The organism is Streptomyces sp. QH1-20 (genome assembly GCF_041283565.1).
GTDB lineage: Bacteria > Actinomycetota > Actinomycetes > Streptomycetales > Streptomycetaceae > Streptomyces > Streptomyces syringius.
In genome coordinates this window covers 2406041-2519381 of record NZ_CP166299.1, presented here as the reverse complement: position 1 = coordinate 2519381, position 113341 = coordinate 2406041, and the positions used below count along the sequence as shown (strand labels likewise).

General features: G+C 69.1%; 112 protein-coding genes and 2 pseudogenes (1 of these 114 only partly in view). 36 read left to right on the top strand and 78 right to left on the bottom strand.

The features are described from left to right. Positions 1–235: 235 nt before the first annotated feature. From AB8O64_RS11290 to AB8O64_RS11280, 3 genes are all read right to left on the bottom strand, one after another. Complete coding sequence (locus tag AB8O64_RS11290; RefSeq protein ID WP_370419033.1) at positions 236–823, bottom strand: hypothetical protein; 588 nt, start codon at positions 821–823, stop codon at positions 236–238. A gap of 438 nt (positions 824–1261) precedes the next feature. Next, entirely contained in the window at positions 1262–1774 is a 513-nt protein-coding gene (locus AB8O64_RS11285; protein ID WP_370419032.1) for a hypothetical protein, read from the bottom strand. A gap of 211 nt (positions 1775–1985) precedes the next feature. After that, positions 1986–2339 carry a hypothetical protein gene (locus tag AB8O64_RS11280; RefSeq protein ID WP_370419031.1) on the bottom strand — a complete coding sequence of 118 codons (354 nt, stop codon included), beginning with the start codon at positions 2337–2339 and terminating at the stop codon, positions 1986–1988. A gap of 973 nt (positions 2340–3312) precedes the next feature. Here AB8O64_RS11280 and AB8O64_RS11275 point away from each other — a divergent pair. The 7 genes from AB8O64_RS11275 (at position 3313) to AB8O64_RS11245 (ending at position 9428) form a co-directional block, all read left to right on the top strand. Continuing rightward, positions 3313–3894 (top strand): hypothetical protein, encoded by a 582-nt coding sequence (locus AB8O64_RS11275; RefSeq protein ID WP_370419030.1) that lies wholly within the window; start codon positions 3313–3315, stop codon positions 3892–3894. Positions 3895–3967: 73 nt separating this feature from the next. After that, complete coding sequence (locus AB8O64_RS11270) at positions 3968–4258, top strand: hypothetical protein (protein WP_370419029.1); 291 nt, start codon at positions 3968–3970, stop codon at positions 4256–4258. Then, positions 4255–5247, top strand: coding sequence for a hypothetical protein (locus tag AB8O64_RS11265; protein ID WP_370419028.1), 993 nt, complete (start codon positions 4255–4257; stop codon positions 5245–5247). Before AB8O64_RS11270 ends, AB8O64_RS11265 begins: the two co-directional genes overlap by 4 nt. 19 nt (positions 5248–5266) lie before the next feature. After that, entirely contained in the window at positions 5267–6064 is a 798-nt protein-coding gene (locus AB8O64_RS11260) for a hypothetical protein (RefSeq protein ID WP_370419027.1), read from the top strand. A 140-nt stretch (positions 6065–6204) separates the two neighbouring features. Then, positions 6205–7200, top strand: coding sequence for a hypothetical protein (locus AB8O64_RS11255; protein WP_370419026.1), 996 nt, complete (start codon positions 6205–6207; stop codon positions 7198–7200). A 74-nt stretch (positions 7201–7274) separates the two neighbouring features. Continuing rightward, positions 7275–7688 (top strand): hypothetical protein, encoded by a 414-nt coding sequence (locus AB8O64_RS11250; RefSeq protein ID WP_370419025.1) that lies wholly within the window; start codon positions 7275–7277, stop codon positions 7686–7688. Positions 7689–7805: 117 nt separating this feature from the next. After that, the gene (locus AB8O64_RS11245) at positions 7806–9428 is read left to right on the top strand and encodes a hypothetical protein (RefSeq protein WP_370419024.1); all 1623 of its coding nucleotides are present in this window, start codon (positions 7806–7808) and stop codon (positions 9426–9428) included. Between the two features lie 574 nt (positions 9429–10002). Here AB8O64_RS11245 and AB8O64_RS11240 read toward each other — a convergent pair. From AB8O64_RS11240 to AB8O64_RS11150, 19 genes are all read right to left on the bottom strand, one after another. Further along, entirely contained in the window at positions 10003–10836 is an 834-nt protein-coding gene (locus AB8O64_RS11240) for a hypothetical protein (RefSeq protein WP_370419023.1), read from the bottom strand. 331 nt (positions 10837–11167) lie between these two features. Continuing rightward, positions 11168–11506, bottom strand: coding sequence for a hypothetical protein (locus AB8O64_RS11235; protein WP_370419022.1), 339 nt, complete (start codon positions 11504–11506; stop codon positions 11168–11170). Positions 11507–11561: 55 nt separating this feature from the next. Continuing rightward, positions 11562–11963 (bottom strand): hypothetical protein, encoded by a 402-nt coding sequence (locus AB8O64_RS11230; protein ID WP_370419021.1) that lies wholly within the window; start codon positions 11961–11963, stop codon positions 11562–11564. Positions 11964–12062: 99 nt separating this feature from the next. Next, a complete protein-coding gene (locus tag AB8O64_RS11225) occupies positions 12063–12434 on the bottom strand; it encodes a hypothetical protein (protein WP_370419020.1) in 372 nt (123 codons plus the stop codon). A 21-nt stretch (positions 12435–12455) separates the two neighbouring features. Next, positions 12456–14834 (bottom strand): hypothetical protein, encoded by a 2379-nt coding sequence (locus AB8O64_RS11220; RefSeq protein WP_370419019.1) that lies wholly within the window; start codon positions 14832–14834, stop codon positions 12456–12458. Positions 14835–14902: 68 nt separating this feature from the next. Continuing rightward, positions 14903–16099, bottom strand: coding sequence for a hypothetical protein (locus tag AB8O64_RS11215; protein ID WP_370419018.1), 1197 nt, complete (start codon positions 16097–16099; stop codon positions 14903–14905). Continuing rightward, entirely contained in the window at positions 16099–17088 is a 990-nt protein-coding gene (locus AB8O64_RS11210; protein WP_370419017.1) for a hypothetical protein, read from the bottom strand. Before AB8O64_RS11210 ends, AB8O64_RS11215 begins: the two co-directional genes overlap by 1 nt. A gap of 81 nt (positions 17089–17169) precedes the next feature. After that, complete coding sequence (locus tag AB8O64_RS11205; RefSeq protein ID WP_370419016.1) at positions 17170–18117, bottom strand: hypothetical protein; 948 nt, start codon at positions 18115–18117, stop codon at positions 17170–17172. Beyond that, positions 18110–22282 carry a hypothetical protein gene (locus AB8O64_RS11200; protein ID WP_370419015.1) on the bottom strand — a complete coding sequence of 1391 codons (4173 nt, stop codon included), beginning with the start codon at positions 22280–22282 and terminating at the stop codon, positions 18110–18112. The genes AB8O64_RS11205 and AB8O64_RS11200 overlap by 8 nt, the downstream gene beginning before the upstream one ends. A gap of 258 nt (positions 22283–22540) precedes the next feature. Then, on the bottom strand, positions 22541–23065 hold the full coding sequence (locus AB8O64_RS11195; RefSeq protein ID WP_370419014.1) for a hypothetical protein: 525 nt from the start codon (positions 23063–23065) through the stop codon (positions 22541–22543). 125 nt (positions 23066–23190) lie between these two features. Further along, positions 23191–23784 (bottom strand): hypothetical protein, encoded by a 594-nt coding sequence (locus tag AB8O64_RS11190; protein ID WP_370419013.1) that lies wholly within the window; start codon positions 23782–23784, stop codon positions 23191–23193. Positions 23785–23840: 56 nt separating this feature from the next. Further along, positions 23841–24290, bottom strand: a complete 450-nt coding sequence (locus tag AB8O64_RS11185; protein ID WP_370419012.1) for a hypothetical protein — start codon at positions 24288–24290, stop codon at positions 23841–23843. Between the two features lie 2 nt (positions 24291–24292). Beyond that, on the bottom strand, positions 24293–24520 hold the full coding sequence (locus AB8O64_RS11180; RefSeq protein ID WP_370419011.1) for a hypothetical protein: 228 nt from the start codon (positions 24518–24520) through the stop codon (positions 24293–24295). A 129-nt stretch (positions 24521–24649) separates the two neighbouring features. Beyond that, the gene (locus AB8O64_RS11175; RefSeq protein ID WP_370419010.1) at positions 24650–25180 is read right to left on the bottom strand and encodes a hypothetical protein; all 531 of its coding nucleotides are present in this window, start codon (positions 25178–25180) and stop codon (positions 24650–24652) included. A gap of 1 nt (position 25181) precedes the next feature. Continuing rightward, positions 25182–25514 (bottom strand): hypothetical protein, encoded by a 333-nt coding sequence (locus AB8O64_RS11170; protein ID WP_370419009.1) that lies wholly within the window; start codon positions 25512–25514, stop codon positions 25182–25184. A gap of 4 nt (positions 25515–25518) precedes the next feature. Next, positions 25519–26154: a poly-gamma-glutamate hydrolase family protein gene (locus AB8O64_RS11165; RefSeq protein WP_370419008.1), complete on the bottom strand. Its 636-nt coding sequence runs from the start codon at positions 26152–26154 to the stop codon at positions 25519–25521. A 21-nt stretch (positions 26155–26175) separates the two neighbouring features. Then, positions 26176–27039, bottom strand: a complete 864-nt coding sequence (locus AB8O64_RS11160; RefSeq protein ID WP_370419007.1) for a hypothetical protein — start codon at positions 27037–27039, stop codon at positions 26176–26178. A 13-nt stretch (positions 27040–27052) separates the two neighbouring features. Beyond that, a complete protein-coding gene (locus AB8O64_RS11155) occupies positions 27053–27529 on the bottom strand; it encodes a hypothetical protein (RefSeq protein ID WP_370419006.1) in 477 nt (158 codons plus the stop codon). Positions 27530–27654: 125 nt separating this feature from the next. Continuing rightward, on the bottom strand, positions 27655–28131 hold the full coding sequence (locus AB8O64_RS11150) for an IPT/TIG domain-containing protein (RefSeq protein WP_370419005.1): 477 nt from the start codon (positions 28129–28131) through the stop codon (positions 27655–27657). A 217-nt stretch (positions 28132–28348) separates the two neighbouring features. Between AB8O64_RS11150 and AB8O64_RS11145 the strand changes: the two are divergent. Next, positions 28349–28519: pseudogene (locus AB8O64_RS11145) on the top strand (transposase); the annotation flags it as partial. Between the two features lie 481 nt (positions 28520–29000). Next, positions 29001–29330, top strand: coding sequence for a peptidase inhibitor family I36 protein (locus AB8O64_RS11140; protein WP_370419004.1), 330 nt, complete (start codon positions 29001–29003; stop codon positions 29328–29330). 717 nt (positions 29331–30047) lie between these two features. Here the strand turns inward: AB8O64_RS11140 and AB8O64_RS11135 are convergent. The 4 genes from AB8O64_RS11135 to AB8O64_RS11120 form a co-directional block, all read right to left on the bottom strand. Beyond that, positions 30048–31364, bottom strand: a complete 1317-nt coding sequence (locus AB8O64_RS11135; protein ID WP_370419003.1) for a phage major capsid protein — start codon at positions 31362–31364, stop codon at positions 30048–30050. A gap of 247 nt (positions 31365–31611) precedes the next feature. Beyond that, complete coding sequence (locus tag AB8O64_RS11130) at positions 31612–33540, bottom strand: HK97 family phage prohead protease (protein WP_370419002.1); 1929 nt, start codon at positions 33538–33540, stop codon at positions 31612–31614. 164 nt (positions 33541–33704) lie between these two features. Further along, positions 33705–33911, bottom strand: coding sequence for a hypothetical protein (locus tag AB8O64_RS11125; RefSeq protein WP_370419001.1), 207 nt, complete (start codon positions 33909–33911; stop codon positions 33705–33707). Between the two features lie 11 nt (positions 33912–33922). After that, complete coding sequence (locus AB8O64_RS11120; protein ID WP_370419000.1) at positions 33923–34522, bottom strand: hypothetical protein; 600 nt, start codon at positions 34520–34522, stop codon at positions 33923–33925. A 308-nt stretch (positions 34523–34830) separates the two neighbouring features. On the opposite strand from AB8O64_RS11120, the gene AB8O64_RS11115 reads away from it, so the two are divergent. Then, entirely contained in the window at positions 34831–35052 is a 222-nt protein-coding gene (locus AB8O64_RS11115; protein WP_370418999.1) for a hypothetical protein, read from the top strand. A gap of 14 nt (positions 35053–35066) precedes the next feature. Here AB8O64_RS11115 and AB8O64_RS11110 read toward each other — a convergent pair. From AB8O64_RS11110 to AB8O64_RS11100, 3 genes and pseudogenes are all read right to left on the bottom strand, one after another. Further along, positions 35067–35183, bottom strand: a pseudogene (locus tag AB8O64_RS11110) (IS5/IS1182 family transposase); the annotation flags it as partial. Beyond that, positions 35174–35431, bottom strand: coding sequence for a hypothetical protein (locus tag AB8O64_RS11105; protein ID WP_370418998.1), 258 nt, complete (start codon positions 35429–35431; stop codon positions 35174–35176). The pseudogene AB8O64_RS11110 and the gene AB8O64_RS11105, both read right to left, overlap by 10 nt. A gap of 11 nt (positions 35432–35442) precedes the next feature. Beyond that, the gene (locus tag AB8O64_RS11100) at positions 35443–51822 is read right to left on the bottom strand and encodes a hypothetical protein (protein WP_370418997.1); all 16380 of its coding nucleotides are present in this window, start codon (positions 51820–51822) and stop codon (positions 35443–35445) included. A 776-nt stretch (positions 51823–52598) separates the two neighbouring features. Between AB8O64_RS11100 and AB8O64_RS11095 the strand changes: the two genes are divergently transcribed. Beyond that, positions 52599–53258 carry a hypothetical protein gene (locus tag AB8O64_RS11095; RefSeq protein WP_370418996.1) on the top strand — a complete coding sequence of 220 codons (660 nt, stop codon included), beginning with the start codon at positions 52599–52601 and terminating at the stop codon, positions 53256–53258. A 178-nt stretch (positions 53259–53436) separates the two neighbouring features. Here AB8O64_RS11095 and AB8O64_RS11090 read toward each other — a convergent pair whose 3' ends face one another. The 14 genes from AB8O64_RS11090 to AB8O64_RS11025 form a co-directional block, all read right to left on the bottom strand. After that, complete coding sequence (locus AB8O64_RS11090) at positions 53437–55908, bottom strand: phage portal protein (protein ID WP_370418995.1); 2472 nt, start codon at positions 55906–55908, stop codon at positions 53437–53439. Next, a complete protein-coding gene (locus AB8O64_RS11085; RefSeq protein ID WP_370418994.1) occupies positions 55908–56246 on the bottom strand; it encodes a hypothetical protein in 339 nt (112 codons plus the stop codon). The genes AB8O64_RS11090 and AB8O64_RS11085 overlap by 1 nt, the downstream gene beginning before the upstream one ends. 88 nt (positions 56247–56334) lie before the next feature. Beyond that, a complete protein-coding gene (locus tag AB8O64_RS11080) occupies positions 56335–56835 on the bottom strand; it encodes a hypothetical protein (protein ID WP_370418993.1) in 501 nt (166 codons plus the stop codon). Positions 56836–57049: 214 nt separating this feature from the next. After that, on the bottom strand, positions 57050–58177 hold the full coding sequence (locus tag AB8O64_RS11075; protein WP_370418992.1) for a hypothetical protein: 1128 nt from the start codon (positions 58175–58177) through the stop codon (positions 57050–57052). Positions 58178–58303: 126 nt separating this feature from the next. Further along, positions 58304–60382, bottom strand: a complete 2079-nt coding sequence (gene fxlM / locus AB8O64_RS11070; RefSeq protein ID WP_370418991.1) for a methyltransferase, FxLD system — start codon at positions 60380–60382, stop codon at positions 58304–58306. A 26-nt stretch (positions 60383–60408) separates the two neighbouring features. Then, on the bottom strand, positions 60409–61686 hold the full coding sequence (locus tag AB8O64_RS11065; RefSeq protein ID WP_370418990.1) for a lanthionine synthetase C family protein: 1278 nt from the start codon (positions 61684–61686) through the stop codon (positions 60409–60411). Next, positions 61683–64682, bottom strand: coding sequence for a lantibiotic dehydratase (locus AB8O64_RS11060; RefSeq protein WP_370423842.1), 3000 nt, complete (start codon positions 64680–64682; stop codon positions 61683–61685). The genes AB8O64_RS11065 and AB8O64_RS11060 overlap by 4 nt, the downstream gene beginning before the upstream one ends. A gap of 180 nt (positions 64683–64862) precedes the next feature. Next, the gene (locus AB8O64_RS11055) at positions 64863–65018 is read right to left on the bottom strand and encodes an FxLD family lanthipeptide (RefSeq protein WP_370418989.1); all 156 of its coding nucleotides are present in this window, start codon (positions 65016–65018) and stop codon (positions 64863–64865) included. Positions 65019–65436: 418 nt separating this feature from the next. Further along, positions 65437–65625 carry a response regulator transcription factor gene (locus AB8O64_RS11050; protein WP_370418988.1) on the bottom strand — a complete coding sequence of 63 codons (189 nt, stop codon included), beginning with the start codon at positions 65623–65625 and terminating at the stop codon, positions 65437–65439. A gap of 353 nt (positions 65626–65978) precedes the next feature. Continuing rightward, positions 65979–66860, bottom strand: a complete 882-nt coding sequence (locus tag AB8O64_RS11045; protein ID WP_370418987.1) for a Scr1 family TA system antitoxin-like transcriptional regulator — start codon at positions 66858–66860, stop codon at positions 65979–65981. Positions 66861–67514: 654 nt separating this feature from the next. Continuing rightward, complete coding sequence (locus AB8O64_RS11040) at positions 67515–67733, bottom strand: hypothetical protein (protein WP_370418986.1); 219 nt, start codon at positions 67731–67733, stop codon at positions 67515–67517. Positions 67734–67789: 56 nt separating this feature from the next. Beyond that, the gene (locus tag AB8O64_RS11035; RefSeq protein WP_370418985.1) at positions 67790–68278 is read right to left on the bottom strand and encodes a hypothetical protein; all 489 of its coding nucleotides are present in this window, start codon (positions 68276–68278) and stop codon (positions 67790–67792) included. Then, positions 68278–68643, bottom strand: coding sequence for an ATP-binding protein (locus AB8O64_RS11030; RefSeq protein ID WP_370418984.1), 366 nt, complete (start codon positions 68641–68643; stop codon positions 68278–68280). The genes AB8O64_RS11035 and AB8O64_RS11030 overlap by 1 nt, the downstream gene beginning before the upstream one ends. 65 nt (positions 68644–68708) lie before the next feature. Then, positions 68709–69308, bottom strand: a complete 600-nt coding sequence (locus AB8O64_RS11025) for a recombinase family protein (RefSeq protein WP_370418983.1) — start codon at positions 69306–69308, stop codon at positions 68709–68711. A 583-nt stretch (positions 69309–69891) separates the two neighbouring features. Here AB8O64_RS11025 and AB8O64_RS11020 point away from each other — a divergent pair. The 9 genes from AB8O64_RS11020 to AB8O64_RS10980 all read left to right on the top strand — a co-directional run bounded on the left by AB8O64_RS11020 (position 69892) and on the right by AB8O64_RS10980 (position 74953). Beyond that, positions 69892–70758: a helix-turn-helix domain-containing protein gene (locus tag AB8O64_RS11020; RefSeq protein ID WP_370418982.1), complete on the top strand. Its 867-nt coding sequence runs from the start codon at positions 69892–69894 to the stop codon at positions 70756–70758. Between the two features lie 12 nt (positions 70759–70770). After that, complete coding sequence (locus tag AB8O64_RS11015) at positions 70771–70980, top strand: DUF397 domain-containing protein (RefSeq protein WP_370418981.1); 210 nt, start codon at positions 70771–70773, stop codon at positions 70978–70980. A 340-nt stretch (positions 70981–71320) separates the two neighbouring features. Continuing rightward, entirely contained in the window at positions 71321–71620 is a 300-nt protein-coding gene (locus tag AB8O64_RS11010) for a hypothetical protein (protein ID WP_370418980.1), read from the top strand. A 159-nt stretch (positions 71621–71779) separates the two neighbouring features. After that, a complete protein-coding gene (locus AB8O64_RS11005; RefSeq protein WP_370418979.1) occupies positions 71780–72658 on the top strand; it encodes a hypothetical protein in 879 nt (292 codons plus the stop codon). A 28-nt stretch (positions 72659–72686) separates the two neighbouring features. Beyond that, positions 72687–73316, top strand: a complete 630-nt coding sequence (locus tag AB8O64_RS11000) for an RsbRD N-terminal domain-containing protein (protein ID WP_370418978.1) — start codon at positions 72687–72689, stop codon at positions 73314–73316. Further along, positions 73316–73639 carry a hypothetical protein gene (locus AB8O64_RS10995; RefSeq protein WP_370418977.1) on the top strand — a complete coding sequence of 108 codons (324 nt, stop codon included), beginning with the start codon at positions 73316–73318 and terminating at the stop codon, positions 73637–73639. Before AB8O64_RS11000 ends, AB8O64_RS10995 begins: the two co-directional genes overlap by 1 nt. Continuing rightward, positions 73636–74040 (top strand): hypothetical protein, encoded by a 405-nt coding sequence (locus tag AB8O64_RS10990; RefSeq protein WP_370418976.1) that lies wholly within the window; start codon positions 73636–73638, stop codon positions 74038–74040. Before AB8O64_RS10995 ends, AB8O64_RS10990 begins: the two co-directional genes overlap by 4 nt. Before the next feature lie 248 nt (positions 74041–74288). Beyond that, the gene (locus tag AB8O64_RS10985; RefSeq protein WP_370418975.1) at positions 74289–74546 is read left to right on the top strand and encodes a hypothetical protein; all 258 of its coding nucleotides are present in this window, start codon (positions 74289–74291) and stop codon (positions 74544–74546) included. Positions 74547–74578: 32 nt separating this feature from the next. Then, positions 74579–74953, top strand: a complete 375-nt coding sequence (locus AB8O64_RS10980; protein WP_370418974.1) for a hypothetical protein — start codon at positions 74579–74581, stop codon at positions 74951–74953. 72 nt (positions 74954–75025) lie between these two features. On the opposite strand, the gene AB8O64_RS10975 is transcribed toward AB8O64_RS10980, so the two are convergent. After that, positions 75026–77053 (bottom strand): toll/interleukin-1 receptor domain-containing protein, encoded by a 2028-nt coding sequence (locus tag AB8O64_RS10975; RefSeq protein WP_370418973.1) that lies wholly within the window; start codon positions 77051–77053, stop codon positions 75026–75028. Between the two features lie 320 nt (positions 77054–77373). On the opposite strand from AB8O64_RS10975, the gene AB8O64_RS10970 reads away from it, so the two are divergent. Continuing rightward, on the top strand, positions 77374–77952 hold the full coding sequence (locus AB8O64_RS10970) for a hypothetical protein (protein ID WP_370418972.1): 579 nt from the start codon (positions 77374–77376) through the stop codon (positions 77950–77952). A gap of 242 nt (positions 77953–78194) precedes the next feature. Here the strand turns inward: AB8O64_RS10970 and AB8O64_RS10965 are convergent, their stop codons facing one another. The 12 genes from AB8O64_RS10965 to AB8O64_RS10910 form a co-directional block, all read right to left on the bottom strand. Then, positions 78195–78425 carry a hypothetical protein gene (locus AB8O64_RS10965; protein ID WP_370418971.1) on the bottom strand — a complete coding sequence of 77 codons (231 nt, stop codon included), beginning with the start codon at positions 78423–78425 and terminating at the stop codon, positions 78195–78197. A gap of 56 nt (positions 78426–78481) precedes the next feature. Continuing rightward, a complete protein-coding gene (locus tag AB8O64_RS10960; protein WP_370418970.1) occupies positions 78482–78721 on the bottom strand; it encodes a hypothetical protein in 240 nt (79 codons plus the stop codon). A 112-nt stretch (positions 78722–78833) separates the two neighbouring features. After that, positions 78834–79019 carry a hypothetical protein gene (locus AB8O64_RS10955; RefSeq protein ID WP_370418969.1) on the bottom strand — a complete coding sequence of 62 codons (186 nt, stop codon included), beginning with the start codon at positions 79017–79019 and terminating at the stop codon, positions 78834–78836. 32 nt (positions 79020–79051) lie between these two features. Beyond that, positions 79052–80845, bottom strand: coding sequence for a hypothetical protein (locus tag AB8O64_RS10950; RefSeq protein ID WP_370418968.1), 1794 nt, complete (start codon positions 80843–80845; stop codon positions 79052–79054). A 215-nt stretch (positions 80846–81060) separates the two neighbouring features. Then, positions 81061–81309, bottom strand: coding sequence for a hypothetical protein (locus AB8O64_RS10945; protein WP_370418967.1), 249 nt, complete (start codon positions 81307–81309; stop codon positions 81061–81063). A 316-nt stretch (positions 81310–81625) separates the two neighbouring features. Further along, a complete protein-coding gene (locus tag AB8O64_RS10940; RefSeq protein ID WP_370418966.1) occupies positions 81626–82234 on the bottom strand; it encodes a hypothetical protein in 609 nt (202 codons plus the stop codon). A 291-nt stretch (positions 82235–82525) separates the two neighbouring features. After that, positions 82526–82822, bottom strand: coding sequence for a hypothetical protein (locus AB8O64_RS10935; RefSeq protein WP_370418965.1), 297 nt, complete (start codon positions 82820–82822; stop codon positions 82526–82528). Further along, positions 82819–83172, bottom strand: coding sequence for an HNH endonuclease (locus AB8O64_RS10930; protein WP_370418964.1), 354 nt, complete (start codon positions 83170–83172; stop codon positions 82819–82821). Before AB8O64_RS10930 ends, AB8O64_RS10935 begins: the two co-directional genes overlap by 4 nt. A 95-nt stretch (positions 83173–83267) precedes the next feature. Beyond that, positions 83268–83681 carry a hypothetical protein gene (locus AB8O64_RS10925; protein ID WP_370418963.1) on the bottom strand — a complete coding sequence of 138 codons (414 nt, stop codon included), beginning with the start codon at positions 83679–83681 and terminating at the stop codon, positions 83268–83270. Between the two features lie 27 nt (positions 83682–83708). Beyond that, complete coding sequence (locus AB8O64_RS10920) at positions 83709–84194, bottom strand: hypothetical protein (protein ID WP_370418962.1); 486 nt, start codon at positions 84192–84194, stop codon at positions 83709–83711. Between the two features lie 97 nt (positions 84195–84291). Continuing rightward, positions 84292–84789 (bottom strand): hypothetical protein, encoded by a 498-nt coding sequence (locus AB8O64_RS10915; RefSeq protein WP_370418961.1) that lies wholly within the window; start codon positions 84787–84789, stop codon positions 84292–84294. Positions 84790–84801: 12 nt separating this feature from the next. After that, complete coding sequence (locus AB8O64_RS10910) at positions 84802–85113, bottom strand: hypothetical protein (RefSeq protein ID WP_370418960.1); 312 nt, start codon at positions 85111–85113, stop codon at positions 84802–84804. 173 nt (positions 85114–85286) lie between these two features. Between AB8O64_RS10910 and AB8O64_RS10905 the strand changes: the two genes are divergently transcribed. Continuing rightward, a complete protein-coding gene (locus AB8O64_RS10905; RefSeq protein ID WP_370418959.1) occupies positions 85287–85883 on the top strand; it encodes an RICIN domain-containing protein in 597 nt (198 codons plus the stop codon). 248 nt (positions 85884–86131) lie between these two features. Here the strand turns inward: AB8O64_RS10905 and AB8O64_RS10900 are convergent, their stop codons facing one another. Next, the gene (locus AB8O64_RS10900; RefSeq protein WP_370418958.1) at positions 86132–87460 is read right to left on the bottom strand and encodes a DNA cytosine methyltransferase; all 1329 of its coding nucleotides are present in this window, start codon (positions 87458–87460) and stop codon (positions 86132–86134) included. An 838-nt stretch (positions 87461–88298) separates the two neighbouring features. Further along, entirely contained in the window at positions 88299–88922 is a 624-nt protein-coding gene (locus AB8O64_RS10895) for a DNA cytosine methyltransferase (protein ID WP_370418957.1), read from the bottom strand. Positions 88923–89345: 423 nt separating this feature from the next. Between AB8O64_RS10895 and AB8O64_RS10890 the strand changes: the two genes are divergently transcribed. Further along, positions 89346–89588: a hypothetical protein gene (locus AB8O64_RS10890; RefSeq protein ID WP_370418956.1), complete on the top strand. Its 243-nt coding sequence runs from the start codon at positions 89346–89348 to the stop codon at positions 89586–89588. Positions 89589–89664: 76 nt separating this feature from the next. Here the strand turns inward: AB8O64_RS10890 and AB8O64_RS10885 are convergent, their stop codons facing one another. The 9 genes from AB8O64_RS10885 to AB8O64_RS10845 form a co-directional block, all read right to left on the bottom strand. Beyond that, positions 89665–90513, bottom strand: coding sequence for a hypothetical protein (locus AB8O64_RS10885; protein ID WP_370418955.1), 849 nt, complete (start codon positions 90511–90513; stop codon positions 89665–89667). A gap of 94 nt (positions 90514–90607) precedes the next feature. Beyond that, a complete protein-coding gene (locus AB8O64_RS10880) occupies positions 90608–90769 on the bottom strand; it encodes a hypothetical protein (protein ID WP_370418954.1) in 162 nt (53 codons plus the stop codon). A 97-nt stretch (positions 90770–90866) separates the two neighbouring features. After that, on the bottom strand, positions 90867–91499 hold the full coding sequence (locus tag AB8O64_RS10875; RefSeq protein WP_370418953.1) for a hypothetical protein: 633 nt from the start codon (positions 91497–91499) through the stop codon (positions 90867–90869). Between the two features lie 82 nt (positions 91500–91581). After that, positions 91582–92367 (bottom strand): hypothetical protein, encoded by a 786-nt coding sequence (locus tag AB8O64_RS10870; RefSeq protein ID WP_370418952.1) that lies wholly within the window; start codon positions 92365–92367, stop codon positions 91582–91584. A 68-nt stretch (positions 92368–92435) separates the two neighbouring features. Next, the gene (locus AB8O64_RS10865) at positions 92436–92816 is read right to left on the bottom strand and encodes a hypothetical protein (RefSeq protein ID WP_370418951.1); all 381 of its coding nucleotides are present in this window, start codon (positions 92814–92816) and stop codon (positions 92436–92438) included. Positions 92817–93009: 193 nt separating this feature from the next. Continuing rightward, a complete protein-coding gene (locus tag AB8O64_RS10860) occupies positions 93010–93207 on the bottom strand; it encodes a hypothetical protein (RefSeq protein WP_370418950.1) in 198 nt (65 codons plus the stop codon). A 20-nt stretch (positions 93208–93227) separates the two neighbouring features. Next, positions 93228–93875 carry a hypothetical protein gene (locus AB8O64_RS10855; RefSeq protein ID WP_370418949.1) on the bottom strand — a complete coding sequence of 216 codons (648 nt, stop codon included), beginning with the start codon at positions 93873–93875 and terminating at the stop codon, positions 93228–93230. 27 nt (positions 93876–93902) lie between these two features. Then, a complete protein-coding gene (locus AB8O64_RS10850) occupies positions 93903–94304 on the bottom strand; it encodes a hypothetical protein (RefSeq protein ID WP_370418948.1) in 402 nt (133 codons plus the stop codon). Between the two features lie 69 nt (positions 94305–94373). Next, complete coding sequence (locus AB8O64_RS10845; RefSeq protein ID WP_370418947.1) at positions 94374–94880, bottom strand: hypothetical protein; 507 nt, start codon at positions 94878–94880, stop codon at positions 94374–94376. A 265-nt stretch (positions 94881–95145) separates the two neighbouring features. On the opposite strand from AB8O64_RS10845, the gene AB8O64_RS10840 reads away from it, so the two are divergent. The 7 genes from AB8O64_RS10840 to AB8O64_RS10810 all read left to right on the top strand — a co-directional run bounded on the left by AB8O64_RS10840 (position 95146) and on the right by AB8O64_RS10810 (position 101387). Then, a complete protein-coding gene (locus tag AB8O64_RS10840; RefSeq protein ID WP_370418946.1) occupies positions 95146–95562 on the top strand; it encodes a hypothetical protein in 417 nt (138 codons plus the stop codon). Between the two features lie 178 nt (positions 95563–95740). Continuing rightward, the gene (locus AB8O64_RS10835; protein WP_370418945.1) at positions 95741–96160 is read left to right on the top strand and encodes a hypothetical protein; all 420 of its coding nucleotides are present in this window, start codon (positions 95741–95743) and stop codon (positions 96158–96160) included. Between the two features lie 151 nt (positions 96161–96311). Beyond that, on the top strand, positions 96312–97529 hold the full coding sequence (locus AB8O64_RS10830; protein WP_370418944.1) for a recombinase family protein: 1218 nt from the start codon (positions 96312–96314) through the stop codon (positions 97527–97529). Beyond that, positions 97526–97909, top strand: coding sequence for a hypothetical protein (locus AB8O64_RS10825; protein ID WP_370418943.1), 384 nt, complete (start codon positions 97526–97528; stop codon positions 97907–97909). Before AB8O64_RS10830 ends, AB8O64_RS10825 begins: the two co-directional genes overlap by 4 nt. A gap of 295 nt (positions 97910–98204) precedes the next feature. After that, on the top strand, positions 98205–99845 hold the full coding sequence (locus tag AB8O64_RS10820; RefSeq protein WP_370418942.1) for a hypothetical protein: 1641 nt from the start codon (positions 98205–98207) through the stop codon (positions 99843–99845). Positions 99846–100005: 160 nt separating this feature from the next. Beyond that, a complete protein-coding gene (locus AB8O64_RS10815; protein ID WP_370418941.1) occupies positions 100006–100419 on the top strand; it encodes a hypothetical protein in 414 nt (137 codons plus the stop codon). Between the two features lie 497 nt (positions 100420–100916). Continuing rightward, positions 100917–101387 carry a hypothetical protein gene (locus AB8O64_RS10810; protein ID WP_370418940.1) on the top strand — a complete coding sequence of 157 codons (471 nt, stop codon included), beginning with the start codon at positions 100917–100919 and terminating at the stop codon, positions 101385–101387. Between the two features lie 477 nt (positions 101388–101864). Here AB8O64_RS10810 and AB8O64_RS10805 read toward each other — a convergent pair whose 3' ends face one another. Together AB8O64_RS10805 and AB8O64_RS10800 are read right to left on the bottom strand one after the other, a co-directional pair. Then, a complete protein-coding gene (locus tag AB8O64_RS10805; protein WP_370418939.1) occupies positions 101865–102074 on the bottom strand; it encodes a hypothetical protein in 210 nt (69 codons plus the stop codon). A 231-nt stretch (positions 102075–102305) separates the two neighbouring features. Further along, positions 102306–102731: a lamin tail domain-containing protein gene (locus tag AB8O64_RS10800; RefSeq protein ID WP_370418938.1), complete on the bottom strand. Its 426-nt coding sequence runs from the start codon at positions 102729–102731 to the stop codon at positions 102306–102308. 291 nt (positions 102732–103022) lie between these two features. Between AB8O64_RS10800 and AB8O64_RS10795 the strand changes: the two genes are divergently transcribed. Continuing rightward, a complete protein-coding gene (locus AB8O64_RS10795; RefSeq protein WP_370418937.1) occupies positions 103023–103502 on the top strand; it encodes a hypothetical protein in 480 nt (159 codons plus the stop codon). Positions 103503–103520: 18 nt separating this feature from the next. On the opposite strand, the gene AB8O64_RS10790 is transcribed toward AB8O64_RS10795, so the two are convergent. After that, a complete protein-coding gene (locus tag AB8O64_RS10790; RefSeq protein WP_370418936.1) occupies positions 103521–105011 on the bottom strand; it encodes a hypothetical protein in 1491 nt (496 codons plus the stop codon). A gap of 476 nt (positions 105012–105487) precedes the next feature. Here AB8O64_RS10790 and AB8O64_RS10785 point away from each other — a divergent pair, with 476 nt between their 5' ends. From AB8O64_RS10785 to AB8O64_RS10770, 4 genes are all read left to right on the top strand, one after another. Further along, positions 105488–106396 carry a hypothetical protein gene (locus tag AB8O64_RS10785; RefSeq protein ID WP_370418935.1) on the top strand — a complete coding sequence of 303 codons (909 nt, stop codon included), beginning with the start codon at positions 105488–105490 and terminating at the stop codon, positions 106394–106396. A gap of 67 nt (positions 106397–106463) precedes the next feature. Next, the gene (locus tag AB8O64_RS10780) at positions 106464–106868 is read left to right on the top strand and encodes a hypothetical protein (RefSeq protein WP_370418934.1); all 405 of its coding nucleotides are present in this window, start codon (positions 106464–106466) and stop codon (positions 106866–106868) included. Between the two features lie 81 nt (positions 106869–106949). Continuing rightward, a complete protein-coding gene (locus tag AB8O64_RS10775) occupies positions 106950–107243 on the top strand; it encodes a hypothetical protein (RefSeq protein WP_370418933.1) in 294 nt (97 codons plus the stop codon). Positions 107244–107351: 108 nt separating this feature from the next. Next, complete coding sequence (locus tag AB8O64_RS10770) at positions 107352–107435, top strand: hypothetical protein (protein ID WP_370423841.1); 84 nt, start codon at positions 107352–107354, stop codon at positions 107433–107435. A gap of 87 nt (positions 107436–107522) precedes the next feature. Here the strand turns inward: AB8O64_RS10770 and AB8O64_RS10765 are convergent, their stop codons facing one another. Genes AB8O64_RS10765 through AB8O64_RS10750 form a run of 4 tightly spaced genes read right to left on the bottom strand, consistent with a single transcriptional unit; the run spans position 107523 to position 110397 of the window. Continuing rightward, positions 107523–108098 (bottom strand): hypothetical protein, encoded by a 576-nt coding sequence (locus AB8O64_RS10765; RefSeq protein ID WP_370418932.1) that lies wholly within the window; start codon positions 108096–108098, stop codon positions 107523–107525. Continuing rightward, positions 108095–109261: an MAB_1171c family putative transporter gene (locus AB8O64_RS10760; protein WP_370423840.1), complete on the bottom strand. Its 1167-nt coding sequence runs from the start codon at positions 109259–109261 to the stop codon at positions 108095–108097. Before AB8O64_RS10760 ends, AB8O64_RS10765 begins: the two co-directional genes overlap by 4 nt. A gap of 54 nt (positions 109262–109315) precedes the next feature. Next, positions 109316–109906, bottom strand: a complete 591-nt coding sequence (locus AB8O64_RS10755) for a toxin (RefSeq protein ID WP_370418931.1) — start codon at positions 109904–109906, stop codon at positions 109316–109318. Further along, entirely contained in the window at positions 109903–110397 is a 495-nt protein-coding gene (locus AB8O64_RS10750; RefSeq protein WP_370418930.1) for a hypothetical protein, read from the bottom strand. The genes AB8O64_RS10755 and AB8O64_RS10750 overlap by 4 nt, the downstream gene beginning before the upstream one ends. 198 nt (positions 110398–110595) lie before the next feature. Here AB8O64_RS10750 and AB8O64_RS10745 point away from each other — a divergent pair, with 198 nt between their 5' ends. Further along, on the top strand, positions 110596–111072 hold the full coding sequence (locus AB8O64_RS10745; RefSeq protein WP_370418929.1) for a hypothetical protein: 477 nt from the start codon (positions 110596–110598) through the stop codon (positions 111070–111072). Positions 111073–111908: 836 nt separating this feature from the next. On the opposite strand, the gene AB8O64_RS10740 is transcribed toward AB8O64_RS10745, so the two are convergent. From AB8O64_RS10740 to AB8O64_RS10725, 4 genes are all read right to left on the bottom strand, one after another. Beyond that, a complete protein-coding gene (locus AB8O64_RS10740) occupies positions 111909–112211 on the bottom strand; it encodes a hypothetical protein (RefSeq protein ID WP_370418928.1) in 303 nt (100 codons plus the stop codon). Next, positions 112208–112513, bottom strand: coding sequence for a DUF6247 family protein (locus AB8O64_RS10735; RefSeq protein ID WP_370418927.1), 306 nt, complete (start codon positions 112511–112513; stop codon positions 112208–112210). Before AB8O64_RS10735 ends, AB8O64_RS10740 begins: the two co-directional genes overlap by 4 nt. A 41-nt stretch (positions 112514–112554) precedes the next feature. Beyond that, a complete protein-coding gene (locus tag AB8O64_RS10730) occupies positions 112555–112788 on the bottom strand; it encodes a hypothetical protein (RefSeq protein WP_370418926.1) in 234 nt (77 codons plus the stop codon). Positions 112789–112871: 83 nt separating this feature from the next. Then, positions 112872–113341, bottom strand: the 3' portion of a protein-coding gene (locus tag AB8O64_RS10725) for a hypothetical protein (RefSeq protein ID WP_370418925.1). 58 nt of this gene lie beyond the right edge of the window; only the last 470 of its 528 coding nucleotides appear in the window; its start codon lies off the right edge, out of view; its stop codon occupies positions 112872–112874.

Here is a 113341-nt window from a genome sequence, read left to right as displayed (position 1 = left end):
CACGTCAACGAGGGCGCGACTGTCGGGCGCCGCTGAGTGCTCAGCAGGCTCGCGCGCTGGATGTGGTGCGCTGTGGAGGCAGGGATGTCTGCACGAGATGCCCGGCCGGGAGTGGTCCTGGCCGGGCATAGGGTCGTGCTCGTTCCTCGGTCGGGGTGCTCGTGTCCTTGTGATGACGGCTGAGGTCCCGTTCGCAAGCGTGCAGCCCAGGGCCTGGGGTGGTGGCGGCCGGTGTTCAGCTCTGGCGGGTGAGGGGGCCGGTGATGGTGTGGGTCTCTTTCCTCAGCTGCAGGGAGTCGATGGAGGGGGAGAGGGGGACATAAAAGACCCCTTCCATGGCGACGCGCAGGCGCTTGGGAGTGCGGTTGTCGCCGACGCACTCGGGGCGGGCGGCGAGAGTGTCGAAGCGCGCGGATGACCCGTCCGTCACGGTAGATCCGACTACCTTTCCCTCCTCATCGAGCACCGGCTCGCCGTAAGCGTCTTGGACGCGGACATCGAAAACGACGCTCCGTGGGGTTCGTTGGTTGAGGCGGTATCCGTTGCTGAAGGGAGAGGTCTGGTTCACCTGTGTCTTTGCCGTCGGGTCGCCGAATTCGTCCCTGAAGAACTCGATCTTCAGGGCAAAGGTGACCCTGCTCAGGGTTTTTCCGTCACTCGTGACTTTGTGCGTGACCGTGCCGCTATAGGTGGTGTTGAAGTAGTCGGAGCGTTCTCCGCCGCATTCATGGAGGGGGACGCCGGCGGCGGCGGGGGTGACGGTGACTCCCAGGGTGCTGGCGGCCAGCAGGCCGAGAGTGGCCAGTGTCGTACGCGTGCGCATAAAGGGGGCTCCTGATGGATGTGCGACGGCAGTGATCGCGGTGGGGGTTGCTCGCAGCCCTGGCGCTGGCGGGGCGCCGGGGGACGGGGGCTGGGAACATCACCGCCCGGCCGGCAGGCGTTGTGGCATGCCGGGTCCCGGCTGTCCTTGCCGTGCCCGCGAGGAATGGGCACGGCAAGGACAGCCGGAAGAAGAAAGGGCGGGCGGCCTTACTTCAGGGAGGCGTCGAGGGTGCCGGACAGGCCCGAGGTCAGGGACTGTGAGGCGGAGTTGGCGGTGTCCTTCGCGGCCACGGCGGTGACCGGGTCCGGCTCCAGCGGGCCGGCGGCTGCGGCATCGTCCGGTGCTACTGAGGGCCGGACACGGGCTGAACAGCCCGCTTGGACGACCTCATCCGCATACTGCGCTCAGGGTGTGATCGTGCCGTACTGGCGGCCTTCATTCGACGCGGGTCAGTTTGCCCGTCCAGACATAGGTTTGACCGCCGTCCTGGTGGTTTCCCCGGATGTCGAGGTACTTGGGGGAGGTGTCGCCGGTGCATACGGCCTTCCCCTTTGTTCTGGCGAACTGCTTTACAGGCCGGTACGTGTACTGACGGACGCCCGTGGGGCCTGCGGTCTGGAAGTAGAAGTCCACGGTCTGCTGCCTGGTGGTGTCGATGTTGTACTCGTCAGTGGTGAATCCGAGCTTATCCATTTGGGAAATGGTTTGGTAAATCCCCGAACTGGTTTGGTAGAACTTAATCGAGAGGTCGTGAGTGCTTTTCTTGGCCAGGGTCGAGCCAAACTGGGTGTTCTTGTTCACCTTGCCGCGATAGGTGTGTTCGGCGTAGTCGATCTTCCGGGTGCCGCACTGGTCGAGCGGTACGTTGTCGGCGGCTGCGGGGACAGAGGCGCTCAGGGCGCTGGCGGCTGTCAGGCCGAGAGCGATCAGTGTGGTACGGAGTCGCATCAACATCTCCAACTCGGGGGCGACCGGTACGGGGTGCTGGGCGGGTACGCCTGACGCGATCCGGAGGCCGGGCTCACCCGCAGCCGAGCGCCGGGGGCTGCCCCGCGCTGCTCCGCCGCGGGCGCTATGGTCTGCCAGGCCCGGCCCTCCGGATCTGCCGGGGCGAGCGGGCAGCCCCTGGAGGGCCGGCAGAAAAGAACGCGGGGTGTGGTTACTTCAGGGAGGCGTCGAGCGTGCTGGACAGGCCCGAGGTCAGGGACTGTGAGGCGGAGTTGGCGGTGTCCTTCGCGGCGGTGACCGGGCCCGGCTCCGGCGGGGCCGGCGGCTGCGGCACTCCGCCCGGGGACGCCTGGTCCGACGACTCGCCCGAACCCTTGGGGTCGTAGGTGTAGGTGAGGGTCTCCTTGCGCTCCTTGGTGAGCTTTCCCGGGGCCGGGGAGACCACCAGCGTTGGCGTCCCCTCACCCGGGCCATCCGCTACCGCCGCCTGCAGGGAACCGGCGCCTGCCAGCATCCCGACGACCACCCCCGCCACCAGCGCGAACCTGCGTGCCATACCGTTCATCACATCTCCCTTTGAACCGACTTGCATCAGTCAGATGCACTAACCATCCGGCGCGCATTAGGTCACGCGGGCTGCGAAAGTCGTATATTCCAACCGCCCTAGTCATCCAGCAGGACGGCACCATCCCCCGCCCTCACCCGTGCTACGGACGGCTGGGATCTACACCTGTCCCGGTAGGCCCGCAGACGCCCGGCCGGAAGGCGATCAGCCTCTCAGCCAGGCACGCGGTCAGCGCCCAAGACCGTGAGAGCACCGCCCGGCCCCGCAGCGAGCCGGGGGCACCGGCAGCCGCAGATACAGGTCGAGCTTTCCGCTCGGATCGGTAGGCGACGCGCGTCGATCACAGCGACGACGAAGGCCGGCAGTCGGCCAAGGCGAGGCTGTGGCCTGTTCGCGAGACCAACGGCTTCAAGACCTTGACGGACGGCCTTCGGGCCACAGGGCTGTGCACGCGGGCGGGGGCGCGAAGTAGGCGAGAGGGAAAGGGACGGTGATGGGATCGATGAAGTCGAGGGGCCACCGGTCGCGTCGTCGGTCGCTACCCGATGGTGATCAAGGTAGCCGGTTGGCCAGGTTCAGGGTGGACAACCGTCTCCCACGGGAGACGCGGGGCGCCGCGCCAGAAGCCTGTCGGTCGAGGCGGGAGCTGCGCACTGAAATGGTTCCTGAAACGAAGGTGACCGCTAGTCCTGTCGGTAGAAACTTCAGCGCCCAGGTCAGTGGCCATGTCCACTGAAGTAATGAATGGAGCCCGACCGCGACCTCCCACTCGGCTCAGCGAGTTCGGGCGCGGCCGAACACACGCTGCGACGCATGCTGTAGTATTTGTTGTGGCTGGGAGAGCAACCCAGCCGCCTGGGCCTTGGTGTCACAGATTTCGCCGGTTGACGTACCTACTGGCGGCATCCTCTGCACCTCGCCCGGGACAGACCCGAAAAGCCCTGGGCCGTGCCTTGGGTGAGAAAGGACCGTCATGTCGTACGACCACGTCAACCAGGCGCCGGAGTCTGCCTTGTCCCTGGGGGATGCCGCACTCCTCTCCGTCTTCGCCAAGCTGTTCAAGGACCACGTCGTGCCCGCGATTGACGAAAAGATCGCCGCTGTGAAGGGCCCGCTCCTTGCTGCTTACGACAACCCCGAAAGCAGCACCAAGTCCGTCGACGCCAAGGTCAACGGCGTCGCCGTCGCCACGCATACGGTGGCCATCTCCAAGGACAAGTACGACGTCGGCGACGAGGACGCGTTCAACGAGTTCGCCGAAGAGAAGGGCGAGGCCGAGGCCATCATCCGGGCGCGTCCCGCCTTCCGTACCGCGATGATCAAGCGCGCCCAGTACGACAAGGCGACGGGCGAAATTGTCGACAAGGTCACCGGCGAAGTGATTCCCGGCCTCACCCGCATCCCCGGCGGCAAGCCGACCGGCTCCGTCACCACGACCTGGAAGGACGGGGGCCAGGAAGCCGTGATGGAGGCTTTCCACGAGGGACAGCTCGACGGTCTGCTGCGCGGTGTGCCGATGCTCCCTGCCGCGCCCGGCCGCGACGCCCAGCGGTAACGCGCGCACCGTCGTACGACTGCCCGGCCGCCCCCCGCTGCGGCGGCCGGGCCTTTCCTCAAAGGACCCTGCCTTGTCCACCCACATCCACATCGCCCCGGCTCTTGCCGGAGGCATATCCGACCGCGCGTTCCGCCTTTACTGCTACCTCGTCCTGGAGAGCGACGGCGAGTGGGTCACCGTGCAGGACGCCGCCGACGCGTGCAACCTGACCAACCACCAGGCTCGCGAACCTCTCTCTGAACTCCGCAAGGAGGGCATGGCCGAATCTCGGCGTGTGTACGAGATGGGCTCCCAGGGCCGTAAGACGTGGCACACCCACTTCCGGCTGCCGCAGGAGACAGTGAGCGGGGCGGCAGCGTGACCAACCGCAGCGCGGTGCGCCACAACCGCCGCCCCCTCTTCGTCGCGGTCGAGTCCGCGACAGCCCGCGACATTCGCATCAGCTACCGTGCGCTCGGCCTGCTCACGTACTGTCTGGACCAGCACGACAGTTGGAACGTCCGCTCCGAACAGCTCGCACGCGGCGAGGGACGCGAGGGGCGCGACGCAGTCCGTAAAGCGCTCCACGAACTGGCCGCGAACGGCTACTACCGCCTGGAGCGGCGCCGCTTCCTCGACGGCAAGACGGCCATGGGCGCTGCGGTCAGCGCGTACCCCGTCGAACAGTGGGCCAAGGACTACATCACCTTCGGCAACAAGCTGGACGTCCCGGTCGTCGAGCAGGAGGACGGGTCGTTCCGCGTCCGCTACCCCGACAACAGCCTCGGGTCGGACGGCTTCGCGTCCGACCCGGATGCCAGGCCGGACGACGCCCCCGCTGAGGATGTCCAGGAGTGGGAGGAGCCCGAGCCGGAGCCCAAGCCGGAGCCGAAGAAGAAGCCGCGCCGCGTCCCGCCGGCCGCCGCTCGCGCCGCCGCGAACAAGGCCCAGCAGCCCAACCCCTCGGAGAAGCAGGGCGAGACGCCCGGGGAGACGAAGGTGAAGACGCCCGCCCAGGAAGTCGCCACCTGGTACTACGACCACGCCACACAGCACCTCGGCCCGTACGCGGGCAAGCAGAAGTCCGGGTGGTACTTCGGGCTCGTCAAGCTCAGCCAGCAGGCCCTGGACGCCGAGTACACGCAGAAGCAGGTTGCCAAGGCGTTCCAGCGCACCGGGGTGCACTTTCCCACGGCGCACCAGTTCCAGCGCGCGCTGAGCGACGAGCGGAACAACAAGCCGATGCCCGCCCAGTACGGCGGCCGCCCCGCCCCCTACAGCGACGCCGCGACCTGGGGGACGAACGACACGTACGGGCCGCCCGCTCCGACCGCCCCCGACGACGCCACGTTCGGCATCGTCCCCGCCTGATGCGAAAGGAGAACGAGCGGTGAGTGCCATGGCCGCCGAAGGCTTCATCCCCGGCCGCGAGCCGAAGCGGCTGTTCGAGATCACGGAGCGCACACTTGCGGCGCTCCACCGCGGCGGAGCGGACCTCTCGCAGCTCGGCGTGCCCGCGCCGCCCGAGGACGGCGAGACCGACCTGTGGGAGGACGTCTCCGTCCCCCAGGCCCGCGCCCGCACTCTTGCCTGGCGGAACAGCATGACAGCGGCGGACCACGACGACTACATGAAGTGGCGGTTCCCCGACCTGGACGACAACCAGTGTCCCAAGGCGCTGAGCAGCTGGCTCGACTCGGTCGTCAAGGCGAAGAGGGAAAAGGCGCGCCCCAGCACGATGCACTTCATCGTGTCGGGGAACATCGGCTCGGGGAAGACCACCGCTGTGGCGGCGCTCGGCAACGAGGCCAGTGACCGGGGCCTGCTCGTGCGGTTCGTGCAGCACTCCACGTACCTCACCTGGCGCCGCCCGGACGGGGGCCCCGACGGCATGAGCCGGTACGAGATCCGAAGGCGCCACGTCGAGGACCCTGACCTGCTCATCCTGGACGAGCTGTGCGGTGAGATGGACGGCGTGCAGACGGAGTTCGTGCGCCGGGAGACCACCGACCTGGTCGGCTCCCGCCTCGCGTCGGGCAGGCCGACGGTGTTCTCGACCAACCTGCGGCGCGATGGCATCAAGGCCGTCCTCGGCGAGCGACTGCTGTCGCGCATCGAGGACCGGGCGTACCTGGCGAAGGTCGTGGGGCAGGACCGGCGCATGCCCCACAAGCCGCTGGACTGGTGAACAGCCACCCGCCGTATGGCCGGTAACGAGACCTGCGCGATCGAGGGCAGCGCGCCGACGGGTGGAGGTTATATCGTTTGGGCAACCCGAGGGCCGACGAGCATAGGTCCTCGGGAAGACCCGAACGAAAAGGACCTGTCTTGCCCAAGTTGCCCACCATACGTGCCATTACCCAGGGTGAACGGGACCTGCGAGATTGGCACCGCAACCTTCGCATCGGAGCCGCGGCCGCGGGCTTCGGAATGATGCTCGCCTCCCTGTATCAACTCCACTGGGCCGGCACGCTCATCGGCTTCCCCACCTTCGCGGCTGCCGCGATGGCCGGTTCGCTCGAACTCCTCCTTGCCTTCAACGCCGGAGCTGTCACCTCGATACGCAAGCGCACGGAGCGGGGCGCAGAGGGCGGCTACTACTGGTCGCTGTGGTGCATCTTCGCGTTCCTGCTGTGCATCTCGATCGCCGCGAACGTCGGCCACGCCATGGTCGCCCTGTCCGAGTGGTTCAGTGTCGGCGGTGCCCCGGCCATGATGGCGGAGAACCGCGTGTACGTGTACGCGGTCGGCAGCGGCGTCGCCGCGATGGTGCCACTCGGCGGCAGCTTCGGGCTGCACATCTCTGGGTTCGTCCGCGCGCGCGGAGCGGGTTCCGACTGGGTCGACGAGGACGGAACCGGCGCGCTGCTCGACACCGCGGCGCCCGTCCCCGCGACACTGCGGAAGACGCCGGCAGCACCGAGCCCCGTGGCGAAGGGGCCCGGCGAGAAGCCCAAGGCTCCCGCACCTGAGCAGCTGGCCGAGCCCCCGGCGCCGGACCAGAAGGACGAGGCGCCGGAGGAGACTGAGCAAGAGCCGGAGCCCGCCCCGGAGATCGAGTCGGTGAAGGTGCTGTCCGAGGAGGGGCTGTACGCCATCTACAAGGCGGCCAGGGACGCCGCCGAGCACCACCGCTTCGGCCCGCGCGGGGACTTGAATCCCACCCAGCTCGGCCGCCGCCTCGGGCAGAGCCCGCAGAACGGCCGGAAGAACGTCGGCCCCCGTTTCGACTCCCGCTACCGTGCGGAGAAGCAGGAGGAGCGCGGCGACGGCGTGGACCTGGACGGCCTTGAAGCCGGTAGCGAGGCCGCTCAGGCATCCTGACGTACTGCACCTGCACGACTCAGCGGCGGGCGCTCCCGATCCAGGGCGCCCGCCGCTGGCACGATCGGACCTTCATGACCTCCGAGAACCTGGCCCGTCTAGCCGCCGCCCGCGCCCACCGCGACCTGTCCGACCTGGCCCGGCAGGGCGTGGGCGACATCAGCTCTGTCACAGGGGCATGTGAGCGGATTGAGGCGGCGCGGCGGCTGCGGGTGATGGTCAACGAACTCCTCGACCTGGTCGTACTCGGCGAGGCCTTGGGCGGCGAGCCGTGGGAGGAGATCACGCGTGCCCTGCGCCGTCGGGACGCAGAGACCGTCCGGGTCGAGTACGCCGAGGCCGTGAACCAGTGGAAGGCGGCGCCGGCCACGGCTCTCTACGGGGCCAAGGGTGACGCGGAGGACCTGGACGCCTGGTACCGGCGGCATCGGGAGGACGCTGATCCACTCGCCGCAAATCCGGTGTCTGACCTGCTGCAAACGGATTGATTCTCCACCCAGACGCGCTAGAATAGTACAGCGCGCGTCAGGGTGAGAGGTTAAGGCCCTTCGCGCCGCAACATCCGGGAGAGCAACCCGGAAGACCCGAAACGAAAGGCCCGTTCCGTGGCTGGAATCACCGCGCCCCAGCGCACCCGCAAGAGCCGGAAGCCCACCGGCAAGCCGAACCCGCCGATCATCCTGCTCACCGGCCCGGAGAAGACCGGCAAGAGCTACGAGGCCGCACGCGGCTCCGGCTCCGACCTCATCGGCATGACGTACTGGATCGAGATCGGTGGCACCGAGGGGACCGCCGACTACTACGGCCGCGTTCCGGGCGCCGCCTACGAGATCGTCCCGCACGATGGCTCGTACCAGGACATCCTCGACGCGATCCGCTGGGTGAATCACCAGCCCCGCGTCGACGGCAAGCCGAACATGCTGGTCGTCGACTCCATGACCTCGCTGTGGGACATGCTCAGCGACGAGATCGCCATGTACGCGCGCAACCGTGCGATCCGCAAGGCGCAGCGCAACCGCTCCCGCCTGCCCACCCTCGACGACCCGGTCGTCATCGACTCGGACCTGTGGAACCGGGCCAAGGACCGTTGGGGCGAGGTGCTGTGGCTCCTGCGCCGCCATCAGGGCCCGTGCCTGCTGCTCGCCCGCACCGAGATCATCACAGCGTTCGAGAACGACAAGCCGACCCGCAACACCACCCGGAAGGTCAAGGCGGAGAAGAACCTTCCCGCAGCCGTCGACGCGATCGTGGACCTTCACGCGATCGGTGAAGCCTGGCTCACCGGCGTACGCACCCTCCACATGGAGATCCAGCCCGGCGAGACCCAGCGGTTCCACGACTTCACCATAGACGGGCTGCTGCGCCGCCTTGGCCTGCATGATGCCGCCGAGTCCCGCTCTGCTTCCGAACTGCGGCCCGACGCCGAACTGCAGGAGCACGGCCAGCAGCCTCAGCAGCCCGCCTCGCGCCCGGAGCCCGCCCGGCCTGCCCCGGCCCTGACCGGCGAGCAGGCCGCCAAGCTGGTCCGCGACGCCCTGATGCACCCCACCGACCCTGAGAACGCCCTGCGCGAGCTGCGCGAGTATCACGGTCGCCGCTCGCTCACGGCCGTGAAGACGGAGACCGCGTGGGGCGTGATGAGTGCCGATGACCTGATCACCAAGTCGCTCGACCACCTCAAGACGAAGGCCGAACAGGCACAGGTACAGGCGGACACGGAGGACGGAGAGCAGCCCGGCGGCCAGCAGGATTCGACCGGGCACGGGGCCGACGTGGAGGAGCCGACGGACGCGGACGAGCCCGAGCCGGTCGACGAGGGAACGCCGCCGCCCCCGGACCCGGACGAGAACCCGCCCACCCCCGAACGGCCCGAGGAGACCAGCGAAGCCGAAGAGCCGCAGGATCTCCCACGGCCCCGCCCCGCCCAGGTGAACAAGGTCAACAAGGTCATGGCGGTGCTGCTCACCGAGGCGGAGATCCAGGCCCGCATCATGGGCATGACGATGCAGGAACACCTGGAGCCGATCTCCGGCTCCGACGAGGGTGCGCCGCCGCCGATGACGAAGCTGCGCACGTACGTCATCGAGCACCGCCCCATGGTGATCGGCCTCCTGGAAGAGCGCGGCGAACGGGACATCGCCAATGCCTACCGGCTCGCGGGCAGGCCGGAGCTGAAGATCGCCGAGATGTTCGCGACGCTCTACACCGACCTCGCCACCGTCGGGTGACGTGAGGTGACGCGCTCCGGGCGCGCCTCTCCGGCTCCGGGCTGGGGTGGGGCGCACCCGGAGCGCATCACCGCACTCACCGAAGGCGCGGCTGCGCGCTTCCAGCCATCGCCTGGGCGCGCCTTCGCTGCGTCCAGGGCGCGCGCCACCTGGCTAGGCAGGCGCGCCACACCGCAACCGCAGCGCGCCGCAGGTGGTCATGGCGGGCGCGCGCCCTCGCCGACAGGGAGTAGCGCGCCTCCGCCGCCGCGCGCTCCGGGAGGCGCGCCCGCCTGACTCCGCGCGCCAGCGGTGGCGCGTCGGTACCCCGCTGGCGCGCCACCCCCAGGCGCGCTCAGCGCTCGATTGCGCGCGCTACTGGGTGGCGCGCCGTGGGCTGACCTGCGGACTCTCCCCGCGCGCCATGTTCGGGCGCGCCTGTCCGCTTGCGGCTGGAGTCGGATGGCGCGTGCGTGGGCCCCGCCCGGAAGGTCGCGCGCCACAGCCGGATGGGGGCGCGATGCGACGGCGCGGGCACGCGGGCATGAAGAAGGGCGCGCCCGGATCGGGCGCGCCCCGAGGTGCAAGTGCGTCGTCAGTTCGCAGAGCGCGCCTGTGGTCGACGCTCGGCGCGCCGCTGTCGTCGAACTTCCTCGCGCGCCTTCCGCGCATCGTTGCGCACCGCGTTGCGCAACCGGGAGAACTCCTCCGGGTACTTCTCGGCGAGGAGCCGCATCGCCTGGAGACGGTAGTTCGGCGCGGTCGGCATCCGCCCCCACCGCGCCACCATGTAGTTCAGGGTGTACTGGAGGTACCGGAGCTCGGCCTCCAAGCGCGAGCGGAACTGTGAGACCCGCGCGCCGTATGCCTTGCGCGACTCGCCCTCCAGCTCCGGCAGGAAGTCCTCTGCGTTCCGCATCATCTGTACGGCCAGAGCTTGCGTGCGCGGGGCCACCTCTGGCGAGCGGAAGGCCAGGCCCTGGACGTAGTCGCGGCCGGACCGGGAGCTGCCGGCGGCCGCTTGGACAAATGCCGACCACTCAGCGGCGAACGCCTCGTCGTCGAGCTGCGCCAGGTACTCGGCCTCGTCTGCGGCAAGGTCCTCGACCGTGTCCACGACGGGTTGCCGCGCGTCCTGGAGTTGCTTGCGGAAGGTGCTGATGCGGGCCTGGTGATCCCGTTTCGACTCGCCGTCCCGGCGCTCGACCACGGCCTTGAACTCGCGGGCAGCCCGGTCGGCGGCCACGAGAGTCCGGCTGGCCAGCTCCGGCGACCGAAACGCGGCCGCCTGCACCTCCCGCGGGGCCCACTCGTCGATGCCACCCAGTACGTACGTGGTCCATGCCTCGAAGAACGCCTGGTGCGACATCTTCTTCAGGCGCTCGACCTCTGCCGTGGCCTTCTCGGCAGGTGGCTGCGCGTCGGCCATGCCCGCGGTTCCTCCTGGTCTTAGCGGCTCGCTGCTCTCAAGCCGCGGCGTGCCGCGCGAGGCGGCCGGTGCGTAGTAGGCGATGGCCGCCTCGCAACCGAACCCACCCCGTGTGCCGGGTCATCGCAGGAGCAACCACTCTCCGGCCCTGGACGCTCTGCACGCGCGCAGTGGTCTCGGGCTGTTGCCTGCTGGCCAGACCCGGGAGGAAAGGAAGACCCAAACTCCCAGAAACCAGCAGCAACCCTCAACGCGGTGGGTTCGGCGGCGAAGCGGCCACCTTGATGCGGATGATACCCGCCGGCGTCCCGGCGGGTTACCGGCCGCGGCGCTATCCGGCTTGTCCCGAGGGCTTCGGGCTGGTGACCGACTCGATCACAGGGGCCACCTTGCTCGGCTTCCAGAGCAGGTCGTACGTGGCCTGGGAGGCGGCAAGGACGGCAGCGAGCGTGGCGATGGTGAGGGTGCCGTGCTGGAACTGTGCCCAGCCGCCGGACGCCGCGACGGTGACGATGCCCGCGATCAGGGCGAGGACGGCGGCGACCACCTTCTTCACCTCCGCCGACCAGGTCGGGCGCTGCACGATCGCGGTGAGCAGCGGAAGGAAGGCACCGACCTGGGCGCCGGTGGTAATGGAGTCGAGGGTCGACATGGCGATTCTGCCTTTCATCGGGTGGATGACCGGCGGACTGTGCACATACGGGTGCGCTTACGTCGCGTCGTGGTCAGCCGGTGGTGTCCTCGTCAATGTCGGCGGCGATCTCGCGGGGCGGAATTGGTGCCGGGCGGTGGGGGGTGAGCAGGGCGTGGAGCTGTCGGATGTAGTCGATGGCGGCTGCCTTCCACCGTCGCCACTGCCGCTGTTCTTCCTGCAGGGTCTCGACCTTGCGCTCCAGATCGATCTGCCGGGCCTCCAGGGTGGTCACGCGTTCGATGGTCTGTGCGTTCATTACGCGCTGCTGTTCGAGCAGCCCGGTAAAACCTTGTGTGACGGTGGCGACGGCAGCGGCGCTCGCCTCCGCGTCGTTCTTCCGCTTGGTCTGGCGGTGCATGAGCCAGGCGCCGCCCAGGGCGCCAGCCATGCCGCACACCGGGGTGAGAACGGGCGCCATCGAGACAAGCCACATGGGCCCCTCCTCGTAGTCGGTCCTTTCCGTTGCGTCGCCCGTCTACGGCCGGCGCACCGCACACGGTGGCGTGCGCGGTGCCTTATGTCGTGTCCTGGTTCACGGGCCCTCGGCCTGGCCGTTGCTGCCGGGCACCCAGCCGCACGCACTGTTCCAGACCTTGCGGACCGCGGCGAGGATCAGCTCGTCCCCGACCGCCTCCTGCGCCGCATCGCTGGCACCCCCCTCGGGAACGGACTGCGCGGCCGCCGCCACTTCGGTATCGGTCGCGATGACCGGCGCGTAGCCGGAGGCGGTGAGGTCCGAGGGGTTTAAGGCGATGCGAGCCAGGGCGTAGCGGAGGTCGTGGCCGGGGGTGGTGGGGTCCTCGGCGCAGATCTCCTTGGCGACGTGGGAGAACGCCATCCGGACGCGGGCCTGAAATGAGGGGTTGGTTGCCAGGGCGTGTTGGGTGAGGAGGGCGGAGGCCATGGGCGGTCCTTCGGTCGGGGCTTACTTGGTGTAGGTCACGCGCAGGCGCGGGGCGTTGGTCTCGCCGAATCCGCGGGCGCGGCCGTAGTAGGTGGAGGCGTTGTTGTTGGGGTCCAGCGCCACGCCGCGGAACCACGAGGGGACGAATTCGCTGGTGATGTCGATCCACCTGCCTTCGTTGCGGGCAAAGGGGGCGGTCACCGACTTGGGGTCTGAGGAGAACGAGGCCGGGCGCGCGGCGTAATGGTGGGCCTTGATGACGGCCTTGCCGCCCGCGTTGGCGGACCAGAACTCGAAGTACAGATAGACCTCGGCCTTGATGATGACCGCGCCGTCCAGGTCGCCCAGGCTCGGGAATCCGACCAGAGAGGCCTGCATGCCGTTGGTGGCGGAGTAGTACCCCTGCAACATCTTGGTGCCGTAATAGCTGTTGTAGGCGCCTCGGTCGGCGTAGGAGCCGGACCATGTCGCGTCGTAGACCTTGGTGTACCGCTGGGGTGCGGGTTTCGTGCTGGCGCCGCCGGTGTTGTACGTCCCGGTGCTGGTGATGCTCGGTCCGACGTCCTCGACGTACATCGTGCCGGGGTAGTAGTCGGCGCCGAAGACGGCCATGGACTGACCGGAGGGGCCGTTGATGTTCGCGAAGGTGGCCAGGAGGCGGTGGGGGCCTTCGCCGAGCGCGGCGCCGGAGCGCACGAGCTCCAGGCGGACGCGTGCCCAGTCGGGTCCGGCGATGGGGGTGATCGCGGACTGGATCTGGGGCGAGGTGACGGTCGGGGCGCTGGCGCCGCCGTCGCGGAGCCGGAGCTGGAGTTCGCCGCCGGGCGTGGAGGGGTTGGCGTGGCAGTCCAGGACGACCCGGTACTGGCGGGCGGGCTCGGCGGTGAAGGCCAGCTCCATCAGGCCCATCTCGGTGCCGGTCGTCGAGACCGAGGAGGTGATGGTGCCCTGGGCGATGATGCCGCGCGGGAGGCGGTCCAGCAGGGTGTCCAGGTTGTCGCCGCCGACGGTCAGGGTCCCGGCCGCGGTGATGTTCTGGAAGCCGGCGTTGCCGCCCTGGTCGATGGTCGCGACGGGGCTGCCGTCGTTGGACAGGGTCAGGTAGTTCGGGCGTCCGGTGACCAGGGACACCGCTTCTTCTCCGTCGTTGTCGTAGAGGCGGAGGCCTTGGGGGCCGATCTCGGCGCGGGCCCCGTCGGCTCCGGAGGACAGCACCGGGCGGACCTCCAGGTTGTCGAACTGCACTGACCCGGCGGTCGGGGTGCTGACCTGGAGGCGGAGTTCAGCGGAGGCTACGTGGGGCGGGGCCAGCACGGTGGCCCCCACGTGCTTCCACACCCCGTCGGCGGGCGGCGAGGCGATGGGGATGGTGCTGGAGCTCAGCCAGGTGCCGTCTGCGGCGTACCAGCGCAGCAGGACGTACAGGGTTCCGCCGGTGTAGTCGGTGGCGACCTTGTAGTCGGCGGCGAGCCAGAAGCGGTCTCCGGGAGAGACGGGGAACTGCGGGTAGGCCAGGATCTGGTGTCCGGTTGTGGGCTTGGGGTCGACGCGCAGGGAGTGGGCGGAGCGGTTGCCGTCGGCGGCTATGGAGAACCCGGGCGCGGTGGCCAGGGATGCGGCGTACCCCGTCTCGAAGCCGGGGTCGGGGCAGAGGTTGCCCCCGATACCGACCGACAGCTGCCCCGCTCCGACGGCGCCGGCCGCCAGCTCGCGGGCTCTGATCGCCCCGGCAGCGACCTTCCCGGCGACCACGGAGTTGGCGGCGAGCCGGTCCGCGCCAATCGTCTCCGCGACGAGCTTCGTCCCGGGGATGGAGGCGTCCTTGAGCCACACGGCCAGGTCCAGCAGCGCGGACAGGTCAGGCCCGTCGACCTGTTTCGGTGTCGCGGACACGGCCGTCGACCCTGCCCCGGCGCCCTCCGCGGTGTTGACGCCGACTAGGCGCACCCACACCGGGGTGTAGCTGGAGGTGGCCACGGTGGTCGTGCCGCCGGCCACGTCGCTGATGGTCGCGGCCGCCGTCGCCGCCGTGGGGGTGAAGTCCGGCCCAGTCCCGACGTGGACCTGCACCCGGGCGAAGTCCAGGGGCGCGGCGTAGGCGTTGGCCCATTGGCCATCCCAGGTGACGAGCAGCCCGCCCAGGACCGGCGTCACCGTGGGCGTGGTCGGCGTGGGCGGGGGCGGCGCGTTGTGCGTGACGACCCCGACCGTGCCGTCTTCCTGTACCCCGACCGTCCCCCGCAGTACACCCTGCTTGTCGTACACCTCCAGCGCGCCGCCCTCGATCGAGGTGAGCGAGGCCTGCGAGGTGCGTTCCAGCGCGCGCAGGCGCCGGTCGTAGCCGTCCAGGAGCTGCGCCATGCGGCGTGCTTCGACTCGTGCGTCCAGCGCGTTGCCCATGGGCCGTACTTCAGGGCACGGCACGGCTTAGCGTCGCGTCCTCACCGGCTACCGGGTGCAGGTGTGGGTCAGTAGTGGAAGGAGTCGCTGCGTTTGAGTTCGAGGGTGCACAGCCCGTCGGCGCTGATCTCGTCGCCGACGATCCGGTGCCACACGTCCACGTCACCGACCCAGGGCAGGTGGAGCTGAAGGCGGACGTCGTCGCCGAGCTGCCATGATCCGAAGGCCGCGTTGGGGTGGTCCCAGATCTGGATCATCGGGATCTGGACGCCCATGGTCCGGCCAGCGAGTTCCTGCTCGCCCCGGGTACGCAGGGCCTTGTCCCCGGAGAGGGTCTTGTCCGCGACGGTGGCGACCCGGCGTAGCCGCCCGTCGAAGCGGTGGACCTGGGCGCGGGCCATTTTCCGGCCTTCCCCTTTGCCGAGCACGATCACTTCGTTCGCGAAGTCATCGGACATTCCTGTGGGGGTGGCGACGGCGGCTACGTTCTCGCCGTCGGCGATTCTCAGGTCGGTCCGCTTGCGGCCCAGGCGGGGGGTGCCGAGCCGGATGCGGTGCTCGATCTGGTTGCCGCCGCCGTCCCACTGGTGTGTCTCCAGCCAGTCGAACGGGATGTCCTTGGCGAGCGAGTCCAGGGCGGCGCCGCAGTCGGGGGTGTCCCACCACTCCAGCCGCCAGGGGTCTTTGCCGTCCTCCGCACCGAGCATCTCGCCGAGCTTGTGCCCGTCGATGCGCAAGCCGATGTTCCCGTACGGGCGGGACTGGACGTGCTTCCAGATGGCCCGGAACGCGTCGTAGACGTCGATGCGGGGCCCCGGGTAGGGCTTGGGGGCCTTCGGGATTTTCCTCCTCGGACTTGTGCCGTCCTCGTACCCGTCGTGGTTCTTGTCCTTGCCCGCGTTCGGGTCCTTCGGGTCGATCATGTCGCCGGAGACGAGGGTGTCCTCGAAAGGGATGCCCGTCGGGTAGCAGGAGAGACCTTCACACTCGATGGTCTTCTTCGCGCCCTCGTACCCGATCTTCGTCACGATGCCGCCCCATCGCAGGTGCCCGTCGACCTCCAGGTACAGCTTGGTGGCCCACTCCTGAATGACCGGCCGGCCGTCGGCGCCGAGCATCCGCGCGTACTCCGGTTCGATCGTCCCGGCCATCGACCCCGGCCCCGACAGTGCCCGCTTCGGGTTGCTCGACAAGGTGAGGGGCACCTCCCAGTCGAGGATCTCCCCGCCCAGCGCCCGCTGGGCGATGAACCGCCACCCCCGCATCAGATCGCGTCCTCGTGCGGGTCCTCGGCGAACTCCACATCGAGGAACACGCTCGCCCCGCCGTCGGCCTCCAGCACCCCCCGGTAGTCCGGGGCTCCGGCACCCTCAAGCGTCACGGTCTGCACCGTGCCGCGCAGCCCCGGCGGGACAGCCAGCGTGCCTCCGCCGACGAACGTATAGCGCTGACCTCCGCGATACGTGCAGTTGAAGCGTGTGGCGGCCGTGGTCAGGGACCCCATCCGCACCCGCAGGTAGCCGTAGGAGTCGGCCGAGTTGCGCTGGTCGAGCCCCGCCCATGTCGCCATCACCGTCGCCGACGTCGCCCACTCCGGCACCTCCAGGTCCCATCGGGCCCCGTCAGGGAACATCTCGAACTCCGGATACTTGATGTTGCCGACCTCGTCCATCCGTTCTGCCTCCCACACACCGCGCAGAGCCCGCACAACGCGGCGGCGGCGGGGGTTGGCCATCTCCCGCAGGCTCGTGATCATCGCGGGGGTGATCGTCGAGGTGTTCGGCGGGATATCGATCCGCGCCAGCGTGATGGCCGAGTCACCCGAGCGCACCTGCCGCACGCTCTTCACCGACTTCGACACCCCGGAGATCACCCGGGTGAAGATGTACGGGCCCGCGGCCTTGTCGGCGGGCTGAGGCCAGGTCTCCCCGTAGGAATACGGGTTCTCGATCCGGGCGATGATGAGGTCACTTCGTCCGGCCGCGCCGGTACCCGCGATGGGGATCTCGTCGGCGGCCGGCAGACGGGCCGCGTACGCCTGATAGGTGGCGCCGCGGGCCCGGTTGAGGATCGCGGCCGCGCCGGGCATCACCTGGACCGCGGCCGCTGGCGACGGCAGAGCCCGTACCCGCAGGTCTCCACCGCCGATGATGCCCTCTGACCCGGCGAACGCGGCGTAGGCCAGGACCCTCGCGATCTCGCTGGAGTGCTCGGCCCCGCCCTCGGTGAACCACGGCACGCTGTCCCACGCCATTTACTTGCCTCTCCTCGCCGTCCGTTGCTTCGGCGTGGACTGTTCCCCCGGGGAACACCTTGTGTCCCCCCTCCAGGAAGGTCAGAGATAGGAGTAGGCGTCGCGCCAGGCGACGGTCATGTAGGCGTTGCCCGTGTCGTCCTTGCCCCGCAGGATCAAGTCCCTCCGTCCCAAGGGCAGCCGCATGTCCGCCAGCAGCGGCGAGGACCGGTAGAGGGCATCAGCGACGGACGCTCCGTTGCGCAGCACGGTCCGCGCCCAGGGCCGAGGATCGATCCGTACCGACTGTCCCGCGCCCAGGGTCAGGTTCAAGCTGACCTTCCAGCTCCCCAGGACGTCGCATACCGGCTGGCTGATCGGGCCGTAGAAGGTGATGACCGGCCACGTCGGCACGTCCCCAGCCACGACGATGTCGCCCGGCACCCGTGTCGCCCCCGGGCCGGTCATCGACAGCGGGGAGTGCAGCGGCCCGCGAAGGCCACGATGCGGTGCTGGCTCCATGTCCACCCGCGTGGCTTGTTCACGGTCGTCGTAAGCCACATCCTCAGCGGCCAGGAACGACGCCTCCACTGTCGTGTGGCCCTGCCGAGTGAGCCGGGACGAGGCTGCGGCGAACTTCCGCGGCCGTCCGTAGAACCTGCGGGCCCGCCCACCCTGCACCGTGCGCAGCACGGCGGGCGTCGCGAACCGACGTCGCACCGCGTCCCCCCGCCACGCCTGAGCCAGGACCGACACGGCCCCCAGATTCGCGCCGTGCCGGCCCAGCGGGGTGGGTGCCGCATCGACGGTGTCCACACCGATGGAGAAGTCGATCACAGCGGTGCTGCGGTGGTCCTGGCCCAGGCGGACGCCGTCCTCACGTGGCATCGGCACGTCCCCGACCTCCGCGTCCCCGTACGTGATCTCGTACGGCTCGACCAGGTCGAAGCCCGTCTTCCGCGTGCCGAAGAGGAAGTCCACCCCGGGATGGACCCCGTTCGCACCGTAGAGGAGATTCCACTGCCCCTCGGTGAGACGGCGTTCAGACATGGGCACCTCCGTGCCTAATCCGGCGTAGCTCGAACATGGCGTCGTGCAGTGCGGCCCCCGGGGTGATGGGCGCGCCGGTCATGGTCAAGTTCAGGTCCCCGCCGACGAGCGACGAGCCGCCCTGGCTGTGACTCGGGCGGGCGAGCGGTGCGGAGCGAGCGCTGCGATACAGGGCGCTGGCGCCCCCTTGCGCGGCGTTGGCCTTCTGGGCGTAGACGACCTGGCCGCCGAACCGGCGGGCCACCTCCTCCAGGACCGCCTTGGACCGCGTCCGCTTGGCCGGGCTGAGGGGTACATAGGCCTCCCCCTGCGTCTCCGGCTCCGCCCATACGCGCACAGAGTTGGCCGGGGCGATCTGTGCGACGTGGTTCTCCCGGCGGATGCCGCCGTTGGCGAAGAACTCCAGCAGCCCGCCGTTCGCGTTGGGCAGCGTCAGTGGCACCCCGTCCACCATCGGCGGGCCGAGACTCACGGTCTGGACGTAGTTGGTGATGGTCCGGCCCTGGAGCGAGTTGATGGCGGCCTGCAAGGCCGCGACCGAGCCCCGGGCCTCGTCCGTCGGAGCCGAGACCCGCACGTTCTTGCTGCCCGGGACCGACTCCACCGTGAAGCCGAGGGCGCGCAGCTCCTCCTGGGCCAGAGCGGTAGGAGCCGACACCGTGAGTGTTTTGCCCCGGAGGGAGGCGATTTTGTCCCTGATGGTCGTCAGGTCGGCGGCCGCCGCACCGATCTGCGCCTGCACCGTCACGTTCTTGCTTCCGGGGGTCGAGGCGAGATCGGCGATGAGTGACCGGAGCTGACCGCGAGCCGCGTCGGTCGGCGCGGTTACCTCCACCTTCTTGCCCCCGGGCAGGGCTGTCACCGTGAAGCCGAGGGCGCGCAGCGCGGTGATAGCCGGGCCGGTCGGGGCGTCGATCTTGATCGTCTCGCCCTTCGGCAGGGCCAGCAGCTTGCTCTGGAGCCCCAGGACCTGGGTGGTGACCTCGTCGGCGCCGTCCGCGCGGATCAGGGTGGTCACGGTGTCGGGCATCAGGCCGAGCCGGTCCGCCAGGCCCTCCGCCTCCGTCTTGGTCAGCCCCAGCTCACTCCCATACCGCACGGCAGCCTCACGGGCCTTCGTCATCTCCGCCTGACCCGACTTCAGCGCGTCGCCCAGATTGGTGCCGTTCGCCTTCGCCGCCTCGTACGCGGCGGTGGCCGCGCCCATCGCGGCCTCCCGCAGCTCCTTCATCCGACCGTTGAACTCCTGCCCCGAACGGCTGGCCGTGTTGATCGACCCGTTCGCCAGCAGCAGCTCCCGCGACGCGTTCGCGATCTTGCCTCCGCCCTGGTCGAGCGCCTCGTTCACGCTCAGCACCGCGGCGTTCAACCGCGTCTGCGCGTCGTGGAAGCTCTCGGAGTTGCCGGTGATCGCGTCCAGGGCCCGCTTGAGGCTGTTGACCTTCTCGTCGGCGGACGAAGTCTCGGACGACAGTCCGCTCATCGCGGACCGCAGCCTGTTGAACGCGTCCGCGCCCCCGCCGACACCCTTGGTCGCGGCCTCCAGCTCACGGTTCTTCCCGATCGCGCCTTCCAGCTCGCCGCGCACGCCCTTGAGAGCCTCCGCGGCGGCCTTGGCCCGCCTGCCCGTCTCGTCCGTCACCGACCGCTGACCGCGCGTTTCGCGGTTGCCAGCGATCTCCTTCAGGTGTGTGTGCGCTCGTGCCGTGTCTTCGAGCTGCTTCTGAAGCTTCTCCAGCGAGTCCTTCGGCCCCAGGTAGGCAGTGGTCAGCTTGCTCAGCCCGATTCCCGCCCGGTCCATGACGGCGGTGAGCTTGGCGTGGCCATTGGCCACCTTCGTCTCCTGCAGCAACTGGGCCGCCTGCGACCTGACGTTGGCGTCGATCACGCCGCCGGAGTCACGCAAGGCCCGCGACAGGGAGTTGACTCGGTCCTCGTGAGCTTGGGTGGCGCGCGCGGCTTTTTCCTGACTGCTGGCCCACAGCCCTACGCCGATGGTCACCGCGGTCAACGCCGCGCCGAGCGGACCGCCGAGGGCGTTCACCAGCCCGCCCACGCCGAAGCCCGCCGAACGTACGGCCGCGCTGGCGTTGCGCATCGCGCCGCCGAGCGTCCCGGCACCCGCGGCCGTGGACCGGTAGGCCGCCTGCATCCGCTGCCAGGTGCCGATCTGCGGGCCCACTGCTGCGGTGACTGCCGAACCGGAGGTGACCACGTTGCGCATCGCGCCGCCGAGCGCACCGGCCGCGGCACCAGCGCCGCGCATCGCCCCGGGGATCGCACGCCCTGCCTGCGAGGCCGCCAGACTCAGCCGCTGCCACGCGCCGATCTGGGGGCCGATCACCGCGGTCGTTCCGGATGCTGTCGTAGCCAGGCCCCGCATGGTGGTGCCGAACCGGCCCAGGGCGCCGGTGATGCCGGTGACGATCTTCAGCGCCACCAGTGTCCCTAGGAGCGTCCCCAGCGCCGTACCGAGACCCGGCACCACGGTCATCAGCTGGTTGAAGAGAGACAGCAGCCCGTTGAAGGCGAGCAGCAGCGTCCCGAGGCCGGTGCCGACTGATGACAGGGTGGCGAAAGCTTGCGCGAGGTTGGCTATCAGGCTGACGACGGACGGGCCGATTGACTGACCGATCGAGTTGAGGAAGGCGCCGACGCCCGGCATGAGCTCCGTGCGGATCTGCCGGATCAGGTCAGTGAAACCGTTGTTCCGGGCCAGCCGACCTAGGCCGCGGAAGAAGTCTCCGACCAAGGCGTTGAGTTCATGGAAAGTCGGGCTCGCGTCAGCGAAAAATTGCCGCATGGACAGCTGGCCCTTCTCCGAGCGAGCCCAGCGGTTGAACCGCAGCAAGGTGCCCTCGAACCCGTCGAGGAGCGCGTTACCGCTCTCCATCCCGGCCCGCCCGACCGCGGCCAGGCCCTTGCCCAGCCACTTCGTGCTGCGGCCGAGCTGGACGGCTTTGTCCCCGGCATGGTCCAGGAACTTCGCCAGGCTGCCGGTCTCCCGGCCGGCAGCGGTCGAGGCGCGTATCCATCGCGACAATCGCTCCGTGCCGTTTCCCAGTCGCCGGGCGAAGGGCCCCGAAGCGACGAGGAAGTCGAGCGTGGCATGTCCGAGGTTGCGCAAGGTGCCGGTGAAGTTCCCGATCAGCGCCGAGTTCGTCTTCGCGACCGTTCGGAAGTCGCGGGCGAACAGCCCGGTCCGCATGAACCGGGCACCGCGCTGCATCAGGCCGCCCATCTGCCCGGCGGCATCCCCCAGCGAGGACTCCAGCAGCGGCAGGGCCTTCTTCGATAGCGGCTCGATCTCGTCCTTGATCTTGGAGAAGAAACGTTCCTGCACAGACATGCGGAACTTTTTCCACTCGCCCCGCACCCCGGCGATGGACAGGATCGTCTTTTTCGCCGAGGACGAGACATCGCCCATCGCCTGGGCGAGCGCCTGCTGCTGCGCTGTGGTGACCTTCGTGCCGGCGTCCAGCTGCTGCTGGTTCTTGAAGGTCTGCTTGAGTGCTTCGCCGAAGCCACCAAACGCGACCTTCGTGCCCAGGGCCGCGGTACCGGCAGCAGCGATCAGCCCCGGGATGCCGCCTAGGACCCCGACGGCCGGAGTCGCTGCCGAGACCAGAGCCGTCAGAGCGGCACCATACTGGGTCAGCGCCCCCAGTGCCGGGCCGACCACAGACACGATTGAGCCCATGGCCAGAGTGCGCATCAGGCGCCTGCCGCCGCGCATCCGTGCAGACGTGGGCGGCTCGATCTGCACTGGTACACGTACGGGGTTCCGGTTGGCTTCCCCCTGAACGCCCGCCACCAGGTGACGGATTCGGCTGAGGAGGCTACCGCCGCGTTGGCCCTCGTCGTCCGGCCGGACCGGAACAGTGACGCCGTTGCTTCCCGAGGCCCGTCGGACGGCTTCGTCGAGTTCTTGGCGAAGCCGTCCGCCCCTGAACTTGACCTCGACCTTGGCGGAGACGCCGGTGGATGCCTCCTTGACGGCCGTCTCAAGCCGTTTGCGCAGCCCCTTGTCATTGATCCGCACCGGGACCTTGATCTTCAGGCCCTCGGTGACGGCCTCAATCTTCGTCCTCAGTTCCTCGGCGAAGCCGCGCAGGTCTGAGACGACCGGCACCTCCAGCCGCCCGGCCTGCATGCCCTCACCCAAGGCGCACTGCTCCTCGTCGTGTCGCGGCTGCCAGCAGCTGCTGGTGCCCGCTGGTGGTCGTGGCCTGCTCGCCGCTGCGCGCCGCGTCGGCGTCGCCGTAGGGGCGGGGGACCGTGCGCGGCTTCTTGCGGCGCAGATCCGAGGCAAGCAGGGAAACTTCCTCGATCAGTTGCGCGAGAAGCTCCGTGGTGACGGTCCACCCGCTGACGCGGGAGGACCGGGTACAGGATTCCTCTGGCAGCCGGTCGAGGAAGGCCGTCAGTCGGCGGAGGCCGATGAAGTTGGGCTGTCCGGGGCGGAGCCAGATGCCACGGGCGTCGATGCCGTGGAATCGGGCGAGGTCGGATTCGACGTCTCCCCACTGCTCTCGGAGAAGCCGGAGAGTCCAAACAGTTTTCCCATGGACACTCCGTACTCGCGGGCAAGGGCCTTAGTGAGCCTGACGTAGTCACCAAGGGACGGCCGGCAGTCCGTGAATGCCTTGTGCTGCTCCGGGCCGAGGAGAACCGCATAAAGATCCTGGATGCCCTTCCAGAACTGCTTGGGGAACCGCGGGCGTTTGGTCAGCAGCTCGATCGCCTCGCCGGCGACACTGTTGCTCGTAGTGACCGCCAGGTCGCCCAGAAGCCCGACCAGGTCCAGTTCCTCCGACAACAGCGTGTCCAGGGCGGTCGCCGGCAGCTCAGCCGGGAACACGAAGCGGTGCTTGTCGAACAGGACGTGTATGCCGTCGGGGTGCTGTACTTCGCGGCGTGCGGCGTCGAGGTCAATGATCGTAGTCATGGCGGGTGCTCCTCCCCTAGGTTCTGATCGAGCCGCGAAGGTAGAAGGGGGCGGAAGCTTGTGTCGCGTCTTGACTGCGGAACGCGTCGGCCCGAGGAGTTGCCTCCTCGGGCCGACGGGGTTCGTCACACGGCCGGGGCGAACGCCGGGTCGTTGGTGAGCATGTACCAGGCGTCGGAGCCGTCACCGCCCTGCACGGCTAGGCGCAGGGGGAGCACGCTCTCCTTCGACTTTTGCAACTCCGCCTCAACGCCCTCCATCTGCATGGTGCGGGGGAAGACGTATCGGTAGCATTTGCCGCCGTCGACGACCTCGATCAGGGCAGCGATCTCGCTGCGGCCACCGATCGGCGGCGGCGTGAACTTGTAGTGCTTGGCGTCCTTTCCTTCTGTTCCGGTACTGATCTCGGTGATGGAACCGCCGCCGAAGACCGCGACAAAGTTGCGGCCGTTCCACTGTTGAAGGTCTACCTCCAACGTGGCTGCTTCGGAGGTCTGGAAAGTGCGGCTAGGGAAGTCCGTCTGGGCCGACTTCACCGACTCAAAGTCCGGTTCCTCCTTGAACTTCAAACTATCTTCGGTGGTGAGCCCCACCGACTTCCAGCCGGTGGGCATCTCCACGGTGGCGTCCGCGGGCGCCGGGGTGCCGACCTTGGCCAACCAAACGTGGGTTCGGGCGGGTACGACGATCTCGCGCGAGTTGGTGATCTCGGCGGCCATGGCTTCTCCTCATGCCTGGGGTGGGATGGCCGTCGGACCGTGGAGGAGCCAGTCGGTTAGCGTCGCGTGCTGGCCTCTGACGGGCGCAGAGTGACAAGGAGCCCGAGGATATGACGGGGCTGCCCGGTGGCGAGCGGCGAGTCGATCAACATGCCTGAGGGGCGGACACGGCTGACGACGGGGCGCATGGGGTCTTCTGGGGCGTCAGTGAGCTCCGCCGTGGCCACCGCACACATCAGCAATGCGCGGCGCAGCGCCGCCGGGCCGGGCCAGCCGCCGGGGTCTCCGTAAATTTCGAGGGCCACCTCGGGTTCGATGGCCCATGACAGGTTGCGCAAGTCGCCGCCAGCCCCGGCGGTGACCCGCAGGTGAGGCCAGGGTGCTTCGAGGATTCCAGAGACCCGGTTGGGACCTCCGAGAGCCATGGCCACCTTGGGGTGTTCGGCGAGCCAGGACAGAACGGTAGCGACGGGGTCCGCGTCGGCGACCGCGTAGGAGTCGGTCATGGTCAGGCGCGCTCTCGGGCGAGGTAGCCGCTGTTGCGCAGCTGTCGGGCGTAGTCGGGGGAGAGGCGCGCTGTGTCGCCGGGACGGAAGTCGCGGTGGTCGATGCGCAGGTGGTGGGCGAAGGTAACGCGCTCGGCTGTCTGGCCTTCGCGGAGCGGTCGGCCGACCACCTGGGGCGAGTAGGTGGTCGGGGTGTCGTCACTGGTGGTGGCCTTCTTCGTGGTGGTCATGGGCGTAAAGGGTGCTGGCGGGGACTGCTTGTGTCGCGGCGTCCCGTGCAGCGGGAGGGTGGAGGCTTGCTTGTTTCAGAGGGGCGACCGCAAGGCGTCCCTCGTCGCTCCGTTCACTTCAGCTCAAGGTCAGCTTCGGGCAGCAACGGCTGCGGCGGCACGAGCCATGAAGTGCGTGCCCTCAGCGACGAAGCTGCCGGGGTAGACGGTGCCCACTTCGGCCTCGACGACCATCGGGCCGCTCGCGGTCACCGTCACGGTGACTTTCCTGCCGGTGATGACCGGCGGCCCGGTGCTGATATTGCGGGCGATGCCTTCGGGGTCGATAGCCGTGCCGCACCGGCAGTTCTTGAGGTTCGCGACCGCGCGGGACGACTGGTCGCGGGGCTGGCGCATGTAGATGCTGGAGCCGACGCCGCGGTGCTTGCGGTCCCAGTCCATGCTGTTGATCGTGAAACGCAGGTTGCCGGGAACGACTTGGCCCTGCGCCTGCATGTGGGTGGGCCTGACCTTGTCGTCAGCCATCGTGACCCACCGCTTCGTGGGCGGGGCGAGGCGCTTGGCTTCGACTTCGACCTGGTAGGCGATGCGCTGGACGTGGGGGGCGATCATTCGCGCCAGCAGCGTCTCCAGCGCAGGGTTCGGCGTGAACTTCGCCATGTCACGGTACTTCCGGGGGGTTGCGGGTGGCGGACAACTGAACGTAGTCGGCGGCGGGGCAGCCGGGCACCCGGTGGACGCGGGCGGTGGTGACGGTCCACGTCATGCCGGTCTCGTCACCGACGACGTCGCCGGGCTCAACGGGCCAGGCGGCCGGGTCCAGGCGCAGGGACCATGTGCCATCCGGTTGCTCCAGCGCGGAGCCGGGCGAGGTGCCGCGCGGCTTGGACCGCTGGCTCGGGTCCGGTGGCACCGGGACGCCGTTCGCGTCTCGTGACCACGGGTGCTCGAGCGCGTACAGCGACAGCAGCCGATTGGGGAGGACGACGGCCACCTGGTCAGCCCTTCCCTGGGGTGACGAGGGCTTGCCGGATGCCCGTGGTCACTGCGGTGATGTACGTGGTGAAGGCGTTGGTGGTGTTCTTCCGGTTCGGGCGGCTCATGTCACCGTTCTCGAAGAACTGAGCGCGTTGCGCGTTGGTGAGTTCGAGCTGCACGCCTATGCGTCGGGTGCCGCGGTTGGCGATGTTTGCCGGGTCGTTCCCGTTGAGGTCTTCGGCGGCCACGCTGACCGCGAAGCCTGCATTGGCCAGAGCCTCGCCGATCTGGTCGCGAAGGTTGTAGTCGAGGCCGCCGAGGTAGGTCATCGCCGTCGTGCCGGCCGCGCCGTGCCAGGACACGATATGGCTCGCGGCTTTGGCCATCGCCAGGCCCTGCGGCTCGTCAAACCGGGTCGACGTGATGTGCAGCTCCGCGTTGGCGCCCGCTTCCTTGAACCCGTCGAGGGTGTAGAAATCGTGCACGTCGCCTGCGGCCGCGTCAGCGAGTTCGGTGGTGCCCTGCTCGATCCCGCCTCCGTGGATGGCGAGGTGCAGAAGGCTGGAGAAGGCGGAGGTGCGCCACGCCCGCTGGTAGTGGATGCCCTCGATCTGGCCGCTCGCCAGCTCCGCGTACGACTGGTACAGATCGCCCATGGGCCCGTTCCTTTCTTCTGGTCAGCGCCAGCGCCGGGAGCCGCTGGGCGAGTACGGCCACGAGGCACGCGGCGGGCGGGACAGGGGCTGGAACACGAGGCGGCGCAGTCGGTTGAGGCTGTCGATCGTGGGGAGGGCGCCCGCCTGCCCGGTGGTGGGCGCGGAGTCGTACGAGATGGACTGTCCTTCAGCGCTCACCGAGGAGACCCGGCGGCCCGGTCCCGTGCTCTGGTCGGGCCGCTGCCGGACGGACTCGGCGGCGTGCGCGACGACGTACCGCACCACCGTTTCCTCCTGGGCGCCGTGCAGACCGACGAGGAGATCCACGTCGTACGTGCCGTCCGGGTTGGCTCGGTAGGAGACCACCTCGGCGATGTCATCGACGTGGACTGGCCAGGTGCAGATGTCGTCGAGGGCATCCGCCCATCGGGGCGTGACGCCGCGCAGCGTGGTCGTGGTAGGCACCAGGGGGCGGTTCAGGTATGCGGTGACGTCAGCTTGCGCGTTGCGGATCTCCTCCTCGTAGGCGGCGCGCTGGGCGGAGGTGAGGGGAAGCGGGATGCCGAGGGTGTCGGCGACCGCTTCCGGTGATCCGATCAGGCCCTGGCCGGTCGGGAGGTCGAGACGCACGGACGTGTCCGTGACAGGCTCCCCGGCCGAGTTGGGGGTGAAGGTGACCGCACCCCAGTACCGGCCGGGCGGGACGGTGGGCAGGTCGAACCGGTACACCCCAGCTCGGAGGCGGTCGGCGGGTGCGGCCGATGCGACCACCGGCCCGTCCCGTTCGGGCGTGGCGTACAGGTCGAGTCGCGTCACCTGCCCGCCGGCCGGGGCCGGGTCGTAGTGCGCCCCGGCCCACATGGGCTTGTGGTCGTAGACCGACACCCCTTCGTCTCCCTTACTGGTTGTTGCCGGTGCGCGCGGCCTGCGCGTCGAGGCGTTCGCGGATGCGGGCGGCGATGCCCTCGGAGACCACGGCACCCTTGGGCTGGAGGAGACGGGTGACGGGGTTGCGGTGCGGCCCGAGGAAGGTGCGCTCGACCAGGCGGACGGTGCACTGAAGGGTCGAACCGAACGGGGTCAGCGGCACGAACACTCCGTCGAGGTCCACGGGCGGCTGTCCGATGGCGTCGTCGAGGATGACGTCCGACAGGTTCTCCTCGTCCGGGATGACCTCGGTCGGCGTGACGTACGGGCTCGGCGCCGAGGGCTCCGCAGCCTCGTCGACGTGCGGCGGCTCCAACGGGGCGGCGTCCGGCGCGGCAGGGGCCGAGTCAGCCTGAAGGGTGTCGGTCTCGGGGGCGACTGCCTCGGCCGGGGCCTCCTCAGAGGCCGTCTTGGCGGCGGACTTGCGGGTGCGGGCGGTGGTGGCCATGGATGGCTCCTCAAGCGGTGTCAGTCCGAACGCGCGCACCCTGCACAAGGAGCTCGGCTTGTGTCGCGTGGTGCGGTATGTGCGAGAAGGGGCCCCGCTTCGTGCGAGGCTCCTTCTCGCTCCGGTCAGCCGCTGGCCGGGGCCTCGTAGGTGAAGCCGTCGGCCTTGGAGACGGCGCCGCTGTCGTCGGCGAGTTCGACAGCCACTGCCCCGATAGCGCCGGGCGGAGTCTTCACGGTCAGCTCGGCGGCCGAGCGGACGTGAAGGCCCGCGCCGGCCGCGCCGCCGAAGGTCACCGCAGAGATGCCGTCGAGGTCGGCGCCCCTGATGGTGACGGTGGTGCCACCCGTATCCGGACCCTTGGCGGGGGTGACGCTGGAGCCCGTCGCCGCGGTGAACAGGCGGTCGACGGTGGAGCGCAGGACGATCGTCCCAGCCTGGTAGAGCAGGAAGCGCTTGGAGCCTTCGGGCTGCCCGTCGCCGCGCCCGTACGGCTCAGAGACATAGACGTCTTCGGTGACCCGTACGGGCGGATCGTCGAGCGCGGCCGCGGGGAACGCTGCCTTCGTGATGCGGGTGCCGTCCTGGCGATACAGGCCCATGGTGTCCTTCCTCCGGATGCGGTGGTCGAGGGAGGGTGCACAGCGTCAGGGGCTTGAGTCGCGTCTTGCCGAGGACGGGCACTTGCCCAGCTGGACAAGAACGATCATTGGGCAGGGGTGGAGGTCAGCTCCGGCTGGCGCTGCCGTAGTTCTCCAGATAAGCGATGGCCGCCCTCAGTCGTTTGGCATCATCCTGGAACGAGCCAAGCCCTGGTGCGTCGAGTCCTCGCAGCGGCTGGGCCGTCACCGCTGGGTCGTCGAGAGGACGGTGTCCTGGCTCACCGGCTGCCGACGTCTGCACCGCCGCTATGAGCGCAAGGCCGAGCATTTCCTGGCCTTCGTCGGCATAGCGGCAGCCCCCATCAGCTACCGCCGACTCGTCAAGTGAAACGGCGACTTACAAGCAGGGAGGGCGGCCGAGGTGGCCGGGGATCTGCAGGGCGCGCGGCGGGCTGGGTGGGGGGCTATTCCTTCACGGCCGGTGGCGAGGGCCGTGTCTGTGTGCGGAAGCCGCTGGCGAGGCACGAGGGGGTGAACTCCTTGCGATCTCCCTCGATGCCGTACTTCAGGCCGTCGTCGGAGATGGCGCCGAGGCCGACCCAAAGGGCGGGCGGGATGCCCAAAGCGGTGGGGCCGGCGGTGCCGAGGGGCGACCTAGGCGCCACCGCTGGCGCCGGACATGGCCAGATCGGCGGCCCGGTCGATTTGAATCAAGGGATGAAAGGTTCTTTCACCGGGAGCCAAGCAATACGGACATATAAGCGACTCCGACACGTGCAGGTGAATATTTTGCGCACTTCTGGTGCTACTCATCTGTTAGGTGTCACTTAGTAGTTATCGGATACAAGGCTCGTCCGAGGAGGAGATAAATGAAGCTGCGCGTATGGGCGCTTTGTGCCGCCTCAGCACTGGTCATGCTGATCTCCACGCCGGTAACAGCGCAGGCGGAGGCGGCTCCCTCGAACTGTCCCTCCGGCTACATCTGCGGGTACGACTGGAAGGACTACACAGGCAATCGGGTAGTGAGTCGCCCGGGTGAGTTCCATCGTTACGACCCCCCGGCATTCTCCGTCTACAACAACACCCCCAATTCAGTGTGGATCTACACGGACGAGGCGTGCACTCAGCAGGAGGGGCCGATCCCCCCGGACTCCGGTCTGTCCAACACCTACGCCTACTGCGCATGGGCACCGGCCTAGAGGTCAGCGACTTCGAAGGCCCCCGCCATGAAGCCCACTCAGGGAAGTGAGTGCAGGTGGACGGCTTAGGTGGCGCCGAAGCAGGTAACGGCCGGGTTGTTCCAGAGTCGCCAGCACGGAGCAGCGACCGTGCCCGCAGCGGTGAAGGCGGCTCTGGGTACGGAGGCTGGCGGTGGTGCCAGTAAACGGTGATCGGAAGGACTCGACCGGCCCGCGAACGCTGTAGGTCAGGCCCCAGATACGAAGACGGTCGGGGGGCCGGACGTCCGCCGCCGGTGCGCGCGTAGATCACCAGGTGGGCAGTGACCGTGTCCTGGCCGCCCACGCTCTCACCCCCGCTCCCCAGGGGCGATCACGCACCCGGGGAGCGGGGGCTCCTCATCCGGGCCGCTGACGCCGTCGGCAATAGCGGCAGCCCTCATCAGCTACCGCCAACTCGCTAAGTGAAACGGCGGCTTAGGCGATGGCGTTGGAAGATTCGTGCGGGTGTCGAGGAAGCGGCGCGGTGTCGCCGCAGTCTCCTCGTCGACCGTGGCCAGGGAGCTCCTACGCTGCACGGTGGGCCCTTGCGCGCGGTCGGCACTCCGGGTCAGTGCGTCCAAGTCCGCTGCAGGTCCGCTGAGTTTCTTGTCGGCGTTCCTCCGTGTCAGGTCTGCAGAAGGAGGGCGGAGGGGAGGCGCCGCCCAGGACGGCGGGCGGCGCCTCCCCTCAACGGGGTCAACCGGTGGGCTGGGTCCAGGTGCCGATCACGAAGGACTCCGGACGCGGGATCTCGAGGGCAACGCGCTCGTCCCCACGGAACGTGATCAAACCCTTCTCGAAGTTGTCGGCGTTCTCCGAGCTGACGGTGACGCTGACGTTCTCCCTGTCGTGCAACTGGGCGCCCAGGCCGAAGGCACCAACGAGGAAGTTGTTATCCGCCATAGCGGTCGTCTCGACCACATCCAGCCGCCAGACGCGCTTCGTCGCGCCGACGGCGATCTGCAGGGCGACGCGGAACGCGCCGGTCTTGTCCTCTTCGACCTCGACGTGTTCCCACATCGTTGGGGACAGGACGATGCCAGTCGGGTCGTACTCGGCCAGCAGAGCCTTGGTGATCGACCGCCGGATCTGGACGCTGTACTGGTCGGTGTTGAGACCGGTGTACTGCTGGACGCCAGGGGTGTTGAAGATTCCGGTCAGCGACTGGCCGTCCCCGACGGAGTGCAGGAGGTCCCAGTCCTCCTGGTACTTCACGCCCTCGATCATGCGGGTGTTGATGAAAGTCTTCAGGCGCGGTTCGTCGCTGAGGATGTTCTTGTGCGCATCGAGGAGATGCGCGATTTCACTGACCGGGTACATCACCGGGACGAGCGAGAGCTTCGAGCGGGGCGCCCGGCCCCAGGTGTCGGTGTCCGCTCCGGTCGCCGGGCTGGTGCCGTCGGCGCCGTAACGTTCCTTCACCTGCTTGGCGTTGTTGGTCCAGCCGGTCTCCCGTGCGCCGTAGAGCACGGCCTGCTTGGTGCTGCTCTTGGGGAACAGGTCGCGGATGTGGAACTTCCGGTACTCGCGCTCGGCGATTCCCAGGTTCTGCGCGGGGCCGAGGGTCTGGTGCGTGACGGTCCCGGCGGACAGGCTGAAGATGGACTTGCCCTCCATCTCCGCGCGGACGTACGGACGGTCGCGGAACCCGGCCTGGGCGGCGTTCTTGTAGGCGTCGCTTTCGACGAACAGGTCACCGAGGCTCTTGCCCTCGATGGCGCCCAGCGACTTCTGGCCGTAGTGCTGGCCTGCGGCAGGCACGGAGTCGGGCGCGGCGAGGTACTGCTTGACCTCGCTCATGCCCTCCGCGTCGGCGATCAGCTGCTTGAGCTCCATGGCCTGCGCGGAGACCTTCTTGAAGGCGTTGGCCTGCTCGGTGCTGACGACGAAGCCGCCGTTGTCCTCCACCTTGAAGGTCTGCGAGATCCGCTCGGCTTCGGCGGACTTCTCGGCGAGCTGGGTCTTGAGGCCCCTGACCAGGCCTTTGTTCTCCGAGATGACGGGGGTGCTCACGGTGTGCTCTCTCCACGTGCTGGGGTGCGGTTGACGTGCGTCGCTCGCCCGGCCAGCACCGGGACGACCCGACTACGCGGGGCATTTGAGAGAGCGGGGGTGGTTAACGTCGCATGCTGCCGTTCCTCACGCGTCAGAGGAAGACAGCACACGGCTCTGACCTGCTGTTTTGGTTTGATCGGTTGGGCGCGCCCGCAGGGGCGGATGGTGGGTCGCCAGCGTGGTGGTTGAGGCTGAGTCGCGGGTGTTACCCCTGGATCGCGGCGAGTTGAGCCTTCACCTCTTCGGCGTTCAGGCGGACGGTGTCATCGTCGTCGCCCTCGTCACCGTCCGGTCCGTCTGTGATGGCGGGGGCGGAGTCGTGGGGTTCGTCGTACGGGTCGTCGTCCCACAGGTCGATGCCGTTGCCGGCCATCGGGGACGACCCGGCCGCGGGCGGCTGCTGGTCGCCCTCGTCGCTGGAGCCGACATCCAGACCCTTGGAGGAGAGGGCGGCGAGAAGTTCGCCGACGGTGGCGCGCACGGGTTCAAGCTGCTGGGCACCGTTGGCGGCCTGGATGCGGGCGGTGGCGTCCGCGAGTGCGCGCATGGTCGGTCGCACGACCCTGCTGTCCCGAGCCTCGCTGTCGTCGGCCGCACGCGCAGGCCCCTGGTCGGGGATGACCACGGTGGTCAGCTCGACGGGCTGCGGGGCGCCGAGAGATATCTCGGGGCCGGCGCTGTCGTACGGCACGGCGTAGGTGACCGGGTCGGTGCTGTCCTGGTGGACGGAGACGATGACGCGGTCGGGGTAGGTGGCTTCAACGCACGTCCAGGTGCCGTCCTCGGCGGCGAGCAGGCGGCGGACGGCGGCGCCGACACGGTCTCGGATCTCCTCGTACGAGGCGGGTAGCGGCTGGATCGGCGACACGGTGGCTCCTGGGGTGATGAGGGACTTGGCTTCGAGGACGGCGGCGCGGGCGCTCTTGCTCTCGACGTCTCCTCGGTTCTTGTCGAAGGCGCCTGCCACCTTGGCTTCGAGCACTGCGGCGCGGGCGGTCTTCGCTTCGACGCTGGCCCGCAGTCCGAGACCGTTCGTGCCCAACTGCGTAAGCCTGGCGTCCCGGGCAGGCTTGTCGTCGGCGGCTGGGCCGGTGAGGCGGATGGGGGTGGCGTCGGGGCCGCGCACGACGTGCACGGTGTCGAAGGCGACGGGGAGCGGCGGCACGACCGGGGTGTCCGCCGGCAGGCCGTAGCCGAGGGTGATGTGCGGGGTGAACCCGTGGTCGGTGCGCAGTGCTCCGGCCAGAGACGACAGGGCTAGTGCGCTGATGACTCGTTCCCGGAGTTCGCTGAGGCCGGGCACGTCGACGGGAACGAATACCGGTTCGCCATCCCCTGCGTCCGGGAAACGGCCGATGCCTCCGATCTTCCCGGTGAGCGGAACGGCACCGTCGAGGGCTGCGGCGACGACGCCAGCAAGGTCGTCAGGATGGCCGGGGAGCTGGTCGGCGGCGTCACCGAAGTAGGCCAGGGTGATGTGCAGGTCGCGCGGGGCGGTGCCGTCGCGGTGGGCGATCTTCCCAGCGATGCCGGCGGGGATGTAGAGGGCGACCATGGCGCCCCGGCCCACCTGCTGTTCGGCGGCCTTGACGTCGATGTGGCCGCTGGATGCGGTGGTCTTGTGCTCCAGCTCGACTGAGCCGGGGTCGGCCTTGACCTCCAGCGACCTCGTCATGGGGTGTGCGCCGTGGAGGACTGGGGAAACCTCGTACAAGTCCAACTTGTGGATCATACGGACGCCGTCGGAGCGCTTCGTCGCAGCGCCCGGCGGGACGCGGTAGCCGATGGAGAACTGGGCTTCGCCGTGCTCGTGCCACTGCCGCACCTGCTCGTACACGTCGCGGCCCTTCGACGTTCGCAGGTTGAACTGGATGGTCGCGACGAGCGCCCCGGCTTCGGTAGGCCAGTTCGGGATGCTAGCGAATCGGGGGTCGCCGGGCTGCCACTCGGCGATCTCCAGCACGACGCCGATGGGCTGCTGCCACTCGTGGTGCCAGACCGTCTTGACGGGTCTGGTCGCCAAGGTGTGGGCGAACGCGCCGGGGACGATCAGGTCCGCGACTTCGTCAACGACGCCCGTGACGGCGAAGATCGCCCGGCACGTGCCCTTACGGGATGCGGTTACTCGGGGCATGGGGGCGGGTGGCACGGGGAGGAACCTCCGGCGGGTGGACAGCTGGCCGCCGGGACCGTGCAGTGCCTACCGGATTAGTGTCCTGCGCTCACCCCGTGTTGGGTCCTCTGGCCCACCCCGGACTCGATAGTTCACCACCGCCGCGTAGGCCCGACGGCTGACGTCTACGCGCTGACCTCTGCTTCGGGGTTCCTCGCCTCCGCAGCGGTCCGGGCCGCGACCCACCCCTTCGTCCAGTAACGGGCGCCGAACTGCTGCTCCTTGTCGGCGCTGTACTGGTCGTAGGGGCAGGCGTCGGAGGGGTCTCCCTGTGTGAACGCGGCCTTGCCCTCGTCGAGGAGCGCCAGGTACCTCTGGCGATTCAGCTCCACCGGTTTTGCTCCTAACTCTGCGTCGGCGGCAACAGCGGGTCCTGCCCGCCGTGTTCGGCTTCCGCATTGCCAACGGCACCGCTGGCCTGGCTGTGGGTGCGGGTCATCTGGGCGTCATCGACATCGATGGCCCAGACGTCCGGGTCCGTGTACCGCCACACCTGGCCAGTGGCATCGCGGACCCATCCGGTCAGTGTGCCGTCTGGGGCCTGATCGAGCCACGCCTCCTCGCCGTCGGCGCCCCTGTAGGCAGCGAACGCGGTGGCCGGATCTGTCTCGTCGCCTTCGTCGTACATGTCCCCGGACCACGGGCGCGCATCGTCCTCAGGGGCAGGAAGCGCTTCCTCGGCAGACTCGTCCTCGGTCTCTTCGCCCGCCGGTGATTTCACTACCGGCGATTCCGGGACTTCTTCAGTTGGCTCGGTGCCGGGGTCGGTCTCGTCTTCCGGGGCTTCGTCGGTAGGTCTGTCCGCCGCCGGGTTCGCCTCCGGGGCGGCCGGGGTACCGGTGTCTGCGCCTTGCGTGGTGTCGGCGTCCTGGTCTTCCTCGTCGTCCCCGAACGGCTTGCGGCCTTTGGGGAGTGCCTTGATGGCGAATCCGTATCTGGTCACCGGCGGAGCATGAAGAAGCGGCCGCGCTAGTGTCTCGGCCGCACTAGGGCGTGTCCGGGTGTGTAACCGCCCACCTTCCAGGCCTGAATGCTGGCGATCATCAACGCCCTCCACTAAACTCTGTGTTGCTCATTCAAGAGCCACAAGCACTGGCGACGTGTCCGATGGGGGACAGTGCTTCAATCTCGATAGGCAATGAGCATGATGAGTCTCTAATCGTCGCAGAGCCTCAGCAGGCCATCCGTAAGCGGTGGTCGAGCTGAGGCTGCCCGCCGACTGGTCGATCACCTTCGTGAAGGGATCGACTGGTGAGGCTGACTTTTCCCGTTCAGGTACTTCTCGCGCTGCTGTCCTTCGTATCGTCGCTGCTGGTAGCGGTGGTGGCGGGGGTACTTTCTCATGAGACTGGGGCGCCGACAGCTGGTGCGGTGCTGTACGGCGGCGGCGCGTTCATCGGCTGGATGACGCTCTGTTTCACTGTGTTGACGGCGCTCGGCCTGCTCGGGCGTCACAGCCCTCCCGGCGAGTGAGGGGCGCCCCGCATTCAGGAGCGTAGCCAGAGTCGGATTGCAGCGAGGGTGACGGTGCCGTGGAAGATATGCGCTCCCTTGTCGTACCTGGTCGCCACAGCCCGCGACGCCTTGAGGGCATTCATCGTTCGCGAGGTGCTCCCACTCCCTTCTCAATGACGTCGGTGTATCGACGCAGCACTGCGAGGACGGCCTTTTCGTCGTCTCCAGCTACGACACGCAGCGGGCCTGTCGGCGTCAGGGGGATCGACTGGCCCGCGTGCAGTTCGACGAGCGCGGCCGCGCGGGAGGAGCCGACTACCGGCCGGTCCGCGTCTCCAGTGACGTGTACCTGGTAGGCGGACCCGTCGTCGAACCGGCCGGTGACGGTGTGCGGCATCGTCTTCTCCTTCATCGTGTGGCGAGCAAGCCGAGGAGGAACGACCTCAAGTCGTCGTCCTCGTACCAGTCGCCGGTGAACATGGCCTGCAACGACCGGGCGAGGCTGTCACCTGTGTCCGTCTGCGTCTGCTGCTGGGCCAGAAGCCTGCCCAGGGCGGTGCGGTCCTGCGTGCGGGCGCCGGGGCGGCCGGTGTGCGTGCGCGTGAACCAGAAGGTGCGCTGCGCAGCGTCCAGGTCCGGCAGGTGGGCGGAGAGGTGCTGCGCCAGGGCGTGTGCGGCCGTGCCCACCCCCGCGTCACCCAGGTCGGCGACAGTGGCGCGGCGTGCGTCGGGCTCGTACCGGCCAGCGTCACCCTCGACGGCGGTGAGCCGACGCCCTTCCGGGGTGGCCAGCCAGTCCCTGGGGATGAGGCGTTGCACGTCGCGTACGGCCCGTTCGGCGTCCGGGGTGGTGTCCGGACCGAACACGAGGCCCGCATTGCCCCGGGGGCCGAGGTCGCGGACGTCGGCCAGGGCTGCCGCAACAGCGTCGGGCACCGCCGCAGCGTACCGGGTCCGGAGATCCGCCCATGCGCGGCGGGCAGCCGCGGCCTCCATACGGGCGGCCGCTATCTCCACGTCGACGTCCAAGTCCAGGACGGTGCTGCTGCGCGCAGCTTGGAGGTTGAGCAGGCGCCGCTCCGTGTCGGCTACGTACTCGTCCGCGTGCCGCAGGGTGCCGTGCGGGTCGCCGCCGAAGTCATCGCCGAGCGCGTCGGCCAGGCGGCGGGTCACGTTATGGTCGACGTCCGTGCCGGCGGCTCGCAGCGCGGCAATGTGCCGCAGTGCGGTGAGGCCGGGTCCACCGTCGGAGGCGCGATCCGGAACCCACCGGGTTCCCTCGGCGCGGCCGGGCAGCCTGCCAGCCGCGAGGTGCGCCCACGTCGTCGGCCGCCACCAGGAGACGCGGCGGCGCGCCTGCCCGAACTGGCCGCGTTCGGGCAGCAGGCCCGCCCACTGGGACACCCGTGTGGCCAGCGACTCCCCCTCAATGTCGGGGAGGTCAAGGGCAGCGTGCAGCCGCGCCAGACGGCGGGACTCCGGCCAGTTGCGCACCCGAGCCACCAGACGGCGCAGGAACGCCTTCAGGCGGGAGATCCGGTCGCGGTTGCTGCGCCACAGCTCGGCGATCTTCCGAGCGGCGGCCTTCACCAGCTCAATGAGACGACGAGCCATACGCGACAGCAGCTCGATCACGCTCGCGAGGAAGCCGGGCAGCGGGGCGGTGCCCGGAGACGTGGCTGTGGCGCGGCGGGCGATATGCCGGGCGGTGGCGTGCCGAGTTCCGTCAAGCTGTGCCGCCAGGAGCTGGGTCAGCGCCTCAGTGTCGGCCGGGTCAACCCCGGCTTCTTCGAGCTGCCGCAGCAGTGCGGTCACCGCGTCGTCGACGTGAGTGGCGGCATCCGCGGAACTGCCCTCGTCCGGGACGTCACGGCGGTGCGACGGCGAAGGAGCAGTGACCCGGTCCGGGATCAGCCGTAGCAGGTCAGACGCACGCTGTGCCAGGCCGTCGTTGGACTCGCCGGGCAGTGGTTCGAGGTCGTTGATCGTGCGCAGCGCGGCTCGGACGGTCCGCTCGTGCGCCTTCGCGCGGGCCCGGCGGAGGGCCTGCTGTGCGGCGGCGCGGTCGCGGCCGGTGATGCCCGCGGCGTCCAGGGCGGCGTTCGCGTCCTGGCGGGCGGTGTTGCGGGCGTCTTGCAGGGTATCGGGGGTCAGGCGCTGCGCGACCTGCTCGCGCAGGGCATGGATGCCTCCGGGCGGCTCGGTCCCGGCAACGGCCTCGTCGATGATGCGCATGGCCACCGTACGGCTGTGGTCGGCGACGATCTGGCGGCGTATCGAGGCGATCGGAGGGTTGGGGTCGCGCGGGGCCGGAGCGGGTGCTGCGTCCGGGGTGTCACTGCCGGTGGTGTCCGGGGCGGGCTCGGGGAGCTGCCACACGGGCATGGCGGCGTGAACGATGCGGCGCTTCCACTGCCGGTTCTCGTCTTCCAGGAGCAGGCTGCGCACCCCTCCGGGGCCTTCCTCCACGTCGATGACGCGGTAGACGTGGAGCTCATCGCCGCGGCGCTCGTCGGGCATGGCGACGATGTCGCCTTCGCCGATCTGCGCGGCGTTGGACGGGCGAGGGCGGTCGAGTCCTTCCGGCGCGGCTCGGCCGGCAGCACGGTCGAGGTGGTCGGCGGCGCGCAGTGCGGCCCGGCCCTCTGTGGTCGCCGGGTCCGCATTCGCCCGGAGCTGGACCGCGAGGGCGGTGGCCTGTTCCGGCGTGACGGGGAGGTCGGCGCCGAGCCGGGTGGCGGCCTGCTGGGCGCCGGGGGCGTCCTCGGGGCTGCTGCCGTTGTCGGCAATGGCGTCGCGGTCGGCCGGGGTGAGGTCCGGATCGACCGTGGGGCCGGTGACTGGGGCGAGCGCGGGCAACGGCTCGTGCACCGTGAGTTCGTCGTCGGCGGTCGGCGCGTCATCGGGGCCGAGTTCCGGTGCGGTGCCCTGCGGGCCTTCGGCCTTGTGGACAACGGTCGTGGCGTCCATGTCGATAGTGCCGAGTTCGCCTGTCGTGGTGTCGACGTAGTCGAGGGTGACGCGGTCGCCGCCGCGGTTGGTGCCCTGGATCTCCACGGTGGTCGGAGCGCCGTCGAGGTCGAGCACGATGACGTCGCCCTTGTTGATCTCGTCGGCGGTCGTCTCGCTGATACCGGTGACGGGGGCGGGCTCGGGGGTGTCATCGCGGACTTCACCGACGACTCGGAGGTCCGCGGCGTCGCGGGTGATGGTTCCCTCGCCGGTGGTGACCGTGATGCGGTCGCCGTTGGCCTCGTCGACCGGGCCGAGGAGTGCGCCGTTCTCGTCGGAGACGACGTGGCCGGGGCGGAGCCGCTGGCCGGTGGAGGTCCAGCCGGCAGGGCGCCGGTCCTCGGTGTCGTCGACCGTGAGGGAAGTCGGCGCGACGCCGTTGTCGGTGTCGCCATCGGCCCACCGCACGGAGACGCTGGTGTCGGTGACGCCAATGACCGTGCCGTCGCGGTCGCCGCTGCCGGTGACGTGGCTGCCGGGGAACAGGCCGTGGCCGCGGATGTCGGTGGCGATGGTGTCGGGCAGGTCACCGCTGATGACGTTGCCCTGGGCGCCGCTCTCTGGGGCGCCGGGGACGTTGCCCTCGGGGGCCTCGGCGCGGGCGGCGCTGGCGTTGAGCGGTGTGTAGACGGCGCCCCGATTGTCGGTTCGACCGTCAGGGGTCTCACCGATCGTCGTACGCCACATGTCCTCGGTACGACCCCGGCGGGTCACGGTGACGCGCTCCGGGGGATCGAGGACGTACCCGGCGCGGGTCACGGCGCGGCCACGGCGGGTCGTGCCGTCGATGCGCGCCATGTCGCCGGGATGGAGCTGATCGATGCTGGCCCAGTGCGCGGGCTGCCCGCCGATGGGCTCGGGGTCCGGGCCGGGGTCAGGCTCGTTTGTGTCCTCGTCGGCGCTATCAGGCGCCTGGGCTGGCCCCGGCGCGGGGCGGTGCTCGCGGGCCGGTCCGGCATCCGGGGCGGGAGCTGCGTCGGCGCCGGTGCGCGCGGTATCCGAGTCGTCATCGCGACCTGTCTCGGGGGCGGCCCCGGCGTCCGGGGCGCTCTCGCTGCGCGGGGCCTCGGGGGCGTCCGGAGTACGGTCCGCCGGGCGCGACTGGTCTACCGCGCCCGTACGCGGGACGGCCGCGTCGCCGGGGTCGGGCGTGTCCTCGTCGCCCGGGGCGGGCGTGGCCGCCTCGCCGACGGACGGTTCCTCCGCGACGCCGGGGGCTGCGGCGGTCACCGCCGGGGTTGCTCCGTCCGGCCCGTTGCCGGGCCCGTCCGGGGTCCGGTACTCATCGTCCTGGGCGAATCCATCGCGCAGGCGCTCCGCCCAGAAGGACCGCCGCTCGAGGTCCTTGAGGGTGTCACGGTCCTGCCGATCGCCCTGAGCGGCGGCCAGAGTGTCACGCAGCCACTGGAACTCGTCGTGGGCCTGCACCAGGTCCTTCGCCACGTTCCCGCTAGGCGACTGCTGCGAACGGAACGACTCGACGAGCCGCACGAGCCGGTCGTAGCGCTCCTTGACCGCCGGGTCGCTGCTCAGGCTGCCGGGGAGGTCCGGCAGCTCCGGGGTGTGGCCCGCGAGATGCGCCTTGACCGTGTTCCAAGTGTCCTCGTTGGGGTTCGTGGCGTCCGCGGGGTTCCGCTCAGCCCGCACCACCAGATTGGCCACGGCTAGGTCCCGGTTGGCGGAGCGGCTGTTGTGGTCGTGGTTGATCGTCAGCAGCGGCGTCGCATCCCACATCTGCTCGCGGTCGGGCGAGTTCCGGTTCGCGTTGCGCACGGTGCCGATGCGGCGGCCGTCCATCCAGACGTCGAACGTTCTGCGGTCGGCGGCGGCCGGGCGGAGTTCGGCGCGCTCGGCGAGGGCGCGCACCTGGTCGGTGCCGCCGAAGCGGCGGTTCGCGTCCTCCTCGGGCTCCGGGGTCAGGGTGAATGGCGGCAGGTCGATGTCGTCGGTGCCACGTCCTGCGGCGCTGTCCCCCTCGGGAGTGACCGTGTTAGTGGCGGCCGCGGCACGCCGCTGCTCCTTCTCGTACTGCTCTCGCTCGATCCTCTCGTCCGCGCGGCGGCGCTGCTTGTACTGGTTGTAGGTCAGGCGGCCTCCGTTGTTGTCGAACCACTCGATCAGCTCTTCGCTCGCGTAGTCCCGCCACCGGCCGAACCGGGACAGGGAGCCGCTGGAGAACAGGTCACGCTCGCTGACCGGCGGGAGGCTGCGACCCTCCCTGCTGAACAGGTAGCCGTTGGTGGCGTCGATCGCAGCGGAGTAGCGGGCCTCGTCGACATCTTGGAACTCACGCTGCAGGCGCTCCTCACGGGTCTGCGGGCGCCGGGTGACATCGGCATTCCCGAAGCCCAGCGCGGCGTCCATGGCCTCGCCGCGGCGTCGAACTTCTTCGGCGTCGGCTGCCGGCGTGGTCGAGATGGCGTCCCGCACTCGCTGGTCGGCGTTGTCGCGCCGGTCCATCTCCTCGGCGACGCGCATCTGGTCTGCCTCGGAAAGGCCCTGCCCCCACGCTGCGGCCAGGTCGTCGTCGCTCAGGTCGGCCAGGCTCTTCGGGAGAGTGGCGACGGGCTTGGACTGCGGGGTGTCGCGGTCCTGTTCCTCGCCGTCCTGGAACAGGTCACGCGCCGCGCGCAGAGCATCGGGCAGCGTGCGGCCCTGACGGTCGCGCCACTGGCCGATGACGCCCGGAGTGAGCGGCTGGTGCCAGTCGATCGGCTGCCCGTTCGCGTCGGTGGTGATCTCGAACAGGTCGGCGAGGTCACGGGCGTCGTCGGCGGTGCGTGCCGTGAGCGTGATCTTGCCGAAGCGGCCGCCATTGCGGGCCTGCGCGAACTGCCAACGCCGCATCCCGTCGCGGGCGATGTCGTCGGTCCAGGTGACCAGCCCGCCGCTGGAAGACAGGGTGAGCGTCGAGTTGTTGGCGAGCTGCGCGAGGAGTGCCCGCCGCTCGGGGGTGTTCTCGTCGGTGGTCAGCTGGTCGCCGCGGCGCCACGCGTCGCGGAGTTCGGCCAGGGTGCGCGGCGGCGTATGGTCGGGCGCCCCGCTGTCGCGGTCGGTGCCGTTACCCTCCGTTCCGCCGCTGCCGGCCGCCGTGACGTGCGGGAGGTGCGGCAGGTTGAGCCGGGGCAGGCCGGGACCCCCCGGACCGCCGGGGCCTGCTCCGCCCGTGCTGCGGTCCCCACGGCGGCGGCGACGGCGCTCACGGTCGTCTTCGTCGCCCTGAGTGTTGGGCTCGTTGGCGTCCGCGTCGTTGGCGTCCCGGTCATTGTCGGCGCCCGGTGTCTGGGGGCCACCGGGGCCTGCGGGGGCTCCACCCGGCACCGCGCCGCCCGTGTCGCGGTTGCTGCGACGCTGTTCGTTGTTGCGCTGCTCCTCGTCCTGGGGCTGCTCGCCGTCGTCCTCCGGCTGATTGTCGTCCTGCTGGTTGGGCTCCGGGGTTTCGTCGCGGTTGGTGTCGTCGTCCGGGGTCGCGGGGGTGTCATCGCTGCGGAGGTCAGGCGTCGACTGTTCGTCGCGGTCGTTGTCGATCTCCTCGTCTGGGTGCCGTAGCCGGAGTTCGGCGTCGCGGTTGTAGACCCGCTCCTCACCGTCGCTGGTGACGATCCGGACGCGGCCTCGGCCGGTACGCCGCGGCGGTTCAGCGACCGTGTGCGTACGACCATCCGCGTCGGTGTACCGGTCTCCTTCCGCCAGTTCCTCGGGGTGGCGCATCTGCGCCGGGCGGAGGCGGCTGGTGTCGCGTCCCTCGTGGTCGGCGAACATGTCCGGGGTGCCGAACAGATCGTCAGGCTGGTCGAGCGGGTTGTTCGGATCGGCGGTGACGGGGCCCTGCGCCTCCGGCTCGTCGACGTCGAAGAGGCCGCCTTCCGGCTCGGCGGGCGCTGGCTTCTTCGGCTCCCGCTTCGGCATCCGCCCGGCGCGGCGGTCGTTCTCCGCTTCCAGCACGGCCATACGGGTGCGGTCGGCGCCGGCCAACACGCCGTCGGCCATCTCCCGCTCCACCAGAGCCACGATCTCGTCGGCGATCTCCTGCGCGGTCATGGCAGAGGGCGCCTTGGTGCCCTCGGGACGGATAGCGTCGAGTTGCTGGGCGATCTCGTCACGGTCGAGGGTGACCGTGTCGTCGGAGACTGAGGGGCCGTCCGGGGCACGTTGGGCGTCGCTGGCAGGGACGCCCGGCTGGGTCGCGTCGTCGCTTGGGATCGGTGCCGGCTGCTCGGTGTCGTCGCCCTCCGGGTTCTCGTCGTCGGGCGCGGCGGGCGTCGCCGGCAGGTCGCGGCCATCCTCGCCGCCATCTGCTGCGTCGTTCGGTGCGTCGGTGGTCTCCTCGCTGGTGCCGTCGCTGCCGGAGCGGTCGGGGCGGAGGTCGTGGAGGGTCTGGGAGACCTCCTCGGCGGAGAGTTGCACCTGTCCCTGCTCCGGCTGCCGCTCCTCCGGTATCTCCGGCTTGCTGGCGCGCTCGGGCTCGGGGAACTTGCGGTCGAAGTCTTCGAGTGTGAGGACTGCGGCGTCGACAGCGGCCTGGAGCGGAGTGCGTGCCTCGCGCCGCTCCTCGACGATCTTGCGGTGCTGGGCGTTGGTGAGCTTCTTATCGAGTTCGTCCTCGTCGATCTCGGGCAGTTTGTCGAGGTCGGCGATCCGTCCGACGATGTCGTCCAGCAGGTTCGCGCGCGTTCGCGCGTGCTCGATCTGAGGGGTGAAGTCTGCGGCGGCCTGCGCCGACTGCAAGAGGGCTATCTGCTCGTCGAGTTCGGGCAGACGGGCGCGGTCGGCTTTCTGGAGGGCGGGTGCCTTCTCCAGTGCGTTGGTGAGCCGGGTGATCATGCCCGCCCCGGCGCCACGCTTCTTCAGGTCATCCGGCCCGCGCTCGAAGGCCGAGCGCGCCAGGTCAGGGAAGCCGACGTGTGCGACGAGCTGGCCGCCTGCGCGCCGTTCGGTACGTACGGCGACGTCGAGGCCGCCGAACTGGCCCAGGACCTTCCAGGGGCCTACGCCGTCGCGGTCGTGCTCAAGAAGCTGGGTGGTGACCTGCCGGTGCAGGGCTGCCGCAGCGTCCGCGCGCTCCGTGTATGACAGACCGCCGAGGTTCATGGCGAAGCTGTCACGGACGTCGCGGATGCCGGGCAGGGCCTCCTCGCGGCGGGCGATGCCGTCACGGGTATCGGAAAGTTCCTGCTTGAGGTCGGCCAGGGTCTCCTGGCGGCGGACGCGTTCGGCAGCCTCGTTGTGCTGGTCGATCTCCAGGTCACGAAGCGCACGGCGGGCCTTCATGAGCTGGCTCATGTAGGGGTTGCCGCCGATCTCGGCTTCCATCGTCTCGTAGTCGGGGTAGTCGACATCCAGCTCGGTGACGGTGTCGCGAGTGTCGCTGTCGGCCATCTCCGGGCGCTGGATGTCGATCAGGCCCTCTGCCTTGGAGGCGACGAAACCGGCCTTCCAGCCGTCGAGGCTGCCCTTGGTCGCGAAGACGTCAATCTCGACTTCGTCGTTCTGGTTGCCGTAGCGCAGGACGCGGCCATTGCGCTGTTCCATCTGCGCGGCGCCCCAGTCCAGGTCGACGTGCGTCAGGCTGACCATGCGGTTCTGGGCGTTCATGCCGACGCCAGCGACGCTGCTGGAGCCGATGAGGACGGCGATCTCGCCGTCGCGGGAGCGGCGGAACAGCTCGGCCAGTTCCTCGGGCTTGCCCGTCTTCTTGTGGTCCTGGACGAACGCGATCTTCTCGTCGGGGACGCCGCCCGCGACCATGAGCCGCTTGAGTTCGGCGTACGCGTCGAAGGAACCGCGGTTGTTGCCGCCCGGGACGCCCTCGTTCAGGAAGTACATCTGGAGGGCGCCGGGGGTGGGGTGGTCCTCGGTGCTGCCGTAGTACGTCTTGTAGATGCGGCCCTTGTGCCGGTGGTACCGCTCGATGGCCTTGGCAGCGACGGCCGCGAGCTTGTTGCCCGCCGGGGCATTCGCATCGACGAGCCGCGGGTCGAGCGCGACGGACGTGCCCTCGTTCGAGACGGCGAGCATGTTGTCCTGCGACCGGTCGATGTCACCGTTGTGGATCGCACGGCCGCGGGCCACGAGCTGCTTCAGCCGGGCCGTCTGGTCCTTGGTCGGGTCGACCATGACCAGGTTGGGCCCGCCGCCCTTGACCTTTGGGCGGGGAATGCCGACGTCGTCGGCGCGCTTGGTATCGGCGACCAGGCCCCACATGGTCTTCATGGCGCGGCGGTTGTGGAACTCGGCGAACCGCTCCACGATTCTCAGCCCGGAGCCGTCGGGGGCGTTCTCGACGCGGAGGGTCTTGCGGCCGAAGGTCGCGGCCCACAGGTCGGGGGCGCCGGCCTTGTAGGAGTCCAGGACCCAAGGAGCGGCCAGGGCGAGCATCGTGAACTGCTCAGTGATGCTGTTCGACAGTGGCGTGCCGGTGGCCAGGGTGACCGTGGCCCGGCCGTCACGGCGGCGGTGCAGGTCGGTGAGCTTCTGGTGCAGGTCGATGCCGCGGATGGAGGCGGGGTCGCCGCCACCCTCGCGGGAGCGGAAGCCCACGCCCTTGTAACGGTGGGCCTCGTCGATGACGGCGTAGTCGAACCCGAGGTCGTCCCAGTACGTCTGGCCGGGCGTCCGCATCGGCGCCGCGTTCTTGCTGATCTTGTTCTGGACCGTCGCAATGCGCTGCTCGATCTTGGCGACGATGAACGGGTGATCCGGGTTTCCCGCGTCCTCGTACTGCCGGTCGAGCTGCTCCCGCAGAGCCTCCAGCTCCCGGAACTCGTACTCCTCCTGCGCTTCGGGGCTCATCTTGATCGAGCCGAACGCGGGCTCGGTGAAGATGACGAGGTCCGGCTTGTTGGCGCGCAGCCACTCCAGCGTGCTGTCGCGCCGCCCGTCGGCAAGGTCCCCGCTGGTGATCAGGTGGAGCTCAGCGTTGGGGTACAGGAGCCGGGCCTCGTCGTACCACTGCTGTGCGATGCCATCGGGGACGACGGCGTACGGCTTCTCGATCTGCCCGGATGACTTGAGGGCCTGGGTGCCCATGACGAGCGTGCCCGTCTTGCCCAGCCCGACTTCGTGGGCGAGGATCACCGACCGCTCGAATTGCATCCGGGCCGCGCCGGAGAGCTGCCAGGGGTGCGGGGTGCGGTCGGGGGTGAAGCCGTCCAAGGACGGGCTCATGCCGTCGTACGAACGGACGACGTGCCCGTTCATGATTTTGTTGTAGGAGTCGGTCAGCCGTGTGAGCCGGTCGGCGTTGGCCGTCGCGTACTTCGCGAACTCCGACCGCATCTGGTCGGCCTTCTGCCGCACCAGGCGTGACGTTTCCTCGTCGACGTTCCGGCGCTTGTCGTCGTGGTAGATCGTGAGCGAGCCGTGGCCGAGGATGGAGCGGGCGATCTCGACCGCGTTCTTGCCCTTGGTGCCCTTCGCCTCGTCGGCCGCGACACCGTGCAGAACGTTGTTGGCCTTGGGGACCTGGCCGGTGTAGAGCATCCAGCCGTAGCGGTCGTCGTGCGCGACGCGCAGCGTCTTGTCGCCTAGGTAGTCGCGCAGGAAACCCTGAAGCAGCTCGGGCGGCGTCCAGTGCGCGCCCATCTCCGGGGTGAACTCGCCGATGGTGCGGTCCTTCGGCTGGACCGCTTCGAGCGCGGAGACGTTGACGGCGAACGCCGGGTCCTTCTCGGCGGCACGTCGGGCGTCGGCGAGCTTGTCGCGGACTGGACCGGACAGGTAGGCACCGGCCAGATCCAGACGGCCGGTGCGCGGGTCGGTGAAGACCTCGCTGCCCAACGCCCGGATGGCGTCCGCCGGGGACACGTCCAGCAGGCGGGCGATCTCGTCGATGTCCACTTGACCGGTCGCCGCGACGACCGCGGACAGAGCTGTCTTCGGGTCGTCGGTCCGGTCGAGCGGCTGCCGGCGCGCGGCGGCACGCTCCTCGAAGACGCGGCTCAGGATGGGTTCCTGCTTGTCCGCGTCCCACCGCTCCAGGGCGAGGACCGAACCGGCGTCCGGGTCGGAGCGGAAGTAGCCCCACGCGGTCGGCGTGCGCTCCTGTGTCCCGTCGCCGCGGATGCCGGTCTTCATGCTGCGGAACTGACCGGGCTTGGACAGAGGCCCGTACTGCTCGACGTACGCGGTGTGCAGGTCGCGGAGCTGGGCGCGCAGCTTCTCGGCGCGCTCGTCCTCCGCGTTCTTGCGGTCCAGCGCTCGCAGTTCGGCGGCGACGTCGCGGAGCTGCATGAGGGCGCGGAGCTGGTCACCGCGGCCGTCGGACGGCTCGACCGCGACGGGGTTGCCGCCGTTGACGTGCTGGTAGAGCTTGCCGTCGTCACCCTCGTAGAGGCGGCCGGTCCAGTCGTTGGCGTGCTTCTCCCGCGCGGTCTGCAGGAAGACAGGCGGCCTGTTGTCTCCGTCGGGGTGCGGCTCGTAGCCACGGCCGTCGGCCTGCGCCTTGGTGGCGATGCCCTTCAGCGCGTCACGGAGCTGGTCGGCGGCCTTGGCCGGGTTGCCCTTGACGGTCAGGCGCGGCCCGTACGGCGAGGACTCGGTCGTCAGCTCGCCAAGGACGTGCTCCGGGTGCTGGGTGAAGTACGCATTGACGTGCTCGTGGGTGCTCCCGACCTTCCGTTCGGGAGCGTTGAGCCACGAGGTATCGCCTGGCTCGTCACCGTCGGCGCGGCGCCGCAGCACCAGGACGTCGGTGACGACGCTGGTGCCGGCGTCGTTGAATACACCGGACGGCAGCCGTACGGCGCCGATCAGGTCGCCGTACTTGGCGATCTGCTTTCGGGCCTTGTCGCCCTTGGAGTCGAGGGTGTGCCGGGAAGTGATGAGGAGGGTGATGCCGCCCGGCCGGGTCAGCGCCAGGTCCTTGGTGATGAACCCGTTGTGCAGGGACTCCGAGGGGTACCGTTTGTCGCCGAACGGCACCGAGGCGAACGGGACGTTGCCGACCGCTGCGTCGAAGGTGCCAGGCTCGGCGTCGGTTTCAGCGAAGTTCTCGTTGAGGACATTGGCGTCCGGGTAGATGGCCTTCGCAATACGCGCCGTGGTTGGGTCCAGCTCGATGCCGGTGAGGCGGGCGCCCTCCGGTGAAACACCGAAGAACGTGCCGGACCCGGACCCAGCCTCCAGTACGTCACCGTGCTCGAAACCGAACGCCTTCAAGCCATCCCACATCGCCTCGGCGATGGGCTGCGGCGTGTAGTGCATCGACAGGGTGCCGCGGCGGGCCTGCTGCCACTCCAGCGGCGTCAGTTCGTCCGACAGCATCCGGCGCAGGTCGGTGTACTCCGCCCAGCGGGCGTGGTCCTGCGCGAACTTGCCGTGCCGGGCGCCACCTTGCTGGTAGCGCGGTTCCTTCTCGTTCGGCTCCGACGCGAACATGATCGGAACCGAGCCCCACCCGGTCCATCGGGCGAGGGTGACCTTCTCCTTCTGGGTGGCCGGGCGCTGTTCACGCTCCAGCCGCTTCATCACCCGGATCGCCTCGACGTTCGCCGCGGCCCGCTGGATCGGGCCCTTGGTGGCGGCGTCGGCCGGGTTCGGGCGGAAGCGTGGTGCTACATGTCGTACACCGCGTCCTTCAGCGCCAGTAGATCCCGCATCTCCGGGCTGAGCGTCTGCGGCTCCTCCGTCTGCGGCTCCGGCTCCGGCAGCAGGTCCCGCAGAACCATCGCGGTCGCGTCCGCCCTGATCTGCTTGATCTGACCCGCCCGAGCTTCGTATTCCGTCGCGGCCGGCACGGTCTCCTCCAGCGCCTCCTCGGCCGCCAGAATCGCCGTCTCGATCTCCCTGCCCTTGTTCAGAAAGAACGTCTCCGCGTCGTCCATCGCCGCCAGCTCCCGCGGACGGTACTTCGTCCAGTGGTCCCTGGCTGTCTGGCTGTAGATGCTCACCATCAGCCCCTTCATTCGTTCCGAGAGCCGCGCGCAGGGCTGCCTGCTGCGCCTCGATCTCCTCGCGGGAGATGACCTTGCGGTCGTCGTCCCCGCCATCCTTGCGTACTGCGGCGCGCTGACCGTCGATCCCGTGCAGCGCAGCGTTGATGGAGGCCAGCCGGGTGCGGGCCTTCGACCGGTCCGACGAGTCCAGTTCCCGGTCGCTGGAGCGCAACATCATTTCGCGGGACAGATCCTCGGCGACCCGGTGGAACTCTGCGAGCAGGCCCTCGGGCACCTCGATGTTCGCGCCCTTGCCGACCTTCCCGGTAATCGGGTTGGCGTTGTCGGACCAGCCGTAACCGTGCCCCTTGAACAATCCGTAGAGGGTCTGGCGTTCCTTGCTCGCCGTCGGGAAGGAGTCAGCCCGGCGGGAGGACCGGTACAGCTCAAAGAACATCTTCGGCACCCACACGCGGCGCACGGAGCCGTACAGGCGCACCGGCTCGGTCGCCGGGTCGGTGTCGTAGCTGTCGACGATCGCGGCCAGGGCCTCGGTCATGCTCGGAAAAGCGCCCAGGGTGCCGCCGTGGCTCTGGCGCTGTGCGTTCCACCCGGCCTTATGACCGCCCGCATACGGGGCGTCGTGCGCGTGGTAGCTGATCTTTCCGTAGTCGTTGCCATCGACCCTGGTGGAGACGCCGTACGAGCTGGTGAGCGGGTTTTCTCTGGTGTCCGCCCGGTTGACCTTCTGCTCGCGACCCTCAGCACCGCGGCGGTTCTGCTCGTCGAAGAGGCCCTTCAGGCGCTCCTCCAAGGCCTCCCGCTCCCGGCCGCTGGTCAGGTTCCGGTTCTTGTGGAGGTCCTTGAACGCTTTGCTCAGGTCTTCGTCGGTAAGCCCGGCAGGGTCGGGGCCGTTTCGGTACACAGCGGCCTTGCGGTTCTGCCGTTCCTCGTGCACCGCGGCATTGCGGGCCGACAGGATCTCGTTCTGCTCCGTGCCCAGGCGTCGCAGGCGGATGGGCAGGCGCAGGAACTCCTTTTCCAAGGCGTCGTCGTCGAGGTCCTGGACCGGCGGAAGCTGCTGGATAGCGCGGAGACGGCGGGCCTGTTGCTCGGTCTCGGCGTCCGCCAAACGCTCGGTTACCTGGTTCCACAGGTCCCGCTCCGGGGCAAGGTCTTCTTCCCCGTGGATCGTCCCCGAGGGCTTGTGGGCACGCTCCCGGGACTCCAGATCCTTGATGTGGGTGGCGAGGTCGTCGTCGCTCAGGTCCTGCGGGCTCTCGGCTTGGCTGACGCGTTCGGTGGTCCGGCGGCGCCGGTCGGCGTACAGGGCCTGCTCGTCCTCATTGAGCCGGTCGCCGCGGCGGGAGCCGTAGGTGCCACGGTCTCGCTCGGAGCGGCTGATGGCCTCGGAGAGGTCTTCGTCGCTCATTGCGGCCGCGCGGTCCTGTGCGCTCGGCTTGGGGGTCTCGGGCTCGTTGTGGTTGCTCTCGTCGTCCTGGGCGATGCGGCGCCGGTTGAGTTCGGCTTCGACCTTCTGTAGGGCGGCGCGGGCTCGCTGCTTGCGGGCAAGGGTCGTGGCGACCTGCGTGTGGATCTTGAGGTTGTCGCGGTGCTGGCGCAGGTCTGCCTCGGGCATCGCCCGGAGCTTCTTGGCGTCCTCGTCGAGCTGGGTTGTCTCCGGGGCGCCGGTGTTGTTGCGGTCCTCGTCGGTGACGCGGACGTTGCGGCCCTGCCGGATGAACGCGGCGAGGACGTCGGCGGCCTTGCGGTCGCGGGTCTCCGGTTTCCACTGGGTGCCCGTGATGCGGGCCTTCTGAACCGGGGACCAGGCGAGCTTTCCGGCCGCACCGACTGCCCGGTCATCGCGAGCGTCGTCCTTGATGGTGCCGCGCACGGCCAGGACCCGCTTGCCCTTGTGGGTGGTCCACGCCAGGTGGACATGGTCCGCCTGGTCCGGGTTGGTGGTGGCCAGGTGGTGGCGCGCGATGATCTGGTCGGCGAGGTTCGCGTTGCTGCCGATGGGCACGTAGACGCCATCGACCGTGGCGTGACGTTCGCTGTAGCCGCCGACGACGGAGGCGATACGGGTCCCGTCCGGGCCGTACACGGTGACCGGGCCGGGGTTCCAAGAGGTCGCCCAGTATCCAGTCACGCCTTCGACCGGCTCGGCGTCCTTGGGCACGCCTGCCGGCCGACCGTCGGTCTCGGGCCCCGGCGCATGCTCCGGCTGCTGCGCCGTGGCGGGCTCGGGAGCCGGCTCTGGCTTCTCGGCCGACGTGCTCCGCTCCTGCTCGCTCTCCTTGGAGCCCGCCCGCGCGTTCTCCGAGGTCTCGGGCTCGTCGGCGACCTCCGGCTTTGTCGTCGGCTCCGCGACCGGGTTCGCCTTCGGAGCTTGGTCCTCGTCGTCGCCGAAGGGGCGGCGGCGCAGCGTCTCGGCGAGTCGGTCGGTGGCGATGCTGTGCTTCGGCGGGTGTTCCTGGTCCCACAGGGCGCGGGCGGCCGTCCACTCCTGCTGGTAGTCGCGGCCCTTCGCGGAGCGCCAGGTCCGTCGGTACTCGGCGAACGTGGGGTCGGAGAAGTCGAGCGGCGCCCCGTCCTTGTCCTTGAGCGTGCCGACGATGTGCTCGGCGAAGCCCTTGGCGTCGCTCTGCCGGTCGAACCACCACGGCATCTGCTGACCGGTACCAGTTGCGTGCAGGTACCAGTCGCCTTCGACCCGGTGAGCGACGAACTGGCCGTCGCCCACGAGCTTGAGACGCTGCTCCTTTACAAGGACGTCGAGGTCCTGAGCGGTGCGCTGGTCCTGCTCGCTGCCGGTGGCGCGTAGGGCCGCGGCGCGTTGGGCCCAGTTGGCGCGGACCTGCTGGAGTGTGGTGAAGCGTCCACGGGCCTGGGGGTGCTGCTGCTTGGGAGCTGGTGCCTGCGGAGCGCTGGGGTCCGTGCGGGAGGCATGGAAATCCCGCACTGCCCGGCGGATGGCCTGCTCCGCGTCCTCGCCCTTGGTGGAGCGCCAAGTCAGGAGCCAATCGGCGATCTTGGGATCGGAGAAGTCGATCGGCTCGTTGAACTCGCCCGGCATGATGTGCCCATTGCGGACGTGCTCATTGATGTACTCGACCGCCGCTTCGGCTTCCTCGCGGGTTGCGAAGTCGCCGACGTCGAGGTAGCCGCCGGTGCCGGTGGAGGTGAGGTACCAGCGGCCGGTAGCGTCGTCGCGGGTGGTGACTAGGCCGCCAGACGGGGTGACCTGTAGGTCCTCGTCACCAGCCAAGCGGCGCAACGCCGGCGCATTGGCACCGGGCTGCTGGGCCAGGTCGAGGAAGTGGCGGCGTACCGCGGCCGTGTCCTCGAAGCGGGCTCCGGCGCGGGCCTTGTGGTTGGGCAGCGCGGCGGTGTCGACGTCGTGGTGCCCGCCCTCGGGCTCGTCCTGATCGTCGCCCTCGGGGTTGTCGCCGTCGTCGTCGCCGACGGGGTTGCCCTCGTCGTCGGCGCCGTGCGGCTCATCGGGGGTGTCCGGGTCGCCATGGTCGTCGCGGGATAGACCCAGGCCGCGCCGCTCGTCCTGGTCGCGGCGGGCATCCTCTGCCTCGACCTTCTTCTGGTTCGAGGTGGGGGCGCTGCCGTCGGGGCGCGCGACCATCGTGATCCAGCGGGCGCTGGTGCTGTGGCGTCGCCCGGTGTAGGTGCCGTCGGCCGCGCGGTCCTGGACGAGCACGCGGTCACGCGGGAGAGCGCGAACAACGCGGGCGAGCTTGCCCGACCACAGCCTGGCCACACCGCCGGTCTCGATAAACCTGCCCTTCGAGTCCCTGGGGTGCAGGGCAGCGTTCCACGGCCGACGTACGGACTTGGCCTCAAGGGTGCGACTCAGGTCGGCCGGGGAAGTGCGATTCAGCATGGCGCGGACCATGCACACCGCGGACAGTTAGCGTCGTGCGCTGAATTCGGGCCTATGCGCGCCTGGAAGTGGGTACGGTCCGGGCATCACCGCGTCGGGAGGGGGCTCTCGTGGCTATTCGAGCGTTCGGTGAGAAGAAGGAGCCGTCGGAGTGGGCGGCTGACGAGAGGCGCGTTGTTTCAAGCGGCGTGTTACGTCGACGCATTGGGGCGGGCTGGGGGCCAGAGGAAGCGATCACTACCCCTTTCAACGGTGCAGCGTGGCATTCGGCCAAGCAAGCCGCGCTGGAGGAGGACCGCGCGAAGCCCGCCCAGCGGGTCTACATCCCTCCACAGCAGGAAAAGCCGAAGAGGAAACGCCCGGCGGTGCGCGGGGAGATCAGGCCAGTTCCGACGCCGACGGCAGGGTGGGAGGGCACGGCTCCTTCCACGAGGCAGCCGCCAACGCAGCCCAGCAGCAGCGTCCGTACAGTCCGTGGCGGCCTGCCCTCCCTCGGAAAGCGTCGCTGACCTTCGTCACATGCTCTCGGTGAGTGCTCGCCACCAAGGCTAGCCCGGTACAAAAAGGGCAGACACGGCGATTGAGCTCGATACATGCCGGGGATTGAAATTAGCGGGCCTCACCCGCTTGGGGGTTGGCCTCGTCATGGACGTATGCCGAGAGTCGGTGAGGTGCGCATGGCTAGTTCGCGTAACACGTCGGAGTCGGCGAGTCTGTTGGAGCGCTGGGATCAGCGGGGGCTGGCCATCGCGTGTCTTGTCGCCGTCTGCGGATCAGTGGCAGCTGCGCTCTTCGGGCTGTCCGCCGCCTGGCAGATGCCATTCCTGTTCACGGCGGTGTACGCGATCTTGCGCTCCCTCGCTCCCCTCACCGCGTCGCGCCGAGAACTGGCCGATCTCCGCGCCGAAGTGGAACTGCTGCGACGCGACTTCGATCAGGTGAACTCAGCCCGCATAGAGCACTATCCGGACGCGGCAGCCTTCTATAAGGCGGAGATCGACTATTTCGTCAACCGCCGCCCCAGCCATATGGACGCCTGGTACATGCGGCTCGAAACCCCGGATGACTTCAGCGCATCGACTGCAGCCTTCTCGGACTACTTCCAGGCGGTACTTCACTGGGCGCACAACGGCGGATCGGTGCGGCGCCTATTCTGCCTCGGCTCGTCCAGAGGGTATGCGGGCTGGACGGCGCGGCACCGGGAAGAGACCCGCCACCTGCACAGCTACAGCATTCGCGAGGTGACCTGGCCTATCAAGGCCGACCTCATGAGCATGGCGATCATGGACACGAGTGCGGTGTTCCTCGCCTTCACCGTTGGTGACCGAGTCCAGGGCATGCGCATTGAGGATAGCGAGGCCGCAGCGTACTTCAAGTCGTACTTCGACCGGCACTGGGAGAACGCGAGGGATGTGCCACGTATCCCCACGCTTTGAGGTCTGCTCAGGATTCAACTTCCGCCGGCCGTGCGATCCGAACTTCCGCGAAAGCTAACCGTTTGATATCGGCGCCAAACCGCTTTCCCGCACCAACTGAAATCCTTGCAGTTCAGGGCCTTGTCATCTGTCAACCGGAATGCAACGGGACACCAGGCGAACCGGCTGGCGGGCCACATCAAGGGGTCTCCTCGGTGGTGGGGCCGGTGCGATAGCTGAGGCGGCAGCGGCAGTTGACGGTGAGGTCGGCGGGCGCAAACGGGTCGCCGGGGTAGCGCAGGGTGGAGCCTCGGACGGTGTAAGGGGTACCGGCGGGCAGGGTGGTGCCGTTCAGCTCTGTGTGGGCGGGCCGGACGCGGGTGTCTCCGCGGGTGACCCAGGTGCGCAGCACGGCTGGGCCCGCGCTCTCGGCGGCGGCGTCGGCCGCACCGTTAACGGTCGCGACGGCGCAGGACTCGGCGAGCAGGGCGATGAACTTCACGGAGCGCGCGCGGTAGAACGCGGCGACCGCGTCGGTGAGAGTGTGAAGGGTTCCGGGCTCGCTTTGTGCTCTGTCGAGGACGTCGGCCAGGTCGGAGAGCAGTGCGGTGAGCGCGCGCCCGGCCATGGTCGTGGTGGCGAGCCCGGCGGAGGCCGCGCTCGGCGGCACGGTGGCCGCACCCGTCATGCTCCTGCCGAGGGCCGCCGCGATGGTCACTGCGGTTTGCTGGAGGATCGGGGCCAGAGTGCTGACCGTCTCCTCTTCCCACCGTGCCGCGCCGACAACGCGCGCCCCGTCGATCGGTCCGCCACCCTGGCGTAGGTCGGTGTCGCCGTCCGGCTCCCAGTACCGGGTGTGCTTACGAGTCTTGGGCGCGTGCAGACGGGCGGTGATGACGCCCTCTTGCCGGGCGAGCAATGCGGTGAGCGCGGCCGTAATGGCGGCGGCGGCCGTGTCGAAGTCGCTGTCGGTGACTTCGAATCCGTCGTCCCGAGATAGCTCCTTGCGTTCGATGCGGCTGCGCGCGGCGCCGACGTCGGATGCGGCATCCCCGTGGGCTATCGGTTGCTCGACGGTGGTGCGCGCGGCAGCGACGTCGTTTGCAGCGTCACCGGGCAAGGCGAGAGGAACGTTGCTGCGGGCCTGGTCGACGGCGGCTGCGGCTGTGCCCCCGGCCGCCGGATCGCTGGCGGTGCCACGGGCGGCTGCGACGTCTGCGGCGGCGGTTGCCTGCGGGGCCTGGCCGCGGGCCTCGGCGACCGCGTCGGCCGCTGAGCCGCCCGCAGGGCCCGAGGGGGCGATGGCGGGCGGCGGACCGCCGGCGCCGGGTAGGCCGGGCATGCCTCCCGCAGCCGGGTCCTGGGCGACGCCGAGCGCAGCCGCATCCTGCTCGTTGGCTGGGACGGGCGCCTTCTGCGGGCTGATCCACAGGGCCCGGGTGTGGGGGACGTTAAAGGGGCGACGCCCGGCGATCTCACGGTACTCATCGACCGTGATCAGCCCGGCGTTCCACTCCTGCCTGGCTTCCTCCCTCCGTTGACGGCGGGGGAACTCGAGCGCTTCGACGGTGGACGTGTTGAAGCGGAGCGACCATCCGTCGTCGAGGTCCAGGTCGAAAGCGGAGGCGAGCATGGCGAGGTGGGGGAGTTCGGTGTGCTGCCAGAAGTTCCACTCTTCCCGGTCAGCGTTCGCGTACGTGCGCTCGCTCGCATTGCCGACGATGCTCTCCGGGACGCCGAACGCCGAGAGAATCTCGTCCTTCGCAGTCTTGGCCAGCGCCTCGTAGTTCATGTCACGCGGACGGGTGCTGGTGTCCACGTAGTTGAGACCGCCCGGTCCGCTGCCGACGACGACGGTTTCGCCGGCGTGCTGAGCGCCGGGAGCAAGCCGCTGCTGAATTCGATCGATCTCGCGCTGGTCCAGGCCGTCAACGTCGATGCCGACGATGCCCGACGGGCGCGCGTCGTTGTCGATGAAGGTGATGTTGTACGTCCGGGCCTTCACATCCAGGTCGACGGACAGACCCGCGGCCTCCAGTGGCGTGACGCCGCAGAAGGGGTCGGTCGGGTGCGGGTCTCTCAGCCAGATGACCCGGCTGGGGTCCAGCTCCCGGACCCGGCCGTTGTACGTCGTGAACTCGAAGTGGGAGAGGTAGTCGCCGTGGTGGGGGTCAGGTATCGGCTCGACCCGGTTGGGCGGCAACAGGTCGAGCCGGGTGACGGTGCCTCCGCGACTGCGGGTGATCTCGATGAACGCGCCCTTCTTCGACAAAAGGAGCTGCGCGGAGAGCCGCTTCTTGAATACGGTGGCCCGCTCCAGCGGGTTCGCCTGGACGTTCAGGACGTGCAGGAGCGGGTGCTCGGCGAGCGTTTCCGCGAACTGTCGCTGGTCGCCACCGCGTCCGATCTCGACGGTGAGCGCGCTGGGGTGCTTGGAGATCGCCTCGACGGACTTGAAGGTCCAGATACTCCGCTCGTATCCCTCCTGGATGACGCGGTCGAGGTCCCAGCCTGCGGCGCGGTTCTCGGTGCCCCACACGGTCGTGGCGCCCGCATAGGTCATGGAGACGTACGAGTTGCCGAGGGCCCCGGCTGACTTCTCTTCCAGCGGAACCGGCGGGCGCGGGACGAGGAGGCGGCGGAGGCCGGGCAGGAACTGGCGCTGCGGCATCAGGCCCCCTCACTGGCCAGCCACACGCCTGCCGCACTGATGCACGCGCCGACTTCGACCCAGCCCAGGAGGGGGAAGTACACGAAGGCGCAGCCGATGGCGGCTGCGACCACAATGGCGCTGATGGTGCAGGCGACGGCGCGGGAGGCCTTGGTCCTCCGCGGTGTCAAGAAGCGGAAAGCCGCGAAGGTGCCCGTGGCCGCCACGCTGCTGCTCAGCACGGGGTGCATAGCGCCCAGAGCAACGAGCAAGACAAGGACGCCAGCGGTGACGAGGAGCAGTCCGGCGGCTTCGCGGGCGAGGCTTCGCGGCGAGGGTGTCTCAGGCGGTGTACTCACGGCGCGCACGATGAGTGCAGCGTGGCGTTAGTGTCGCGTGCTCATCCTGGGGAGGTGAACAGCGGCGGTCGGGAGAGGACGCGCGTAGTCAGCGGGGCCGGCTGACTCCGGCCATGTAGGCGCTGATGCCGCGGCGCTGAATCTTCTCACCGGGGATGATCTTGGTGCCCATCGGGGGCGGCGGGATCTTGCGCTTCTTCCTCGTCGACTGGTCCCCACCGATCAGGTGTCTGTTGTCCACTTTCTCTGCGCAGTCCTCACCCTTGACCTCGTCGTACGGGCGGCGGCAACCCTTGCAGTACACCTCCAGGGCGTCGACGCGCTGGCCGGAGGTCGCCTTGAAGGAGCCTCGGAAGTCGGCGATGCTCGCGATGCGCGGCTCAACCTGGATCTCAGCGGCGACGACCCAGGTGTGCGAGAGATCCTGGGATGGTTCGGCGGGCTCGGCCGGGAGCACGGGGCACGCTGTCTTCATCTCCGCCTGCGGCACCGCGGCCTGTGATGCCGTGACGGGCCGCGACGGGAACAGAGGTTCCTGCCAGAACGCCCGGCCCGCTGCCCGTGAGAGGGGAGCAGTAGCAGTTGTCACCCGTTCCTCCATGCCGTGTCACCGAATGGGTCGACACAAGTTGCCGCCCCTCTCTACAGCCGGAACGTCAACAACTGGGTTCTGTTACACCCTCACGCACCGGTGATCAAGCACGGAGTTGGAAGACCAGGCTGCTTGAGCTGTCACTCGGCTGACCTCCATGGGTGAGCGGTGGCCCTGGGGCATGGCCCTCCCCTGTACTGGAAGGGACGTGTCAAAGATCAGCGTTGTTGCAGTAGCGGGTGAGGCCCAGGAGCTTGCGCGCGAGCACACGCCTGCTGGTGTCCAGCGCGGTAGAGAGATCAGCCTGCAGCGCGGCAGACATCGTGCCAGCCCCAAGTGCGCACGACTGTATGAGGTTGGTGAGGTCCTGGGCCTGCCTCGCTGTTACGAGGGTGCTGCAGGGCTGGTGTGCCAGGACTTCGCGTGCTGCGTACCCGTCTCGCAACTCCATCGCCTGGCGGTACAGGTCGTCGGCGACGCGGTGTGCAGCGGGAACGTCGGTGGTGCCCATAGCGTCGAGGACGGAGAGGCCCAAGCGGGTCTCGAAGACCGTCAGGCCGGGGGCAGCGTCGCGGTCACGGTAGGTGTCGAGCAGGGTGTCGAGTTCTGCCCTGTGCGGCAGGTTGGCGTCGCGACGGCAGAGAACGGTCAAGCAGGCGCTGACGGCTTGCTCCCACGGCTCCCCGGGGACGGTGTTCGCCAGAAGGTCCAGGGCGCGGTCCGTGTCGTCATTGGTGAGGGCAGCGAGGACGGCGACCTGGCGGCCGTCGAGCATGCGTGTGCCTACGCCCCGGTGTTGTTCGATGTGGGCGAGGGCTTCGGGCCAGCGTCCCTCGGTGGTGAGGGTGCGGGTGCCGTCGGCGAGGAGCACCCGCCACAGCCAGGCGCGTACTTCGTGCCGGTCCTCGGCGGTCTTGGTGAGGTCTGCCGGTACGACGATGCCGTCGACGGTGGCGGCGGTGCCTGCGGTGACGGCTTCGTACAGGGCGAGGAGGCGCTCGCGGCCGGCGTCGGGGTGGCCGGCGCGGATGTGCAGCCGGGCGAGGTTGACGAGGGGTTCCAGCCCCCGGATGGCGTTCATCGCGGGCAGGGGGCAGGCGCGGAGGTAGGCGGCGGCGTGCTCGTGGCACATGGCTTGGGCGAGCCCGGGGAGGCCCAGGTCCGAGGCGAGGAGCGCGGCCTGGTTGTAGACGGAGGAGGCCACGCCCTCGTCGTTGTGCCGTTCGCTTGTGTCGGCAAGCGCGGCCAGGTGGGCGACGCGGGCGGGCAGGGGCAGGCAGGCGGGCCGGAACCGGGCGATGAGGGGGAAGCGCCTTGCTATGGGCCCGCTGTGGTCCATGGGTTCCTCCCGGGCGGCGGAGAGGGCGGATGGGGGCGATCGGGCGCGCAGGACGGTCGTCGATCTGGTGGCCCCCGTCGCCGGTGGGCGAGCGGGAACCACCGGGCTACCTGGCCGGCTGGGGGCTTACTGCCACTGGACGACGATCCGGTTGAGCGGGGTGTCGATGGTGAACCGGCCGGGGCCGGGCTCGACGGGCTCGGCGTCGAGGGGGCGGAGTTCGAACTGGGCCTGACGGCCGCGGTACTCGCGGTCCCAGGTGCGGATCGCTTCGGCGACCTGCGCGGTCAGCTCCTCGCTGCCGGGGCCGTGCCCGACGGCACCGAACTCCCACAGCTTGCCGCCCTCGGGGGTCGTTTTCTGTGACAGGCGTCGGGCGAGGTAGGTGACGGCGCCCTTGTCGACGGCCGCGGTCGACGAGGGATACGGGTCGTCGGTGAGGAGAGTGCCCTTGGCGTCCTGCGGGAACAGCATCCGGATGAGGCCGGACGGGACGGAGCAGGTGACGAACAGCTCCATCCACTCCGGCGACTCCATGGCGCGGACCGTCATGCCGGTCCACTCCTCGGTGCGCGGCTGGTCCAGCACGTTGGCCAGGGCGTCGGCGTCGATCTGCTGCCCGGCAGGGGCCTGGAGCCGTACGGTGCCGTCCGCGCTGAGAGGGATGACGCGGCGGCCGTCATCGGCGATGCCCCTGCGGAGCGGCATGAAGGTGTTCATCTCGCTGCCGACGGATACCCACCGGCCGCCCTGGCGCTCGTAGGCGATGGAGCGGGAGACGCTGCCCTTGAGGCGCTGGGGGACCAGGAGCCGGCCGCCGGGGGCGAGCTGGTCGAGCCAGGCGTGCGGGACGCCGTGCGCGCCGACGGTGGCGATGATCCGGTCGTAGGGGGCTGCCTCGGCGTGGCCGAGGGCTCCGTCGCGGGTCAGGGCCTCGACGTTGGTGAAGCCGGCGGCGGCCAGGTGCGTGCGGGCGCCTTCCACGAGGTCGTCGTCGACGTCGATCGTGGTGACGTGCCCGCCCGCGCCGACAAGGTACGCGAGGAGAGCGGCGTTGTAGCCGGTGCCCGCGCCGAGTTCGAGGATGCGCTCGCCGGGCTGGGCCTGGAGCTGGTCCAGCATGAGGGCGACGACGCCGGGCTGGGAGGCGCAGGAGATCGAGGTGCCGTCGGTGTCGTACTTGATGTTCACCGGCGCGTTGGCGTAGGCGTCCTCGAGCGGCGCGTCGGGCACGAACGTGTGGCGGGGCACGGTGCGCAGCGCTGTTTCGACGGCGGGTGTGGGGGCGTGTCCGTCCTTGAGGAGCTGGTCGACCATGGCGTTGCGCAGTTGCTCGGCGTCCTCGAGGGGAGCGATCGTGTCGGTATTCACCGGCCCGACGCTAGTGGTATCGGTCGTTGTCTCGGCGGGTGACGCCGTGTTGTCACTCGATCCCATGACTACGTCGCGCGCGATGGTGGACAGGGCGCTCTGGTCATCGTGGAGGAGGCCTGCGCGGTTGGCGTGGAAGATCACGTGGTGGGCGATGACCTTTCGCAGACCGTGGGTGAGCTGGCCGGTGGCGGCGAGGTAGGCGAGCGTCGTACCGGCGCGTTCGAAGGCGGCCACCCATTCGGCGTGCCCGTCGAGGGGGCCGTCGGGGTGGCACAGGCTGTGGGCGTCGGCGGTCATCAGCTTCCGCATGGCCGGTGCCAGGGCGGCGGACCGCTGTGGTGCGAGGACTTGGGTGGCTGGCCGGAGTTCGGTGACTTTCACCCAGACGTCGCCCTGCTCGAACCAGTCCAGGCCGGCGGCTCGCATCATGGCGCTTGCCAGGAGGATGGCAGTTTCGCGGCGGCCGAGGCGTCCGGGGCCGGGCTGGTAGGTGAGCAGGTGGCGGCTGTCCTCATGGAACAGATCGTGGGCGGCATCCATGGCGGTGGAACCGCCGAACGTGTAGGTCTCCGGTTCGTAGTCTTGAGACGGCCACGACAGCACGGTGCCGTCATCGACGAGGCCACGCAGCAGCGATGTGATGAGCGGGGACGGTTTGGCAGCGCGGTACCGCAGCGGCCAGGGCTGCTTGTTCATGAACCACCAGCCGGTGAGTTGCCCGTCCTGTTCGGCTTCGAGAAGGACGGGGCCGAGGCGTTCGGTGACGGTGCGCTGGCGGGTCTGCCGGTCGGCGAAGGTGAGGTTGTGCTGGTGCCAGCTGTCGGGGGGCATGGCGGAGAGCTCCTTCGGTCGAGGGGTTACGCGATGAGCAGGCAGGTGTCCCAGGCGGACCGGGGCGGCGTGGCGGTGGCGGGGGACAGGAGCGCCAGGGCGATACCGGCGGCCCCGTTGAGGAACCCGGGCCCGGCTTCCTCGTCCTGCACGATCGTGGTGGCGGCGTCTGCGGGGTCGGTGCCTGGCGGGCAGAGCGCGGCCAGGAGCGCCGGGATGACGGCACGGAGCTGCCCGGCGGTCGTGGGGTGTGCGTCGTCGGCGGTCCGGGCGGCGATGTGGGCGAGACCGGCGAAGCCGTGGCACAGGCTGTTGTCCGTGGTCGCCTTGAGCTGTGCGGGATCGGTGAGGGCGTCCACCAGCGCGTTCTCCGCCTCGACTTGGCGGCCGGTGTCGCCCAAGGCGAGGGCGGCGAGTTGCTGGGCGCGGGCGAGACCGGCGGTGCCGTAGCACCACGACGGGCGCAGCGCCCCCGTCGATACACGGCGGCCGTTGCGGAGCTCGGCGCGGGTGATCCAGTACGGCCACTCCGGGCCGTTCGTGGTGTCGGTGCGCCACCGCTCCAGCCAGGTGCAGATCGTACGGATGGCATCGAGCTGGCCGGTCACCGTGGTGCCGCGCCGGGCGGCGAGGGAGAGCAGGCTCAAGGGCCCGGTGATGCCGTGGGCCATGCCGCTGTTGGCGTGACCGCCGGGTAAGCGGTTGTCCGGTCGGCCCGAGGGTCCGCTCGGCGTCCACCAGCCGGGCAGTACCTCCCCGTGCAGCGTGAGGGGGGAGGCGAGCCGTACGAGGTAGTCCAGGACGGCTCGCAGGGCGTCGCCGTCGGCGTCGCGCCGCAGCAGGTAGGCGCCGTAGCCGCTCAGGCCGCGGACCGCGTCGAACTCGGCGAGGGCGGGCAGCTCTTGGTGATCGATGCGGCGGTGAGCGGCCGCCGCGCGGCGGCGGGCCTCGGCGGCGACCTGCCGGTCGAGCGCCTCCAGCGCCCGCCGGTAGGCGCCGCCGGGCAGTTGCCCGGCGGCGCAGGCCAGGGCGTGGGCGAGAGCGGGAGCCCCGTAGTAGGGGTTGCTGTCGGTGCCGGCGGTGAGCGGGGCCTGCGCGATGGCGGCGAGCCAGTCATGGGCGCGCTGCCACGGCCCCCTCCCGGAGGCGGCGAGCTCGATATGCAGCAGCGCGATGCCGGGGAGGCCGTGCGCGAGCGACTGCCGCCACCAGCCCGCGCCGCGCAGCCCGCCCGGCACGGCGTCGGGGTCCACCAGGCGCTCGCCAACCGCACAGGCCAGGCCCAGGGCGGGGTGCTGCGTCACGCGGGCCTCCTGGTGGTCTTCGCTGTCCATGCCAGGGCTGCGGCCCGCGCGAGGTAGAGGCAGATGGCTTCCTCGGGGAAGTCCACGGCGACGGCGCGCGCGAAGTTCAGATGCAGGAGGGAGTCCAGCACGGCGTCAGGGGCAATGCCTTCGGTGTCCGGGCCGGGCAGGTGGCCGCGGTAGGCGGCCAGCGCCGTATCGCGCTCTGCCCACGCCTCGACGATGGCGTCACCGCCCGGAGCCGAGCGCAGCGCCGCCCAGTCGTGCCGCGGGTCGGACAGCCGTACCGCCTCGGTGAACTGCCGGCGGGGTACCGGCTCCGGTGCCGTGGGAGGAATGCGGCCGGTCAGCCAGCGCATCCCGGCGGCAGTGCTGCCGAGGAAGGTACAGGCGATCGCGACGGTGTGTGCGGCGGCCAGCGCCCGCCGGTGCGGGCGGACGGTCTGGCGGTGCTGGGCGAGGAGGGCGCGCGAGTCGGCACGGAACACCTCCTCGGCCGCCTCCCACGCCGCGCCCGAGCCCCAGCGGCCCGTCTCCGGGTACGAGGTGGGATACCGCACCTCGCTCAACAGCCCTGCCTGATGCAGCTCCTCGGCCCACGTGCTCACTGTCTGGGCCAGCGGCCCGAACTCCTCGGGGCCGGACAGGGCGATGCGCAGGCGCAGATGCTGCTCCGGGTCGCGGAACCGTACGTACCACCACGGCGGCCGGCCGAGCCGCTCCAGCAGGTCGGGCACATGCTCTGCCAGGACGGTGTCCTGGCGGCGGATGTCCCCGTACAGGGCGGCGAGCAGCACCCGTGACGCGGCCGGAGCCAGCCCATGCCCACGCCCCAGAACCCGGGCCGTGCTCGGCCGGGGCAGATGCGGCCACCCCGGCGGCGCGAGCGCTTTCAGCGGGACGACGACCTCGTGCGCCCGGTCCCCGCACCACCCGGCCTCCCGGCGCGCCTCGCTCAGCGCGAGCGGGCCCCCACGGTCGAAGTGGGCGCGCAGCAGCGCCCGGTGATTGGCCTCCTCCAGACCCAGCGCAAGCAACCGGTCCCCCTCCGTCAGATAGACCTGACCAGGCACACGGCGCCGCGCCCGCCATGCGGCAAAGGCCTCGTCCCACTCGGCCCAGGGGCGGGAACGGGCCGGCAGTTCGGCCGGCTCCAGGCGCCACCGCGCGGGGGACAGCACGGTGCGCCCGTAGCGCAGGCGCGGCAGGAACGGCATCACCCGCGCCGCGCCCCAGTCGAACCCGGTCACCGCGGTGTACGAGGTGCGGCTCAGCTCGATCAGGAAGCGGGCCAGCGGCGGCGTGTGCCGGTTCAGGTTCAGCGCGTGCATCGCCACGGCCTCCACCCGGCAGCCCAGCGCCGGCGCGGCCAGGTACATCCGGCGGCCGTCACAGCCCACCGCCAGGTCCTCAACCGTCAGCACGCCCTCACCCGGAACACGGTGCTCCTCCAGGCTGATCACGAGCGGCAGGGCTTGCGGGGCCCGGGTGACGTGTGCCGTCTCCGGCTCCAGCGGCGGAAAGGAGAGCTGCACCGGCACGGTGCACTCATCCGCTGCCGGCAGATCCGCCATCTCCGCCGCGAGGGCGGCGCGGCCGCGGGGGTCCAGGACACTCAGGAAGCGGCCGCTGCCCACCCCGACGCCCCTGGAGACGCTCAGCACCTCCAGCCAGAAATCCCCCCGCGCCAACCGCTCCGTGCTGGCGGCGTGCACCCGGACCCCGACCTCCAGGTGCGGCGGGAGCCGGACCGCCCCCAGCTCCAAGGAGGTCAGCAGTTCCTCGTCGAGAGCGACCTCGTCGAGGCCGTCGAGGAGTGCGCGCTGCGCCAGCCGCATCAGGGCCTCGTCGCGGCTCGACACCGGCGAGCGGCGCTCCTGGGTCACCGAGCCGGGATAGCCGTCGGGGAAGCCGATCCCGCTGTCGGCGACGACGTCCAGCACCGGCACCATCGAGCCGAGACCGAAGCGCTCATAGAACCGCTGGTGATACGCCTTCCACACCGCCGCCCCGTACGGGGCGGCGCTCGTACGGGCCAGAGTGAGCGCCGCACGCTCCACTTCCTCGGCTACGGCGCGGGGGAGAGCGAGCGAGGCGTCCAGCCGCAGGTCCACCGCGAAGGGATGCCTGCGCCCGGGGGCGAGCTTCCGCATCCGCGCGGCCGCGCCCTCCCGGGCGGCACGGGTAGCGCCGACCGGGCGCGCCGTGCACCGCAACAAGTCCGTCCGGATGCCCCGCAGCTCGGCCACCAGGGCGCTGGCCGGGTGCTGGTGCACCCCGTCGGCTCCGACGGCCCCCAGCTGCGCCAGCATGTGCTCCAAGGGGGCGGCCTCGGTGGTGGGGGCGTGCAGAGCGGTGATCAGCGCCCGCCGGGCAACCAACTCCGTGAGCAGCCCGGTGACCCGCTCCGGACCCGCCTCGGGGAAGGCCGCTGCCAGCTTCGCCCGCACGTGGGCAAACGGCATCGGCGCGCGGGCCGCGGCCAGGGCCATCCGCACGGGCGCGGTGTACCGCAACGAGACCTCCACAGCCGCCGCCCCCTGGCCTTGAGCGTGCGGTTGGTAGGGCACGATCAGCCGGTCGCCACGGACGACCAGCGCGTTGTTGGCAATCACCGGCAGGCGCGCCAGCAGCTCCGGGCAGCTCTCCAGCCGGGTGATCACCGACGACAGCCACTCCGCACCGGCACGGATCACCGCCAGGTGCTCCTCCCCCCACCGCGCATCCGCCTCCGTGCCGAAGGACGCGGTGGTGACGCCGGCGAACAGGCCAAAAGGGGTCGCACGGTGCTCCGAGCGCAGTAGGTAACGCGCAACGGAGAAGGCCGCGCGTCGAACATCGCGTCGGGCCGGGTGCTCGGCTTCGCACAGCGCGTGGACTTGCTCGGCGAGCGCGGGGCTTGCGTGCCGGATCCCTTCCGCAACGCCTCCGGCATGCCATACGGCGCGCAGCCATGCGGCCTGCGCCGATACGCCTTCCGGGGTGGGGTCGGTCAGATCGGGCCACGGTGGAACTACGCGCGCGGTCGACGCGACGGCGCGGACGAGCGCGGTGCTGCCAGATCGGAACGCGCGAGCGGGAACAGGCACACTGACCTCCGCGTGACGCAGAACGAAACGGGGGACGACCGGTGCCGCCGCGCGACGGCGACACCGGCCACTGAAGGGGCGGGTAGGTCAGTGGACGCCGGTGGTGCAGGCGCCACAGGTGGCGCCACAACCGTCGTCGGTCACGGCCACCAGACCGGCAGGGTCGGCGATCTCCACCAGCGTGACGTCCAGGTCGAAGCCGATGTCCGCCTGGTCAGGAATGTTCTGTACGCTCGCAGCCATCTCAATTCCTCCTGCTGTGCAGTGGTTGGATGTACTTTGCGCCCCGGCCCCACCGACTCGCTGTACAGGTGAGGTCAGGAGTTCGGTGCCCGGAGTGTAGTGACTCAGGCACTTCCGCGAAGGGCAGCCAGTGAGGTACCAGCCGGTTGCCATGCCCGCAGGCCGCCTGGCCGACCGGAAACCCCGGCGGTTGGGGGCCGCCGATGCCTCGGAGCACCCCGGTCCATATGTCGATTACGACGTGTCCATTTCCCCTCCTTTCTTGAAACGAGCGGCATCTGCCTGGGCCTCCGTGGCCACGCCCGACGAACGGTCGCGGCCGCGGAAGATCTGGGGCACCCGGTACCCGGACATCTACCGGTACCCGGCTTGCGGTTCTCAACGGGGCCCAGGGCGTCCCGGACGGCGTGGAGACACGTCAGATCAGCCCCTTGCGCAGGGCGTAAGCCACAGCCTGGGTCCGGTTACGTAGTTGGAATCGGCTCCTGACCTGCTCCAGGACCTTCTTCACCGCGCGCTCGGAGAGGTGCACCTGGGAGCCGATTTCGCGGGTGGTGAGCCCGTTAGCGGCGAGGCGCAGCACCGCGGCCTCGCGCGCGGTTAGCACCGAAAGGTCCTGAGGGGGTGTCACGGCGGGTTGCAGTCCTCTCATTCGGGGTGCCGGAGTGTGAACGGCCGGGGCAGGCGTTGGGAAGAGTGGGCCGTGGACCTGCCGAGTCGACCCTGGGTAGCCTGCGCGCCCTCGGCTGGTGGGGGACGCGCAGGCTGGGTGGCCGGTGGCGGGCGCACTCCTCCGGGCATGCGTCCGCGCTGCTGCCTCGCGGTGGCAGCACCCTCGTCCTCCCTGCGCGGGGCAAGGAGAGAAGGGGCCCGGCCAGGCCGTTCCGGGGGCCTGCGCGGGCGTCTACCCCTCGCCCGCCCGGGGGCCACAGCCGGAACGGCCGGTCTAGGGGGAGCGGATCACGACGTCCTGCCCGCGGTCCGCTCGAAGCCTTGTCGCGCCAGCCTGATCCGGCCCAGGCTGTGCTCGGGCGGGTAGGCCGCGGCATATGCGCGATCGAGCACCTGGCCGAGCGATTCGGCCTCCGGGCCGCTGGAGTACAGGACAGCCTGGGGCCCCCGACGCACAGACAAGAGACGGCCTTTGATCTCCAGCTCGCTCAGGTAGTTGCAGGGAACCAGCACCGTCGCCGGCACCACGAGGACCTCCGCGATGCCCTGCTCGACCACCGACTGCAAATGCTCGCACTGCTCCGCCATCACGGCTGCGCCCCCGAGGGGCCGCTCAAGGATCAACTCGTCCAGGAGCACCGTGACCTGTCTGCGAGAGTGGCCCGTTGTACCGGGCGTCTCCAGCCGGCTCTCGTCGCCTAGCACCGGGCTGATACGCCGCAGGGCCTCGGCGTAGGCGGCCGATTGCACCAGGCGGGGCATTCGGTATGCCGAATAGGTGCGCTCAGATGCGGCCCACTGTTCGCAAGCAGCCAGGCGGTCCTCCCACCCGAGACCGACATCAGTACCCAGGTGGTGCGAGACGCCAACGCTTTGCAGGAGGTGTCGCACCGCCATCACCTGCTCCACGTCCAGGAGCCCGTACATACGCAGCAAGGGCAGGACATCCTTCTCCTGCATGTAGGAACCGCCTTCCATACGGCTGACCTTGGAGATCGCACAGTCCAACACTCTCGCCGCCTCCCATAACCGTCTTCCCCGACAGTGACGCAAGTGCCGCAGATAGGCGCCTACCACCACATAGGCAGCGGATCGCGGCCTCTCTGCGAGAAAGGTCGGCTGGCTGGCCTCCCCGCTACGGACGGACAAGCCCGGTTGATGTTGCGTCATCGCCTCATCCTCATCGGACCGGACAAGGAGCGTCGGTGGGTGCTCGGCCAGCAAGTTGAGCCGGACTTACTGGTGTGCAGCCGCGCAACGTGGCAAAGAGCTGCCCGGCGAGTACCCACTGGCAGGCGGGATCGCCGTACCGCGCGAACGCTTTCTTCCCAGCAGCAGGCCGGGGGCAGCCGGGGCTGTACAGCGTGCCGTGGACCCCGTCGATGGCCGGCGCCTTCACCCGCACGGCCGTGTGGCCGTCACGGAGCGCGGGACAGACCTGGACGGCCTGGCGAGCACACGGCAGGCACACGGGGGGCTGCACGGTGACCTCCCCCTCCGGGTAGGCGATGCGCCCGTCCAGAAGCCACAGCATGCCCTGGTCATTCACATCGGCGGGGCCGGCACAGACCTGGCACAGCATGCTCCCCATAGCCCGGCGCTGCCGTTGCGGGTGGATCCTGCCAAGCTCGGGGCGCCCCTTGCCCCGAGCCAGCCCGCAAGCTGCCCACAGGACGCCGTACGTATCGCGGTCCTGCGGGTATTCGTCGAGGTAGGCGATTCCGCGCCGCCGCGGGTTGGCGATAACGACCGCCGTGATGGGGGTCTCTGTGCTCCATGCTGCGATGTAGGGGACGGGGGCGCGATGGCCCTTCACGGTAGTCATCAGTTGACGTCCTCGATCGGTTGGTTCGTAAGGAGTTCGCGACCGTCCGCGCGGACGCCCGTGACCGGCCGGACCAGCTCCGTGCCCGTCTGCGCGGCCGCAATGTCCCGCGCGACGAGCGGGAGGAGGCCGCGCTGTTCGCGCGGCACTAACGGCCCTTCGGGGTGCAGGAGCAGCGGCCAGTTGATGACCTCGGCGGCGTAATCAGAGACGACCACGGCGGGGAGCCGGGCCTTTTGGGGACGGTGCCCGACGTCTGTGAGGGGAGCGCGCGTCATTCGGCGTCGTCTCCCATCAGGTCGAGGACGGCGAGGATCGCCAGGGCGTAGCGGCGCAGGTAGGACAGCGCCTCGTCGGGGGGTGTCTGTTCGTCGCGCAGGGCGAGGAGGAGGCGCAGTTCCTCGGTGGGGTACATCGCGACGCGGTGGGGGACGACCTGCATGAGCTGGCGGGTCGCCCGGCGGAACCGGTCGGCGATCCGCGCGGCGTCCTCGTCGCTGAGCGGTGCGACCTCGGGGCGCTGCCGTCGGCAAAGGGGGAAGCCGAGGCGGACTAAGAGGGCGTCGAGCTTCCGGCCGCAGGCGGCGGGACCGGCGGGCCGGTCGCTGAGGACTTCTTCGAGGGTGTCGATCAGGTCATCGCTGATCCCCTCGTCAGCCAGGGAGCGGGACAGGAGGTAGGCGATCCTGAGCTTCACCTCGTCCCCGGGGGTAACTGGCTGGCTCAGCAGCTCGGCAGCGGTTGCTTCGTTGACGGCGACCATCACGACCTCCCGGCGGGGACGGGGAAGGCGGCCCATGTGGTCCGACCGTCCTGGCTGACGCCCCAGTCGCGAGCGAGGACGTGGACGAGGAACAGGCCGCGGCCGCTCACGTCGTCGTCCGCAGCAACTCGAAGTCGGGCGGGGGCAGGGTTGCCGTCTGTGACCTCGACACGCAGCTCTTTGCCGGTGCCCCGCATGCGCAGTCCAACGGTTCCGTGGCCGTGTTCGATCGCGTTCGTGACCAGTTCGGAGACGACGACCAGCACGTCGCGGGTCAGTTGGGTGGGCACGGCCCAGTGCCGCATGAACGCCGCGGTGATGCGCCGTATGTGGGCGACACGTACCGGGTCTGGGGCGATGGCCACCTCGAATGCGTGCGGCGTCTGCGGCCGAAGCGTTGTGGTGGTCGGGGCGACGGCTGTTGCAGGGCTCATCGGGGGCCTCCCGTTTCCGGCGTTGCCAGCGCCACGAACCCGCCGAAGTGCTCGACCAAGCCGAGCTGGTTCTCGTACTCGTCCAGGTGTCGGCTGATGGAGTCGTACGTCGGCACCACGACTCCGTCGACGTCGCCCGCCCGGATCAAGCGCAGGACCAAGCGCCAACCGGGACGGTGTATCGGGGCCGCTGCGAGGCGGTCCGCGACGCACTGGTCGTTCTTGATCCGCCACTGCTCGGAGGCCGCGTAAGTCCGGGCCTCGTCGAGCGATGATGCTCGCGCCACGCCCGTGGGGACGTGCGTGTAGAGGCATACGCGCGGAATCCGTCCGTGGGCTTTGAGTTGGGCGAGGCGCTGGCAGAGGACTTCGCGGCGAAGGGCGTGGAGCCGGTGGAGCGGATCCGGCAAGGTGCCGATCCGCTCCGGCCCCCATTCCTCGCGGAACCGCTGCTTCCTAGTCAGCCAGGTTGCAGTGTTGCGGCCTCTCGGGTGCCCTTGGCTCAACGTCCCGGACGGCGGGTACAACGGGCAGTGGAAGATGAAGTGTGCCCTGTCCAGGAACTCGGTCAACCTGTCGACGAGAGCAAGCTGCATCAGCCCCTCCTCTGCTGGGCGCTGCGCCGGCGCTGCTCCTCGAGTCCAACGAACGCCCTGAAGGGCAGCATGGCTGGGGCGCTTTCGCGCTGATCGGTCACAAGGTGCGCATCCGCGGCGTGCTCAGTGGTGGAGTCCGGTGGGGAAGGGTTCCGTCTTGCGCTGGTGGTGCTCTGGCTCGTCATCACGATCGGCCTCGGCTCGGCATCGGGGGATGAGGGCGGTTGCCGCTCTAGTGGGGGTGCTGGGTGGCGGACTGACCACGGCGAGGCAGCGGGCAGCCCCACCGACCGGTCACAGCCCGAGGGCTGGATGGGCCCCTTCCGTCGCAGAACTACGTTCCTGCATGCGAGAGTTGTTCTGCAAGTCAAAGTGCAAACTTCACTTGAGGTGGCATATGCCGGTGGAAACGCATGGAGCTTTGCAGGAGAGTCTTGAGGTGCCACACTCAGGGTCGACATCCGATTCCGCCGGACTGTCACGTGAAATCGGTGGACTGTCCGCCGACTTGGCGGGACAGTCATCCTCGACGGCGGTATTCGGGCAGCGATCAGATGCTCTCGACGAGGCAGGAGGCAGGCACGTGGCGGCCCCCATCGGACCCACCGTCCGGCGAATGCAACTCGGTCATGAACTTCAGCAGCTACGGAGGCAGGCTGGCTTCACGAACCTCAAGGAGGTCGTTGACGGTCTCGGCTTCTCTGACGCGCAGCTCCGGCGTGTCGAGAACGGCGAGTCGGCATTCCGCAAGCAGAGCGATCTCGTGGCCGCCCTGGAGCGCTACGGCGTCACTGACCAGGACGATGTCGCCCACTTCACAGAGCTTCACCGCCAGAGCCTGAACCGCGGATGGTGGTCCACCTACTCGCGGACCATGTCCTCCGGCATGAAGATCTATGTCGGGCTGGAGGACGGGGCTACGAACATGCGCGCGTGGCAGCCCTCCGTGATATTCGGCCTGCTTCAGACCGAGAACTACGCACGCGAGCTCTTCCGCACGCACAAGCCGATCGACGAGCTCACGACAGAGCAAGTCGAGCGTGGTGTCGAGCTGCGTATGGAACGCCGCGAGATCCTGACCCGCGAGAATCCGGTGACGGCGCGCTTCATCCTCGATGAGGCCGCCCTTCGACACGTCGTCGGCGGCTCGGAGGTGATGCGCGAGCAGTACCGCGAACTCATCAAGATGAGCGAACTCGACAACGTCTCGCTTCACGTGCTCCCACTGTCGAAGCCGGCTTACCGCTGTGCCTTCGACTTCACCGTCCTGGACTTCGGCGCGGGGCTGCCGACGGCGGTCCAGATGGACCTGATCGACGGCGGCGTGAACATCACCGACAAGACCACTGAGGTCTGGGCATTCTCCCGAAGGTTCGATGCCTTGCGGGATGGCGCTCTTCCTCCGGAGGAGACGCCAAAGTTTCTGGAACAACTAGCCCGAGAGATCTGAGAGATGGCCCTCATGAAGTCCCTCGATCTGGCTCCCGAGGGAGCCTGGTTCAAGTCGTCGTTCAGTGGCGGCAACGGCAATAACTGCATCGAGGTCGCCGACCTCGGCTCGGTTGTCGGCGTCCGCGACTCCAAGGAGGAAAACGGACCGGCGTTCGTCGTGTCCTCGGCCGCGTTCGCCCGGTTCGTAGCAGGCGTGAGCGCCGGCGCCTGCTTCGCATAGTCTGCTCACCTGGGCCCGGTGCCCCTCGCGCCGAGTGCGGGGGAAGCCGGGCCTTCTTGCGCCTCTCCCTATATGGGCGCTTGGTCGCTCGCCGCCTGTCACAGATGCCGCCCTGGTGCCGTTCCTCCCTGCACGGGCAGGATGAAGGGGCGGAGCACCATGTCGGTTCGGTCGCAGCCGGGAGATTTCCCCAAGCTCCGGGCACGGCTCGGTGGCGCGTGCACGTATCCGATGCCTCGCCCCCCGTGCAAACAAGCGGCGCTCGGGCCCGCCTCGACACGGCAGCGCCCGTAGCTTCAGACGTACATCGCGGCTGCCGGGCGCGGGACGGTCGTAGACCATGTCGTACGGCGACCTGCTGACCAGCAACCAGCGCCTTCACCACATGGCCGAGCACCGGCTCAAGAAGCGGCTGCGGCAGGACGCGGCGCTGACCGCGAGAGCCCGCACCCTGCCGCGCCTGGAGCGGGCCGCCGTGTACTACGTGCTGCACCCGAGACCCATCAAGCGGAAGCGCGATCCGGGGAACTGGTCGCCGACTGCGAAGGCCTACGTGGACGGCCTGGTCGACGCCGGGCTCCTCCCGGACGACAACTCGGCTCACCTGGTCGGCCCGGCCCGGAGATGGGCCAGCCGGTGATGACCGGCAGTGCGCGCATCCCCCTCGTCTTCGTGGAGATCAACACTCAGGGCGCCTGACCTCGGTGTAACAAATTCCCGGCACGCACGTACTTAGACGCGGGGACCTGGATCGAGGCCCCCGCTACGTGCAATTCCGATACGAGGAGATGTCCCTCCAATGCCCGCTGTCCTTGCTGTCCAGGCTCCCGGCTACCCCGCTCCCAAGACCCTCCGCGAACTGGACAACCTGCTGTCGAACTCCGGCGGCCCCAGCGCCCACATCATCGTTCTCCTGCCGCAACTGGCCGCCCGTCTGCTGCGCCGTAACACCAAGAACCGCCACCTGCGGTCCGCAGCGGTCGAGGACTATGTGCGCGACATCGAGGCCGGCACCTGGCCGCTCAACGGGGAGGCCATCAAGCTCGACGTTCAGGGCAACGTCCTCGACGGCCAGCACCGGCTGCACGCCATCGTGAAGGCGGACGAGCCGGTCACCACCTTCATCGTCGGAGGACTGCCCCCAGAGGCGCAGACGACGATGGACTCCGGCCTGCGGCGCACCACGGCAGACGCCTTGTCCCTGGCCGACGAACCGCATGCCGCCACCGTCGCCGCCATTCTCCGCAAGGTCTGGACGTGGCAGCAGGGCGACCGGAAGTTCAGCCGCCGCATCAGCCCCACCACCACGGAGTCCCGGGCCCTGCTGAAGAAGCACCCCGAGATCCGGCGCTCAGCCGAAATCGCCCTGCGGACACGCGCGGCTTTCCCCCACATCCCCCAGTCGGCGCTCGGCACCGCGCATTTCCTCTTCAACGCCATCGACCCCGATGAGTGCACCTGGTTCTTCCAGCGCCTGGGCGACGGCGTCGAACTCTCCAGCGGCCACCCCATACTCGCTCTCCGCGCCCGGGTCACCTCCGAACGAGCCAAGGAAGGCCGGATCGCGTGGGAGCGCCACCTGTCCTACCTGGTGTCCGCCTGGAACGCCGTGCGCGATGACCGACCGCTGACCCGCCTGGTCGTCCGCCCCGACGCCCCCGTACCGAACCCGAAGTAGCCCCCTTCGCATAGGAGATGCCCCTCCCATGAGCACTACCCTCGCCGACGGTCCGGACATCGTCCAAGCCGCCAAGGCGTTCGCCCGAGGCGGCGAGCACATCGACCCCGAACTGCTGGACGCGTACCTGATCGAGGTCGCCGACAAGGCGTCCTGCTCGCTGCTGCGAGACCGCTTCCGCAACGACTTCCCGCACGCCGCTTACCACGAGCTGCTGTCCAACGTGGCGGCGCTGCGAGCCGTTCTCGGCTTCTCCCCGACGCCCACCGCCCGCGAGGTGCTGGACTGGCAGGACCGGCAGCGCAACGTCTACGCGGAAGCTGTGCGGGGCCCGAAGACCCCGTACCCAGTGATCTTCGTCGACGGGCCGTACCGCGGCGTCGAGATGGCGCTCGACGGCCCGGCGGAGGCGTACCCGAGCGCGGACGACCCCCTTGGGCACCTGGCCGACGGATGGATCGCGGGCCCGCCCGCCTTCATCTCGCTGCCCATAGTGTGGGGCGATACCAAGCAGACGGGGCACGGCGCCGTCCGGTACCAGCGCGGCTACGGCCCGCACGCCGACGGCCAGTGGCCGTTTCGCGTGCGTAAGGACGACCCCGCGGTACCGGAGGGTGCCCGGCCGCACATCCCCGTGTCAGCCGCACAGGAGGGCTGATGCCAGGCACGTTCGCCGACCGGGTGGCGGAGGAGGCCGTCACCTCGGTCGTGGACTGGGAACAGGTCTACATACGCCTCCAGCCCAAGGCAGCCGAAGCGCTGGCCCTCGCCGCCGGGTTCCCCATCTTCCCGCCCCCGCTGCCCAACACCTCCGTCAAGGTCCGCAGCGAGGTACCGTGCCCGGCCTGCGGCGACGGCCGGGTGTCGCGAGCCTGGCGCATGGAGCGTCGCGCGCTCATCGCCGGGTCGGTATGCCGACGGCGGCACGTCTTCGTGATGGCGCCGCCGCTGCCGTTCCTGGGGAGGGAGGACGAGGCGTGACCGCGCTGGCCGTGGAAATGCCGAGCCCCCTGTGGGCCGGGCGCGCCATCCTGCGGGCGGCAGGCCGGATGGCGCTGCACGTAGCCGTCGAGGGCGCCCAAGTGCCCACAGCCGCGATGTTCACCGTGCCCGTGGAGTGCCGCCCGAACGCCGAGTCCGCACCGGGCGTGCGGCCCTGGACCGGACCGGTCGACGAGGGGCTGCTGTGCGCGTCGTGCCTGCGAGCCCTGCGAGGCGATCCCGAGCCGGAACCGGCCCGCCTGATCCCTGCCGGCACGGCCGAGGCCCTGCCGGAGCCGGACCCGGGCCGGAGGGTGCGCCCTCTGTGGGCAATGCCGGGTCTGTCGACATACGCCGGACCGCCCCTGCCGGCTGAGTACGGCGGACGGCCGATCCGGTGATCGGATTGGGCCGAAGCGCCGAAGCTCTCTCATCACTCGTCGGCATGCGACTGGTGTGAGGACACCGGGCCGTGCGTGATGACGGGCGGCCGTCAGGGCAACCCGCCGGCGAAGGACAACCCGCTACGCTGATTAGTCGCCTACCGCTGCTCGTACTGCCAGCAGACGCGCGTCTACCAGCAGACCGGAGCAGCGGACCGGAAGCCGATCGCTCATTTCAAGCCCAAGTACCCGAAGGGAGCCCGCGTATGAATGCCCCGTCCGAGCCGTCCGCGAACCTGCTGGGGGCAATCGCGCTGATTGCGTGCGGCCGGCACGAGGGCAAGACCCGCTCGTGCAAGTCCTGCGCCCACAAAGCCCCCAGCCTGTTCAACATCGCATCGAGGGGCACTTTCGACGCCCTTGCCTCTGCTATCTGCGGTTTGACCAGCACCGCGTGCCAGGACTGCCGGAGCAAGGCCGCCGAGATCATCACCGAGACCACCGGCATGCCGTCCACTGCCTGAGCGGCGAGACCCGCCCCCCAGTCCGCACGGACATGGCTCAGGAGGAGCTCCTGCCGCTAGAGGGATGGCACAACGCCGAGTTCCACTGCCGCCTCGTCGAGGTCGATCCGTCCGACCGGCCCCCGGCGCTCGCCCGCGTTCTACTGTCCATCCTGCCACCCGGATACCAGGGCACGGCCCCGCGGGTTGAGGCGCTGGCCGACTACATCAGCAGGATCTGGGAGCTCGGCGCCAGCCTCGACGAGGCGGACCGGGAGACCCTCGGGAAGGCCGAACAGTATCGGTACCCGGCGGAAGCCCTGATGCCCTGGCTCACCGAGGCACCGCGCCGCGAGGCAAAAGATGTTTTCGACCGTGGGTACGAGGCGGGGCGACGTCGCGCGGCCCACGCGTCCCGGCCTACGTGAGCCCCCTACCCTGGCAGTGTCGCAGCAGTCGCAGCGTGCTGCGTTTCGCGGCAGCCGGGGCGACAGCAGTGCTCACCGGACCGAGGCCACCAAGGCGTCCCACAGCGACATTTGGCAGTGCGCGACTGCCCGCCGTGTGCCTACATCCCATATCTGGATGCCGCCGGATGACCAAGTGACAAGGCGGCGACCGTCAGGGGTCCACCCGGCCGGGGTGATGTCCTCGTCGTGGACGGTCAGCTCGCGGCTAGTGCCGTTCGCGAGGGACCAGAGACGCACGGCGCTGCCGGTAGAGGCAAGCCACCTCGCGTCGGGGGACCACGCTATCCGAGGTTCGAAGGGGGACAGAGAGCCGTAGGAGAAGCTGCGCTCAAGGCTGCCGTCCGTGCGCCACACCAGGGCGCGCTTACCCCACCAGGAGGCAGTGGCCAAGCGGCGACCATCCGGGGACCATTGGAGATCGTCAACAAGACCCTGCCAGCCAGGGGTGAGCCGTACGGTGCCGCCGCTCTCCTTAAGACGATGAATTACCAGCGGCGGGTCTTCTCCATTCAGACTGGTGGTGGACAGCATTTCACCGTGTGGGGCCCAGGCCAGCAGGTCGACGGACTGCTGTTCTTGAAAGGTACGTAAGGTGTGGAGCCGCTTGGAATCGGCACTGACCACCATGGCATTGTGCATCAGTCTGCCGACGGCGAGACGGTTGCCGTCCGGCGACCAGGACAGGGCGCTCACAACCGATTTGAAAGTCCTGTCGCCCACGGGTGTTCCCGTGCGGGTATTCCACACGTGCAAGGTACCTCCGTAAGAACCAGCAGCGATCCGATCTCCGGAGGGTGACCACTCGACACTATCGATCATGCGTTGGCCTCCGGAGAGGGTGCGTAACGGCGTCAGCGTCGCAGGGTTCCATAAGCGTACGTTCCCGTCGGATTGCCCAGTGGCGATCCGTTGTCCGTCCGGTGACCAGCGTAGGATCCACACGATTGGGCCGCTAGGTTCGGTGCGGGAGGCCAGCTGCGAGCCGCTCCGCGTGTCCCAGAGTCGAAGCGTGGTGGCGGTGCCCCGGCCTTGGCCGTGGGCCGATACCGCGTACCGCCCGTCGGGCGAAAGCGCGACGTCGTTGACCATCCGCGCGTCGGCGGCGAATGCCACAGCCCCAACCCACACGAACGGCAAGAGGACAGCGGTCAGGAACGCGGCTACGCCGGCCCTGCGGCGTCGCCGAGCAGGGGGTGCTTCGATCAGCTCCGACCGTTCGAGCCGGAAAGAGTGCTCGAACCGCTCGCAAAGCGCGTCCAGATCTCTACCAAACTCGGCCCCCGGCCGCAGATGCGTCGCCTGCAGGAAGGGTAGTGCCTTGAGGGAGTTGGGAAGCCGCTCGGCGGCCGGGAGGGCAGCCCCGCCGACCAGGACTGGAATTACCGCGATTCTGGCGGCGATTGCTGTTTCGATCTCTGTACGGACGGGATCATCCGGCTGGTCGAGCCGCCGCTCACCTCTCACGTTGCGGGTTTCGAGCCAGCTCTCTCCGATCAGGGCCAGCATGCAGTCACAGCGCCTAATGAGTGCGGGGAGATTCTTTGCGCCCAGGGCATGCAGAAAATTCCTACCGGGGGGCAGTGTCTCAGAATCCTTGAAAACGCGGGTGCGTCCGTATCGCTTTGATAGAGCGTCGAAGATCTCGTGGCACTCGCTCAGTGAATCGCTTTGGCGGTAGTTGATGAAGAACCTGGGTTTGCGCCGTAGTTGGGCGAGTTCGCCGAGCCACAGTGAAAGCGGACAACTGAGACCGCCAATGAGTAACCCTGCCGCAGCCCCGGTCCCCTCTTCGCCGCGCGCGGAGATGCCGCAGGCAAGACCGAGGGCAGTTGACGAAACGAGGTTAAAAACGCAGACTGATGGGCGGGTCAGCTTTCCGCGCAGAAAGGTCACCTGCACTACCTGTAGAAGCCCCACGCCTGCTAAGAGAAAGCATATTACTCCCGCCGCATCACTGCCACCCAAACCTGTAAAGAACGTGCTCCAGAGCGCTGCCAAATACGGCGGCACAACTAGTAACAAACGTGTACGGGTGGTCAATCCCGCCCCCTCGTTCATCTGCGCGAGTCCCCTAGGTCGAGATGATAGCCACAGCCTGGGGAGGAACAGGGTGCCTTCGGGAAGGCGGTAATCCATGCGTCTCACGAGGCTAGGAAAATCAATTATGTGTTCTGCGAATGAGTGTTCCATGGGGTGTTGGGTGAACATTGCGGGGCCAGTCGCCGGTCACCAGCCCGACACCTCCAGTTCCGCACGGTGGATGTCCTACCCGCAGGTGCACACCACCCACTCCGCTTAAGGCGCGATCCGCCTCGTCATGACTCAGGCCAGCCGAGACGACGCCGCACTCATGATCCCCCGTATACGGTGGTAGCAAAGTGCGAATCGTCGAGATCGCAGCAGTCCAAGCGAGGGGGCAAGAAATGGTGCGGGCGCCGAAGAGCGTAGAGGTCAAGCTGAACCTGCGCGTGCTGGAGATCTCGGGTACATGGGAGCCGAACGACGCCGAGCGGCGGGCTGCTTGGGAACTGTACGTCGAGCTGGTGACCCGGGTCTCGGTGGTTCCGCTCCGTGAGGAGGAGGGGCTGCTACGGGAAGCGCTGAGTAGCCTGTACTCCTTGTTCGCCACCACCCGAGAGGTGCTGCGCAAGTACGGCCCGGAAGTCGCTGAGCCCAAGAAGAACGGCCAGTACAACTTCGGCTACCTGGCCGTCGCGATGCTCAACTACGGCATTCGACCATTGCTCGCAAGCTGGCACCCCGCGCTGGAGGATTGGGAGACCTGCCGCCCCGCAGACCGCTCGCGCCGCGATCACGAACAGGCCTGGCCCCGCGCCAGCGAACTGCGGACCACGCTGCGAGACACCCGCAGCATTCTCACCGCCTACGCCGGTCTCCTTGCCAGCGCCTGCGGCATCCCCAACCTCCTCGCGGCCGTCCCCACTGGAGACGACTAGGAGTTGTCGAGCCGATCACGTGACTGGGCTGTGTCCGGGATCAACTGGGCGCGCATCGAAGAGCTGTGACGGCAGACCCCGACGGAACGTCAACACACTCAGTCAGCTCTGCGCGCCTCCCAGGCCACTGACTAGGCCCAACCATGGGCCGGCATGCAGGCGTGCCGCCCGGTTGGGTGAACTCCTAAGGTAACGCTTCTATATGGCAAGTTCGAGGAGTAGCTAATCGTGAGCACGCGACATCAGTGGCAGTCGGCGTCGAGATCGAGGCAGACGACGCAGACTTGTTCCCCGTCCCCGGCCGGGGGCATGCCGCTCAGGCCCAGCCCGCACAGCGCCCGGTTGGGGTCGCAGCAGTAGTAGTGGGTGATCGCCACCGTCGCGCGAGGTGCCGCGGCCGGGAGTTTGCCGCGGACGCGCGCGACGACGGTTCGGGTGGCCTGGTCGAGGGCTGCGAGGAACGGGTCCGCCATGGTCAGGAAGGGTAGCGCGCCAGCCTGGCGCCTGCTTGGCCTTCTTCCCGCCCGGTTCACCAGGCGGGCAGCTCTAAGAGGTCATCGATCACCGGGCGGGGGCCGGGCGGGAGCGGCGGTTCCGTGGAAAACCGGTGCTCGCCCTCTTCGAGATCCTGCTCCTGGTCCTCCGGCTGGCAGCCGCACGAGTTGCTGTGGTGCGTCCAGCACAGCGGCTCGGCGTCCGGCTCCGGGTAGTCCGGGACACGCCCGGTGTACTCGGTGCCGTCCTCGTCGCGGAACACTTCGAATGCCACGGGGGGTCCCTTCTCCTTGTCGGTCAGGCAGTCGACGGCGTGGTGGCCGACATCAGTACGGCGATCGGGTCATGGTCAAGAGTGTGCCTGGCCCGCGGTTGCCCCGGCACAGCTATCGCTCGGTGCGCTTCTGCTTCGCCTGACAGGCCGGGCAGATCGGCTGGGCCTGCTTGCCGTACCGGACCGTGAGACCGCGGCAACGCACGCACGGCCCGACCTGCCGCGGCTCGCACCCCAGGACGATCGCGGCCGACGCCCGGTCCATCCTCGGGTCCAGACGTCTCGGGGTGTCGCCCATGTTTCCGAATCTACTCACGGCAGGCGCCCCTTTCAGTTAAGGAGGCCGCGGCGGCGCGGCTTGTGAAGGGGCTCCGGCTCGTACAGGGCCAGGAGCACGGCTTCAGCCCGGTCCGGCGACTTCATGCCGCGCGACTTCATGGCCTTCTTCGACTCGATCTGCGTGTAGCCGCTCGTCGTCGACAGCAACTTCGGGGTGGAGAGTTGCGCGGCGGCCTTCTTGTCGACGTGGAGGCGCAACCGTCCGCGGCCGGAGGATGGGTCCGGCTGGAGAAGGCTTCTGGTCGCCAGCCACATCTCATCCCGCTTGCGCCACGGCCGCATGACGGCGCCGGGGTCGTCCTGGCCCGGGGACTCCGACACCATGACGCCCACGATCTGCGCGTAGTGCCGTCCGGTCTCCGCCCACCGCTGAAGCATGGACACGACGCCATGGCCGATGCCGTTCTGGTCGACCTTGACGCGGACGGGGTGCGGGGAGTGCAGGGCGTCGGCCAGGCGCTGTGCGGCGTGGATCTCCTCCAGGACCACCTCGGCGACGGATACCTGGTTGTCGTTCGCGGCGCCGGCGGAGGCATGCCGGAACTGCACCGCGTCGCCGACGGCGCGGTACACGGTGAATTCATCGCCACCGTCGGCGGCAACGTCGACGCCGAGGCGGACCCAGGCGCCTTCACGGACGGTGTGCTGGAAGGTTTCGCCTTCCAGGTCGAGATCGCACAGGCGGTGCCAGCCGTCGCCTGTGGGGTCCTTGTACGACATGGCGGCCTCGACCCAGCTCGGCGGGATGACGATGCCGCCGCCGCCCTTGGGGAACTTGGCGTGGACCTTCGCGATCACGTAGGGGTGGTCTTCGCCGTACGACCGGATGGTGCGGTCCACCCAGTCCTGGTCGGGCATGTGGTCGGCGAGGGAGTGCCGGGTGACGCCTTCGGGGCAGTCGGTGCAGAACGGGGCGTGTTCGCCGGTGATCGCCGGGGAGTCGAGCGAGGAGATCGGGATGGTGACGGTGGTCGGCTCGCTCGGGTCGTCGCCCTCGATGCACAGCTCCTCGAACCAGCTGGCCGGGTCATCCATTGCGGGGTTGCCGATGGCGAGCATCGCCGCGTGCCCGCCGGTGAGCAGGTTGTTGGTGCCGTGGCCGATCATCGGGGCGATACCGCCCGCCTCGTCGACGATGAGCAGCAGGTGCGGCATGTGGATGCCCTGCATGGCGGCCTCGTCGTTGGCGGGGGCGGAGAAGCCGTAGGCGACGACGACGTCCTGGCCGTACGGGTCGGGCATCTTGTACTGGACGGTGTCGCAGTAACCCGGCAGGCCGGCACGGGGGACGACCTTGCGGATGTGCGGCCAGAGCTGCCGCTGCACCTGCCGGAAGCGGGTCGCGGTGGTGATGCACAGGGCAGTGCCCACTGGGTAGACGTTGGTGAACCACACCGCTGCACGGGCGGCGAGGTGCGTCTTGCCGACGCCGAATCCGGCGGGGACGGCGACGCGTTTGTGGTCGACGATCGCGTCGAGGACGGCCCGCTGCTTGGACCACAGGCTCTCGCCGAGGACGTCTTCCACGAACCCGGATGGCGAGTCCCGCCACAGGCCGTACAGGGAGCCCGTCGCGCGCTCGACCTCCGTCATGACGACGGCGCGTTCGCGGGCTGTGAGGTGGTGCTTGAAGGCGTTCCGGCGCTCGGTTGGCGGCAACCCCAGGAGGACGTCGGCGACGTTGGCGGCGTCGCGGGAGACGACGCCGGGCCGGGCGTGCTGCAGCTTGGACGCCGAGGGCGCCACGCGGGTGCGCGTCGGCTGCTCAGGCTGCGTGCGGGACATGATCGGGACGGTGCCGCTCGAGTTTGGTTTGTGTCGCGGTCTGGCCGGGTGCCCATGCCCAGACGTCCCGGCCAGACCGCGGGTTCCGGCGCAGTGGGTGACTACTACGCGCCCTGTGCCCTGCGCGCCGGAATTCCGGCTCAAGGCCCGCGCGACTGGGGGGAGTGGTCGTGCGGGCCTCAGCACTCAGTAGTACGTCGGGAGGCCCGATCTTGTTACACCTGCACCACAGGCGGGGGATCGGCGGCTGGCTGGTCGGTGATGACGGGGAGGAGCGCGGCATGTTCCTCGTTCGCCCGGCGCACCGCTTCGAGAATGATCGTGGCCTCTGCAACGGCGACGGACCGTTCGTCGGAGGTGAGCCGGTACCAGGGCGTGATCTGTGTACCGCATGTGGCCAGGAACTCGCGGCGGGTCTCGTGGTAATGGCGGGCCAGGGGGATGGGACGGGGCATGGTCGTCATGCCTGGGAGAACGTCGCCCGCCCGATTTTGTGACAGCCGTCTGTTCGGCAGTCGCGGCGCGCTACCTCGTCGTTGCAGCGCCCTCCCCCAGGAGACCGATAGCCGACGGTGCCTGAGCGAAGCGAAGGCACCGTAACTACTTAATGGTCTTGCTTGATGTTCTTACTAAAGGCGCCTGTTCTGCCGGGACCCGGTTCACCGGGACCCGGTTCACCGAAGGCCGGTTTCATCGGCGCCGGATTTTCAGGCCCCGGTCACCGACGACTGAAAACCCGGCCCCGGTGGCGCTTCGGGGCCGGGTCAGAGGGACGGCGGCTCAGTGGCCGCGGCGCTTCGCCGCCTTGTTCTTCACGTCTCGCACGTACTTCGGCGTGGTGTTGCCCAGCTTGGCGATGCGGTCCGTGGACCAGTCGTACGGGTCCTCGGTGAGTGCGAGCGCCGCGTCCTGCAGGAACGGCATCGCGGCCTTCCTGCGAGCGGCTGCGACCGACACGGTGGCAGCGAGGGACGGCAGCTGGTCGGCGGCCTCGTCCGGGTTGAGGCGCGGCACGCCGGCCTTCTCCGCGGCCGCGATGCGCTCCTCGGCGGTCATACGGGCGTTGAGGTCACCGCCGGGGTTGATCGTCGCCTTCTTGTCGCCGTGCAGGGCGAAGCGGCGCATCTCGGAGTAGGCGTTGGGGAGGATTCCGAGGACCTTGTCCAGGCCGCGGACGCCGTTGTAGAACCACAGCGACAGAGCGGCCTGGTTGCGCTCCTCGGTGTGGGCGGCGATCTCGAGGTCGGCCTGCTGCACGATCTCGCAGGCCCTTTTGAACCGGTCATCGGGGCGGGCGATCTTGCCCAGCTCCTCCTTGACCTGGCTCGTGGCCTCGGCGCGCAGCGTCTTGTGGTCGGGGACCGTGAGGTTGTGGTGCGCAGCGGGCATGACTGGCCTCCGTCGGGTAGGGCACCGGGCTGGTGCCGGCGACGGCTGGGGCAACCCCATGCCGAACGAACCCGCAAATAGTACAGCGGAGGGCGAAGCAGTGTCATGCCGAATGCCGCGCACCCCTTCTGAACAGGGCAAACCCCAACCGGCCGAACAGGATCACCGGCCCCTCGACGTCGACATGCGTACCTGGATCGCGGGAGTAAGGAGCGTCGGTAAGGGCGATCCGGCCGACTGCCATGCGCCGGACGGCGCCGTGCCGCACAACGCAGAGCCCGGCCAGCCGCCTCACAGCCACCACAGCAGCCGCCGCAGACCGCATCGAGGCCGCGGCAGAGGCTGGAACTCCTCGCTCTCCTTCGCCCACGGGTCGCCCCTCCGCACCCTGTACTCGGCGCGGGAGTAGAGGGGGAACACAGCCCAGGTACGGCGGCCAACCGTAAGGGCGGGCCCACAGGCGCCGTACGGCCACTCGTCGCGGCTGTAGGTGTAGCCGACCGCGAACCAGATACCGGGCGCCTTCGTGGTCCAGGTGCCGGCCGTCCACCGGCCGAAGTCGACGAACCCCGCTGCCCCGCGCTTCATCGAGCCACTCCCACGACCGCGGTGCGCACACCGTCCGGAGTAAGCCGGCACACCCGCCCGTCCGCGTAGCGGACCTCGACCTTGTCGGGGAGCTGCGGGCGCCGGACCTTCCACCCGGCCTCGTACGACGGCTTCGGGTTGTCCTCGAACCAGCCGTTACACACCTCGCAGGCCAGCAGCAGGTTGTGCGCCTGGTTGATCCACGGCTCGCGCGCGCCGCCCATGCCCCTGTTGACCCGGTGGTGGATCGTCAACCGCTGCAGGGAGCCGCAGCGGACGCAGCACCCGCCGTCGCGCTGGAAGACGAGGTCGCGGACTGTGTCCGTGGGGCCGGTGCGTCGTCGGGCCACGATCGGCCTCCGTCCTGCCCGGCCGCCGGACCGCGGGTGCGGTTCCAGAGAGAAGCAGCGGGGCGAGCGACGGGAGAGTGGACGGCGGCCGCGCCTTACGTCGCGTTCTCCGGCGGGCCCCACCCGGCGGCGACACATGCCGGGCAGCGCTGTGCAAAGTGCTCGGCGAGAGCCAGGTCGTGGCGGCGCGTCTCACACCCCAGCAGGAGGGTGAAGCGCGGCACGGACAGCTCGATCCCGAGCACGAGGGGCGGCAGGTCCGGGCAGTAATGCAGGTAGCTCAACCCGTTGCTCAGCACGAGGGCATGCATGACGCGCTTCCACAGCCCCGGGGGCCGTTTGCCGACGGGCCCGTAGAACGCCTGCCGGGTCTGCCGGATGACGGAGACGTGCAACCTGACCGGGAGGCCGCTCGTGCTCCAGGCGCGGACTTTGACGCCGTCGCTGTCGGTCAGGATCTGGGCGAGCATGGAGACGTCGGGCGCCCATCGGAAGCGGTGAAGGTCCATGGGGGCGGACCGTACGAAGAGGTCCGCTCAGTGTCGCGTCTCGCCGACGCCCTGCTCAGCGAACGCCTGCTCCAAGGCGTCGAGGACCGCCACGGCGTCCGGGATGGTGGCGAACGAGATGATCACCTGGCCGTGCCCGAGAGCGCCGAGAACGAATTCGAACTGCGCGCCCGACCCCTCGCACTCGTAGACGTAGGTGCCCGGCGGCGCCTCGCACAGCGGTCCGTCGGCGTAGTCGAGGTACGGGAGCCGGATCTCGTCAACGGCATGCGCGATCACCTCGTTGGGCACCTGGCCGAACTCGATGTTGGCGCGTCCCTCGTCGTCGAGGCAGACCCGCCCGCCGCCGAGCCCAGCCTCTTCGTACTCCAGGCGGATGTCGTTGCAGCCGACGTGTCGCGGAAGGCCGTGGAGATGGGGGAACGCGGTCTTGAGCGCGGCGACGGCCGCGGCCTGCGTCTCGTTCCAGTGCTGTTCCCAGGTCTCGACGGCCTGGAGGGCGGCGGGCTGCATGTGGTGCTCCGTTCGGTCACCGGGCAGCGGGCCGCCAAGGGGGCGGCTGCGTGCCCGGCAGGGGTAGTGCAACGGAGCAGCATCTGTACGACGAGGGCTAACGTCGCACTGGCCTACCGGCGGGCCCCGGATAGTGCTGTTCGTGGACGATGTACATCAGCTCCATCAGCAGGGAGTGAGCAGCGGTCGCTTCTCGGCGGTCGACGGCTTTGAGCGCCCTGGCCGCAGCCTCGCGCACGGGGGTTGCCAGCCGTTCCGTGGCCGCCTGCTGGTACGCCACCCAGCGCAGTTCCGTCACTTCATCTGTGGTGACGGCGCCCTGCCCGGTCCGGGGGAAGGCGGCGCGGTGGTAGCAGGCAACGGCGACGAGCACGCCCTGGGCCAGCCCGGCACGGAACCCGGTCCTCATCGCTTCGGTCTGCTGCTGGACGCGGCGGAGCCGGAGGAACGCCCCGAGGCCCGCCGCGGCGCCGCAACACAGCGACGCCGAGATCGCGAGCGCCGTCGCCAGGCCGAGGAGGTAGCCGATCACAGCGCCGCATGTCAGCCCGGCGAGCGCCATGACGGCGACAGTGGGGCGCAAGTCTTTCCACATACCCGCAGTGTCTCAACCAGCAGTGACAGCCTTCTGCACCCGGTACTGGGCGATGAGGAGCGCGACGGCCTCGCTGATGAAGCCGTCGGCTTCCTCGAGTGCCGCCGCAGGCAGCGGGTCACCGGGATGGTCGCCGAGCGCCGGCCGCCCGGCGATGTGGGCGCACAGCGCGTCGAGGCAGTCGAGGAGGGCGGCGCGGTGGGCCTGGTCCTCGTCGAGTGAGCGCAGCCACGCCCACCGGCCGTGGGCGTCGGCGGGGCGGGGTCTAACTGGGGATCTCCATGTTCGAGCGGGGCCGGTAATGGCGGCGTTTGCCGAGTTCATGTGTGTGCTCATCGCATGTCAATACGACGTGTGTTGGAGACGGCTCTGGCCCTACAGCTGAGGTTTATCGACAGTACGCGCCTCGTTGGATGCGTCGCGGCGTCCGCCTGGGTAGCGTGCGGGCTCTGGGATCCGACCAATCCCGATGGTCCAGAGATAAGGGGGAAACCATAGTGTTCAACAAGCACTTAGCCATAGCCGCAGCGTCGGTTGTCATCGGCTCAGGTGTGGCCTTCGCACCGTTGGCAGACGCATCACCCAAGGCGGCCCCGGTCGCTGAGTCGGCTGTCGACTCCGGCTGGAAGACTGTGCCCGGTGTGAAGAAGGACGTGAGGGCAGCCGCTGGCGACAACATCTACACCTTCAAGTTCGCGCACTCTTCAAAGTGCGCCGAGGTACCGGGGCTTAGCACAGCCAACGGGACAGGTCTCGATCAGTGGACGTGCACCAGCAGAGGCCACCACTGGTGGTACCTCACCGAAGGGCCGGGCTCGTCGGTTCACGTGGTCAACTACAACAGCAAGAAGTGCATGAACGTGAAGGGCGCCAGCACGGCCAATAAGGCCCGTGTCATCCAGTGGACCTGCAACGATCAGAACAACGGCCTGTGGGCGCTGCAGTACCACAGCACCTACGGCCAGTACCGCTTGGTCAACGCCAAGAGCGGCAAGTGTCTCAACGTGAATGGTGCGAGCAAGGGCGACGGCGCCGACCTCATCCAGTGGACGTGCAGCGACGCACCCAATAACCGCTTCTGGGCGATCGACTGATCTTCTTTTCCACCGTCCGCTCGCTCGGCCGGTGCCGCAGCCTGCGGCGAGCAGCCGGTCAGGAGCAGCGCGACGGCCGTGGCCGTGGCGACGGCACCCGAGGTGGAGCGCAGCGCGCGGAGCCGGGCGGAGGGGGTGTTCGCGGACGAGGCTCCCAGGTACTGGGACAGGTGGCCGCGAACCGTATGCCTTGCGTCGCGCGCAGCGCGGGGACGCCGGCCTCCGCATGGGAAGCCGGGCGCTCGGGGTCAGACCGCGAGGTCGTACTCCTCGGCCCACAAGTCCTCGTAGTGGTACAGCTCGGTGAGGTAGTCGCGGACCCGTGGCTCCCAGTCGATGCCGTGGATAGCGGCGAGGACGTACGCGGCGACGGCGGGGCAGACGACGTCTCCGGCTTGCTGGAACTGGCTGGAGCGGGAGCCCTGCCATGGGTAGGTGGCGCGGAAGGAGACGAGAGTTCCGGCCTCGGCGGGGGTGAGGCGCAGCCCGTCCCGTTCGCGGACCCAGGTGCGGGTCTTGCCGGTGAGGCACCAGGACGGCTTGTCGGCGGAGAAGCAGTTGCCGCCCTTGGCGCGGCCGGTGGCCGGGTCGACGGGCCGGTTGCCGCGGGTATTGATCCGCTCGCCCTCGTCCCATCCGAGAGCTTCGGCCATCGTCGTGACCGGGAGGGCCTGGACGGGCGGGGCGATGTCCACCCACTTGTGCCGGGTGGCGATCATGAACGTCCGCTTCCGCCGGGAGGCGACACCGAGGTCTGCTGCCTCCAGGACAGCCCAAGAGGTACGGAACCAGTCGGCGCAGCCGAACTCGATCGAGAGATCCTCAAGAACACGCTCGGGCAGGTTGCTGGACTGCTCCATGGCCATCCACGCGATCGGTGCGCCTGCCGCCTGAAGGCCGAGCGGCCAGATCGCCACCTCGGCCATCAGGCCGATGCGCGGGTCGGTGAGGCCGTCTAGCGTGGCGCGAACTTCGTCCCAGGTGGCTCCGGAGCGTGGGGCGTAGCCCTCGTGCTCCCCGAAGTCGGCGCACAGCGGGCAGTCGTTTTCGAGGTCGGGATACAGCTCGTCGCAGCACACCTCGTCGATGCGGATGAACCCGGCGGCTTCGCCAACGTAGGAGATGGTCTCGCACAGGACGTCGAGGTTGGCCTTCAGTAGTCCGGCACGCTTACCTGCCGTGGAGAAGCTGGGGCATGGCGGGCTGATGAGGACGCCGTGCGTACAGCGCAGTGCCGGGTGCTCGGGGTCGAGCTTGGTGATGTCGGCGCAGATGCGGACGTGGCCGGCTGCGCGGGCGGTCGCGCATGCGTCCTCGTCGACGTCGACGCCGACAACGTCGAAGCGGGTGACGCCGAGGACCGTCTTCAGCCCCTCCCCCCAACCGCCCGGACCGGCGCACAGCTCGACTACGCGCTCCGGCTCGCCCTCTTCCCAGGGGAGGAGCCAGCGGCCGGGCCATGGCGCGGCGATCTCGTCGAGTTCGGCCATGACGTGCGCTGGGATCGGGGTGTCGAAGACTTTGTAGGAGAGGGCGGTGGTGATGACGCTCTGTTCGGCTGCGGTCAGCTCGCTCACGGGGGGCGGTCTCTTTCGCTTCGGGTCTTGCTGGCGGTTGCTCTCCACCAACACCAGAAATACTACAGCATGCGTCATGGAAGGTTTATTCGTGCATCCCAACGTTCCGCTTGTGACGTGCGCTGGCGCGTCCGACTTTCGTCTGTCGGGGCCAGCCAAGGCCGCATCCCGACCCGCACGGGGCCAGAACGCGGCCGAGTCGAGGCTCTACGTGCCGCCGTCCCCACGGGCACGGTCGAGGAGCAGGCTCAGAGCACCTGTCGCCTGCGCGGGGACCACCCCGTTGCCCAACGCTGCGAACTGCGCCGTACGAGGAAGTCCGGGCACCGCGGTAACCCAGCCCGGGACCAACCCCATCATCCATTCCACGAACGGTGCGGCGAGACGGCCGCGGCCGTCGACCGCCGGAGGGGCAGCCCGGCCCAGACGCCTTTCCCACCGGGCGATGGTGTGGGCGTACCGGCCCCACACGGCTTCACCAGGGACCGGCGTGCGGGCGCGGCAGGTGCTGCCTGGGAGCGCGGTGAGCGGCATAGCGAGCTGGATTTCACCCCCGGTGGCCTCCGGGCGGTCCGTAGGCGTCTCGCCGTAGTGAACGGCGCCCGGGACCAGGTGCTCGACCTCGTCCGCGAGAGTCGGCCCGTGACCGCCCTCGCGCCGTTTGTCGGGATGCTGCGACCCCCCGTTCACCGCGAGCTGCGCCGTGGGCGTTTTGAGCAGCGGGGCTGAGGGGCAGTCGCCGGAAGGCTCAGCCGGGGCCGTGTGCTGCCGGACCGGCCGCCTACCGGCGGCGCGTACCGTCGCCGCCCGCCGGTAGGTCACGCCCGGCCCGACCGCCCTATGCCGTCGGCCAGGCGAGGATGAACACCCGCTCCCTGCGGTGCGGGGCTCCGGTGTCCGATGCGCGGTGCACCTTCCACTCCGCATCGAACCCGAGGGTGGCCAAATCTCCGAGTACGGCACCGAGACCTCGAAGAGGCCCGGTTGGCTGCTGGACATCCACTGCCCTGTCTCCTCGTCCCATGCTGCGAGTGGCCGGTGCGGAGAGGAGACCTCGGACATTTTCGATCACTACCAATTTCGGGTGGAGGGTGCGGATGGCGCGGGCGACGTGGGCCCAGATGCCGGAGCGGGTGCCGGGCGCGATACCTGCGAGCTGTCCGGCGAGACTGACGTCCGTGCAGGGGAATCCGGCCGTGAGGATGTCGACGGGCGGGACGGTGCTCCAGTCGACGCAGGTGATGTCGCCGTAGTTCGGGACGTCCGGCCAGTGGTGGGCAAGGATGCGAGCAGCGTGCTGGCCGGGATCGTCGGGATCGTACTGGCAGTGCCACAAAACCTCTCCTCCGAGCAGGTCCTGTACCGCGAGGTCCAGGCCCCCGTACCCGCTGCACAGAGAGCCGATACGGGGGTTGGGCGGGATGCGAAGACGGGCGGCGCGCTCAGGGGCGCGGAGGGTCAAAAGGACTCCTTCTCACAGAGGAGCGGCCCGGATCGACCAGGCCACGAGGAGCCGGAAGGCTGCCGGCCAGCGGCGTCTTCTGTCCGCCGGGAACGCCGCTGCCGGGCGTGAGGTCAGTCACGCCCGGCAGCAGACGGGGTAGAGGTTGGCGGGCCTTGCGCCAGGCGAGCAGCGGGAAGGTCTCTTCGACGAGGGGGTTCTCGGGCATGGGCAGGGCTCCAGTTCGAACGGTGGACCCGGCGGTTAGGGCCTGCCTGGCGAGTGTGTTACTGGCCCGCACGTTTGTCGCAGCGCATGGTTTTCTGATGCGCTCCTGCGAACTTTCAGGCGCCCTGGTTGTGCGGGGTGGGTGGGCCGTGGGCTGGTAATGCTTCCAGCCACTCCATCCATGTGCCGACACGCATAAACCTTTGGGAGGTTGGCATGAGTAAGGGCCGCCGGTTCATCGCCGCCGTCACCGCAACCGTCCTTCTTGCTTTGGGAAGTATCGCGCTGGCCACTCCCGCTCAGGCTGATGATGTGGTAGCTGTCAGGGTTGATCCGCAGGTAATGGCCAGGCTGGGCGTACCCGAGAATCGTCAGGGCGGACCCGACCTGGGATACCTGACCGTCCCTCCCATCATGGCCGCCAGGGAACTCCTCCACGCCACTCAGTTGCCGGGTTGAGGCTGCCAGGAGCTTAAGATCCCGGCGGCCAGTCCGCGCGGACACACCCACTAGGCCGGGCGCACCACGGGGTGGGTCAGCAGGCGAGGCGCGCGGCGAGATGGACCAGCTGGTCAACGCCGACGCCGTGCAGCTCGGCGACCACGGGTGTGCTGTCGCGGATGCGGGCAACCGGGTCAGCGGGCGGACAGACATAGCCGAACGGCCCCGTCGCTGCGCCGAAGGTGAGTTCGCCGTCGTCGAGCTGGTCAACGGGCGTGTACTGCACCAGGTGCGCAGCCACACGGCGGCCCAGACGGGTGCGCACATCGCGCAGCGGGAACCGGGCCGTCTCGGCGGCGGGCTCCGGCAGAAACAGCGGCAGCACCTGCTCAACGGAGGCGACCGGCCCGGTGACGGACAGGTCGCACGCCGGGTTCGCGCCGATGAGGGTCACTGCGTACCGCACGCCCTGGCTGCTCCACTCCACGAGGTTGCTGTTCGGGTGGCTGCCGGTGTGGTTGACCGTCGCAGTGCCGTGGGCGCGCACCGCGCTGCCGATCAAGTTCAGGTGCCGCATACGGGCGAGCCGGGCCTCAGCGGGCCGGTCGGCATACGCGAGGGCGGCAGCGTCGTCCAGGCGCGGCAGGACGAGCCGCAGGGTTTCGCGCACCACGGGCTCCGGCGCCATCCGGTCGAGGATGAGGTCCGGAACATACGGCTCGCGGTTGTCGAGCTGCCATGCGATCTCGGTGCGCCACGGGTGCTCGGCGAGGATGAGCGCGCCGGGCCGCCCGGCCTGGGTGAGGCGTGCGGCGGGGCGGGTCGTCCACCAGGCCGCGTACGGGGCGACCGTCCAGGCGTTCCCGTCGCGGTGCGGCAGGCGCTCGGCGACGCGGCGGGCGAGTGCCGGCGCGGCGGTCACGGGGGCGGTGGCAGTGGCCATCAGGCGGTTCCTTCGGGTCTTCCGGCGTTGCTCTCGCCGGGGAGTGGACCGGCAGGAGGCGGCTTGCGTCGCCCCCTACCGGGAAGGGGGCGGGCTACTTCTGGAGGGCCTGGTCGAAGCACGCGTCATGCGCCTCGTCGGCGGCCATGGTCGCGCCGTCGTTGATGGCTGCGCGGGCCTGGGCGCGGGAGTACAGCTTGGCCGGGGCGGCGTCGGCGTGGGCAGGGCTGCCAGTGGAGGAGTCGAGGATGGTCACGGGGGCGTCCCCTTTCGGTTCGGGTCTGTGCCGGCCCGGTTGCTCTCCGGGCCGTGGGGCCCCGGCCGGGCGGCCGGGGCGGGGTTCGGGCGTGTGGTCAGTCGGCGTCGCGGATGCTGTGCACGGTGTCAGCGACGAGTGCGGCGAGGGCGGGCAGGCCGACGGCGGAACACACATCCGTCAAGTACGTGCGGCTCTCGTCGCGCAGGTTCGCCGAGACGTACAGGTCGCCGTCCTCGTCGACGCCAAGGAGGAAGTGCGCACCCGGCTCGTCCTTGTGCTCGATGGTGGCGCCAACGCCCCACGGGGTGGACTCGGCGTGCCAGTCGGGGCCGAGGAGCTGCACGGCGGCGCGGCCGATGTCGGAGATGCTGAACGGGTACTCGGTGCCGGGTGCCGGGTGGTAGCGGCCGTGGTCGTCGTATGGGAGGGAGACGAGGTGCGCGTGCTCGAACGCCAGGATCGCGCTGAGCGTCATGATGGCGGCGGTCCGGCGCAGGGCACGGTGGTCCTTGCCGGTGGCGGAGGCAGAGGCGATGGCTTCAGTGGCTGCGCGGAGATGCCGGGCGGCCTCGTTCCAAGCCGGAGCCTGGGCGCGCGCTGAGGCGTGCTTCTCCATCGAACCGAGCCGATCGGTGAGGATGTCGGCGATGTCGCGGCGGTGGAGCCTGACGTACGCGCCGCACGCGGCGCGTGCCTCGGAAGCGAGAGGGATAGTGGTGCTGCTCATCGTGGTGCCTTTCGGGTCTGGGCCGGTTGCTCTCCGGCCGGGTGGGGCGCACCGGGGTGGTGCGCCCTGGGGAGAGGAGTGGTCAGCCGAGGGAGTCGATCAGTTCCCGGGCGGCGGTGGCTGCGGCGTCCTGGTGGTCGGCGCAGGTGGCGATGGTTGCGCCGAGGTGGGACACCATGCGGTCGGCGGGGTGCGTGACACCCCGGTCACTGACGTGGCACGGAAGCCGCCGGGTGCTCAGGCCGTACGCGAGGGTCGGGCCGTGCTCGTCGTGGGCGCGGCGCAGCGCTATGGGGGTGGCCGGGGTCGGGATCTCGACCACGGTCGGGGTGGCGGGCCGGTTGCAGGGGCGGGCGTTGTCCACGCGGACCTCTGCGGCCAGCCTCATCAGGTCGCGCTGGAAGGTGAGGGCGCTGGGGAGCCAGGCGTCCGTGGCGGGCTCGCTGGTGGCCTGCGAGAGCTGTTCGTGAACGTGGGTGAGGCGGTGCCGGAGGTCGGCCTCCTGCTGGGCGAGCGCGGGGGAAACGGGGTTGAGCGGCGCGAGCATCGGCAGGGCCACGCAGGTGAGCGGGGCGTCTATGTAGTCCGTGAAGTTCGCGGGGAACCGTGTGTCCGGGTGGAGCCGTGCGATTTCGCGGGCGTCGCTCAGCGCCTCGGCGGCGTCGGTGAAGCACGCGTTCGTGGTGATGCCGGGCGTGTATCGCTCGAACGCCTCGGCGGCCCGGTCCAGATGGGAGGCGATGAAGTGGAGCGCGGTGATGGTGGCGGGCGGGGCGAAGCGGTCGCGGGCGACGTGGGCGATGATGCGGGCGCGCAGGGCGGCGGCCTCGGCGGGGGTGAGCGTGGCGCGCGGGTTGACGGCGTTCATGTTGCGTGTCTCCGGGGTGTCTGGGGGCCGGGGCGCGGAGTGTGCGCCCCGGCGAGGGTGTGTGTCCGTCAGGCGGCGAGGGTGGCGCGGATAGCCTTGTACTCGGCCTTGCGCGGCTTGTAGTTCGCGACGATCTGGGCGACCTGCTCGGCGGTATAGCGGTAGACGGTCACGACGCGACGGGCACGGCCGTTGAGTGTGCGGCGGATACGGGCGGCGCGGCCCCGGATGCCCGCCTTGCGGGCCTGGGTGCGAAGCGCTTCGGCTGCTCCGGCCACGACGTCGAGCGGGGCCCCGGTGGCGATGATGTGGGTGGCCAGTGATCGGGGGCCGGTCTGGACGCGGCGGGCGGCGGTGGCGGCGGCGCGGCGGGCGCGGGCCTCGGCGCCGTTGGTGCGGGCGCGGTTGCGGATGAGGACGGCGGCGCGGCGGGAGTTGGCGGAAGCCATGGGGGTCACCTTCGGTTCGGGTCTTGTCGGCGGTTGCTCTCCGCCAACAACAGAAATACTACAGCACGCGTCACTGTGGGTCCAGTTTGGAAACGGTAAACACTCGACGAGCGCCTACTTCGTCGGGCCGAATCGACCCCGGCAGGTGTGCGCATCGCCCCAGTGGCGACGCGCGCTGTACGTAAGGTCAGCCCTAGAAGAGGGTGTCGGCCTGCGGCTGCTCAGCCTGGGCCCGACGGCGGGGCGCGGCCCGGCGAACGGGCGGCTCGTCGCCGAACAGGGCGGCCGTGCCGTACGCGTCCGGGGTAGCCGGCACACAGGCCCCGGCGCGCACCGCGCCCTCGTCGACGAGGGCGAGAGGCACGGACACGTCGAAGTCGGAGCGCCCCATCTGTCTCCAGTTGCGGCCCGTCACCGGTCCTCTCCGTTCTTCTCCGTGCGGTTCAGGTCCACCACGGTCATCTGCCCTTCCTCGTCCGTCACCTCGAACTGCGGCGGCCACGAGTCGGCGGCGTCGGCATGGCTCTTGAGCTGCTCGTACGCCAGCCGCGCTGCCTCCTGCGGGCTGGACGCCTCGAAGTCGGCGGACCACATCACGCCGTACGCCTGAACCGGAGGCTCGGCGGCGGCCTCTTCGGCGCGCGCCACGACGTCGGCGGGGATTACGGCCACGGGCCGATTGCGTAGCACGATCACGCACGGTTCGTCGTCCTCGGCGGGGGCGAGGCACAGGAACCTCCAGCCGACGTCCGTAACGCGGCTGTGCTCAGCGAGAGTCCAGACGTCCATGTCGTCGCACTCCTCGCACCCGTCGCACGGGCAGCCGCCGAACGTGTGCGGGTCGGCCGGGTACGGGGTGGGGACGTGCTCGGCCGGACGGACTCCGGTCCCGTCGGAGAACTGGGCGACCACGAGGTCACCAGCCTTCACCTCATGGGCGCGGACGGCCAGGACGTCATCAAAGGTGAGCCCGTACGGCAGGGGCGGGAAGTCAGCGCCGCTCGGCCGCTCGGAGAGGGTGAGCGTGTCGGAGCTGTCGGCGAGGGTCAGGGTGCGCATGGCGGGACCTTCCGGAGTCGGGGGTGTTCAGGAGGTGGCGGGGATGACGACCAGGAGTTCGTCGGCGTTGTTGAGCTGGCACACCGGGTCCAAGCCCAGCTCACCGCGCGGCCAGACAGTGAGCGCGATCGGCTCGGTGAGGTAGGTGAACGGGTCGGCGCGGTGCTGGCTGCACAACTCGCACGGACACGCGGGGTCGACGGGACGCGGCTGGGCGGCGTACGGGAGGCAGCCGTACGGCAGATAGCTGACCCCGGCGGCGCGCCCCGGATCGTGGCCGTCGACCTCCCCGAGCACCACGTCCCCGCGCTGAACGCGGTCGGCGCGGACGATGCGCACGGCGGCCGGGTCGAAGTCGTACGGATGAGCGTCGGCAGGGCGGGAACTCAGGCGCACCGGGCGCACGGTCGGGTCAAGTTCGAAGAACACGGGCATGGGAGTCCTCTCCAAGGGCGGGGCCGGGGTGCGGCGGCGCGGCTGCGCCCCGGCGGCGGGTGGTCAGTGGTGGGCGCGCCACTCGGCATCGAGGGCACGCAGGGCGGCCGTGAACTCGGGGGTGCCGGGTTTCTCATCCAGGTCGCGGACCTGGGCGCGTCCGTCGGGGTTATCGACCCGGGAACCGTCCGGGTTCCTCCAGCCGTACGCCGGGCGGCGGGCTACCGTCGCGCACAGCTCGGAGGCGGCGCCTGCGCCCTTGCACTCGTCGGGGACGGTGCGGGTGCCGCAGACGCGGTTGCCCATGGTGCGGCAGTTCCAGCCGCTCTCGTCCTCGTCGATCCGGCCATCACGGTTGTCGTCCCCGCGCAGGTCGGCCTGGCCGCCAATCCAGCCGTCGTTGTACGCGGTGACGATCTCCGTGTTGCTGGCGGGATGGTCGGCGCCGATCGCTTCGGTGCCGCCTTCGCCGGAGAGAACGGCGACGAGCCCGAGGGCGGTGGTGGCCAGCCCGGCGGCCAAGAGCGCTGCGGAGCGGGGGCGTCGGGCAAGAAGGCGCAGCTTGCGCATGGCGAAGTCCCTTTCAGGGCGGGTCTGTTGGTCCGGTTGCTCTCCGGGCCGGTGGTGCGGTCGGAACGTTACACACCCCGGCTAGAAAAGTACAGCGCACGTCGCGATGGCGTGACGACCGCTTGTGTATGTGGTGCTCAGGACTTACTTCGCGGCACGACTTCCCAGCGAGATGACCCGTGCTGTATTATTCAGGTGTTGGCGGAACACCCCGCCACACAGCCCGGAGAGCAACCGGGCGCAGACCCGAACCGAAGGGACACCCATGTCCGTCACCCTTGACAAGGCCCCCCGCTCCTTCACCGTCCTCATGCAGGACGGCACCGTGCACGGCGTACTCCTCACCCCCGACACCCAGGAAGACCGCGATCTCCTGCACTTCGACGCGCACTGGGGTGACTGCCTCGACGTGATCGAGGTGACCGCCGTTGACCGCTACGCCGCGAGCATCCGAGCCATCGCTGTCCACGACCGGGCGACCGCCATCGAGGACTACAAGAACCGCGGCGGCGTCAGCTACAGCGCGGCCCGGTCCCTCTACCGGGACTGCCGCGTATGGGCCCGCGCCCTGACACCTGCAGGCCGCGCTTCCTGGCTCGCTGACGGACTCCAGGGATACGCCCCTTTGAAGCACTTCGCACTCATCGAGGCCATGCGCGAGTTCGGCGAGCCCACCGCCTGACCGGCACGTACCGCCCGCCCCACCGGCGGGCGGTGCCGGCGCCGGGCGCACCGCCCGAAACCACGCCAGTCACACCAGTCCCGAAAACGCAAGGCAACGCTCTTACGCGTGCGCGCGCGTAGAAGGCTCTCAAAACTCGCGAAATCCCGTCGCCTCTTCCTTGAAAGGACCCCTTCTGATGACCGTTTCGACCATCGCGGCCGACCTGACTTCGGCGCAGATCACCATCACGCTCGACCAGTGGACGCGGCCCGTCGTGGTGTTGCCCGACGACATTGCCGCGCGGCTTGCCGTCTCCTCCCGTACGGGCGTGAAGGGCTACGGCTACTGCCACTTTGAGTCTTGCCGCTTCAATGCCGACACGTACGAGACCCGCGCCATCCGGGCCTTGTTCGAGGCCGTTCTTGCTGAACAGCCCGACGAGCAGGGGCTTGGCCAGTACGAGCGGTTCGGTACCGGCTACTTCTACGGGTGGATCGTCGGCGCCTCCGGCTGGGACTCGGCCGCGCGCACCTGGCGGAACCACGACGCCACCAAGCATCTGCACGTGGACGGCATCCACCTGGACCACAACGGCCGCAGCCACTCCGGTTCGTGATCGTCCGGGCGCCCGTTCCGACGGGCGCCCCCTCTTCCCCTGCCCCTGAGCGTGGCGCGCACCGCTGCCCGTCATCAGGCCCCAGCCAAGCGCGCGGCCACCGCGACTGCGCGGCGCATCGACTTTCCCAACAAGAAATCCAGGAAGGGCCATGGCCATCCACTTCGGACCGCCCATCGACCTCACCGACCTGCCGAACTTCCGGCAGATGGACTCGCGTCCCCGCCACCCCGTGTTCGTCGGCCGCGTCTCCACCAAGGACAACCAGAACCCCGCCTCGTCCATCCCCCGCCAAGTGGCGCTCGCCTCCGAACGATTGGAGGTGGACGAGGAGTTCGCCGCGTTCTTCTGGGACGTCGAGTCCGGGATGCTCCCCCCGGACCTTCGGGGCCTCGGGCCGCAGGAGATGTACGACGCCCTTGCCGTTCCGATCCCGCGGGACGGTGGCCTCCAGGACCTGGTTGACCGTGCCGAACAACTGGGCGTCACTCACGTCCTGGCGGAGCGCTCCGATCGCGTGGCGCGCGCCATGCTGACCAGCCTCACCGTGGAGCACGAGCTGGAACGGATCGGCGTGGAGGTGGTGTACGCCAACGAACCGACAGGCGGCACCGAGTCCGGGAGGCTGCGCACCCGCCGGTACAGCCAGGTCGACGCGGAGATCTACCGGGCGACGATGATGGAGATGTCGATGGGCGGGCAGTTCCAGCACGCCGTCCAAGGCTGGAACCACGGCTACCCGCCCTACCCGTACGTCGCTGTGATCGACGAGAACGCCCCGGCGCGGCAGCGGGGACGGTTCGGAGCCGAGCGGCCGAAGAAGAAGCTCGCTCCGCACCCTGACCCGCGCCGGTTCGACGCCGCTCGGGAACTGTGCCGCCTGCGACGGGAGGAGCACCTTAAGGCCGCGGACATCATCGAGGTCCTGGCGGCGGAGCCCGACCGGTACCCGATCGAGAACCGGTGGACCCACGGGCTGGTTGAGGGGCTGATCGCCAACCCCAAGCTCACCGGATACCAGGTCTACAACCGCAAGTCGCCCCGCACCGGACGAGCCGGGTCCTCCAAGCTGAATCCGATCTCGAAGTGGGTGTGGTCGCCGGAGGCCGTACACGAGCCGGTGATCAGCTTGAAGGAGTGGAAGGAGGCCCAGGAGGTCACCGCAGGACTCCGGGCCGGAGCCGACGAGGGTGGGGCGCTGCTGCGTATCCGCACTGCGGCCCGACAGAGGGGGCTCACCGTCATCGCGGTCACCAGCAGCGACACGCACACGCTCTACCGGATCGGGGGCCGGCAGGCGGTCTTGCCCAACCCCATCCCGGACACGGTCGTGCACCAGGTCATCTGCGACATGGGGAGCGCGACGTGAGCGAGACCATCGAGTGCCGGGCCGGCAGACGCGGTCGGACCTGGGTGGTGCACGTCCCCGAGTACGGGGTGTACGGGCACGGACGGACGCTGAAGGCGGCGCACGAGAACACCACACAGGGGCTCGCACTCGTCGGCGTAACCGCAGAGGTCAGGCTCATCCCGATGACGCCGGAGCTGGAGAAGCTGCGGATCGTCGAGGATGCCTACACGGCCGCCTTGATCGAGGCGGTGGCTGCCCTGGCCCTGCGGCGGACAACGATGAGCGACATCGCCCTGGCCACAGGAGTCCCGGCCAAACGAGCGAAGCAACTTCTTGCTCAGCAGGCGAAGGACTCGCCGCCCTCTGCGGACCTCAGCCCCGCCGAAGACGCGGATTGAGGCTCTTCACCACATCTCCCTATTCCTGGGTCCTTTGCTGACCACCCGCTGACACTCGTTCCCCGCCACCCCCAGCTGGGGGTCGGGTGTCGGCCACCTTGCCCCGTTCTCCCCGCATGCAGTCGGTGCCCGGACGCAGGCTCGCTGACCTGCGTGCGGGGCCCGTTCCGATCGGTCTGGTCACGTGCCAGGCCCCCACGTTGAGGTTCCCGTGAGTACACCTGCCAGCACACTCGCCCACCGTTCCGTGTTTGCCGTGCCCGAAGCGGAGACGTTGCTCGACACCGTCCGTTGGGTGTCCGGCGCTTGGCTGAAGAAGAAGTTCCCGCGCACCGCCGTACAGCTCGGTACCGGGCAGCACACGCTCGACGAGTCGTCCCTGCTTCTGTCGCAGGCTGCGTACGACGAAGGTGGCGCTGAGTACGCCACCCGCATCCAGCTCCGCGAGGACAAGGCAGAAGCGACGTGGCGCACCACTGTGACGGCCGTCCGCTCCACCACGGGCGACGGCGGCATGGTGAGCGTCGACCTGGAGTGCTTCCCGAACAGCGCGCAGACCTTCCGCACCAGCAAGCCGAACCTGATCCGATCCCTGCTGGTGGAGCTGGAGCCGCGCGACGGTATCTCGAGGCTGAGCGTCAACGCGCTGCGCGTCACTCACGACCGCGTGCACTCGCTCGTCGACGTGCTCTGTGATCCCGAGCGGCAGATGCCCACCATCGTCGCAGCGCGGCCCACACAGCCAGATCCCCTGTGGTCGGAGCGCGTGGCTGGCACGATGCGGGACGTCGCAGGGGACGCGTCCACGTACCTGCTGTGGGACCTGGCCGCGGTCGACGCATTCCGCGAGGCGATCGGCCACGACCACCGCGTTGGCCCAGGCTCCGTGCGGACGTTCCTGCCGCTCGTCGATCCGGCCTGGGCGCCGGACGCACCACGTCACCGGCTCATGGGGCCAGCACGGTTGACCGACCCGGCAGACCAGACGTGGCGTGGTGTCGCCCGCCGCGTGCACGCGCTTGTCCTGGAGCGTCCGCTGCCCCGGCAGCTCTCCGCCGTGGCGTTCCCCGACCGCGTCGCCGAGCAGCACCGGCAGGAGCGCCGTGAGTCCATGGACAAGGCCCGGCTGCTCACCTCCGTACCGGCGCGGCGGTCCGGCGAGCATGACGAGGAACTGCGCGCCGAGGTGACCCTGCTGAACGGTCTGCTGGAGCAGGCCGACAAGGAGCTGTCGGAACTCGGCCGGACCGTTGACCTGTCCGAGCGGGCGTACATGGCGATGCAGGAACAGCTCCAGGCTGTGATAGTCGAGCGGGACAATGAGGTCGGGGATCACCTGACGACTCAGGACGCGCTGTACCAGGCGCGGGTCGAAACGGACCGTCTCCGGCTACTGCTGCTGCGTCAGGGTCGCTCAGAGGAGGTTGTTGAGGCGGCCGAGAGCCTGCCAGGCCTCCCCTCGTCGTTCGAGGAGCTGTGGGAGCGCCTGGCGGAGCTGGAGCACCTGACGGTGACGGCGGACCCGCGAGTTGCGTCCGGGCTCGACGAGCATGCCATGTCGCGCACTTGGGCGGCGAAGGGCTGGACGGCGCTGGTGTCGCTCGACTCGTACGCCGCGGCGGCGAAGGCCGGGTTCAACGGCGGCTTCTACCAGTTCTGCATGACCCCGCCCGCGGGTGCGAAGCCGTACCCGGTCAAGCAGGTCGCCATGGCGGAGAGTTCGTCGACGATGGGGAAGTTCGGGCATGAGCGGTTGTTCCCGGTGCCCGGCGGGGAGCGCGCGGAGATGCAGGCGCACCTCAAGCTCGCCGTACGCGGCCGGATCGCGCCGCGGGTGTACTTCCTGGACGACGTGAAGGGGGCGCGGGGCGGGAGTGCCGGCCATCTGGTCGTCGGGTACATCGGGCCGCACCTGACCAGCATGATGACCAACTAGGCGGGGCGCGCAGCTTCGGCCCAGTGCACGGCACCCCGGTGGCTGGTAGCTCCGATTTCCAGGGGCCACCACCAACTAGATGACCCATGCTGTAATATTTCTAGCGTTGGCGGAGAGCAACCGCCGACAAGACCCGAACCGAAAGGGGACCATCGTGCCCTTGACCCTGACTCTGCCCACCGTGGACGAACTCACCGCCCTGTGCGGGCCGCTGCGTACCGTCCTCGCCGACTCCGGGCCCGTCGACACTCAGGCCGAGCACAATGCCGTGTACTCCCTGGAAGTCCTGGGCGGCAAGACGCTGCGCGAGTCCGTCATCAACGCCGAGGCCTGCCCTGCCCTGATCATCCGGCTCGTGGAGTACACCGACCCGGTCACCCACACCACGCGGTACGGCGTCGAGAAGTGGAGCGCCATCGGCTTCCGCACCGTCGACCACACGGTGCGCCTGGTCTCCGACGCCGAGTACGAGCGGCAGGTTCGCACCGAGTTCACCAGGCCGACCCTCCCCATGGGCCTTGAGCGGCTCACCGGCGGACTGGCCACCTTCTACGACAGCACCGACGTCATCTGATCACCCACCCGCACTGGGGCGCAGTGCGAACACCTCCCTGCGCCCCACCCCCCTCAGCGCCGAAGGGCCACCATCACCATGCCCATCGCATGCAACGCCTTGGGCCCCGTGCGTATGGCCCCCAAGGCCCCCACCCCCGCACACCCCCGCACACCGCCGTGCGCTGCTCGCCGCGCTCGCCGACGACAAGGGCCGCGTTCCGGAGAGCACGAGCCCCCGCGTCCTGGGCGCCGTCTATCTCGCCCGCTGGGTGACCGAGGTGACCAACACCGGCCGCGCCGCATGGGGGCGCACGACTGGTCGGGTACGACGGACCGGTCTTCCTGGCCATCAACAGCCGAGGGCGCCGGGCGCTGCTCACCGACGCCGGGAACACGACGCTTCGTGGTGCGGGGCCGGACGGGCGACTGCCGAAAGGGCACCCCCGTTGACCTGTGAAGACGAGGCCCTGGGATGCTGGGCCTGCACGGCTTTTGAGGCGATTTGAGGTGGCCGGGGTGCGTTGGCATGCGGTGGGAATGATATGCGCGCTGGTAGTCGCTACGTCGGTCACGAGCACTGGGTGCGCCCGGATGTTTGAATGCGGTGATGAGGGGGACCGGCCGGCCGGGCTCGCCCGCGAGGATATGGTCGGCAGCTACAAGGCCGACCCGTTCGGGACCATCACGCTCCGTCCCGATGGGACATTCCAGGCGAGCGACTGGCCGGAGTTCGATTACCCGAAGAAGCCGAAGCGCACCGGTGGCGGCACAGGTACCTGGACGCTGACGCCCAAGGACGAGGTCGTCGGCATGGACGACGACCTCAAGCTGGATTTCACGGACGGCAAGCAGGTCTGGAACCACAACTTCAACCACGCCGACGGCGGGTTCTCCTTCGGTGTCACCGGCAGCCGGGAGAAGCCCCGTATCTACCGATTCACCACAGATCCCGATATCTGCGAGTTCCATACCCTTCGTCACTCGTAGCCCAGCGCCGTCGGCGGAGCGTTCCGCGTCCGTTTGTCAGCGCACCGGCGCATCCTGAGGCCAGCCCCGGCAAGCGGAGCGACCCATGGGCATCGACTCCGGCACCGACCCGGACGCGGTCCTCGCAGTCGGCGCTGATGCCCAGGGGCGGGGGCGGGTGCCAGGTGCTGGGCCCGGGAGGCCAGGTATCACCTGGGTGAGCGGAACGACAGCCCTGGCCGTGGCATGGCTGCACGTCTACGGCCTCGCCGCTCACCGTGTCGAAACCTTCGCGATGGGCGGCGGCAGCAGCCCCGACCCGTACTTGCACGACCTGGTTGTCGGCGGCTGGGCGGAGTTCGACGACTTCACCGGGTGGGCCGAGCCCCGACCCCCGCTGGAGCGCCATCCTGGACGTGCCGGCAGACGAGTTCACCGGCGCTGCTGCGACAGGTGGCCGCCTACCCGAGCTGAGGGCCGCAGGCGCGGGCGACGGCGTCACGTCCAGACGTCCGGGCCGCCGCCGCGCCAGTGGATCAGCGCCGGATCATCCAGCCGGACCTCATCCGGATCCATGCCAGCCCGGCGCAGGAACTCCAGCAGATCGGCCACCCCGTACGCGACGCCGAGGATCTCCGCGCCGACCGTCACCCGCCGGCCACCCGTCGGCGACGGCGGATGGACCACGACCCGAGCGAGTCCGGACATGGATCCATGGTCCATCCGGACAGGTCCGGACGCATCCGGAGCCGCCGAAGGTGGCCAAAGTGCGGGATCCTCGCGCCCTCCCCATCCGGGCGAGGGCCCTGAGGGAGACGCCCCACCGAAGGGAGCGGCCACGGCGGCCGCGTCCACGTTGTGCCCGAGCGGATGCCCAACGGCCTCGCCTTCACGCGCGCCATGGCCCCCGCCTTCTTCAGGTGGGGGCCATGTCTCACGTCAGCGCCAGGACTTCGTCGCCACCGTCCGCCCGTGGGCGTCCTTCAGCGTCGCGGTGTCCTTCGTGTTGTTCCAGATGTAGTTGCCCGAGCCCCAGTACACGTCGGCTGCGGAGTCCCGGCCGCTGCCCGTGTGGACCTTCACGGACTTGTAGGCGCCGAGCTTCACCTTGAGCGTGTACCGGTGCCGCTCAGCGTCGGACAGCGTCCAGCCGCGCAGGTCGAGGGTCCTACCCGTCTTGTTGACGACCGTGACCCACTCCGCGTTCCGTGACGCGTTCGACCGGGTGTCCTTGCCGGGGCTGTCGTACTGGATTGCCCCGAAGGCGGCCACCGGGGTCGCGGCGGAGGACGGCATCACGGTCACGGCCAGAAGAGCTCCACCGGTGATCGCGGCAGCGGTGAGTCGGACAGCTAACTGAGACATGAGGCACCTCGCAGTTGGGCACGGCAGAGCAGTCGCACCATGATCAGAGTCCCCGGCGAACACCGGGACGATCACTCTGACGGGATGCTCCGCCCCGTCACTAGCAGATCCCCCAGGCGGTTACCGGAGCCGGACATCCGCACAACCCCCGCAGCGACGGGGCACACCACCCAGCGCACGAGGATGTGAACGAGCCCCCGCCCCCGGAGGGACGAGATCTGGAGCGGAGGGCAACCAATCGATACGATCCGCACCGGAGTGCGATCCACCGCCTTCAGAGGGGAGTCACCTATGGCAACCATGCTGCGCCGACAAGAAGTTGACGTACACGTCGACTTCTACGGATTCGGACTGCAAGACACCGACGACTCGGCCGTGCCCGATTCCTACCCCGACGGGCGAGAACCGGATGGGCCGTTTCTCTCTGCCTACGAAGGGCGGATCGACATCGAGAGCGCTGGCCACACGCACACCGCCGCCTTGACCGTCGAAGTTTGGGACGCCAACCCACCCCAGGACAAGAGGGTTGCGTGGGAGGTGCAGGACGAGACCGTGCTCCAATCGCCCTCCGGGGAGCTGGAGATTCGGGCGGTTGCAGGAGCACAGGAGGACTACGTGGACCTGGGCAGCCCGAATCGTCTGTGGAGACTTCGCTTGTTTTGCGCGGGGCGTGAGGAGGTAGCCGACCTGGCCCAGCACGGAGTCCCGCACGGCGTAGAACGCTATTTGGCGCAGTTCTGGCCAGAGGCCAACAGCGGGGAGGGGCTCTAGCCCCTCCCCGCTGAGCGGCTACTTGATCGAGACCAGGAACCCGTCGTCCGAGCCGTCGATCAGACGATTCTTCTTATAGAAGCCCGCCAATATCGTGCCGCCTGCTCCATTGTCCCCCTTCGTCAGGGGCCGAGCCGAGAAGTTGTCTGCAGGGGCCGATGGCTCATACTTCTTCTGAGCGGATCCCTCATAGGTTGAGGCGAACGGGAACTCATCACACTCCCGCTTGCGGTTGGGATTCTGGGGATCCTGCGGGTAGTTCTTTCCCCAGTTCTGCTCGCACACTTTGATGGCCGCATTCCGGTTGGCCTCGCGTCGTTTCGTATTGTGGTACAGCCGGTGCAGTGGCTTCTTCAGGTCCCGCCCGGGGATGTCCCGGTGTGCGTTCTTCGGGCGGATATCAGGAGTGTTGTTGTAGGCGTCTCGGATGTGCTCGGCCACTTCCTTCTCCGGAGCCCCCTGCTTCGAGCTGTACGGCAACGTAACGATGTTGCTGAACACTGCCCCGCCCCTCTTGGTCACGTACTTGGCGGTGTCCCACCGCGGTGCGAGGAAGAAGAGCTTGCCGCCCATGTCTCCGGTCATGCCCCACCCGGCCGGGGGCATGATTTTGATCGCGGGCTCGTACACCGCAAATACAAGGTCATCCTGCGTCGTCCCCTGGCCGGCGGCGACGGTCACCGAGTGCATGAATGTCGCAGGCTTTTGCCGAGCCAGGGCGTCGAAGCTCTGCGCTCCGGGAATGCTGCCGCCCTGGGTGGTCTTCGCGGATGCCGGCCACTTCTGCGGGACGGTCATACGAGGGGTGATCATCAGGCCGCCGGTCGCCGTCTTGCCGGTCTTGGCGAAGTTCGAGAAATAGACCTGAGCCTTCATCTCCCGGCTGCCCTTGGCGATGGTGCCGATCGTGCGGACGTCGAAGGCGCTCTCCCCGACAGGCTTCTTGTTCTGCCGCCAGAATTGGATGAATGACGCACCCGTACACACGGCGAACCGGGACTTGACGAACAGTTTGTTCTTCGTGCCCAGCCCGGCCTTGCACTCGTCGAACGTCATGCTGTGCGGAGGCTCCGGGTACGTGGCAGCGGCCGCATCGAGCTCGGCATCGTCAGAGACGTCATCCGCCGCATCAGCCTCGGCCTCCGCGGTGACATCACCAGCAGGCGTGCCCGCGCCGGGGCCGGTTTCCGCCTCCGCGGTGGACGGCTCCGCGGTGCGCGGGTCATAGGAAGCGGCAGGCCCGATCGTCTCGGCGGCGGCCTGAGCGTCAGCGTCAGCCGAAGCCTGGATCCGGCTCCGGAAGGAGTCGAAGGCGGCATCCGACTGAAGTTCTTCCAGAGGCGGAACGTGAGCCCCGGCTGGCACTATGTAGGTTTCGACGGTCAGCTCATCCGCCGGGCTGTCAGTCGCCGATGCAGGCGACGCGAGCGGGAGAAGAACGGCAGCGGTTGCGAACAGCGCCAGTCCCCGTAAGCGTCGTTGGGAGCGTGCAGATATGCGTGGTCTCACGTGTTCCTCTCACAAGTTGCCGCGGCGCGCCTCTCGCGCGCCGACGGTCTCAGCAAACCTGCAAGGCGGAATCACCAAGCATCCAACTCGAACAAGTGACTGAATATTGGCGCTTGTTGGCCGATGCCCCTGCATACCCCACTGCGCCCTCGGGGAACCCGCCACCACGCGGCTGCGGGGACGCCCTACGCATCAGGCCTCGCGGCCTGAGGGCTTACCGCGGACTGGCGTTCGCCACGGGGCGTGAGTCTGATGGGGGCGCGATGGCGGCCGATCGGGCCGCTCGTCGTGCGGGCGTGAGCGGTCCGCGGGGCAGGCGCCGGTGTGCCCGCCGCGAAAGGAGTAGCGCGCGAAGGGTGTGGAGCCGATGGGCTGACCATGAGTATCAAGTAGACCTCATGTGACGCGTGCTGTAGTATTTAGCTTGTTGGTGGAGAGCAACCGCCGACATAGACCCGAACCGAAAGGGACTCCTCGTGCAGTCCGTTGCACTCTTCGACGTGCCCGCGTCCGCGGCGGTCGCCCCCGCACTGCCGCCGGGACCTGTCGACCCCGGCCGAACGTATCTCCAGTACGGCGAAACCGACCGCTGGTCCTACCTGGGCGCGCATCAGCCCTCATGGCTGGAGCGACCCGAGTTCGGCGGCAGCATGGCCGTACCGCTGTGCGTCTCCCACCGTCGTCTCGCCGGGCGTCGCCGCCTGCCGCGCGCCGTCACCTCGTGGATGCTCGACTCCGGTGGGTTCACGGAGCTGAGCTTGTACGGCGAGTGGACCGTGCCCCTCGCCCAGTACGCCGCCGCCGTGCGCCGGTACGCCGACGAGGTGGGAGAGCTGGAGCGCGCGGCGATCCAGGACTGGATGTGCGAACCGCAGATCCTCACGAAGACCGGCCGGACGGTCTACGACCACCAGTGCCGCACAGTCGCCTCCTACCTCAACCTGATGTGGCACGACGACGAACTCCCCTGGATGCCCGTCCTCCAGGGCTGGACGCTGGACGACTACCTCCGGTGTGTCGACATGTACGCCGCGATGGGCGTCGACCTCACCCTTGAGCCGCTGGTCGGCCTCGGCTCGGTGTGCCGACGGCAGTCGACCAAGGAAGCCGTACGGATCGTGGAGAGGCTGCACGGGCTCGGCATCCGCCTGCACGGCTTCGGCTTCAAGGTGACCGGCCTCCGCGAAGTTCACCACCTCCTCTACAGCTCCGACTCACTGGCATGGTCGTTCAACGCCCGCCATCACGCGCCGCTGCCCGGCTGCACGCACAAGACGTGCTCGAACTGCCCCCGGTACGCGCTCGCGTGGAGGAACTGCCTCCTGGCCTCCCTGTCCGAGTGGCAGCAGGACAGCGCGGTCCCCCTGCACGACCTGGCGGCCTGACCGCCCCGTCGGGGCGCCGCCTGCACCCCGACCCCCCTCCACCCAGCACCAGAAAGGCCCCAGCGCCATGACCGCGCCGTTCCTGTCCACGTTCCTGCCCGACACCACCCGCAACCGCGAAAGTCTCGCCGCCGCATGGCTGCGAATGCTCGAACTCGGCTACACGCCCCGCACCACCCCGGTCACCGAACCCGAAGCTTGCACCCGCACTCGGTGTGCGGGCGTCCACCACGGCTACCCCGGCAGCGAACACCGCTGGGCCCTGACCGACCTGCTGTGCGGCGAGGACATCGACGTCTTCTACAGCCACATGCGGGAGCGGAAGGGCGCGAAGCCCGCGCCGCCGCGCCGTCACAAGGGCTGCCCGTACTCCGGGCCCGGCAAGGCCGCAGTGCGCGCCGCCCGCTACGTCGAACTCGGCCTCGTCGTCCCCGCCTGGGACATCGACGCCCGCGCCGCGCTCGCGGCCTGACCGCCGCCCGCCGGGGCGCGACGCAGACCGCCGCGCCCCGGCACCCTCCCCGCCACTCCACCACGACATCGCGAGGTACCCATGACCACCGCCCCCAACGTCACCGTGAAGGACTCCAGCCAGCTCGCCGAGGGCGACATCGTCCTCACCCACGGCATGCGAGTCCGGCTCGACACCCGTACCACCCGCAAGGACTCCGGGTACACCGTCTACACCTGGTCCGGGACCGTCATGAACCTCGACGAGGTCCGCGAAGAGGGGCACGTCCCCATGCCCTGGCTGCGTACCTGGAAGGGCGGGCTCGTCGACCGCGAGGACGCTTGGACGATCCAGGGCAACAGGTTCGCGAACTGGCTCGTGGCGAACCCCTCGTAGCGCTCCCCGCCGGGGGCGCCACCACCGCGCCCCCGGCACCCTCCGCTTTCCATCCCGCACCTTCCCGACGGAGGGCCGGGACCGGCAGCGGTCGCGGCCTTGTTTAGGGTGTCGGTCAGGGCCGTGGACAACTGGTGGACGAGGTGGCAGACCGGTGGCCGAGACGCGCTGGCTGACGCCTGCACGACGTGATGGTGCGTCCGCCTCGCTGAGCGCAACTCCCTGAATAGACAGAGCCCCGGACAACCGTCCGGGGCTCCTTGCTCGTTCGGCGTTGCGTCAGACCAGCAGGAAGGCCGTGGCGGTCGCCGCGCCGAGGCAGGCGCCAGCCACGGTCTGGGCAACGGAGTGGTAGGTGAGGGCGACCCTGGACCAGCACACGGCCACCGTCACGACGTAGGCAAGCAGCCACCACGGGGAGTGGACGACGGCGAGCAGCGTGGGGATAGCGGCGGCGACGGCGCTGTCCACGCTGATCTTCCAGGCGGAATTCACGGTCAGGAGTCCAACGGTCATGGCCCACAGGGCGAGCATGGCGACGAGGAGGCCGGTCGGGGCGTGGCCGAGGACCATGGCGAGCGAGCCGAGGCCGATCGACCCCAGAATGACGAAGAAGATGGGCGCCCTCTTCGTGCGGTCCACCACATGCCGGTCACCCCACGTGCCGCGCTTGCGTTCCCACTCGATGTACCCGGCCGGGATGATGCCGGCGCACAGCGCACCGAGCAGGCCCCAGGGGATGCCGGTCCAGTTGCCAGCGGCCGCCAGGCCGATGCCGACCATGCCGATCACGAGGACGTTGCGGGGCTGGAGCACATCGGTGACGGTTCGGGCAGCAGTGGCGTCGTTCGTCATGCGGCTGCACCTGTGGCAGCGAGCAGGCTTTGCGCCTGGGCCGGGCTGCTCTTCTTGTACGCCCTAGCCACCCGGCGAAGCCATGCGACCTCTCCGTCCTGGTCCGTGGCCGCGGGCTGCTCGAACGCCGAGGCCGGCCCCGTAGGTGCTCCTGCCGCCTTGGCTGCGAGCGCGGCCTTGATCCAGTTCGCCTGAGCGACGGCACCGTGGGGGGACTTCTCCTTGGCGGCCGTCATCAGGTTGTCGGGGACGTGATGACGCAGCTTCTCGATCGCGTCGGCGACATCGTGAATCCACCGGTCGAGCTGGAGCTCGGCGTCCATGTCTCGGCGGGTCAGCTCGCGGTACCGGGAGCGTGGCAGCTCCATCGGGATGGCGGGGAAGGCCGTCATCAGCTCACGCCACAGCGGGTACAGGCGCGTGAGGGCCCACCAGGACCGGGCCCGGCGAAGTCCCTTCTCCGAGGCCGGGACCGATACCCCGAGCGCGAACAGCACGAAAAGGAGAAGCTGCATCGCCTCGGTGGAAGACTCGATCTTCTGGAAGGCGGCGTGGCTGGGGTGGACGGCGAGCCAGACCCACATGGCCAGCATGCGACCGAAGGAGTAGATGACGCCGAGGAGCATGGCGAAAGACATCATGCTCAGGCCGACGCGCAGCAACCCGCGTTCCTCACGGCGGAACGCTCCGGCCCACTGATAGAGGCAGATAGCGGATGAGGAGCCCAGGTAGACGTAGAACACGGTCATGTAGGCGGTAGCGCCCCACTGACCGGCGTGATCGCTGACGAAGTGGTCGCTCGGTACCGACCGGTCAACGATCGTGAAGAACATGATCGTCATCAGAGCGAAGCTCGCGAGGGCCGTCTTCATGGCTGCGCGCTGGATGACGCGGGCTACTCGTACAGCGCGGGCCATCTCGCCGTCAGCGGGGTAATGCCCGTACACGGCGACGATGTAGTACATGATCGCCAAAATCGCTGCGCCGGCCGAGTAGTGCTTGAGCAGAATCGAGGCGTCGGTGATCGAGCTGTTGTTGAGCCCGATTCGTACAACCTCGGTCTTGGCCCACAGGGCGATTGAGAAGCCCACGAAGCAGCCCCAGAGGGATCTGCGGCGGGCATCGGAACCCCCGAGCGCACGCCAGATGGCGACAGCGGTCATCAGGGCGGCTACGAGATAGCCAGCTATGTCGAGCACGGGGTGGAGGTCCTTGCGTTACGAACGGCGGAAAAGGTTACGAAGGCGACGTCCTAGCCGGTAGCTGTTGCCACCGGCGGGCCGGGAGAGGGTGTCGTCCAGGCGGCCGAGCATGTCGTCGCTCGGAACGTCGCGGGCCATGCGGGGGATGAGGGAGGCGCCGAGTTCGGCGATCTTCTCCTCGACAGTGCGGTAGTTGGCGCGCGCCTGCACGGTGGCCTCGCCAGCCATGACGCGCTTGATCAGACCCGGCCCGAAGACGGGCAGCAGCGCCTTGAGTTCGTCATGCCCGAGCTGGGTGCCATGGTCTAACCACTCGTGGACCAACTCGTGCAACATGACGTGCTCGGTCAAGTAGGCCGACGGACGCTCGCGGTAGAGGACGACACTGACGTGGGTGTCCTTGATCCTCAGTCCGCACGCCGTTCTCGCGGTGATCAATGAGTCAGGGATGGGCTGCATGATGATCCGGCGGCCGCGGGCCTTCTCCATGTTGATCCGCAGCTGCTCTACCGAGAACGGGTTGGGGATCGGAAGGTCTTCCAGGCCAGTCCTGCACCGCTCCTGCACCTCGCTCAGGGACGGCTCAGAAGAAGGTGCGTCCGTCATGTCCCCGCCGGAGGTTCCTGTGCCTCCTGGCGCGCCTTCTCCAAGATGTCAAGGGCAAAGTTGAGCAAGTCGGGCGAGAGCCCTTCCTCGGTGATGCCTCGACCGGCAATTCCACTGATGCCGCCAGCGCGCTTGTCGGCCAGGAAGCGGAGCCCGGCGGCGACTTCCTCCTCTACCTGCGATTCCGGCTTGAAGAAGCGCCAGTCGCAGTCGAAGCCCATTCCCAGGGCCTGCAGAGTCTCGTCCCTGACCTCGGTGAGCTGGCCCTTGCGGAGCTTGCCGAAGTAGCTGTGAGACAAAGCTCCGCCACGGGCCTCCACGATTCGGCAGAACTCGCGGTCGCTCGGGGCGCCGTCGGGGAACGACTCCTCCAGCAGGTAGGTGATCTTCTCCTGCAAGGTGCGTGGCTCACGCCGCTCGCCAGCACTCATCTCCGCCCCCAGGGTATCCATGTCCCTCTTTGCGTTGTATGCCTGAAATGACTGCGTCACTCTAGTCCACGCTGTCGGCTGGGAGCGTGCCTTGTGCATACGCCTTGAACTGGAACTTTGCGTTCCGTATCGGCTTGCGTAAACACTCTACGTCACTGTTAACTCGATGACACACAGGGCCGCCCCGCAGGGGTCGAACGGCCGACTTCGACGTGCCCCAGCTCGGTCCACTCAACGCGATGGAGTGATGGACGAACCGTGACGATCTCCGACGCAGTGCCTCTGCTCTGGGCCTCCAGCCTGCGACATCCCGCGGCCAGCAAGAACGCCGCCGTGCCGCAGATTCTCAGCACGCCGAACTCACTTGAGTTCCGGGTTGGCCCCGAGCGCAGTCCCGCCCAAACGGTGCACCGATCTCACCGGTTCGCCTCGATGATGCTGCCGGCCCTGCTCGGCGAACTCTCGCAAGCCGCAGCCGTCGCCGAGCAGGTGCTCGCAGTCCTCACGGAGCTCGTCGACATCACCGCGCGGCACCGAGCAAGCGTCGACCTGTCGGGCCGGATCTCCTGCGATGGGTCTCACGTGTTGCTCACGATCGGAGAGGCGGACCGACCGTTGCCGACACCCGAGGACGAGCCGGGGCTGTTCCTCGTGCACCGCCTCACCGACGACCTCGGGCAGTACCGCGGCGACGAAGGCGGGCATGTGACTTGGACTTCTGTGCCGGTTCGGTAAAACGCCCAATAGTTCTTTGCAATCCGGTATTTCGCCACGCTGATTGTTTCGGGCTGGCCAACCATCTGCCTCCCGAGGCTGGGCCGCAAGCTCGGGAAACGGGCCGGGTCGGCCCCTTCAAAGCGTCCCCCGGGGGCCGCTCAGGGTTCGCGTAGCGGCAAATGCACCGCCCTCCGGCCCGCGGGGGCCGGTGATGGGGAAGCTCGTCCGGGATGAGATTTGAACGGGCATAGTGCAGCGTTCTGCATTCTGGGTCGGCCCTGCCCGGAGGCGCCTGTATCTGCGTTCCGCACAACGCGATCATGTGATGCACGTCACGGCGACTGTCCGCATGTTGGACGCTCCCGCTTGGGGCTGACGCGCCTGCAGGTCGCCCCCGCGCGTCCCTCTTATAGTCCGACGGGGGCTTCGGCGTTGCTCCAGGGAGTACCGAGGCGGTGGGCGTGGCGGCTCCGTGCACGAGAAGGGGCTCATGAACAAGGCCGCGTGGGCGCGCGCCCCAGGAGGTGTAAGTAGCCGCCAGAGTAGCCACGGAGGCGGCCGCCCTGCATGTTTGTGCAGGTCGTAGCGCTGCGGTGACTGTCCCCGGCGTACAGGCCGACTCGTCCGCCTCACACCCCTCTGACCTGCGGAAACGCACGGCGGAGGGGCTTCTTTTCGCCCCGTGGGGAGTATCTGGGGAGTTTCGGCCCGAGCGCTCGCAACCAGATCGTGCCCGCACTTTGCTTCGCGGACGCCCTCTACGCCTGACCCACCGGGTGGCGTGTCGACCTTCGTCAGTGTCCAGGCCCGTGGCCACCGGCAGAAGCGGGGATCGGGCGGAGCCAGGGGGTCGGTCACTGCCAGAAGAGTTCTTCGATCACAATTTGCGGGTCTGCGGTGCGACGGATGAAGACGAAGCGGGCCCATCCGCGACCGCTGTCGAAGGTGAGGACGTGGGGGCCTCGGAAGCGGGTGGACCTGGCGGGTTCGACGGGGGCATGTTCCCCGGGCCGGTAGGGGTCCTTGGCGATGAGGATGTCGATCAGGGCATCCCGGAAGGTGTTCCTCACCTCTTCGGGCAGTGAGTCGCGGTAAGTGCGGGCGCCTTCGACGTAGTCGATCTGCCACGGCGGTCCCATGAGCCCGTCATCGGTCACTGGCCGGGTTCCGTGTGTCCGGCCTCCCGCCGCAGATGCGCGGCCTGTTCGAGGAGGGCGTGGGCTTCTGTGGTGTCGTCGGCTTCGGCGGCGCGATCTTCGAGGTCGGACACCCGGGCGTCCAGCCGGGGGTCGCGGGCGAGGGCGTACTCGGTCCACCAGCGGGCCATGAACGCCGGGACCGGCGTGAGGTCGTAGGTGTCGGCGATGTCCCGCTTCCAGTGCCGGTCGAAATCGGCAAGGAGCTGTGGGGTGTGGGCGGCGATCGCTTCCCGGAGAGCCTTCGGGTTGCGTTCGGGCATGGGGGGGACGCCGGCGGGGCGCTGTGTGGCGGAGTGAGCTCTCACGCGGCTTGCCCCTTGTCCTGTTCGGCCTTGGCGGCTTCGTTGAGGATCTGGCGCACGCGCGAGTCGGAGAAGCCGGCGGCGCCGGCGATCTCCGCCTTGCGGCCGTGGACGGGCTTGGTCTTGAAAGCACGGACGATGGCGGCGTGGAAATCGGCCTCGGCCTTCTTCCACGCGACGCGCGCCGAGGTCACGGCGTCGAGGGTGAGGTCCTCACCCTTCTTCCTGATCATAGCCGTGAAGCGTACCAGAATCCGCAGTTAATTTCGTTTTGATCTTTGGAAACCCGGGGCCCGGGGCGAGCGGAGTGCGTAGGTCAGCAGGGGACGTCGACCTGGTACGTGCGCTCCCCCGAGTCGATGTCGTTCTCGCTGCCGGTCCAGTACGGGCCGCTCTGACGGAAGTTCACCGTCACCGTGGCCGCGCCGCACTCGCCGGCCGGCAATTGCCCTCCGCCGGCCCAGCCGTTGGCGGACTCCTGGCGGAGGGAGGCCGAGTAGTTCGCCGACTGGCCGTCCTTGCTCACGGTGCCCTCGGCCCTCCAGTGAGCCGGGTAGTTGGCGCTGGCGTTGTACCAGGCGCTGCCCCAGTAGTAGCTGTTGTTGTGAGTGCTCACCCGCACTTCCGGGGGCCCGCCGTCCGCGAAGTGCAGACACACGCGTACTTCGGCGTAGGTGTACTGGCCGCCGCCGTAGAAGCCCTCCTGCGGGCCGCAGTAGTCGCCCGGCGGTACGGCGGCGGCCCGCTGTTCCGCGGCCGTGGCGGCAGGCGCGAGGAAGCCGACCG

Bases quoted from the DNA above. Each gene is read 5' to 3' on its own strand.
- AB8O64_RS11100 (WP_370418997.1), bottom strand. From the start codon at position 51,822: ATGCTGAATCGCACTTCCCCGGCCGACCTGAGTCGCACCCTTGAGGCC.
- AB8O64_RS10865 (WP_370418951.1), bottom strand. From the start codon at position 92,816: ATGGCTTCCGCCAACTCCCGCCGCGCCGCCGTCCTCATCCGCAACCGC.
- AB8O64_RS11000 (WP_370418978.1), top strand. From the start codon at position 72,687: ATGAGCACTACCCTCGCCGACGGTCCGGACATCGTCCAAGCCGCCAAG.
- AB8O64_RS10935 (WP_370418965.1), bottom strand. From the start codon at position 82,822: ATGAAGCGCGGGGCAGCGGGGTTCGTCGACTTCGGCCGGTGGACGGCC.
- AB8O64_RS10925 (WP_370418963.1), bottom strand. From the start codon at position 83,681: ATGGACCTTCACCGCTTCCGATGGGCGCCCGACGTCTCCATGCTCGCC.
- AB8O64_RS10950 (WP_370418968.1), bottom strand. From the start codon at position 80,845: ATGTCCCGCACGCAGCCTGAGCAGCCGACGCGCACCCGCGTGGCGCCC.
- AB8O64_RS11035 (WP_370418985.1), bottom strand. From the start codon at position 68,278: ATGGTCGCCGTCAACGAAGCAACCGCTGCCGAGCTGCTGAGCCAGCCA.
- AB8O64_RS10795 (WP_370418937.1), top strand. From the start codon at position 103,023: ATGGCAACCATGCTGCGCCGACAAGAAGTTGACGTACACGTCGACTTC.
- AB8O64_RS11045 (WP_370418987.1), bottom strand. From the start codon at position 66,860: ATGACGCAACATCAACCGGGCTTGTCCGTCCGTAGCGGGGAGGCCAGC.
- AB8O64_RS10765 (WP_370418932.1), bottom strand. From the start codon at position 108,098: ATGACGAACGACGCCACTGCTGCCCGAACCGTCACCGATGTGCTCCAG.
- AB8O64_RS11010 (WP_370418980.1), top strand. From the start codon at position 71,321: ATGTCGTACGGCGACCTGCTGACCAGCAACCAGCGCCTTCACCACATG.
- AB8O64_RS10965 (WP_370418971.1), bottom strand. From the start codon at position 78,425: ATGGCGGACCCGTTCCTCGCAGCCCTCGACCAGGCCACCCGAACCGTC.
- AB8O64_RS10735 (WP_370418927.1), bottom strand. From the start codon at position 112,513: ATGCCCGAACGCAACCCGAAGGCTCTCCGGGAAGCGATCGCCGCCCAC.
- AB8O64_RS10805 (WP_370418939.1), bottom strand. From the start codon at position 102,074: ATGTCCGGACTCGCTCGGGTCGTGGTCCATCCGCCGTCGCCGACGGGT.
- AB8O64_RS10830 (WP_370418944.1), top strand. From the start codon at position 96,312: ATGGCCATCCACTTCGGACCGCCCATCGACCTCACCGACCTGCCGAAC.
- AB8O64_RS11025 (WP_370418983.1), bottom strand. From the start codon at position 69,308: ATGCAGCTTGCTCTCGTCGACAGGTTGACCGAGTTCCTGGACAGGGCA.
- AB8O64_RS11210 (WP_370419017.1), bottom strand. From the start codon at position 17,088: ATGGCGTGGGACAGCGTGCCGTGGTTCACCGAGGGCGGGGCCGAGCAC.
- AB8O64_RS11280 (WP_370419031.1), bottom strand. From the start codon at position 2,339: ATGAACGGTATGGCACGCAGGTTCGCGCTGGTGGCGGGGGTGGTCGTC.
- AB8O64_RS11285 (WP_370419032.1), bottom strand. From the start codon at position 1,774: ATGCGACTCCGTACCACACTGATCGCTCTCGGCCTGACAGCCGCCAGC.
- AB8O64_RS11215 (WP_370419018.1), bottom strand. From the start codon at position 16,099: ATGCGGGGGTGGCGGTTCATCGCCCAGCGGGCGCTGGGCGGGGAGATC.
- AB8O64_RS11220 (WP_370419019.1), bottom strand. From the start codon at position 14,834: ATGGGCAACGCGCTGGACGCACGAGTCGAAGCACGCCGCATGGCGCAG.
- AB8O64_RS11190 (WP_370419013.1), bottom strand. From the start codon at position 23,784: ATGGCCGCCGAGATCACCAACTCGCGCGAGATCGTCGTACCCGCCCGA.
- AB8O64_RS10985 (WP_370418975.1), top strand. From the start codon at position 74,289: ATGAATGCCCCGTCCGAGCCGTCCGCGAACCTGCTGGGGGCAATCGCG.
- AB8O64_RS11250 (WP_370419025.1), top strand. From the start codon at position 7,275: ATGACCTCCGAGAACCTGGCCCGTCTAGCCGCCGCCCGCGCCCACCGC.
- AB8O64_RS10995 (WP_370418977.1), top strand. From the start codon at position 73,316: ATGCCAGGCACGTTCGCCGACCGGGTGGCGGAGGAGGCCGTCACCTCG.
- AB8O64_RS10980 (WP_370418974.1), top strand. From the start codon at position 74,579: ATGGCTCAGGAGGAGCTCCTGCCGCTAGAGGGATGGCACAACGCCGAG.
- AB8O64_RS10835 (WP_370418945.1), top strand. From the start codon at position 95,741: ATGACCGTTTCGACCATCGCGGCCGACCTGACTTCGGCGCAGATCACC.
- AB8O64_RS11165 (WP_370419008.1), bottom strand. From the start codon at position 26,154: ATGGGCGATCTGTACCAGTCGTACGCGGAGCTGGCGAGCGGCCAGATC.
- AB8O64_RS11225 (WP_370419020.1), bottom strand. From the start codon at position 12,434: ATGGCCTCCGCCCTCCTCACCCAACACGCCCTGGCAACCAACCCCTCA.
- AB8O64_RS10780 (WP_370418934.1), top strand. From the start codon at position 106,464: ATGACCGCGCCGTTCCTGTCCACGTTCCTGCCCGACACCACCCGCAAC.
- AB8O64_RS10885 (WP_370418955.1), bottom strand. From the start codon at position 90,513: ATGGCCACTGCCACCGCCCCCGTGACCGCCGCGCCGGCACTCGCCCGC.
- AB8O64_RS11175 (WP_370419010.1), bottom strand. From the start codon at position 25,180: ATGGCGAAGTTCACGCCGAACCCTGCGCTGGAGACGCTGCTGGCGCGA.
- fxlM (WP_370418991.1), bottom strand. From the start codon at position 60,382: ATGCCCCCCGACAGCTGGCACCAGCACAACCTCACCTTCGCCGACCGG.
- AB8O64_RS11230 (WP_370419021.1), bottom strand. From the start codon at position 11,963: ATGTGGCTTGTCTCGATGGCGCCCGTTCTCACCCCGGTGTGCGGCATG.
- AB8O64_RS10845 (WP_370418947.1), bottom strand. From the start codon at position 94,880: ATGCGCAAGCTGCGCCTTCTTGCCCGACGCCCCCGCTCCGCAGCGCTC.
- AB8O64_RS11205 (WP_370419016.1), bottom strand. From the start codon at position 18,117: ATGTCTGAACGCCGTCTCACCGAGGGGCAGTGGAATCTCCTCTACGGT.
- AB8O64_RS11180 (WP_370419011.1), bottom strand. From the start codon at position 24,520: ATGACCACCACGAAGAAGGCCACCACCAGTGACGACACCCCGACCACC.
- AB8O64_RS10870 (WP_370418952.1), bottom strand. From the start codon at position 92,367: ATGAACGCCGTCAACCCGCGCGCCACGCTCACCCCCGCCGAGGCCGCC.
- AB8O64_RS10955 (WP_370418969.1), bottom strand. From the start codon at position 79,019: ATGGGCGACACCCCGAGACGTCTGGACCCGAGGATGGACCGGGCGTCG.
- AB8O64_RS10755 (WP_370418931.1), bottom strand. From the start codon at position 109,906: ATGACGGACGCACCTTCTTCTGAGCCGTCCCTGAGCGAGGTGCAGGAG.
- AB8O64_RS10975 (WP_370418973.1), bottom strand. From the start codon at position 77,053: ATGAACGAGGGGGCGGGATTGACCACCCGTACACGTTTGTTACTAGTT.
- AB8O64_RS11275 (WP_370419030.1), top strand. From the start codon at position 3,313: ATGTCGTACGACCACGTCAACCAGGCGCCGGAGTCTGCCTTGTCCCTG.
- AB8O64_RS11235 (WP_370419022.1), bottom strand. From the start codon at position 11,506: ATGAAAGGCAGAATCGCCATGTCGACCCTCGACTCCATTACCACCGGC.
- AB8O64_RS11155 (WP_370419006.1), bottom strand. From the start codon at position 27,529: ATGGCCACCACCGCCCGCACCCGCAAGTCCGCCGCCAAGACGGCCTCT.
- AB8O64_RS10940 (WP_370418966.1), bottom strand. From the start codon at position 82,234: ATGCCCGCTGCGCACCACAACCTCACGGTCCCCGACCACAAGACGCTG.
- AB8O64_RS10875 (WP_370418953.1), bottom strand. From the start codon at position 91,499: ATGAGCAGCACCACTATCCCTCTCGCTTCCGAGGCACGCGCCGCGTGC.
- AB8O64_RS10800 (WP_370418938.1), bottom strand. From the start codon at position 102,731: ATGTCTCAGTTAGCTGTCCGACTCACCGCTGCCGCGATCACCGGTGGA.
- AB8O64_RS10860 (WP_370418950.1), bottom strand. From the start codon at position 93,207: ATGGGGCGCTCCGACTTCGACGTGTCCGTGCCTCTCGCCCTCGTCGAC.
- AB8O64_RS11150 (WP_370419005.1), bottom strand. From the start codon at position 28,131: ATGGGCCTGTATCGCCAGGACGGCACCCGCATCACGAAGGCAGCGTTC.
- AB8O64_RS10890 (WP_370418956.1), top strand. From the start codon at position 89,346: ATGAGTAAGGGCCGCCGGTTCATCGCCGCCGTCACCGCAACCGTCCTT.
- AB8O64_RS11015 (WP_370418981.1), top strand. From the start codon at position 70,771: ATGAAGTCCCTCGATCTGGCTCCCGAGGGAGCCTGGTTCAAGTCGTCG.
- AB8O64_RS10760 (WP_370423840.1), bottom strand. From the start codon at position 109,261: ATGACCGCTGTCGCCATCTGGCGTGCGCTCGGGGGTTCCGATGCCCGC.
- AB8O64_RS11055 (WP_370418989.1), bottom strand. From the start codon at position 65,018: ATGGCTGCGAGCGTACAGAACATTCCTGACCAGGCGGACATCGGCTTC.
- AB8O64_RS10910 (WP_370418960.1), bottom strand. From the start codon at position 85,113: ATGAACTCGGCAAACGCCGCCATTACCGGCCCCGCTCGAACATGGAGA.
- AB8O64_RS11090 (WP_370418995.1), bottom strand. From the start codon at position 55,908: ATGCCGCAGCGCCAGTTCCTGCCCGGCCTCCGCCGCCTCCTCGTCCCG.
- AB8O64_RS11130 (WP_370419002.1), bottom strand. From the start codon at position 33,540: ATGCCCCGAGTAACCGCATCCCGTAAGGGCACGTGCCGGGCGATCTTC.
- AB8O64_RS11290 (WP_370419033.1), bottom strand. From the start codon at position 823: ATGCGCACGCGTACGACACTGGCCACTCTCGGCCTGCTGGCCGCCAGC.
- AB8O64_RS11185 (WP_370419012.1), bottom strand. From the start codon at position 24,290: ATGACCGACTCCTACGCGGTCGCCGACGCGGACCCCGTCGCTACCGTT.
- AB8O64_RS10730 (WP_370418926.1), bottom strand. From the start codon at position 112,788: ATGATCAGGAAGAAGGGTGAGGACCTCACCCTCGACGCCGTGACCTCG.
- AB8O64_RS10855 (WP_370418949.1), bottom strand. From the start codon at position 93,875: ATGCGCACCCTGACCCTCGCCGACAGCTCCGACACGCTCACCCTCTCC.
- AB8O64_RS10775 (WP_370418933.1), top strand. From the start codon at position 106,950: ATGACCACCGCCCCCAACGTCACCGTGAAGGACTCCAGCCAGCTCGCC.
- AB8O64_RS10920 (WP_370418962.1), bottom strand. From the start codon at position 84,194: ATGCAGCCCGCCGCCCTCCAGGCCGTCGAGACCTGGGAACAGCACTGG.
- AB8O64_RS11005 (WP_370418979.1), top strand. From the start codon at position 71,780: ATGCCCGCTGTCCTTGCTGTCCAGGCTCCCGGCTACCCCGCTCCCAAG.
- AB8O64_RS11195 (WP_370419014.1), bottom strand. From the start codon at position 23,065: ATGACTACGATCATTGACCTCGACGCCGCACGCCGCGAAGTACAGCAC.
- AB8O64_RS10915 (WP_370418961.1), bottom strand. From the start codon at position 84,789: ATGTGGAAAGACTTGCGCCCCACTGTCGCCGTCATGGCGCTCGCCGGG.
- AB8O64_RS10840 (WP_370418946.1), top strand. From the start codon at position 95,146: ATGTCCGTCACCCTTGACAAGGCCCCCCGCTCCTTCACCGTCCTCATG.
- AB8O64_RS11075 (WP_370418992.1), bottom strand. From the start codon at position 58,177: ATGGACCACAGCGGGCCCATAGCAAGGCGCTTCCCCCTCATCGCCCGG.
- AB8O64_RS11240 (WP_370419023.1), bottom strand. From the start codon at position 10,836: ATGGCCGACGCGCAGCCACCTGCCGAGAAGGCCACGGCAGAGGTCGAG.
- AB8O64_RS10945 (WP_370418967.1), bottom strand. From the start codon at position 81,309: ATGACGACCATGCCCCGTCCCATCCCCCTGGCCCGCCATTACCACGAG.
- AB8O64_RS11140 (WP_370419004.1), top strand. From the start codon at position 29,001: ATGAAGCTGCGCGTATGGGCGCTTTGTGCCGCCTCAGCACTGGTCATG.
- AB8O64_RS11105 (WP_370418998.1), bottom strand. From the start codon at position 35,431: ATGCCGCACACCGTCACCGGCCGGTTCGACGACGGGTCCGCCTACCAG.